Raw genomic sequence first — 106,132 nt, 5'->3', positions numbered from 1 at the left:
CGTGACGATGTCGATCAGCGGCACGCCGTTCGGAGCTGCACCGACACCCGGCTGATTGGCGGTTGGTGCGGTGGTGCTCGCCGAAACCGACTGGGCGTTGGCAATCACCGGCTGCAATACCAGGAGGCTGCTCAGCGTCAGGGCAAGTGCCTTGTGAACAAGGCGCGCGAGCCGATGAACGATGTCGCCCGCAGCCAACTGCGAGGCAGTCCATTCTCTGTACGACTTGCCAGACCCCTGGCGCGGATGTTTGCCCATGATACGTTCGCCCTTCTGAGGTCGGGCTACGTCCGCGGCTCTCGCCCGACTATGTAGCCTACATCTCACCTCGCCCAGGCCGCGTCATGCGGCACATATTGAAGATTTCTCATGATCGACTTGGTGGCGGACGTCAATTGCCACACGGATAAAGGGAGCCAACATTGGGAATGTTCGCGTGAGCTTGGTAAAGACCGTGTGAATTTTACACCAATGACTATATGCAATACGGAGAGACACGCATCACGGATGGTTCACCGCGGGCGCTTCAAGCCTTGCGGCGTGGCGATGGCGGACGAACTTGGATGCGGTGCTCCAGCCTGAAGCCGCCGCCCGGGACAGCCATGGCGTGAGAAAACCGCCGAAAATAACCACAAACGTGGCAACTGCAATTGCACTCCCCGCTGGCGCGTTTGAAGCCGCAATAGTGCATCGTGCCGGTCGACCATTCCGCCGAATATGTCCGAATACCCCATGTCGAAATTCACATGCCCGCCGGCGAGCTTGGCGTCGACGGTCCATCCAAACACGTCGCCGCCGTCAATGCGATGCGGGTTTGCTCATCACTCGTTTCTGTCTTTTCGAACGCCTACCCGTCTCATGCATTTCGGGTCTCAGTGACAACGGCGGCGGGCAGAGGTCCGCCGCCGGAGCTGCCCTATTTCTTGGTCAGCCAGATTTTGACTTGTTGCGTAAAGGATTTCGACAGGCGTTGGGCTAGGATGTCCTCCGGTCCGGCGGCAGCGACTGCGTTGACGGCCATTGCTATGAATATGCCATAACCCTCACCCCTCATCGCAGGGTTCACGCCGACAACGCTCGGGTTCTCCGCGATCAGTTGACCGGTCTTGGCGTCTTCAAGCCGAACCGTCCCACTGATGCCGCTGTCGCTATGGATCAGGATGCGGCCAGCCTTCGTGCTCAAATCGACCGTGTGCAGAGTAACAACCAGCCGCCCGCGGGTCGGACCGCCGGGCACGCCGATCAGTTCCTTCTCCATCGTGCTCTTTAAGGTACGAACGACCATGGAAAGTTGCGGATCGGCTTTGCCTTGAGTGAAAAGGCCCGTCATCATAACGTCGGGCGCCGTCTCGATTCGGATCTCACGCACCGACGTGCGCTGGAGCGCCGCAACCAACCGCGGATCTGTGGTGACACAAGAGGCGAGCACCGTCACCAGAAGCAGGGCGCAGCAGTATTGCAACCCCCGCATCAGCCACGCATGAAAACCAACATAGCCGGAAACTGAACAGTTTTGCATCATCGCGCCGCCTCAACGATCACTCTTGGCCGGCACCGTTTGCGCCCCGCCATCAAGCTTCTTGTAGAGGTCCCCGAGCTTCGACTTGGGCACCGGGCACTTCCGCGAACGGCCAAATTCGCTGAGGACCTGATTGCGATTGCGAAGCGCATCGATCTCAACTTTTTCCGGAGACTTGGGATCCATGAAGAACAGCGCGGGCCAGAAAAGCAGAACGCCAGTGGCGCCGAGGATGACGTTCTTACCCTGCGCCTGCGAACGCTCTTTGACGGTCGACAGGATCTGGCGTTCATTGGCTTCGAATTCGCGGGAGATCCCGCCGCAATCCATCCCGCTATCGGCGACATTGGTCGCCGCGACCGGATGCGCCTCACGACCGCCGCAGCTCGAAAGTACGACTGCACAGCAAAGAAGCGCCGCAATCGGAAGCGTTGCCGATCGCACGGCATAATTATCGTTTCGCCAGATCAATCCCATTATGATTTCCCTCTAAATTTATTAATCACCACTTCACCGATGTACTGACGAACAGCAGCCCGGCATCGCGCCGATCTGTCGTTCCGCCGAATATGTCCGAATAACCGATATCGAAATTGACATGACCGCCGGCGAGCTTGGCGCCAGCCGTCCAGCCAAGCATGTCACCGCCATCGATGCGATAGCGCGCTTGGCGTGCGATCCGTCCGTAGTCGAGGCCGACATAGGGCCGGAATTCGCCGAGGATCTTCGCAAGCTCCGCGTTGTCGGCGAAAGGCTGCGTGCGCCAGACGAGATCGTTGCGGACGAAGAAGCCGTTATTGCCGTAAAGCATGGTCTCGCGCGTGCCGCGAACCGAGGAATAGCCGCCAAGCGAGATCTGCTCGGCCCCGAACAGATTGTCGGGCGAATATTGTCCGGTCACGATCGAATTGAGCTCGAAGCGCTGTTCGCTGACCTCGAAGGGCCGCGTCACGGTGATCGTGCCGCTGAACTTGGAGAAGCGAGGATCGGCGTCGCCTGCCCCGGCATCGCCAGGTGCGACGGCGTCGAAGAGATTAAGTCCCTGACTATAGGAGAGATCGAAGACCCAAAGGCCTCCCAGCATGCGGCGGGAATGGGAAATACCGAGATCACCGGCGGTATATTTGCGGCTGCCGACCTCTATTTTGCTGCCGAGCAGGAAATTGTTGGTTTCCTTGTAGGTCAGGCCAGTGTTGAGGGTGGTGATCGAATCCTTGTCGCGGAAAATCACCCGGTCGGCGCCGATACCGACCTGCTTGCTGTCGCCGGATGTTTGCAGTGTCCCGAAATTCCCCGGAACCGAACTGTCATAGCCATACCAGGAGCCATTCAGCGACAATGTCCAGTAGCCGTAGGGCACGCTGACATTGCCGGAATAGCTGTTGCTCTTGCCGACGCCATCGTTCCGCCAGGGGTAGTCCGGGCCGCTATGCTCGTAGGAAAAGTTCCATTGATCGTTGATGCCGAACAGATTGTCATAGCCGACCGAGGCCGAGGACTTGGAATATCCCGTCTGTTCCTGGCCGAGATTGCTGTTGCCGAAAGAGAGATGCCAGGGGTGATCCGGCTTGTTCTCGATATTGAGGATTGAGGTGCCGTCCGTCTTCCCCGGCAGCATCGCCGTCTTGGCGTTGTTGGACGAGAGACGGTTGATCTGATCGAGGCCCTGTTCGATATCACGCAGATTGGTGATGTGACCCTTCATGCCGGGAAAGGCAGTCGCCAGCATGCCGGAGCCGGGGGCCGGCTTGCCGTTGATGTAGATGTCGGAGAGCGTGCCCTCGACCGCCACCAGGCGCAGCACCTTCGTTCCGGCAATATCCTGGGCCGGCACGTAGACACGCGAGGTGACAAAGCCCTTGTTGAGGTAGAGATGCGTCAGGTCGCGCAATAGCGAGTTGATCTCACCGACGCCAACGCAACGGTTCGCATAAGGTGCGGTCACCGTGTCGATAGCGGTGGCCGAAAACTGTTTGACACCTTCGACCTCGACATGGGTGATGGCAAAGCACGGGCCAGCCTTCTGGCCACCAGATGCGGCCGGTTGCTGAGCCTCGGTCTGCGCCGGCTTCGGGGTCATCCGGCCCAAGGTCTCCAGACGCTGCTGCTCGGCCTCCTGCGCCTGCCGGCGGGCGAAGTCGTCATTTGGCGTCTGGGCAGCTGCAGGTGATATCGCAAAAATTACCGCCAACAGTGCGCTGGCGGTCAAAACGATATTGTGGCGAGGGGCAGCTGCGCGCCGGGCTGACGTCATAAGCCTGTCTGCCTTTACGTCAGTTGGAGGCAGACTTCTGCAGCGCATCCAATGCCGCCGACAGACCCTTCAGGGAGAACTTGATGTTAACCTTCTGGCCATTCATCATCTGCACATGACCAACCCCATCCGCCGCCTTGGCAAGCGCTGAGATCGTCTTTGTGTCCAGCTTCTGCTGTGACCAGCAGCCGGCCTGGTTGCAGTTGCGATAGGCCAGCTGCACAACAGGCTTATCAGCCGCGTCGATGCTCAAGCCTGCCGGCAGGTACATGTTGAGCGGCACGAGCGCGGTCAGCACCAGATCGCTTGCCGGCTGCTTTGCTGTCTTCTTGTCCGGTGCGGCCGGTGCATCGGCCTTGGCGATGGCGAGCGTCAGCACATTGACGTCCTGGTCACCCTGCTTCACCGTCGCGATCTGTGCCACTTCGCAATGCGTAGCTGCAGAACCGTCTGCGGCCTTGCCGTCAATGCAGCGATAGTACCAGTCGTCAAACTTCTGCACGCGGGCTTGTGGCGCCGGTTGTGTCTGTCCGGCGGCTGTCGCGGCAGGGCTTTGCTGAGTACCTGCATTGGCGGGTGCAACCGGTTGTTCCTGCGCAAGGCCGAACGACGCGTATAGGGTTGATGAGATGAAGACCGCGGATGCGAGGGTCTTGACGGAAAATGCGTTAGCCAAAGTCGCAAACCTCATGCAAACCTTCCTGAAGTCAAAATTATTGGATTGCGCAAGGGGACCTTGCTCATCGACAGATCATCAAAATCATGAAAAAGCACCGCAGACGGTGCGGCCGATCATCGGCTTGATCCGTTCCATAGCATGCTCTACTTAATACATCGATAAGTAGTGTTCACGCTACGACGTAGCATGCCCGTTTTTGGAGAGCCGTGTGCATTTTGCAACATAGGCGGATATGGACGACAACCACCTTGTCATAACTTTCTTGGCGGCCCAGCGCGGCGCAATCGTCGCCACGCATGACGAAGTCATGATAATGATCGACCGACATGGCATTTTCAGTATGGGCATTGGTTACACGGATGCCCACTTGCTGGCGTCAATCCTCCTTGACCACAAAGCGTCCTTGTGGACCAGAGACAAGCGCCTGCGGGCAGCGGCCGAAAAGGCAGGAGCGTCACTGCATATACCGGTCCGTGGACCGGCTCTGAACAATGACCCTATTGAGATCCCCTGCAACAATTTGAAATTGATAGGAAAATCGGACCATCAACGGGGTCATGGGCCACGCCGGTATATTCGCCACGTTCTCCACAAAACGGAGTATATTTCAATTACCTAAGTTTCATCCCAGCGGGGTCATCCTTGGATGCTTTTTCACATGCAGGAGCGCTGAACCAGATGGAAAGCTCCGCAAAGCCAAAAAAACCAATCCAGAAGGATGCACGAAAGATGATGACCGCACGGAGCTCTTTGCATATCGGCTTATTATCGGGTCTCGCTTTTATGTTGTCAGCGTGCGTTGGAGTGACAAACCAGGAGCCTGAGACAAGCACGGTAAAGTCCGGCCGCAGAACCGAATTGGGAACGATAAGTGCCATCACACCTGGATGTAGGGACGTCACGGGCATCTATCCCGATACGGTTGATTATCCGAAACATGGGCAGGTGAGCTTCGAGTGGAAAGATGTGCTTGTTGGATTGATTAAGGAAGGGCCGCGTCGAGCCTGTAGTGGCAGGCGGGGAGCGATTGCCTTTGTCTATTATCGCCCAGATCCTGGTTTTACGGGTGACGATCACTTAACCGTACGTCTGGGTTCCAAGATTACCCGGATCAATATCAAGGTCGTGAAATAAGAGAAACCCGTCTAGACGGTTCTCTGTGGAAATCAACAAACTACCAAATGTCAGAAATTGAGCAAAGAACTTGCCTGAAACAGCTAATTCGCCTATTTTAGGGAAAAGGAGATTGTCATGGCGAGTTTCACCCTCACAGATCTTGGCAACAAATCCGGGGAAGTCGTGGAGGCCGCCTTCGGCGGCCCTGTCGACATCACCAAGCGGGGCAAACGCAAGTTCGTCCTGTTGACGGCCGAACAGTTCGACCGTCTAGCAGGGCGGAACACCCAGCGGGCGCATCGTGTCGAGGATTTGACGGGCGAAGAGCGCGATGAGTTCCTGGCTGGCCTTGACGCTATCGTACGTGACGATGGCCAAGATGATTGAACCCAAACATGGGCACATCATTCTCTATTCCTATTTGTGGGCACGGGAGCATGATCAAGGGGAGGAAAGTGGTCGTAAGGCGCGCCCGACCTGCGTAATGCTGATTGTTGTGGGTAAGGATGGTCGCCAGAAACCCCTACTTTTCCCGATCACGAGCCAGCCGCCACGACCTGGCGCACACTATGTGGAAATTCCAGAAACCGAAGCCCGCCGCGCCAAACTCTATACGCCGGCTTGGGTCATTGTCGACGAATTCAACACGGATGATCTCGCGACGTCTTGGGCACTCGAGGATGCCAAACCGCTTGGCCAGTTCACGCGCAAGTTCATGTCGCGGATCGCCGCCGAAGCCGCAGCAGCGATCCGCGTTGGCGAGGTGCGCAGCGTACCAAGGCGATAGTCGCGCCAGGAAGGGAGACAATCGGCCCACTCGTGATGGCTGAACTCCCTACTGATTGGCTGTACATCACTCGTCTCTATGGGTGGAAACTGAAGATGGCCGCCGATTTGTTCCGCGCAATGGGCTGGATAACCAGGCACGGAGGCTCTGAGAATGTCTGGCCTCTGCCTGGAGTCTTCAGGCTCAATTTTCGTCGACTAGAGCGGACTTGAATTTTCGACCCCGTCATTTCGTTGAATCGAAGAAATTTTCTACGAAAGCCGCAGTTGGCGCTCCTGACAGGATTCGAACCGCGGCCCCCGATAATCCCATCAGCGCTAACATCATATTTCCATTACGTAACTGCTTTCCAATGGGGCCTGTCGTAGGAACCTTTAGAATATCCCTTAAAATGAGGTTTCGCCGCAGGTTATAATGCTACACAACTGGACATTGCGACGAAATTTTCACTCGCAAACGATCAAGATCGTTGATCTGGGATTCGCGACATTTGGCCGTATTTCAACGCGACCTCCGCGCCGCCATACGGATCAGCTTTGAGGGCAGCATAGCCAATAGCGTTTGAAGACGGACTGTTTAAATCCATACCAAACGCACCCCAATGCGGTCAAAACACGGCGAAATTTAACACTCGGCTGTTCTAACGTTTCGCTCGCTTCTTCTGACGATAGACGTCGATGGCCACGGCAGCGATGATGATGACGCCCTTGGCGATTTCCTGATAGTATGCGTCGACGTTCAGGAAGGTGAAGCCCGAGATCATCACGCCGAGGATGACCGTGCCGATCACCGTGCCGGCGATGCGTCCGACGCCGCCGGTGAGCGAGGTGCCGCCAATGACGGCCGCTGCGATCGCATCCAATTCATATGTGACGCCCATGCCGGCCTGCGCCGTCTGGACGCGAGCCGCCGTGATGATGCCCGCAAGACCCGCCAGCAGACCGGCGATCGCATAGACCTTGACCAGATGCGCCTCGACATTGATGCCGGAGACGCGCGCGGCCTGAATGTTGGCGCCGATCGCATAGGTGAATTTGCCGTAGCGCGTGTAGCGCAGCACGATATGGAACGCGAAGGCAACCACCAGGAAGACGATGACGGGCCAGATGCCGGTGCCGATGAAGTTGAACTGGTCGGTGAGGCCCGAGATCGGCTGTCCCTTGGTATAGAGCTTCGACAGGCCGCGCGCCGACACCATCATGCCGAGCGTCGCGATGAAGGGCGGTATTTTCGTTCTCGTGATCAGCAGGCCGTTGACATAACCGGCGGCAAGACCGATCAGCAGGCCGATGCCGATCGGAACGAAGAACGGCAGATCGGTGAGCGCCGGATAGAGCGCCCGCGCCCAGGTGGAGGACTGGGCAAAGCTTGCGGCGATCATCGCCGTCAAACCGACGACGGAGCCGGATGAGAGATCGATGCCCCCGGTGATGATGACCTGCGTCACCCCGACCGAGATAATCCCGATGACCGAGACCTGCAGGATCATGATCTTCAGGCGCTGGATGTTGAGCAGGAAGCTCTGGCCGACGAAAATCCAGCCGAGAACCTCGCAGACAAGTGCAATGCCGATCAGCACCAGAAAGATACCGAGTTCTGGCGGCACGCGACGGCGTCTCGAGCGCGTCAGCTGCGGTGCGACCGTCTCTGCGACTTTGCTAACCATGGTTCAATCCTCCCTTGCGATGGCCGGCGCGGATCATTGTGCCGCCAGCTCCATCACCTTCACTTGAGTTGCATCCGCACGATCGAGGAAGCCGGTCACCCGCCCCTCATGCATCACCATGATACGGTCGCTCATACCGAGCACTTCCGGCATCTCCGAAGAGATCATGATGACGGCGACGCCGTTACGCGCCATTTCCGTGACCAGGCGATGGATCTCCGCCTTGGCGCCGACATCGATGCCGCGGGTCGGTTCGTCCAGGATCAGGATGCGCGGATTGGTGAGCATCCAGCGGCCGATCAACACCTTCTGCTGATTGCCACCGGAGAGATTTTCGATGCGTTCGTCGAGGGTCGGCGTTTTGACGCGCAGCTTGCGCGCCATCTCCTCGCAAACGTCCGCGACCGCACCTTCCTGCACGAAGCCGCCACGAACGAATTTGTCCTGCAGCACGGCGATCTGCATGTTTTCAAGCACGCTGAGGATCAACAGACAGCCGGTATCCTTCCGGTCTTCCGTCAGGAAGGCCATGCGATGGCTGATCGCCACCGCCGGCGAAGAGACGTTGACCGTCTTGCCGAACAGCTCGATCGTGCCGGAGGAAGCCGGCGTCACGCCGAACAGCGTCTCGGCGACATTCGAGCGGCCGGAGCCGACTAGCCCGGCGACACCGAGAATTTCGCCGGCCCTGACCTCGAAGGAAACATTGGAAAAGACGCCATCCAGGCTGAGATCCTTGACGGAGAGAAGCGTCTCGCCGATCGGCACCTCTTCCTTCGGGAACATCTGGGTGATCTCGCGGCCGACCATCATGCGAATGATGTCGTCGCGCGTAACATCGGTCGAGGCGTGCGTGCCGATATATTTACCGTCACGAAACACCGAGAATTCATCGGCGATCTCGAACAGCTCGTTCATCTTGTGGGTGATGTAAACGATGCCGATACCCTGCTCACGCAGGCCGCGGATAATCTCGAAGAGATGCGCCACCTCGCGCTCGGTCAGCGCCGAGGTCGGCTCGTCCATGATCAGGACGTCGGAATCATAGGAGACCGCCTTGGCGATCTCGACCATCTGACGGCTGGCGACCGAGAGCTCGCCCACCTGGATTTCCGGATCGATGCTGATGTTCAGACGACGGAAGAGATCTTCCGTCTTCCGGCGCATCTCGGCGTGATCGACGAAACCAAAGCGGTTCTTCGGCTCGCGACGGATCCAGATATTCTCCGCAACGGTCATATATGGCATCAGGTTGAGTTCCTGATGGATCATCGCAATGCCGTTTTCCAACGCATCGAGCGGCGATTTCAGGCGGATCGCGACGCCTTTCAGAAGCACTTCGCCCTGATCAGGCACATAGATGCCGGCCAGGATCTTCATCAGCGTCGACTTGCCGGCGCCGTTTTCGCCCATCAGCGCATGCACCGTGCCGCGCTTCAGACGAAAGGAAACGTCATCGAGAGCCACCACGCCCGGAAACTCCTTGCGGATGCCTTCGGCACTCAGCAGATAGGGGGCGTTGGGAACAGCGCCGCTGGCGCGTACCGCAGCCATGGTGGATGGGCTGACAACCATCTTTTCTCTCCCGGAATGTGGCGGAATTTGTGAGGATGCGGGCTCACGCGCCCGCATCCGTCGATATGAACGCGATCAGTTCTTCTTGACGAAGTCCTTGACGTTTGCCGGCGTCACGAGCTGGAAGGGAATGTAGACCTTCTTCTCAACCTTTTCGCCCTTGGCAAGCTTCAGCGCGGCATCCACCGCACCCTTGCCCTGGCCGGCGGCGTCCTGGAACACCGTGACCTTCAGATCGCCGGCCTGCATCGAAGCCAAGGCATCTTGCGTCGCGTCGACACCGGCGACGACAATCTTGTCCAGCGACTTGCCAGAAGCCTTCAGCGCCTGGATAGCACCAATTGCCATTTCGTCGTTGTTGGCAATGACGGCATCGAATTCGAGACCGCTGGAGAGCCAGTTGGTCACAAGGTCGGCGCCCTGGGTACGCTGCCAGTTGGCGGTCTGCTCCTGGACGATGGTGATGCCCTTGCATTCGTCGGTGGCGAGAACGTCATGCACGTCCTTGGTACGCATGCGGGCCGCCTGGTTGGACAGTTCGCCCATCATGACGACGGCCTTGCCCTTGCCGCCGAGAAGACGGCAAACTTCCTTGGCTTCCAGCGTACCGGATTCCACCTCGTTCGAGGCGACAAAGGCTTGCCCTTCCGGCAGGCTGTCGACGTTCGCCGGCTCGCGGTTGACGAAGATCAGCGGGATCTTCGCCTCTGCCGCCAGCTTCGAGATGGCAGCCGTCGCATCCGTATCGACCGGGTTGACGATGATGGCGTCTACCTTACTGGCGATGAAGTTCTGGATCTGGCTCTGCTGCTTGGCGATGTCGTTCTGCGCGTCTTCGACCTGCAGCTTCACGCCATCAACCGTCTTGGCATAATCCTGCATACCGTTGCGCAGAACGGTCAGGAAGTTGTCGTCGAACAGCGCCATCGACACACCGATGGTTTCGGCATGCGCCGCCGTCGAGAGCATAAGCGCCATAGCGGAGCCAATGATAAGTTTTCTCATGATTTTCCTCCCAATTGCGGTGTCCGGCCACACCCCTCATTAATACCGGAACCCTCGGCTTCGACCGCAGGGCCAACAATCCAAGCTGCCATCACTCCCATAACGGCGGCCTAAAAACGGAACAAACAAACCGTAAAATTCACTATGCGGAATATTTATTCCATTTCCCAAGGAAAACGTCAACACTATTTTGTAACCGTCCCGGCGGAGACGAAGTTCTCAGGGCAATAGCGGAATTTTTGATGGGGAAAGGCTGTAAAAGCCGGTGTTCGAACCCACATCTCAGCCACTCGATCCGATGGAACGGACATTCCATCGACATCGAAGTGGCGTAAAACGCCGATACTATCGGGCCGAATACCCCCACCGGCCGACAATGGAGAACCAGCATGCCCTCGATGTACAGCTTCTCAGTTCCCGTCTTTCAACGCGGTCTTACGATCCTTGCGACCTATCTCGATGCTATCGAGACCTATGCCGCGGAGAAAGGCATCGACCCAAAAGAGCTTGTCGGCGCACGGCTCATCGATGACATGCTGCCGCTCTCCGGTCAGTTCCAGCGCGCCTCTGACAGCGCCAAGCTTGCCATTGTCCGGTTGACCGGCGTCGAGGCGCCGCGTTTCGAGGACAATGAGACGACCGTTGCCGAACTGCGCGAACGCCTGAAAAAGACACAGGATTTCCTGGCGACGATCACGCCGGAGACGATGGCGGGCAGTGAAAGCCGTGAAGTGACGATTTCGCCCGGCGGCAAGACGATGGTCTTCACCGGTGAGAACCTGCTCGCAAGCTTCGCCCTGCCCAATTTCTTCTTCCACATCACGACCGCACACGCCATCCTGCGCAGCCGCGGCCTGCCGGTCGGCAAGATGACCTATCTTGGTGCGTTCTCTTGATGGACTACTGCTGAACGTTGATTAGGGCCGGCGTGAAACCGGCCCTTTTTCTGTCAGCTCGGTATAGGCAAGCGTCTGGTCGAGATGCTGCGCCCGCAAGGACAACAGCTTTTCGGCATAACCCAGCCGCACCGCCGCATAATCAGCGTCAGCGGCAACATTGGTCAGCTCCATCGGATCCTTCGCCAGATCGTAGAGCAGCGGCGGCAGACCGGCAAAATGCACGTACTTAAAACGCTCGTCCCTGATGACGGCGAGATTGCAGGCATTCGACTTCAACCCGAAATGCCGCTCCGCCTCGCCCTTGGCGATATCGCGGAAATCGAACTCCCAGAACGCCGCGTCGCGCCAACCCTCCGGCTCGCCGCCCTCCAGAAAAGGCACGAGTGTCCCGCCATCGAGATGATTGTCGGGCACGAGGCCAAGCCGGTCGCAGAGAGTCGGAAAGATATCGGCGGCACTGGTGAAGCGTTCGACCTGCCGGCCCGCACCCGCCGGATGGCCGGGATCACGGATGACCAGCGGCACATGATAGCTGCCGTCGAAAAAGCCGCCCTTGCCGAGCATCCAGTGATCACCCATCATTTCGGCATGGTCGGAGGTGAAGATGATCAGCGTATCGTCCCAGGCTCCGACATTCTTGAGCGCCTGCCAGATCCGCCCGAGCTGCGTGTCCACCTCGGCGATCATGCCGTAATAAATGGCGCGGATGGCCGATAGATCCTCTGATGTCCAGTCGCTCGCAGATCCTTCACCGCCATAAATGAAGCTGTCCTTGCCGATCAGCGGCAAGGCGAAGGCGAGAAGGGGATGAACCGCCTGTTCCGCCTCACGATTTGCAGCACGCGCAAAGGCCGGTCCGTCGCTTGGTGTAAACATGCGATTATAGGGTTCCGGCACTGAAAACGGCGGATGCGGCCTCAGGAACGAGACATGCGCGAACCACGGCGCGTCCTGTTCGCCGAGCCAGCGGATGAATTCGCCGGCGAGAAAGGCCGTCTGTGTCTCATCCTTGGAATAGGCCGGCGCAGCATCGGAAATTTCGCCAGGCGTTGCCCCGACGGGAATATGGATATCGCGGCTCGTCGCTTCCGGATGGCCGCGCGAACGCAGCCAGGAAAGCCACTGCTTCTCATGCTCGGGCAGGAGTTGGCGGGCACTGAAGCCGGGGAGCACACCTTCATAGGTGGTCAGATGCGGATCGTTCGGATCCATGCCGCGCGGATCGGGAGCCGTATCGGTATAGCCAAACAGCGTCGGATCGTAACCGCCGCGCCGGGCGGCAAGCGCCAGATTGTCGAACCGGGCATCCAGCGGCGATCCATTGCGGCAAACGCGATGGTTCATCTGATAGAGGCCGGTATAAAGCGTCGCTCGCGCCGGCGAACAGGGTGCTGTGCCTGCGAAATGCCGGGTAAACAACACTCCATCTTGCGCTAACGCATCGACATTCGGCGTCTTCACGCTGGCATGGCCGACAGCGGAGAGGCAATCACCCCGCCACTGATCGGCCGATATCAGCAACACATTGGGGCGCTTACCCGAGGGACGCCACTCAATGCTGGTTGGATTTGGCATGCCAGTTCCAGGCGGATTCTATGATCCGCGACAGATCGTATTGCGGTGACCAGCCGAGAATATCGCGAGCCTTGTCGTTGTTGGCGACCAGCGTAGTCGAATCACCCTCGCGCCGGCCGACATATTCGACCGGGAACGGCCGTTCCGACACAGTTTCGATGGCTCCCAGCAGTTCCTTAACCGTCGTGCCTGTGCCTGTGCCGAGGTTAAGCGCAACGGACTCGCTGCCCCTGAGCAGATATTCCACCGCCCGCACATGCGCGTCCGCAAGATCGAGGACGTGGATATAGTCGCGCACGCAGGTGCCGTCGCGCGTGTCGTAATCGCTGCCGAAGACCTTGAAGCCCTGGCGGCGGCCGAGCGCCGCGTCGATCGCCAGCGGAATGGCGTGGGTTTCCGGCGTATGCCATTCACCGATGCGCCCTTCGAAATCGGCGCCGGCAGCGTTGAAATAGCGCAGCACCACGGAACGCAGGCCCTTGTACTGATCGTAGTCGGCGAGCGCCTGCTCGACGATATATTTGGTGCGGCCATAGGGATTGATCGGCACCTGACGGTGGCTCTCGTCGAGCGGCACGCTCTGCGGCAGGCCATAGGTGGCGCAGGTAGAGGAGAAGACGAAGGCTCCAATGCCGGCCGCCTGCGCCGCCGCCAGCAGCGTCAGCGTGCCGATGACGTTGTTTTCATAGAAGGAGACGGGATCCTTGACAGATTCGCCCACCTCGATCAGCGCCGCAAAATGCAGGATGGCGGCCGGCTTGTATTTCGCCAGGACTTCATCAAGGCGCGCCCGGTCGCGGATATCGCCTTCTTCGGCCGGACCCCATTTGACGAACTCGCGATGACCGTTGGAGAAATTGTCGTAGACGACGGGCTGGAACCCTTTGTTCGCCAGATCCAGACATGTGTGCGAGCCGATATAGCCGGCGCCTCCGACCACAAGAACCGTTTCCCCTGCCATAGCCATCCCTTCTCAACGATGTACTGCCCAAGCATGCAAGATCGTGCTTGATCCGACGCCTAGAATTAGAGACCTCTGGACGAGTTGCAAGGCAAGAAAAATTTAGGGAGAAACAGGCCGATCCAAAACCGGCATTCAGGCCTGTCGCTATCTCGCCACCACTCATCACCAGCCGGACAACCCGCATCTTCGCTTCCGTTGCACTACCCGAAGGCGGCTCCTCGACAACGGACCCGGATATGAGCCTGTCGTTTCCCTTTAACATCTCCGCACATTCTCAGCGATCAACACCGCGGGCACGGCTGATCGTTCGACGTTGGCGCTCGGCGATAATCTCTTCTGCCCTATCTATGGCGACGGCACGCTGAACTGTGCGCAATTGCCCAAGGAGGGCTTTGAAGGCCGATTGCTGAGACTTTGAGACCATGTTGGCAACACCAGCCTCGTTGCGTGAAATTGCACCCGGTCCGAAGCGAGCATCAAGTGCCTTGCTGACAAGAGAAAATTCCTGCCGGACGTCCGGTGACAACGACCGGACCAGTCGTGCCAACTCACGCGGGTTCTTCTCCGTCTCGGACGTGATGTGACGCAGCTCAGTCTGGGCAATTCTTGTCAACGCTGGAATAGGGACTGCCATCCGCCCCCGCTCGATCACGACCGCCGATTTTTCGTTCTCAAAAGCGCTCAAGTAATATCGACCGAGAGAGTGAATATCAGCACTAACTGCGTCAACCGCCTGCAGCGCTTGCCTGCGCTCGCGACCACCGGCGAGCAGCCTATCCATCGTCCTGCCACTACCGCGTAGAGGGCCATAGGCAGTTGGTTCTGTGGCAACGGCACGCGCAATACGCTCAGGGTCGACCTGCTTGCGCACCAGATCTTCGATTGTCGCCACGGCGGCTGCGGGGTCGCGCCAGATCACGGACGCGGCGGCAGCGAGTGCTGCTCTTGCCTTTTTGTAATGCGCAGTCTCGCTCACGCGCACCCGTGCCTCTTCATCGAGGCTTGCCTTGAATTTTGTAACCGCCGGCAACATCGCAGGTATGCTGTTGAGGTCGTCGGAGGTGGCCGCGGCAACGATCTTGGAAGGATCCCGTTGCTCAGCGAGCTGATGCTCGGCGGCGAAGCGTTTGACAGCAGCAAATATCGCGATCAACTCGGTCCGCTTTTCCTTGCCAATCGCTTCCGGCATGCCCATCGCGATATCGCGCTCTGCGAGCTGATCAGTCTTTTCCGTAAAGGCATTCCATCCGAACCGGCGGCTCAAGGCTTCACTCACCGCCTTGATCTCCTGAACAACGAAACGATCCTCCGCGGCAATGCGCAATACTGTGCGGTTTGCTTCCTGCCCATTCTTCTGCCGGACCGCCTCGACCTCAGCAAGTCGCCTTTTCGCATTGTCGGAAAGGCCTGGCACCGCAATCTCCATACGCAACCGACGCCTTCGTTCGCGACCGTCGAACCGATCCGCCTGCTTGCGAAACTCGGTTGCGTGCGCCCGTGCAAGAGCCGCCAATTCGGGCACCGCGGCCAAGGCGGCGGCCCTCTTCGCTCGATCACCGCGGCCGTCGATCAGCGTGTTGCTGCCCTGCAACGCACCTAGGCTTTGCGGAGAGCGTGACAACCGGTCCGCCATGATGCCTGGATCCAATGCGAGGTTCCATGATTGTTCGTTCAGACGGGAAAGCGCTCTATCTGGCTCACGATAGATTCGCTCAAGCAGCGGACGCAGGATCGCTTCTCGTTCCTTCCATTGAGGAGATGCCAGTTGGGCAAGACGCGCATCTTCCGCAATCGATCGGGTAAAGGATTTCACTGCGGGCAGTAGATCGGAAGCATCCGCGACCGAAGCGGGCAATGCGTTTTTGTGCTGTGTTGCGTGAATAGCGGTATTTCGACCCGAAGTTTCGATCGCGATACCGAAAGCAACGCTTGCCCGCTGCCAGAGCCGCACCACGTGATCACGTTGTTCGGCAAGCCAACTGGATAGCCGCTCAGTCTGCGCCTCGACGGCGTGACTATAATCCGCGATGGTGTCGATGCCGCGCCGCCGAGCGAAGTCGAAAGCCACGGATCGATAAGACGCCTCATTTTCGAAATCGAGCGTCGCCGTCTTTTCGCCGGAGCGCGACAGCCGTTCGACTAGTTGCGCAAAGAGCGCCGGCCGGTGATGTTCGGTGGCAAGCTGCTCCATCCGATCCTCGGCCTTTTCAATTGAATACGCTGTCCAGATATTGCGTTCGACAACACGAGCCTCAAAGTGCTTCGCGCCCGTTTCCTCATCAATGACAGGCACTTTAACGATAACTTTTTCGGTTCCATCCTTGCGCAGGGTCGCGGTATCGCCGATCCTCACGCCGGCATCCTCAAGCGCCTTGGGCAGACTGACGCCCCAAAGGCGATGCGTGGTTCCATCGCCCGTTTTGACGTCAACATAAGGAGAAGGACCGGCATCGTCCTGCTTGCGAAACGTCGCAAGCCCAGTTTCAACAAGCTCGCCGGTGATGCCGGCGGCATGTTCGACACGTGCCGTCTTGCCCCATTCCAACTTTGGCTGAAAATCTTCCATTGCCGCATAAAGATCGACACGCTCGCGATGACGCGTCATGGCAACATAGGTCAGGTGTCGGTCCATCATCCCGCTTGCCAGCACGAAAGCGCGGTCGAAGGTCGATCCTTGGGTCTTGTGAATCGTTGCGGCGTAGCCATGGTCAACATTGCGATAAGTGTCTTCCGCAAACATAACGTCCCGACCATTATCCAACCGAACGAAAAGGAATGGTCTTCCACCCCGATCCGCTGTCGATATCACCGTTCCAAACATGCCGTTCTTGACATGCTGAACAGTTAGATGAGGGGCCCTGGGTTCGACGAACCGCGCATTTTCCAGAAAGATGATCCGGTCGCCCACGGAGAACTCACGTTTGCCGCGCTCGGTGCGAAACGACCGACCCTCCCCGAGCACATCCTGATGCAACATAACCGCGCGGATCGCGTCGTTGAGGCGTCTCACATCGTTATTGGTGTGGGCGAGAACCATCAACTCGTCGCCACGCAACTTACGACCTTCAACCTCTGCCTTGGCAATGGCATCATTGCGAGCGTTGGCCCAGTCGGAGACGATCCGTTGAACCGCATCGTTCCGCGTGTCACTTTCGAGGAGATGGCCATGGGCGCTATAGACACTCAAGGCTTCCTCGACCTTTCCACGGGCAAACAGACGAGATGCATCTCGAGCCCATTCGTGTCTCTGGCGGCGAACGCCGACCAATTCGACAAAGCCGATGCGCTCGACGATGGCACGGAAGGAAGCTCCCGCCTGGATCGGCTGGAGTTGCATCGCGTCGCCGACAAGAACCGCTTTCGCGCCGGCATCCTCGACGCGTTTGAGAAGACGCGCCATCTGTTCCGACGATACCATGCCAGCTTCGTCTAGAACCAACACGTCGCCTTTCTGCAGCAGGTCATGTTCGTTTTCCCAGGCAAGCTCCCAAGCGGCAATCGTACGCGAGCGGATCCCGGAGCTATCATTCAATGCCGCCGCCGCCTTGCCGGCGAGCGCTGCTCCGAGGACGCGTCTGCCTTCTCCTTCCCAGGCGATGCGTGCCACACTCAGCAATGTCGATTTGCCAGCACCCGCAATACCGACGACTGCGACAATGCCGCTGTCAGCTGTGATATACCGGACCGCATCCACCTGTTCGGCGTCCAGGCGGATGACCTTGCCGAGTGTTGCTTCAAATTCAACCATCGCAGCATCAACTTGGGATGACGATACCGCAAAGCCACCGATGTTCGAGAGGTTGAATGCCGACCGTGCCATATGGAATTCGGTCCTGATCGTCGCGCGCGTAGTGAAGACTGCCGGCCGCTCGACCCCACCAGTTTCCGCACTCATCTGCTGCGGCCGCAGCATCACCAAATCATCCGAGGCCATCAGTTTCGCGCGGATATTGGCAAAGACGATTGGATCATCAACATAGCGGTGCAGGGCGCGGGCGATCTCGGTTTCATCGAAAGTCGAGCGCTCATTGCTGAGTTGCCTAAGCAGTAGGCCGGGGTCGGCGGCGAGACGATCCGCCCTCTCGTAACGCTGCGCCAATGCTGCCGGGGCAAAATAGACATCGGCACCTTTGCGCAGACGCGCCGTACGGACAGGATCGAGATGGCGCTGCCCCATTCCCCGCAACCCCTGCTCCTCGTAGGAGCGGCCGTCTATGCGGATATCGTGGCCGGCAAGTGCCAGATGGTGCGTTACCGTTTCAGCCCAGGCAAGCTTCCACTCCTCCATCGTTGCCTTGTTGCCCGCCCACGGACGGTAAATGTTTTTTCCTTTCGGCATGTCGGGGGTTTTGAGGCGCAATGGCTCACCGCTGTCGTCGACGACAGCGACTCCCTTCGGCCCGAATCCGTCCGCTGTCAGTGGACGTAGCGTGGTCATGACGTGGACGTGCGGATTACCCTTCTTGTCGTGATAGACCCAGTCGGCCACCATCCCGCGCGACACCAAATTCTCGCGAACGAAGTCGCGCACCAGGGCGATATTCTCCTTCCTGCTGAGCTCGTTTGGAAGCGCAAGGATGATCTCGCGGGCCAATTGTGCATTACGCCGGGTCTCGAAATAATCGACCGCATTCCAAAGCGCTTCGCTGGCGCCGGCAACCGATCGTCCGTCGATCGCAATTCGCAACCATGCCGGCGTGTCGTCAGGCAGAGCGAGTTCCTCATGGACGAGTTCGTCCGCCCCTGCGGTGTAGCGGAACTTAGTACCCACCTGTTCATCCATCATCTTGGCGCGATGACGATAGGCAGCAGCCGAGACGACGTTGTGTCCCGCTCCGCGGCTAATCGATTTCACTCTCAAAAACATAATAGCCAAATTTGACTCCCTTATTTCAAGCACGTCGATACTGCGGCAGATATCGAGGTATTTGGCGAAAAGACCTATGAAGAGGCAATTTTCAAAGATGCATTCCATTTTCCTACATTATTCGACCTGATTTGACTACCGTATTTAATTCAGTATAAAAGATGCCATCAAACTCGACCCTGATGAAAGAAAGGACAGCCATGCGTGCAAAAACCAAGGTCTCCGAGATCGACACACAGATCGAACTGCTCAAGGAGAAACGCGAGAACATGGTTGCGAAGGCCAACGAACGCTTTGTTCGCGCGGCACTGAAAGCCGGCCTCGCCGAACTGGACATTCCCGACACCGAGCTCAACACCGCCTTTGCCGAGATCGCGGCGCGATTTCGCGATGACGAAAAAAGGGCGACCGGCGCATCCGCTTAAGAGGCTTCATCAACGAATTTTATTTCTCGAACGAAGGCGGCAGCGTGACATGACGAACGATCGCAAGCGCGAAACGCGCGACAAGATCATCTTCGGCGGATTGATCATCAAGGCTGGCTTGAGAAAAGCCGATCGCGCATTCCTGCTCGGCGCTCTGATCGAGGCAAGCCGGATTCCGCTAGGTACGGCGCAATATCGTCAACTACATGAGATCGGAATGGAAGCATTCCGGGCCGACGCGCGCGTGACCAACTCAGAAAGCAAGGGTCTAGCGTGACGGTGAAGTGACGATCGAGCCTAATGCTTCTGAGGGCATTGCGTCAGCGGTGGTGATCACTATGACACTATTTTTCGCGGCATATAGATGGCCGGCGACGACAACGATATTTTCGCCTCGGCACGTCGAGTGGTTCAAGCCTGCTACGCCGGCTATGTTGGCTGTGGCGGTTGATTGAATTTGTGTCTGGCATCGCAGAAATAGGCTCATATCCGTGACGCAATGCCTTAAAGACAACGCCAGCACACACAGGACACGAGTGCACATTCGCGCGTTGAACATTTCGTGCTCGGCCGAATAATAGTCAGGCAATGGTAGATAGACAGAGCAATGCCTAAACCGGCCTTGCCGCCACCCTGCCTGCATGCAACAGAATTCCAGCGAGTGCCAGAACCGGCGGCACGATGAAACATGCGACGCCGATCAACATGAAAAGCAGGGCCGCTGCGGCACAGCCAAAGACAAAGCCGCCAAGCGTCGCCCCCATCCGGCCAAGCCTCGCCTTGGCGGCGGCCTTCGCTTCGGGCTCTACCCCGCGCAGGAGATCGGCGATATCGATCATGATCTGCGTCGTCGTCCCTGTCATCATCGTCGTCGGCGGCGCCGTGCCGAGATGAACGCGGTGCAAGGCGTTCTGAACGGCCATCGCCGACACCAGGGTCATTCCCGTCAGGATCGCCTGCCAGCCGTCGCCGCTAACAAAGGGGCCGAAGCTAAGGGTAAAGACAGCGGCAAGCGCCAATAGCAGGAAATTCAGCATCAGGATCACCGGCAGCACCGGCAAATTGCGCCGAGACAGCTCGCCGCCGAGCAGACGGGCAAGGATCACGACCATGCAGAAGACCGGCAGCGCCAGCAGCTTGGCTGCAGCGCCCGAGGTTCCCAGCACCATCGCGGCGGCGAAGGTAACGAAGTTACCAGTGACATGGGCGGTAAACAGGCCATGCAGGGCCAGAAAGCCGGCGGTATCGACATAGCCGCCATTAATGCTCAGAAGGGTGGGCAGGCTCGGCTTCATCGACAACCTCGTCTCCGCTGCGATCCATCAGAGAGTATGGATCCTTATCACGCGGAAACGAAGATGATGTCTAGCTATTATGCCCCTGTTCCAACGCGGCGATCTCGTCGGACACCTCGCGGATCCTTTCTTTCAAATCCGCCTCGGTGCCATCCTCGATCTCTCCGTCGCCAAAACAATAGCGCGCTATATGCAGCTCGAGCTTGGATTCCAGCTCCGTACGTCGGGCATATAATTGCTTCAGATATTTGTTACGCATAACGAACCACGCATTCCGAGAAAACATGTCTCAGGATACTAAATAAGCATGCGAGCAAAAAGTTTCGATAGATGCGACCAAAAGCACCTATCAGCGCGCCGGCATCATCCGCGCAAGTACACGGTCGCGCAGCACATAATGATGCACGAGGGCTGCGACGGCATGTATGCCGGCGATAGCGATGATCGCCCAGGCGGTGGCGCTGTGCAGCTCGCTGAACAGACGCCGCGTTGCCGGATCGACGATGACAAAGGGCGGGATGGAAAACAGACCGAAGAATTCCGGGTCGCTCGCAGACGCCCAGCGCATCAGGAACCCATAGGACACCTGCGAGATCATCAGCGCATAGAGAACGAGGTGCACGAGGGTCGAGGCCACATGCTGAAGCCCGGAGACGGCGGGCGCCGTGCGCCGATACGTCAGGAGGCGCCAGACGATGCGCAGGACAAGGACGACGGCAAGCAGGATGCCGAGCGAGACATGTAGCGAAATCAGCCCCAGACGCAGGGGCGTGCCGCGATCGGCAAAATCCCAGACCTGCGCCATCACAAACAGTGTCAGCACCAGGAGTGCGGTCAGCCAGTGCAGCGCAATGGTGAAAGGGTCATAGCGGGTTGCGCGCTCGTCTGCGGTAGCCCTATTGAAATTGCTCATGATTTAAGATCTCCTTGGGAGGAACGAGCAGCAAACACCTGGGGCCTCCATTTTATTCGGCCGCCTCAAGGTGCCGGGCGACATACGGCAGCGCTTCGCCGATCCGCCTATTGCAAAGCCTCCGCCTGATATTCACATTGATCTGACATGCACCTGAATTGGCACGGTACTGCAAAGATTTGCGCTGACACGCGGCTCGGATATGCGCTAATTCAGGTCGATTGTTCGAGGTAGAGTGTATTGAGCGAAAAAATTGCCGTGATCGGCCTGGGTTATGTCGGGCTGCCCGTCGCGATTGCCCTGGCCGGAAAATTTCCCGATGTCGTTGGTTTCGATATCAAGGCGTCCCGCGTCGCGGCCCTAAAAGCGGGAGAAGACGATACGCGCGAGATCTCGCCGGAACGTCTGAAGGAAAGCGGGCTGCACATCAGCAGCGACATCGAAGACTTGCGCGACCGCGACATCTTCATCGTCGCCGTTCCGACACCGATCGATCGCAACCGGCAGCCGGATCTGCGCCCCATGATTTCCGCCTCGCGCACCGTCGGCAAGGCCCTGAAGAAGGGCGGCATCGTCGTCTATGAATCAACCGTCTATCCCGGCGTCACCGAGGACGTCTGCGGCCCCGTGCTCGCCGAAGTCTCCGGCCTGCGCCAGGGCGAGGATTTCCACCTCGGCTATTCGCCGGAGCGGATCAACCCCGGCGACAAGGAGCACACCTTCGAGCGCATCGTGAAGGTGGTCGCCGGCGACAGCGAGGAGACACTGGAGAGGATCGCCGCTGTTTATGGCACGGTGGTCGAGGCCGGCATCCATAAGGCGCCCAGCATCAAGGTGGCGGAAGCCGCTAAAGTCATCGAAAATACCCAGCGCGACCTCAACATTGCCCTGATGAACGAGCTCTCGATCATCTTCGAAAAGATGGATATCCGCACCTCCGACGTCCTGAAGGCGGCGCGGACGAAATGGAATTTCCTGCCATTTACGCCGGGCCTCGTCGGCGGCCACTGCATCGGCGTCGACCCCTATTATCTCACCGCCAAGGCTGAGGAGCTCGGCTACCACCCCGAAGTCATCCTCTCCGGCCGCCGCATCAATGACGGCATGGGCGCCTTCATCGCCCAGAAGCTGATCAAGATGCTGGTTTCGGCGCAAAAGCCGATCAACGGCGCCCGGATCGGCATTTTCGGCCTGACCTTCAAGGAAAACGTGCCGGATCTGCGCAACAGCCGCGTCCCCGACATCATCCGCGAGCTGCACCAGTTCGGCATCAAGCCGCTGGTGCACGACCCGATGGCCAGCCATGGCGAGGCGGAGGAGGAATATGGCGTGCGGCTGGCGGCACTCGACGATTTCGGTGAACTCGACGCCATCGTGCTTGCCGTGCCGCACAAATCCTATCTTGTCGACGGCGCGGCGGAGATTCTCAACCTCCTGGGCGAGAACGGCGTGGTGGTCGACGTGAAGGCGGCGCTGGAGCAAGACAACCCGCGGCTCGTCGGGCACGCGGTCTGGAGCCTGTAAGCGTCGCTTAATGATCCCTCGAGGATGCAGCGACGGTCAATCGCAGCCCCTCATCAACTGAATAGGGCGGCGACCAGCCGGTGATCGCCATGGTCTCGCCGATATCGACCTGCAACGACCCAAGAAGGCGTTGTGCCGCCGCACGACGGCCGAGCAGCGCCGCCAGCCCTTCGAGCAGGCCCGGCGGGATAGGCAGCAGCAGAGCCTTCCGCCCCATTGCGGTGGACAGCTTGCCGATCAACTCGCCAATGGAAAGATCTGCACCGTCGCTGATCAGGAACACCCGGTTTACCGCGCCCGGATGATGCGCCGAGAGCAGGATGAAATCGACGAGATTACCGACGAAGACCAGTGATCTACGGTTGGTGACGAGCCCGAAAGGCCAGGGAAACGGCCGCCCGGCCCATTTCATCAGGCTGGCGAAATTCGCCTTCACGCCCGGCCCGTAGACAAGAGGCGGGCGGATGACGACGATCTCCATGCCTGTCTCAGCACCGATGGCAAGGAGCACCTCCTCCGCCTCGCGCTTGGACTGGCCATAGGGATCTTCCGGATGCGGCGTATCGGATGCCCTGAAAGGCTGACCTGGAACAGTTGCCTCGCCATTGACCTTGATCGAGCTCAGAAAGATGAAGCGCTTGACGCCGGCCCGTGCGGCCTGACGGGCCAGATTGACCGTGGCATCGACATTGGCGGCGCGAAAGGCGGCGAGCGGATCGGACGAAGTATCGTTCATCACGTGAACGCGCGCCGCCAGATGCACGACGGTTTCGACGCCCGCAAGCGCTCTCGCCCAATCGGTCGCGCCGTCGAACGTGCCCATGGCTACGAAACCCGGCTTTGGTGCACGGCTGACCGGACGATAATCCATTTGTCGCCTGGCAAGCTCGGCACAAAGCGCCTGCCCGACAAAACCCGTTGCACCCGTAACCAGGATCATGCGCCCATCGTCCCTCAATGACGCCCATGCGTCCGCTCAGGCCATGCTTCGCACATTATCTTCCTGAGAAACAAGGCGCCCTTGCGGGACAAGCCCAGCAAAATTCGTGCTCCGAACGATTGTGCAGAAATGCCTGATATGACATGGACAGCGCAGAAACCATCACCGACGCTGCGAAACCAGCGCCGGTAAAACCATCAGAGACGATGCCCTATACGATCGCCAAGCGCCTTTTCGACTTCCTCGCCGCCTTTGCGGCTGTCGTCGTCTTTTCCATCCCGATCCTGATCGTCGCGGTCGCCGTGCGGCTGACCTCCCCCGGCCCCATTCTTTACTGGTCGAACCGGGTCGGCCGACGAAACCAGATCTTCCACATGCCGAAGTTTCGCAGCATGCGGACCGACACGCCCGCGGTCGCGACGCACCTCCTGAAGGATGCCGACGCCTATCTGACGCCGATCGGCTCCTTCCTGCGCAAGTCCAGCCTGGACGAGCTGCCGCAGCTATGGTGCATCCTAAAGGGCGAAATGAGCATTGTCGGCCCTCGCCCGGCTCTCTTCAACCAGCATGACCTGATTGCTCTACGCACCGAGCGCGGCGTCGACGCCCTGCTGCCGGGTCTCACCGGCTGGGCGCAGGTCAACGGCCGCGACGAGCTGCCGATCCCGCAGAAAGTGGCGCTGGACGAGGACTATCTACAGCGGCGTTCCTTCTTCTTCGACCTCAAGATCATCATCCTAACGGCACTGAAAGTCGTTCGCAGCGATGGTGTGACCCATTAACAAGACTCAGGCAGAAAAAGGCATGGCAGGTGCAAGACCGCCGAAATGCCGTATTCATGCCCCTTTACAGCCCTACTGGCTGTCGTGAATGCTCCGGCATACCAGACGAATCGAACGTGGACGAAGGCGGAGATACCATTGGACGACTTGCGCGCGAAGAAACCGCATGCTGATCCCGCAGCCGGGGCTATCGCCGGCAAGATGACCACAGGCATCATGGCGCAGCCGGTGGCGATCTTTGGGAGCCTGCTCTGGATTCTCGTCGCATCCGCTACGCTTGTGGAAAGCGACGCCTACCGCTATGCCGTCGCCCTGCTCTCGTTGATCGCGCTCTATTACTATCTGAAGGCACCGGTGCGGCCCCGAACCGATTGGATCGGCTGGCTGTGCATGGGCTGGGGTGCCTATGTCATGACCCGCTTCGGCATCACCTATTGGCTGACGCCCGAACACGATATCGGCGCCTCCGACTGGCTTTATGCCTTTCCCTTTTTCTTCCCGATCCTCGGCATTGCGGTCCTGCTCTACGAACCGCTGTTCGAAAAGATCATCGCCGCCTATTTCGCCGCGACCCTCGCGATGCTGATTGCCACGCAGCATTTCCGTGAGGTTTTTGCCGGCGAAACCGTAAAGCCACTGATCATGAACAACCAGATCCACGGCGCCGTCGCCTGCGGCATGATCGTGATCTTCACGCTGTTCTGGCTGCTGCACTATCTGACGGACAAGTCGAGCGACCGCAGGATCGCGCGCTTTGCTTATATCGTTTCGCCCTTCATCGTCGGTCTCTGTTTCATCGCGATCTATGGCGCCAAGTCGAAAGGCGTCTGGCTGGCACTCAGCATCACCCTGCCGCTACTGGCGCTGGTGGCTCTGAGCTATCTGCGCCTGAAGCTCGGTACCATCGTCATCGCCGTTGCCGCGGTCCTGCTCGTCGCCGGCATCTACACCGCGCGCCATAATCTCGACAAGACGGCCGGCCCGACCGTGTCGGCGACCATCGCCATGCTGGAAAGCGTCACCGGCGGTCATGACCTGGGTGGCACAGTGACAAGCACCATCGGTTCCACCGACACGCCGGTACCGATGGACGAGCGGCTGCAGCTCTGGTCGAACAGCTGGGAAGTCTTCTCCTCCGCACCGGTCTTTGGCTGGGGCAACCGCTGGCTGGAGCGCTGGTATCAGACGCGTTATTCGCATATCCAGTATACGCTGCTGCACAACGGCTATCTGGAAATCCTGGTGCGCTACGGCCTGTTCGGCGCCGCCATAATGGCCTTTATGCTCGCGATCTTCATCCGGGCGGTCTGGCGCGCCTACAAGGCCGCCATCATCCCCCGCGCCGCCTGGCACGCCTATTCCGTCTGCCTGTTCTTCTTCTCACTGACGCTGCTCAGCAACTCCAACAACCGCCTAGCTATCGGCGAAAGCCTGGCCTTCGCCAGCTCCGCCTTCGCCTGCTGGTGTCACATGCGGCTGAAGGGCGAGTATTTGGCGATGTCGAAGGTGGAAAGGAAAGATGCGGCGGTGGGAACTTGATCATGACAGTTGCACGAGAGCCTCGATAGCAACACAGAGCACCCCACGATCGAATGTAGGATGGTTCGCCCTTCCGGAGGCATTGATTGTGATGTCGTCGTTTCGAAAGGCGAGTGCGGCTGTTAAGTTTCATGTCCTTTTCAGCCATTTTGCCGTTCACAACGAACCGCGGCTGAAGTGAACAAAGTAAAATGCCGGGACTAAACATCTCTGCGCTCGATCATGGCTCAAAGTAAATCTCGTTCACCCGAAACCGCCCGTCGACCCGCTTGCACTGGACAATGATATCGATTGCGACCTTGAGCAAACTACGAACATCGTTGCGCTCGAGGTCGCGACCTCCTTCCGACTCTTTCACGAGCAACGTCAGTTGCTCGAATGCTAGCGCCGCAGAATCGGCATGCACCGTTGTGATCGATCCAGGGTGTCCTGAATTGACATTGCGGATGTAGTAGAAGGCCGAACCGTCGCGCAGCTCCTGTAAAAGAATGCGATCGGGTCGCATCCTGAGGCACGATTCGAGCAGATCTTTCGCGCTGATTTTCGCCAGCCCCTGCCCTCCTTTCGAATAGAAAAGCCTGACGTGATTGGGCTGTGGGATGACCAACTCCGGCGTATCCTCGATCGAGATAATCCGCTCGTGCTCCGGGATATGCCGGATCAATGCCTTCGACAGGGTGGTCTTGCCCGATCCGGTCGCGCCCGAGATGATGATGTTCTTGCGCGCAAGAACCGCCGCACGCAGAAACGTCGCGTAATTGCCTGCCTTAAGGATCTTGTCCAACTTCGCATCGGAGGATTCGACATGACGGTTCAGCGAGGAGACATTGGAAAATAATCCACCCTCTTCGAGATCATCCAACGTCAGCGTCACTGACGACGGCTTTCTGATCGTGACGCTGACCGTGCCCTTGGTCGTTGCCGGCGGAACAACGACCTGAATCCGCTCTTCATCTGGCAAGGTGGCCGACAAGACCGGCCGGACCTCGTCGATTGCCTGGTTCGAATAGCTTGCAATGGCCCGGGCCAGACGCATGAGCTTCTCGAAGCTAAGATCCGGCAGTGCGTGGTGCTGCCATCCCTTCGTTCCCTCGGTCAGGACTTCACCCGGGCGGTTGATGACGATCTCATAGAGCGACGTATCCTTTAGGAAGCGAGACAGTGGCAAAAGCAATTCACGCACGACACCAGCATCTGAAGCTTCCGCCATCTTCCGCCCTACTTCGTGACAAGCGTCGATCGGGGCCTGAAATCCCCCAATACCGCCCGATCGAGGATCCTGTTGCGGGGTTCGGTGACACGCAGGCTATAGACGCCGGAAAAATCAAGATCGCGGGCGACAAAGATCGAGACGAGTTCGCCCTGATGCTTTGTCAATGTCGGCACAATATTGATAGATTGTTCGACGGCGGTCGCTGCTGCCTGCTGGCCAGCCGTCGTCGTATTCTGCGCTTGAACGTCACTATCCTGCAGCCGGCTGCCGGCATAGGTCGACGCGTCGCCGACGATGGAGAGCAGGATGGCGTTGCCGAAGCGCTCCAACCAATGCGTGTCGACATAGCCATCCATGCCCGCCCGCCCGAGTGCGTCGGTTGCGGGCGAGGCGAGTGTAATAATCACACCTTTTGGCGTCTTTGCCCGGTTCCAAAGCACGAACAGACGCTTCTGGCCGCGGTTCAAGCCGCCTCGATATTCTCCGACGATCTGGGTTCCTTTCTCCATGAGAACCACGCGGCCGTTGTCGGAAAGCACATCGCGGTTGATGACGCAGCTGGCAAAGCCCGGCTGGTCGGAGGCGAGCGCCGTCTCCAGCACGCAGGGAATGGAAGTTCCCATCGCTACGATGAAGTCGCGATTGCCGAGCGTGCCGGCGCGTGACCCTTCCAGATGGGTCGGCGTCAACATCCTGTTGAAACGCTGATCCTCGGTTTCAGGTTGGGAGCCCCCAAGGCTGCCCGGAACAGGTAGATAATTGGAGCCGGGGTCTTGCGATACGGCAGCTGCAGTGTCACGGCGCTGCGATGAGGACTGCTGTCCATTATAGGCCATCACCGGCGCGCGGCGGGCGGAGTCCAGCAAAGTGTCCTCGGCGGGTGTGGCCTGCTCCTTTGGCGCAGGCGTTGGTAGCACCACCTCGGGAAGCGGTGCAGCCGTCTTTACCTCTTCCTTCGCCGGCTCGAAGTCGGCCGTCTGGCGAATGACGACATGTTCGGGCTGGGTTGGCTCGGCCTTTTGCCCGTCACGCATCGACCACAGCGAAAATCCAACAAAGGCGACCATCGCCAGAACCACGGCGCCACGCTTCAGGAATGGACTGGCCTCGGTTCGCGGATTGACATCCGTCTCGGCGCGTTCACCTGGGATACGGTCTTCCGTCTCATCCGCCATGACCGCCTCCTGTTGCGGCACTTGCCGCCTGCGCTTTCATGACACGCTCCACCGAAGGCGATGTCGTATTGGTGTCGGGATCGATGCCCACTGGATCGTAGGCTTCGTTGAAGATGCAGAGCACGTCCCCTCCCCGCCGCAGGATAAACTTGCGGCTGATCGCATGAGCGAGCACGAGATCGCCATCCACCGACTTCGGCACCAGGCTCTCCGTGCCGTCGGAGTTTTCCATATAGATTGCCGGCATTTCCTGATTGCCGGTGAAGGCGAAGGTGGTGATCTTGCCGTTGTCATAAACGGCCTGCGGCTCAAGCTCCGCCGACCCTTGCGCCGTATAGCGCCAGTTGCGCGGCCCATATTGCTCATGCAAAGCCAGTACCGTGTCGGCTTGTCCCGCTTGCGCCGCCCGCGCTCGTGCAGTTGCCTCCTGGCGCCGGCGTTCCGCGTCATCGGCAGGATAGCGGTATTTGACGTAGAAATAGGTGTCCTGGCCGCCGGCGACCGGACCGTCGCGGACCGTCAGCTCCATCTGGTAACTGCGCGTCGAACCATCGCGGCGCGTCGTCACCACCGAGATGTTCGTGACCGGCTGGTTCTCTCGCGCCTTCAGGAAGAGGATATTGCCGGCTGGTGCCACTTCCCAGGCGACCGTGTTACCAAGCGCCACATGGGCGATTTCCTCATCGGCGGCAAACTCCACCTGGACGGAGGAACGCAACGAGCCTACGACCCTGGTGATATTATAAGGCTGATAGTCGACGAAGCGGATGCGGCTGTCCTGGGGCGCACCGCGCGGCGTTTCCAACGCAAGGGTTGCCGATGACCAGCCGGCGGTCAGCAACAGAGCGATCAAACAATGACGTTTCAGATATTTCAATTGATGGCCTCCGGATCGGATCGATAGTCGCTGACGACGAAGCCGAGCGGATTGACCAGCCGATCGGTCGAGGACATTGGAGCGTTCACATAGGCGAAGGTAAGCGTTGCTACCCAATGGGTCGTATGGGTCTCGTCGCCGCGGGTAATGGTGCGCATATAACGAACGGAGACTACCTTGGCGTTGATCAGCGAGATGGAAACAATGCTGATCCGCGATGTGGCACCGCGGCCGTAGATATTTTGCGGGGAATCCGGATTGCCGCCGCGATAAATCGCGGCAAAGCGGGTCTGTTCCGGCGCCGTTGAGAGTAGCGAAACCGTGCGAAAATTCTCCTCCGCCTCGCTCCAGACATAACTCTCGCGGGCACGAACATAGCGGGCGGCAAAATATTTGGTCACCGCTTCGTCGTAGGTGCCAGCGGTCGACGTGAGTGCCGAAACGACATCGACAATGCCGGTGGCATTGTCGACTCTCACGACAAAGGGCTCGACCGTCTTCAGCGGTGTCAAGCCTGCGATAGCTACGGTCGAAATCGCCGCAAGAACACCGGCCGCGGTGGCTACGAACCAGGCAATCCGAACCGAACGCTCCATCTGGATCATGCGGTCCTGATCGAACCGCCGGGCCTTGTCGAAATAAGCCTTGAGACTGTCCGTCGTCACCATCACCGCGGCCCTCCGCATGGACGATAGGAATTGCCGACATCGAAATGCGCGAAGGCGGCGGGAACGATATCCGGCTCTGCCTCGACATAGGCAGGTGGCTTGCCGCCGGACAGTGCTGGTGAAGAGTTAGGAGGTTGCGGCATGGACCGACTATCGCCGTCCCATTGCCACATAGCGCGATTGAGTGGTCGGCGCGAATAGCCGTCGCATTTGGGCAGGGGATAGGAAAGTGACGCGCAGCCGCCGAGCGTTGACGCCACGCAAAAAAGCACGAATATTCGGATCATTCTGAACCAGCCATTTTGTTGTTTGCTTGAAGTTCCACATCAGTCGGTTCTTTCGGAACGAAAGCTGCGGCCAACGGCACGTGCACCCCGACCGGTCGCTCGCGCCATGTAGGTAGCACCTCGGGCAAGCGTGCCTTCATGCGCGTCGCGTGCCGCGCCATAGCCGTAGGTGAGCGACGCCCCGCCTGCGGCAAGTGCCGAAGCAATGCCTGGAAGCTGGTAGAAGACGTAGAGGGCGGCAAGGCAAATGGCGCCGAGCGCGACCGGCCGCATCAACACATCGCTATAGGCTTCGATCGCCATGAAGGTCGCGTCGATGCAGGTGATCAGCAGCGAGCCGATCGCCACGACCAGCACCTGCAGGATCACGAAATTGGCGAGCTGTCCGATCCAGGCTTCGGTAAACCGGCGCGTCGATTGAAACATGGCGAGCGCAACAAAGATTGGGCCGAGGGCGAGCATGATCGCGAGCGCCAGACGTGCATAGAGTGAGACGATATAGCCGATCGCAGCGACCATGAAGCTCGCGACAATGACCAGTATGCCGCCGCAACCGGTGACGATATCGACCGGCCATGAGGCGCGTGCCCAGACTTCCTTCGCACACTTCTGGCCCTTGTCGAGCAGGCTGTCGAAGGTCGAGGCGCTGGGCATCGTGCCGGAGTTCAGCGCCTGCGATATCTCTTTGGGCAGCGTGTCGAAGAAAATATTGCTGATATAGGTCTGGTACTCGCCGGCATTTCTGACGAGCATCAGGATGATGGCAAGCTTCATTGCCCGGAAGGCGAAATCCATGATCGGCTCGTGGACCGATCCACGCAGGATCAGGAAGCCATAGAGGATGACATAGAGTGTCAATGCCGCCGTCAATGGGCCGGTGACCCAGCTGGCGATATTCGACGTACCTGACGATATGAAATTCTCCAGTGGCGCCTTGAACTGCCCATCGACGAAGGCAAAGATCTGATACATGCCTCAGCCTCCGAGTGCTTTGCCCATGCGCTCCAGGCGGGATTTCCAATCGGCCGCCTCGGCATTCATGCAGTTCGGCGTGGCTCGCAACTCCCCGGGATTGCTTCTGCATTTGGCGATGATATCCGACAGCAGCGTCTGGTCGGCCATCAGCTCATCCACCGAATAGATACGCTCGGACTGCTTCGAGCAGCCAGCCAAGCCGATGAGGAATGTCAGAAAAATAAGACGCTTCATTGCAGTGCCGCTCCCATTGTATCCATACGCTTGCGCCAATCCTCGGCCTTGCGCTGTTCATCGACCTGAACCTCGGCCTGCTGCACCATCTGTAACCCCTGCATCCTGAGCATATCGGTCTGGAGAAAGGCCGTTTCGGCCTGCAGCCGCGCCTGCAGATCGGCAATGTCCTTGGCGTCGCTCGCCGAAGAAATCTGCTGGCGCAATTGATCAATCCCGTCGATCCGCTTGGTCGCGGCGTCGTAGATTTGCTGGCCGAGGCTCATCTGCCCTGCATTCTTGTTCTGAAGACGTGACAGTTCCTGGGCATAAAAGTCATTGGCGCTCGTTTTGTAGGTCGAATTGTCGGTCAGGAACTTTGAGGCGGCATCACCAAGCGTGCCTGAACCCGAGCCCTTGAGCAGGCCTTCGACGGCAGAAAAGTCCCCTGGCAATGCCTTGCGGATCGACGGATCGTTCAACAGGCTGGCGACGTCGGCCATATTGGTCAGCTTGTTTAGCGAACCGTAGAGCTGCTGAGCCTGCTGTAGTTGCTGGTTCAGCGCATCGAGCTGCGATTTCAGTTGGGTTATGCTTTCGATCTGCTTGGCAATCGCCGTCTGGTCGATGACGGGGATACCCTGAGCGTCGGCGGCGTAGGAGGAAAGGAACAGTACTATCGCTGTCATGGGAATCATTTTGCTCTGTGCCATCAGCTTGCACTCCTTTTCTGTTGGAATATCCGCAGCCATTCGTCCCGGTCATCGCTAAGCTCCAAGCGGATCGCCTCGGCAAGTTCCACGTTTGCCGTTCGCCCGGAGAGGATTGCGAGCTCATCGTCGAAACCGTTGAGATTGAGTTCGGCGACAACGCTGTTGTGACCCTGTTTAACAATGAAGCGCCGGCTTTCGGCGGAGAGTTCGCGGGTGACCAACTCGAATTCGCGTTCGGTGAGCTTGAAGCCACCGACATAGTCGTCTCGATCACCGCGGGAATTCGGCAGGAAAACCTGTGTTGGGCACTGCTCGATGATCGTATGCGCGATCGGTGAGTTGATGGCGTCCCGCGGGCTTTGCGTGGCAAACAGCAAAAGGCCGTTCTGCTTGCGAATAGTCTTGAGCTTGTTCTGGGCAAGATCAAGAAAGCTCTCGTCTTGCAACGCCTTCCAGAACTCGTCGATGACGATGATGATCCGTCGGCCATCGATCAACTGTTCGACACGGTAGAAAAGATAAGCCATCAAGGGATTACGGATTTCCTCATTGTCGAGAAAATCGGTCATGTCGTAGCCGAGAAATTTGGCGCCAATACCGATCTCATCGGCCCCGTTGTCGAAGACCCAACCAAGCGGCCCGCCTCTTTCCCACCGACGCAGGCGTGCGGCGATCCCTTCCGGATCGGTATTGTTGAGAAAGGTGCGCAAAGCGCCGATCGTGCGCTGATCTTTCGGCAGATCGGCAAGGCCATCGATCGCCAACGCGATATCGCTGACATCGCTGGCCGAAAAATCGCGCACTGCCGCGCCGGCTAGCTTGGCGATAAATCGTGCTAGGAATATCTTGTTTTCCGGTGTCAGCTCCAAGGATTTCAGCGGTGCACATCCGGTCGGCAGCCCATTCTTAAGCGGCAAATAGGTGCCACCGGCAGCCCGGACGAAGAGGTCGGCGCCACGATCCTTGTCGAAGAAGACCATGTGCGGGTCATGCTTTTCGAGTTGCGACAGCATGAAATTGAGAAGCACGGTCTTACCAGCACCCGACGGACCGCAGACGAAGGTGTTGCCGAGATCGCCATAGTGGAAATTGAAATAGAACGGCGAGCCCGACGCCGTCTTCAGCATGGCGACGGCCGATCCCCATTCGTTGCCGTCCTTCCTACCCATAGGATAGGAATGAAACGGAGAAAGTGCTGCAAAATTCCGAGAGGTAATCGCACCGGAACGGGCCCGATACCGAAAATTACCGGGCAATTGCGCCCACCATGCAGCTTCGAGCCCTAGATCCTCGCGCGCTACGACCGCGCCGCCATTGGTCAGATGCGAGCGCGCCTTGGCGAGATTATCAGTAAGGTCTTTGACAGAGGAAGCGAACACCCCAAGCGTCAGATGGTGCTCCCCGAGCACGAAACGGTTTGATTCCAGCTCGTCCATCGCCGCATCGAGCTCTTCGATCTGTGAGGCTGCCCTGTCGACCGCACTCACCATCTGGTTCTGTTTGCGGCCCATGATGGTGCGGGCATCGGTTTTAGACCTGAACGCGAAGGACTGAGTGAGGATCAGTTCGAAAGGTGCCGTTAGAATACCGTCCAGCATGCCGCCGCGGGTTCTCGCCGGATATTCCTTGAAACCGAACATGCCCGCGTAACGGCTTGTCCCTTCATGACGGATCTCGACCGTCTCGCGTCCGACAATTACACGATCGGAATAGATCGCCGAGGAGATCCTGCCTTCCGTCAATGGTATGGGTTCACGGCGGCCGCCGATCAATTGATGCAGCACCTCGCTCGGTTCGGAAAACAGGATACCGTTTTGATCGTAGAGCGACAGCACGCGCGGCGCGAAGCGCCGCAGTCCCGCGGTGACATCGGCTACCTTGTCGCGCAGATGCTTCAGACTGCCCTCATCGAGCTCGACTGCGGCTCGTTGGAGCTTGCGAAGCCGTGATAGCAGATTTGCGAGCTGTTCGGCCGGATCGCGGCCCGGATGCCAGAGCAGGGTGAGATAGAGATCGTTGCGAAACAGGTCTTCGCTCACCATCCGCTCCCGATATTTGCCATTCAACGTTGCCGAGAAGGGATTGGTGAACTCGCCGTCGGGATAAGTGTTGTCGCGCCGCCGGATGAGATGGGTCCAGATTGTCAGACGCTCGTCAGCGATGTTGCGGTAGAGCGTATTGAGGTCGCGCTGCAGGCTGTTCAGGTCGGTCGCATCGGCCGTCTCGAAAGATACGCCCTCCAAAGAGATCATCGCCAGCAATGCTCTGGAATCGAGTGCGATCACGGTCTCGTCCACGTGCCGGACATAGGGGATAAACGTTTCTGGCTCGACTTCACGGAATTTGAGACGGGACATATTAGGCATGGCCAAGGTCCCTTTCGTCATAGTGCCGCACCAGCCTCAACGGCGTCAGCGAAGAACCACTCCAATAGATGCCGTTGCGTGAACGACCACGGGTTTCGATCCAGGCAATCAGGATACGGAACATGTTGTGGTCATGCTTGACGAGCGAGCGAAAGATGAAATGAAAGACCACACCGACAAGGCCATAGGCGATCGAGCCGGCAATAATGTAGAGGATCGTCGTCAGCATAATGTTGACGCCCATGGCCTCCATCGTCACCCCGGCAATCATCGCCGGCCGGGTGCAGGCCAAAAACAGAGTGTCTTCCTCGAGCGAAACCTTCTCCACCATGATCTTTAGCCCCCGGAAATCGTGCTGACGATCTGCGAGGCACCGAAGAGAATACCGATGCCGAGCACGACATAGGCGGCCTTGCGAAGGTCGAGGTAGCCGAACATCCAGGCGATGCCGACGATGATGACGGCGATGGTCGCCAGAAGCTTGGCGACGTTGCCCGTGAGCAAGGTGACGATATTCTGCAGGACCGTCTCGATACCGCCGGCGCTCTGGGCAAAGGCTGGCTCGATCATGGCGATCGAAAGGACAGTTGCCATCGCAACGGTGACACCAAATGCACGAATATTGATCCTCGACATCATTCAGACTGCTCCGGTTGATCATTTTGGAAGACCAGCGCAGATGATTGCCGCGCTGCATGGAATACATCCCAAGACGGGGGGGGCGCCGACCGTTCGGGCAAAGGCCTTTCCTCACCGTTCAAGGACGGATCACTGGTCTGGGGTTCGGGAACTGTCTGCCGCCCGATGCTCTGCCCTATCGCTATGGCCGACAGCATTTTCGAAAGCCGTTTGGCCTCGCTTTTGACCTGATCGTCATACTGGGCCATTTTTCCGACCGAGGGATCGGAACGCCCGTAGTAGGATTGCAGCATCACGCGCTCCGCCTGTTGCCGTGTCGCGCCGGCGCGCACGGCCAGACGATAATAGCCATCGAGCAGTGTCGCCGTTGCCTTGAGGTTGAGGCATGGATCGAACGCATCCGCGATGCTGAGATCAAGCTTGCGCAATTCGGCGATGCCAATGCCGCCAAGCCCTAGCTGGACATCCTGATGCTCCGCCATCAGCGCCGTTGCGGTTTCGATCGCCTCGGCCTTGCTCTTCGGCTGTTCATGAAGAGATGAACTCTCACCCACACGAATATCAAAAGGCTGGAACTGGCTTTCGAGACTGACAACCGCCGCAAGCGTTTCGATCGCAATCGCCGGCGCACAGGTCTGGGCAAGATCGGTAAAGGAGACGGCCATGGTCAGTACCACACCCGCTGGCTTCCAACGCCGTCGATGGTCACATCGACATAATGGGGCTCGGATCGCACATTCGGCCGCGCCGTTGGATAGCCCATGCACTGTACGTGCCGGCCATCCCGCTGCCAGCGCGCCGATATCACCAGCCCATCGTCTCTAGCGCTGCCATCACGGCCGGGGGCGCAATAGCCTCCGTCAACCTTGGAAAGGGTTAGCGAAACGCAGGTCTCCTGTTGGCCGCGCTCGCCATAGCGTGTCGCCAGGCGATAGCTGTCACTGCAGAAATAGGGCTCGTAACCAGGACGCGATGCCCGGAAGCCGACACCGCTGCAGGTGGGAAAGGAATGCCCCTTGGCAAGCTCCTGCCAGAGCTTGTTGATCGGGGGACGGCAGGCGTCATATTGTGTAGGCCCACCCGGATTGGAAAGGCACAGGATAACCTGACATCCCCAATCATCGGCGCGCGCATGCCTCTCGGAAATGAGGTATAGAGGGATGCAGCCGGCAATGGCGAAGACTGTTCCAACCAGAAGGCGTTTCATCAGCATGATCCTTCGATGTGGCGATATCAAACGATCCGTCCGGCGACGATCTGACGCCGTTCGTACTTTATACTGACTTATATAACGCAGTTAAAAAGATGACAAGTACCCTAACCACGCAGTGGCACAGTCTTTCGTTCGCAGCCTTCATTCTGCATGAGATCATGGATCATCCGCAGGAGGATGAGACACCACAATCCCGGCTGAAACAGGTCGGCATGATGAGTGTTCTTTACATCATGAACCAAGCTCACCAGGCACTAACTATCTCAAATATTGTGGAAATTACGAAGCTCACACGCATGGGCGTGACGGAGACAATCGAGCCATTGGTGAAACGTGGGATCCTGACGGAGACGTTCGTAAAGAATTCCATGGGGCGCGGCAAGGCCCGTCAGTTTGAGATCGCGCCGGAGATTTTCGAGAAGCTGCGGAGCTTTCAGGCGAGGTGATTGATGATCTCAGCGGCCGAATCAAACTGAATTAAAAGAAGCAATAAAAATCCAGAAATGACCAAACAAAGCGACTGTATTCGTGTGCTTGACTATGTCTTTCGCAAGCCCCGTGGCTTGAACACATAGCCAGCTGCATGGACGGTGCGAATGGCAGCATCATATCCAGGCCACTCCCCCAGCGCCTTGCGCAAGCGGCCAATATGAACATCCACCGTTCGCGGCGTGACTTCGGCGGAAGCCGGCCAAGCCGAAGCAATCAGTTCGGAACGGCTGCAGAGCTGCCCCTCCCTCTTCATCAGATGACGTAGAATATTGAACTCGATGGGTGGCAGTACAAGGTCGCGACCGTTGCAATATATTCGACGACTGTCGACGTCGACTTCCAGGTCGGCAAAAGCCGGTGGCGCAACCATTTTCGAGTTGATCATTTCCATGGCCTGTCCCGCCACCTGCCTGAGAGATGTTAGCAATTTCTCCGGCGAAAGCGGCCTGAACAGGCAGTCATCAACACCGGCTTGCAACAAGGCCAGATGAAGCAGCTGCGCTCCGCTTCGTAAAAGCGCAATCAGGCGGACCTCGTTGTCATGTGTGGATCGCCTGATCTCGCCACATATGGAAACAGCATCTTGGGTTTCGTGCGTGCAATCGAAAAGGATTGTGCACGGCGAGCGCTTCGTGCAGGAAGCCAGAACATCCTTGGCGCTGCAAGCCAGAGACGGGATAAAGCCTTGCGTCTTCAGAATGTAGCTAAACGGCAGGAACAGCTCTGCATCGGAGGTCCAGATGATGACTTCGTTGCCGGCCGCCACGTCGAGCTTCATTGCCATTCCGGAGCGCTTGAAATTGGACGCGCCGGACCGTGTGACGGCTCTAGGCTGGCGCATATTCGCCCCCGTTGATATCGAGGATTGCACCATTAACGAATCCCGCGTCCTCCGACGCCAGGAAGGCAACGGAGGCGGCGATGTCCTCCGGCGTTCCCAATCTGGCAGAAGGAATGCGTCCGACAGCTTCCCGATTGGCTGGCGTATCGGGATCGCCAGTCAAGGGCGTCAAGATCCTGCCAGGCGCCACGAGATTAACGGTTATGCCGAAAGGACCGCACGATCCGACAAGCGCGCGCATAAGACCGGCCAATGCTGCCTTGCTGGCGGCGTAAGCGCCACCGGCGATGCGGGGCCGTGTGCGCCCAGCGAGCGATCCGATCAAAATGATGCGTCCGAATCCCGCCTGTCGCATTCCACTGACGACTGCCTGACAACATAGCATGGTGCCGGTCAGATTCACGGCCAGCACTTCGTTCCATTCCTCCAGCCCGATATCCTCGAACCGCCGAGGACCGGCTAGGCCTTTGGGCGATATCCCGGCGTTGCAGACGAGAATTTGGGCGTCTCCCCAGGTGGATGAGAGCTCTTCGAAGAATTTGGCAACAGCCACAGAATCCGACAGATCGACAACTCGACCCAAGACCCGTCCAGATCCGAACTCCGCGGAAAGCACGGCGGTTGCGTCAGTCACAGTTTTAGCACTGTGACTGAAGATGGCGACGCAATGCCCTGCCGCCAATAGCTTTCGCGCTGTCGCCAATCCGATACCGCTCGTCCCTCCTGTCACGACGGCGATGCGAGACGGCTCTGGCATCATGCCGCCTCATCCAGGCCGGCAAACAAGGACAAAGCCGGGTGAGCCTCAGGATCTGTCATGACCTCGATAAACAGCGGCCCCTTGCCTGCCAGTCCACCCTGTAGATGAGCCTTGAGCTCAGCTGGATCCTCGACACGCACTGCCGGGCATCCGCAGGCTTGAGCAATCTGCATATGGTCGACAGGCGCAAAATGGCACGCGGATGTGAAGCGCCCGAACTTCACAGTCTCGGCATCCCGCTGGAAACCGAGGATACCGTTATTGAGAAGGATGATGGTGATGGGAAGATCGGAGCGAACCATGGTTTCCATCTCCGCCCAGCTATGGGCGAACCCGCCGTCGCCAACCATGGCGACCACCGGATGCTCGGGTCTGGCTGCCTTTGCGCCAAGAGCCAGAGGCAGGCCCCATCCCAGCCCCGCAAGACCGCGCGGCGTCAGGAACCGCATTCCTGAAGCAAGTGATCGCAATTGGCCGACGACCCACATCGATGAATAGCTTGCATCCGCAACAACGGTCGTTTGCGGCGTCAATGACGCCTGCAGTTCCGCCATGATGCGTTCCGGGCGGATCGGCGACGCAGTGGCATGCACGAGCTGATGCCGATCCTCATCGAACTGCCGCCAGCACTCGGCTATGCGGTCGATAACAGCAGTCCGTTGGTCCCGACGTTGGGATAGATCTAGCGCGTTCAGTGCATGAACAAGCTCTCTGAGTGTCTCACGCGCATCCCCGACCAGGCGCAGCGCCTGATAATTGCGGCCGATTTCCTGAGGGTCGACATCGATGTGGATCACCTGGGCACCAGCAGGAATTTGCCGCCAACTATCCGTGCCGTTCTGATTGGTTCGCGTTCCAACCAGAATGACAAGGTCTGCGTCACCGACCAGAGCAGCCGTATGGCGTCCGAGTGACCGCGGACCCACGAGTGATCCTAAGACGCCGGCCGAAAGCGGATGATGTTCATTAACCGCGCCCTTGCCCATGTTGGTGGTCAAAATTGGGAGTACAGCCAGATCCTGCAACATGGCCAGTTCATGGCAGGCATCGCTGCCGAGGACACCGCCACCCGCGACTACCACGGGATTGTGGGCATTCGCAATCAACTCCGCTGCCCTTTGCAATGTCGCACGATCAGGACACGACCGATCAAGCGGCCAATGGCCGAGATTCAGAGATCGTGATGGCGTTTTAACACCAAGCTCTAAGCGCAGCAGATCGGCAGGCAACAGTAACGCAACTGGTCCGGGCCGACCGGAGGCAGCAGCAGTGAAGGCGGCATCAATATAGTCCTCGATTCGTTCCGGGACCATGACCCTGCGCACCCATTTCGTGCAGGATTGGAAGAGCGCGATATGGTCGAGCTCCTGAAACGCGTTCCGATCCATCTGATCGCGCTCGACTTCCTGCACAAGTGCTATAATCGGAACGCTCGCCTTTAGCGCTTCGGCCATCGGAGGCACCAGCAGCGTGGCAGCCGGACCATTCTGGGCAGCCACCACGCCGATCTTTCCGGATCGTCGAGCATAGCCATCGGCCATAGCGCCGCCCATATTCTCCTGCCGGTAAGCGACCTGGCGAATGCCTGCCGCTTCAGCAGCGAGGATGAGCGCTGATGGTAGGCTTTGGGCGAATATATGGGTGACGTCATGGCGCACCAGCGAACGGGCCAGGCATTCGGCGACAGTTTCCAAGGACTTCGTGGTCATGCGGTTGCTCCAGCAAAATCGGCTTCGTAGGTTTCGAGGAAATCGCCGAAGACTTCGACGATCAAATCAAGATCGGTATTCGTCATTGCCGTGGAGAGGCAGGCGGCGGCCCCAAAGGGCAAGAGGATATCGAGTTGACGGAAATGGCTTGTCAGATTGGTCATCCAACTGCTCTGTTCCGGTGTCGGGAAGGCCTGCCGATAGTCACGGGGCACCTGCCGCTTGGGGTGGATGCGAAAAAGCGAAGCCGAACCGGTGACGATAAATGGTGCGTCATGATGCGCGATCGCGGCAGAAAGGCCGTCGCGCACACGCGCACCCATTTCATCAAGACGCTCGAAGCTTGCCGACGTCAGTGCCTCCATAGCCACTCTTCCTGCGACCATTGACACCGGATTGGCCGAAAAAGTGCCGCCTTGCGGCAGTGCCGGCCTCGCGCCCGAGCTTGCGAACACCCCCATCACCTCCTTGCGACCACCAACCGCGCCGACCGGAAAGCCGCCGCCGATGATCTTTCCGGCAGCAATAAGATCCGGCACGAGCCCGAAACGCGCCGATGCACCGCGATATCCTTGCCGCAGATTCAGCACTTCATCGGCTACGACGAGAACGCCATGTTGTCGGGCAAGATCGGAGACGGCTTCGATGAAGGCTGGCTCAGGGGCGATCAAACCTGCCCTGCTCGGCATTGGATCGATCAGGATGCAGGCAAGGTCACTGCCCGACACGGCCAACCGCCGCTCCAGGCCTTCAACATCATTGAAACGGATCACATCGACCTCTTCGGCAACACTTTCCGGCGCGCCGGCATAAGAGGTCGTGGATGCCGGGGTGTCCGCTGGTCCCCATGACGTTGGCGACGCGCCTTGGCTTACCTCGGCCCAATCATAGGCACCGTGATAGGCTCCTTCGACGCGGGCAATGCGCGACCGCCCGGTAAAGGCGCGCGCTGCCTTGATGGCGAACATGACGGCCTCGGTGCCGCTATTGACGAAGCGAATGTGCTCGATCGCGGGAATGCGCTGCACGAGCAGTTCCGCCAATCCAAGCTCGTGTTCCGTTGGATTGGAAAAGCAGGTTCCTTTCTGCAGGAGATCCGCAATTGCGTCGGCGACGGGCAGGTAACCGTGACCATGGATCAGCGTGGTGAAATTGTTGTTGAGGTCGAGGAGCCGATTGCCGTCGACGTCGATCAGATAGGCGCCCTCACCGCGGGAAATGTAGGTCGGCAGAGGATCGCGCTCGACGGTGACGCGCGTGGTTCCATCGGGAAACACGATCTGCCCGCGCTCGAAGAAATATTGCGAGCGTGATCTGAGCGAAGCACGCCGAAATGATGGAAAATCCTGATGAAGCATGCCTTGCCCTCTCCGTTCAGAGATGCATGTTCGCATCCCGTTCACATTTTTGTTGCATCAAAAAAACATGGAGAGCAGGAAAGTGCAACATAATTATTCAGCGGCGGGAGAGATTCCTTTGATCGCGGTCTGCGCTGATTTTTTTCATCTGGCGAAATCCATCACGAATGTCGTTCTCGATGGCGGCGCGGGCAGCGGCGGCATCCTTTTCAACAAGCGCCTCTATCGCGGAACGATGATTGCGAGCACCGTAGCGTGTCTCGGAAAACTCTGGATAGAGTCCGTTAAATGACGCACCAACCCGTAGCCACAGAGTCTCGATCATCTGCAAAAGATAGGGCATACCGCTCAGACGGTAGATCGCAAAATGGAACTCCTTATTATGCCAGAGGGCGTCAAAATAACGCTTTTCATCCAATGCAGCGTCGATTTTCGCCTGAAATAGCTCAAGTTCTTCGATCGCCGCCTCGCTTGCGCCCTTGACGGATAGCGCCGCCGCGAGCCCCTCCAGCGCTAGGCGCATCTGCGTAATCTCCTCGAGATCCGACAATCTTAAATGAGGAACGATGACGGTTTTCGGGCCAGAGTAGATGAGCGCCCCATCGATCACCAGGCGGTTAATGGCATCGCGAGCGGGTGTCGAGCTGACATCCAGCATTTCCGAAACTGCGCGGATTGTGAGCTTGTCGCCAGGCGAAAAAGCGCCTCGGATCAGTCGCTCCTTCATATTGTGATAGGCCATTTCGCCCAATCGATTGGGCTGATGCTGATGGTTTCCTTCGTCTTCCGGTGCCATTTCCAATGAAAATTTCTCCAATTCCCTTTGACAAGCGTCAATTTTGTTGCAACAAAAATGAAAAGCGACGTGCTTGCAAACATTATGTGACATTAAAATTCATAACACTTTCGCAAATCCCCGTCTTCCCAAAGTTCAACTCGGGAACCGGACCAGAAGCCAGGAGGTCGGTGAACGGCTTGCGACGCCGACGCAAACGGACACGTTTCAAAACGACAACAAGAAGGAGAGGAACTTTGATTGGTGAAGCACTTACGCTGCAAGGGGTTGAAAAGCGATATGACACATCGCTTGCTGTAGATGGCATTTCACTGGCCATCCGGGCAGGTGAGTTCCTGTCGATCCTCGGGCCTTCGGGCTCTGGCAAGACGACGCTACTAACGATGATCGCTGGTTTCGAGAGCCCGAGCAACGGTCAGATCATGATCGGCCGTCGCGACGTTACCTATATGGCACCAAACAGGCGCAACATCGGTATGGTGTTCCAGCGCTATGCCCTTTTCCCGCATCTGACGGTGGCGGCCAACATCGCTTTTCCGTTGCGCATGCGCCGAATGGACAAAGATCTCATCAGCAGCAAGGTGGAGGCGGTGCTGGCGCAGGTACATCTTAACGGCTATGGCGATCGATATCCCCATCAACTCTCCGGAGGCCAGCAGCAACGCGTGGCCGTCGCTCGGGCAATCGTCTTCGAGCCGCCCGTTCTCTTGATGGACGAACCACTTGGGGCCCTCGACAAGAAACTGCGCGAGGCGCTGCAACTGGAAATCAAGAGCTTGCAGCAACGACTCGGGGCGACCGTCATCTATGTGACGCATGACCAGGAGGAAGCGCTCACCATGTCCGACCGCGTAGCAGTGGTGGCAAAAGGCCGTCTGGCCCAGGTTGGATCGCCGCTCGAGCTTTACCGCTCGCCCGTCTCAGCCTTTGTCGGAGACTTCATTGGTCGCATGAACTTTCTCGACGGCGAATATCTCGGTCAAGATAGCGGGAACTACATGGTGCGGCCAAAAGGCGGCAACGTCGTTGCTACGGCGGCGGCCGAAGACGGGGCAAGCCCCTTTTCCTCTCGCCAAGCTGTCAGCATCGCGGTGCGCCCCGAACGGTTGTCGCTAGCGCCTCACGGTCGCGACCGCGGCGCCATTCTGACCGGCACCATAGACGCAACCGTATTCGCCGGTTCGTTTTTCCTCTTCTTCGTGCGAACCCAAAATGGCGATGACCGCCTGCTCCAGATCCAGATGCCCGTCGGGCATGTGGCGGCAGGCCTTCGTCAAGGCGACCTGGTTGACGTCATCCCAGAGGCGAACGCCTTGCGGCTGTTTGCAAAAGTGGGGGCCTAATCCATGGCATCATCCCTCGTGAGACAATCGCCCGGCTCTTTCCTCCGCTGGATCCGCACAGGGTCGAGCCGCCATTATTCGCCACTGTTGGCCATCTTGCTGATTCTGCCGCTGCTCCTCCTCTTGGCGGGAGGCTTCGTCTATCCGGTGGTCAGGCTTATCGGCATCAGCCTTTCCGGAGCAACTCCCCTCGCCCCTTACCAGCGTGTCTTCGAGAGTCCACTTTATATCCAGGTCCTGCTCAGAACCTTCCGCATCGCGGCGATCGTGACCATTGCCTGTTTTGCAATCGGATATCCGACCGCCTATGCGATCGCGCACATGCGGGGCAGGTTGGCAAAGCTCGGAACGGCATGCTTATTTATTCCGCTTTGGACCTCGGTGCTTGTCCGCTCCTATGCCTGGATCGTGCTGCTAGGTCGCAACGGCATCATCAACGACGGTCTGATCCAGCTCGGTGTTATCTCGACACCTCTGAAGATGCTTTATACTGAGGGCGCTGTCATTCTCGCGATGACGCATGTGCTGATGCCCTTCATGATCCTGCCGATCCATTCGGCCTTGCGCTCGGTGCCGAGCGCGTACGAGCAGGCGGCACGAAATCTCGGCGCCAGCCGGACGGTCGCCTTTTGGCGCGTGACCTTTCCACTCAGCCTATCAGGCGTCTTCGCCGGCTGTGTGATCTGCTTCATTCTCGCCATCGGCTTTTACATCACCCCCGCCCTGGTCGGCGGACCCGGCACGCTGATGATGGCGACCCTGATCGGCCAGCAGACAATCGTCCTTCTGGACTGGCCATTTGCCGCCGCCCTGTCAGTCATCTTGCTCACCGCGACGTTGCTGCTGGTGCTGATCTTTCGCCGCGCACTCTCTTTCAGCAAAGGTTTGAACAGTGTCCATTGAATCTCAACCCGTGACGCAGCGATTGGCAACACCGTCGTCCGACGCCCGCCGGCATCGTCCAGTCTGGCCACGGATGGCACAACATGCTTCCAATCTAATGATTGCGGCGGTGCTGTTCTTTCTCGTCCTTCCGACGCTGCTGGTGATACCACTGGCACTCAGCGACGCCTCCTATATCACGTTCCCACCGCAGGGACTGACCCTACGCTGGTTCGAGGCGTATCTGTCCGATCCCGACTGGCTGCGCTCGACCATCTTCAGCCTACAGATCGCCGCAGTAACCACTGTCGTAGCGACGACCATCGGGACGATGGCGGCGGTTGCTCTCGTCCGTGGCAAATTACCAGGCAAGGCACTGCTGCAAGCCCTCTGCCTCGGACCGATGATCGTGCCGGCAATCGTCTTCGGCGTCGCGCTCTATCTGGTCTTCTCGCCTTTACAACTGACGGGGAACCTGACCGGATTCGTCCTTGCCCATTCGGTGCTGGCGGTGCCTTTTGTCGTCATCATCGTTTCCGCGGCATTGGAGAGAATAGACCCGTTGCTGGAACTGGCGGCCTTGAGCTGCGGAGCGGGGCGGCTCAGAGCCTTCTTTGCGGTGACACTTCCCAATCTCGCGCCGGCCGTCGCAACGGCCGCGGTCTTTGCTTTCCTGACCTCCTTTGACGAAGCGACCGTGGCTTTCTTCATCTCTGACACCGGCGGCAAGACGATCAGCCGGAAAATGTTCGAGGACATCGATTTCAACCTGACACCTGTCATTGCCGCCGTCTCGGTCATCATTGTTGCCGTTTCGCTGCTTTTGATGGGTTCCATACATCTCCTGAACAGCCGCCGGGAGCAGCACTAGCGGCAGAAACACCCGCTGCAGGCGGGGACATCCATAAGAGGAAAACATTGATGACAATAAGAGCAGCCATCCGGCTGAGCGGCATTGCTATGTTTTGCGCAGCCATTCTTCTGGGAGAAACGCCCAATCCAGCACTTGCCAGCGAGCAGGTCGTGATCGCCACGACTGGCGGCGCCTACGATGCGGCGCTACGCAAATGGTGGTTCGAGCCGTTCACCGCTAAGACCGGTATCCAGGTCGTTTCCGTTGCGGCAACCAACGCGGAGATGCGCGCCAAGGCGACCGCGATGGTGAAAACCGGCAACGTCAGCTGGGATCTCTACCCCGACGGAGAAATCCAGGTGAGCTCAAAGGATCATCTCGCGATTTCCGAACCGCTTGACAGTTTTTGCACACAGTTCAAGGATCGTCAGGATCTCGTTCCCGATGCCTGCATCCCGGCCGGCGTGCGGCTGTTTTCGACAGCCACATTGATGGCCTACGATCCGCAAGCCTTCAAAGGCAACCGGCCCGTGACCTGGGCGGATATGTGGGATACTTCAAAGTTTCCGGGCGGACGCTCGTTTCCGAATTTCGACGATCCGTGGCGCGTCATGGCAGCCGCCCTTTTGGCAGATGGGGTCAAGCGCGACGACCTCTTTCCGCTCGACGTCGATCGCGCCCTCAAGAAGCTTGACGCATTGCGGCCGTCCATCTCACTCTGGTGGAAAACCGGAGATCAGAGCGTCCAGGGGTTCCGTGAGAACGATTACAGCATCGGGCAGATCTGGCTAACGAGGGCAAGCGCGCTCAAGGCAGAAGGACGTTCAATCGCCTGGTCGAACAAAGCGGCGTTTCTGGTGGGCGATCGCCTCACGGTTATCAGGGGAGCGCCCAATCGAGACAATGCTCTGAAGCTCATCGCCTTCTGGTTGGATTCCCCGGACATCCAGGCCAAGGTGTGCGAGGCACTATTGTGCACGCCGCCTAGCAGCGCGGCAATTAAAGTGATGCCGCAAGCAGTTCGCGACCAGATGCCGAGCACCGAAGACGTGCGCGACAGTATCGTCATTCCAGACGCCAAATGGATCAACGATCATGCCGCGGAGTTGCTGGAGCGGTGGAATAACTGGGTTCGCTAAAGCAGGATGACGACGTGAAAACATTGTGCATGATGATGCCGTGCCACGGCGTTTGGAAGATGAATGTTCAGCGATCATTCATTGAATGAACGCTTGGCACTTGACGCCCACGCGCCCCAATAAACATCGGCAGGAGGTCCGCCTGCGAGCAGAAATGCTCGAAGCTGGGCGGGCCTCTCTTGCCCAATGAGGCTTCCCAAGGATGCAGAAATTGCCCCTTTGCCGCACGCGCGCGCCGCTATCTTCTCGTTTGGGAATTGCGTCTGTGTAGGGGGGTAGGGTGACTTACGATTCGCTCGGCGTCAGAACACGGCGAGTAAAGATACTGAAGATCGGAATTTCGCTGATGATTGCCTCGATCGTATTGACGGCGCCTGCGATGTTGCTGTTGAAATCCCACGACTAAATGCCTCTGCCCATAGAGCGTCGAGACAATCCATCAGTGGATGCCGAAAGACCCCGGCGACCGGACATTTCGCAAAGATATTGGCGCCTGCAGTCTCTGAAGGGAAAATGTCCGCAGACTGATTGGTCTTTACCGGCGGCACGTAAAGAGACGAACCGCCACCTTAATACTCTGAAGTCGAACTTGACTTCTCATTTCCAATATAAGAACATAAAGGGAACACATGGAGTTTACCATGACTCATGCAGAGCAAGTCATTGAGCAGGCGCCCGCCACAATTTCCGCCTCTCGGGCAGCACGCGAGCGCGACCCGGAACGGCGGGCGATCTGGCAGCGTCACGTTGAAGAAAGCCAGCCGCTGCTGCCGTTCCCGAGGCCTGTTCAGCTTTTACTGGCTCTGCAATGACAACACGCGATTTTGCCGTTCTGCTTGAAGAGACCGCTGCGCGCATTGCCGACGTTTCACGGCCCGATTTGCAGATTCTGCTTCGACGCGCTGCTATTATGGTGCGCAACTCGGGATCGATTGCGCTCAATGAAGATGTCGAGGAGGCCCTTTGCAGCGTCGCCGGCGAGCTGAATATGACGCGCAATCAAATGATCCGTTATATCGTGCAGGAGTGGTTGGAGACGAATACCTATCTGCCTGTGCGAATGCTGGACGAAGACAGTGAGGCGGACGGAAGCGCCTGACACCGACAGTCCAAATCCGAATTCGATCGAAGGGCGGAAAGATCTCTTCTGCTACGCCATCCGGCTGGCATAGATTCAATATCGGACTGGCATTGTAACCGGATCGTACCTAGAACTGGAATCATCAGAAAGGGTCCCGCTCTCCATGAAGTTCAGCCTCGATCATCTGCCGGAACGCAAACGACTCGAACTGTCGCGAATTATCGAGATTGTGCATGAGGAATTCGAGGATGCGCTGAAGGAAGGCACGGCCGATTTCAAGAAGAAAGGCCGTATCCTCAAGATTATTCTCTTCGGCTCTTATGCTCGTGGCAACTGGGTAGATGAGGAGCATACCACAAAGGGCTACAAGTCCGACTACGATCTGCTGGTAATCGTCAACAATCGCAAGCTTACCGACTTCGGTTCATACTGGCGCAAGGCGGCCGACCGATTTCCCCGTATCGTCAAGCCGCCAGTCAGCCTCAGCGTACATTCGCTCCGTGAGGTCAATGCCGCGTTAAAGCTGGGCAGATATTTCTTCAGCGAGATCCGTCGCGACGGCATCGTTCTTTATGAACTAGATGACGAAGAACTCGCCGAGCCGAAGCCGCTCACTCCAGCAGACGAATATCGTGCGGCTCAACAGCATTTCAAGAGATTTCAGAGAAGCCAAAAGTTTCTAAAAGGCGCTCGATTTTACGCAAACGAGGGTGACTCAGACGAAGCTGCGTTTCTGTTTCATCAGGCCGTTGAACAGGTCTATTCGACACTATTACTAACGCTGACGAGCTACAGCCCTGCCTCGCACAACCTCAACCACCTGAAGACGCTTGCCGAGGGCCGCGACCAGCGGCTTGCAGAGATCTGGCCACAAGATCGGCAACGCTATACTGCCTGGTTCAACATCATCAACCAAGCCTATGTGAAAGCCCGTTATTCCGAGCATTTCAAGATCACCGAGGAAGCACTCGTCTGGCTTGGCGAACGTACGGACGCGCTGCAGCAACTGGTAAAAGCGATTTGCGACGAGCATATCGAAAAGCTGCGGGAAAAGCTCTGAGCGCTGCGGGCAATCGCTGGTCGACGTTCTTTACCACCGGCCGCCATGTCGCGGTCTTTCTCCAGGCAGTCGGCACTTATCGGATCACCATCCCATGCCGCTCCGCCATACTCGGAAACTCCCTCTATCCGCAACCTCATCGCTTAGCGTCTGGCCGATACCCGAGCGGTGGGGCGTTACCGACAGGTACGAAGATATATCGGTTCTGCTCGACCATTTGTGGCCACAGGAAACCTAGTGCAGTTTTCCATCTGCGTTTACCGAGTCCGCGCCACTCGAAAAGCCCGTCGCCGGCGTTTCGCCGGCACGCAGCAGGCAAAAAACCTCGAACCAGAAATGGGCGTCGGTAGCACGTCCATCCACCTTCGCGCCTAAGGCGCACCAAGCCACAGCAAGCGTGGCATCGGGACCATAGGCCGCCTTTGCGGCCAAGGCCGCGACTGCCGGATCCCCGCCAGACCAAATAGAGATGTCATCATCCGAGGACGGCGCCTGGCGATATTTTGATGTATCCGCAAAAGTCATAGGAAGCTCTCCCGTGAATATCCGGCACGGGACGAAAGTTTGGCCGGACTTTATTCTCACAAGTGAGTCACGACCGCGGATGCCGCATATGTCGTGTGATCCCTGGCCACTTCCTATTTCATCTCAAAATCCACCAGCCTTGCATCCTGGGCGAGCCGTCCAAACTCGCTCGCAAAGAAGCTCTTTTGCCCTCCATTTTTGATGCAACAAAAATGTGATTAAATACGTATCATTTTCCCTATTTGCGTACAATGTAAATTTATGACAGATAAATAACAGCGATTTTTGGCAATTAGCGACAGAATCGCTACTGATCGCAGATATTTTTGTTGCACCAAATAATCCCAAGTGGTGCGGAATCTCGAACCCTCTCATCCTCCGCGTGCCACCGCCTACTGATCGAAAGGTTATCATCAATGAAGCCACTCATCCTCATTTGCTCCCCGGATTACGAATTCTACCTTCTGCTCGCACAGATCCTCAATATGGGAGGTCTCGAATCTTCGTTGGTGGAAGGAGCGGAGGAAGCCCTGGCTAGCGTGAAATCCGATGATTTGGTGGCCGTGATAATAGACTATCATAGCGACGCCTTCCGTATCGGCGATCTTGTCAGCCAGATCAGGGAAACACTGGCCGACAAAACGCTACCGATCGCCGTCTTCGTGGGAGCCGGCAATCAGCAACTTTATCTAGAAGTCCTCAAAACCGGCGTGAGCGAGATTTTCATGCGCCCATTCAACCCAGAGCGTTTTCTATCTTATCTGTCAGACTTATCGCCGGACGACAATTCGAAATCTTGCATAGAAAGAACCTCCGGCAATACGCTTATTTATGCGGAAATCGCGATGCAACTGGATAGCATGCGCGTCGAGTGCAACGGCATGGACGTCCAACTCAGTCCGATCGAATTTCGCCTTCTTCAGCATTTTCTACAAAAACCAGGCTACGTCTTCAGCCGCGACGCTCTCATCGAGGCTGCATGGCCGCAAGGTACGTTTGTGGAGCCCCGCACCGTCGACGTCCATGTCGGGCGCCTTCGGCGAGCCATGAGAGGCGTGCTAGGCCGCGATATTATCCGCACGGTGCGGGCTACCGGGTACGCGTTGGATGAGCGCTAGAAGACAGATCGAGCTTCGTAAGCTCTGAAATCACCGAGAAACCCCGTTGAGCATCAATGTGACACTCCGCCTGCTGTGTTTTTCAAGCCTTTCACTTTCGAAATATTGTCGTCACAGAACCTTCAAACAATATTACCGAAACGATCGTTGTTCGCAGACCCATTCCACGGCAATAAAATAGCATCGCGTCGCCAATGAGACGCGATGTGCTGCAGCAGATGTCCATTTTCTGTTGTGTCGCTGCTCCGCTACGAACAATTTGGATATTCCCATGAGCGATGATCATCATTCGCCCACCGCTTCGGCTGTGTCGCGATCCTACCGCAATACACTCAGCGTGATCGATTCCGCCGATCAAAATCTTGCTGCGGCCGAGCAGGAGGGGGTCATGGCGCTTTACGCGGACCCGGATAAGGATCGCTCCGTCCTGTTGCCCACGGTGCCTCAGAAGAGACAAGTGACTGACTTCGTTCGCTGCTCTTATCTCGGCCTCGACAATCATCCGCTCATCCTCGAAGGCGCCATAGAGGCAATACAGCGGTACAAGGCGCTCCATTGGTCCTGCGCAAGAACGAGGCTTAATTTCAGCCTGCTAGGCGAACTGGAAGAAGCGCTTTCCGACTTGTTTGCGGCACGGGTCATAACCTACACGACGGTCCTCGCCGCCAATATGGGAGCCCTACCGCTCCTCGCCTCCGGATACCTCACTGAGAACAAAAGACCGGCGGTCGTTTTCGACCGGTTGGCGCATGCGACGCTTGCGTTTCACAAGCCGGTCGTCGCCAATGAAACACCGATCGAAACGATTGCTCATAACGATCTGAACGCACTCGAGGATATTTGCCGGCGCAACGATCGCGTAGCCTATGTGTGCGATGGCGTCTATTCCATGGGCGGCAGCGCGCCGATTGCGGACCTCCTCGCACTCCAGGATCGATACGGCCTGTTTCTCTATATCGACGATGCCCATGGCATTTCCTTGTTCGGGAAGTCTGGGGAGGGCTTTGTACGATCCCAGGTCGGCGCAGCCCTTGGCGAGCGCACAATCATTGCCGCATCGCTGGGCAAAGGCTTTGGAGCGTCGGGCGGCTTGCTGATGCTCGGCACTCCTCGACAGGAAGAATTGTTCCGGCGCTTTTCGATCGCCTATGCCTTTTCCGCGTCGCTTAATCTAGCAGCAATCGGCGCTGCCATGGCGTCTCAGGCGCTGCACCGCACCGATGAGCTCAAGTTACGCCAGGATGCGCTTGCAGATCGGATAGCTGTTTTCGACAGGATGGTTGCCAGCGAGCAGGCCGGCTCAAAGCTACCAATCCGCACCATAGAGTTCGGCGACGAAAGACCGTCCATTCGTGCCGCGACCCACATTCTCGACAAGGGCTTCTACACCTCGGCGATCTTCTTTCCCACCGTCGCAAAGGGCAAGGCCGGCTTGCGGGTCTGCCCTACCGCCAGGCACAGCATGCGGGAAATTGAAGGGTTGGGACGTGCGATCAACGAGGCGCTCGCCGAACGAGGAACAGATCCATGATCGACCCAATCAGCGTCATTCTGAATGAAGCCCCGGAATTTAGCCGCAACGCCAACTTAAAGGCCGACGGGATCGATATGCTGAAATATATCGCCGAAACCTACGTCACCTTACCCGATTCCGATATATGGCTTGAGCAGATTTGCCAACAAGCTGCCGAGCTATGCCCTTCAATAATCTCCAACGGGCGGGAAAAAAGGTTCAAATGCGAGGAAGGACCCGCAATTATCAGCGCTACGGATATTATTGCTGACAGGGCCTGCATGCAGATTCGGTATGGTAGCCGATCTGCAGTCACCGAAGGAGCCGACAGGTTTCTGAACTTTGGCGACGGCTGCGCCGTCATACGGCCAACCAACGATGGTTTATTTGTTCGCATTTCTGCCCGGGACCTCGTCATTTTCTACGGAATTCGAACGCTTCTGGAGGGTAGCCTCTTGAAACTCGCGGCCATCTCCAATGACGCAGTCGAGTGGTTCCCTGCTGGACTTGAAACGCCTCGACCAGCGACTGATGGGACTGGAGCTTCGGCGCAGGTTTCTGATGTCCGGTGAGCGTAAGCGTGACGCCCGTCAGAAGCTTCTGCTTGGCGGGCTGGTCGTTCGGGCCGGCCTTGCGGAAGCGGACCGCGCCTTTCTGCTCGGCGCCCTGCTGGAATTGGTGAAGGTATCACTGACCTCGGACGAATACCGGCGACCGATAGAGCTGGCGAGACAGTGCTGAAGGCGTTCCTCATGACGCGAAGACACTATTCCTGGAGGAGACGTCTCAATGGCGCTAAGGTACAGAGTGAATCCGAGCTTGGTGCTCACCCTGGTGCCGATCGCAGTGACAACACTGACGCTCTGTATCACCGGATGGCGGTGGCAGGATTTGGCGATCGGCATGCCAGCACGGATCGCCTATTGGTTCCTTCGAGCGGTTCCTCTTCCCAATCTCGTGCTCGGACCTATCGCCTCACTTCTGACGGTTTGGGCATTGCCACTGCATCGCCGTCGGCCGATCGCTTCCACGAGCCTACTCTGCTTTTTATGCGTGGCAGGCTTTTACGCCCTGCGGGAATATGCCCGTCTCGCTCCATGGGTGAAGAATGGTGTCATCACATGGAACGAGGCTCTCACTTATCTCGACGCCTTCGCGGTTGCCGGGACGATTCTCGGATTTGGTATTGTCGCAATCTCCGCGCGCATCTCGATCGTCGTTTCCAATCCGATCAAACGCGCCAAGCGCGGCATCTTCGGCGATGCCGATTGGCTGCTCATGCCGGAGGTGGCCAAGATCTTCCCCTCGGACGGGGAGATCGTCATCGGCGAGCGCTACCGCGTCGACCGTGACCGCGTGCATGCGCTGCCTTTTGATCCGAACGATTACGGGACTTGGGGGCAAGGTGGCAAGGCGCCGCTCATGACCTTCAATCAGAATTTCGATTCCACCCATATGTTGTTCTTCGCGGGCTCCGGCGGCTTCAAGACGACCAGCAACGTCATCCCGACGGCGCTGCGCTACCGAGGGCCGCTGATCTGCCTCGATCCATCGACGGAGGTCGCACCGATGGTTCTCGAACATCGCGCCCATGCGCTCGGCCGCGAAGTCATGGTACTCGACCCCACCAATCCGGTCATGGGCTTCAACGTTCTTGATGGGATCGAGAGATCGACGCGCAAGGAAGAGGACATCGTTGGTATCGCCCATATGCTTTTGTCAGAAAGCCTGCGCTTCGACACCTCGACTGGCTCCTATTTCCAGAACCAGGCGCACAATCTACTAACTGGTCTTCTGGCGCATGTGATGCTGTCGCCAGATTATGCCGGCCGCCGCAACTTGCGCAGCCTGCGTCTAATCGTTTCCGAGCCGGAACCGTCGGTGCTTGCCATGCTGCGCGACATCCAAGAAAATTCCGCGTCCGCCTTTATTCGCGAGACGCTAGGCGTCTTCACCAACATGACGGAGCAGACTTTCTCCGGGGTCTATTCGACCGCATCCAAGGATACGCAATGGCTGTCGCTCAACAATTATGCCGCGCTTGTCTGCGGTGATGCGTTCAAATCGAGCGACATCGCTTCTGGACGGAAGGACGTCTTCCTCAATATCCCCGCTTCGATCCTGCGCTCCTATCCGGGCATTGGCCGGGTGATCATCGGCTCGCTGATCAATGCCATGGTCCAGGCCGACGGCGACTTCTACCACCGAGTGCTCTTCATGCTCGATGAGGTCGATTTGCTGGGCTACATCCGTATTCTTGAAGAAGCACGGGACCGCGGGCGCAAATACGGCATCACACTGATGCTGATGTACCAATCTGTCAGCCAACTCGAGCGTCACTTTGGCAAGGACGGAGCGACCTCCTGGATCGAAGGCTGCGCCTTCACATCCTACGCCGCAATCAAGGCGCTCGATACGGCACGCAATGTCTCGGCCCAATGCGGAGAGATGACCGTCGAGGTTCAAGGACGTTCGCGCAATGTCGGTTGGAGCAACGCGAATAGCAGTGGCCGCAAATCCGAAAGCATCAGTTTCCAACGCCGGCCGCTGATCATGCCGCACGAAATCACCCAGTCGATGCGCAAGGACGAGCAGATCATCATCGTCCAGGGCCACAGTCCCATTCGCTGCGGACGAGCGATCTATTTCCGACGCAAGGAGATGGATAAGGCGGCGAAGGTCAATCGCTTTTTAAAATTCTAGGCTTTGTCGTTGACCACGAAGCCAGTAACGAATTCCGGCAGCCAGCGGTCATAGAGCGTGACCTGGCAATGATTTTTCTGTTGTGCGATTTGCTCGACAAGGTACGAGACGGCATGCCCCCAGGGCATAGGCCAGGTGACGAATTAAAATCGTTAGCGATAGATCGCCCTGCTTTTGCCGCCTAAGTGCGCCGGATATAGGACTTTTCTCCGGTTGAAATCGGGAAGTGAAAGCGACACCGGAAGAGCGAAACGGCGGCCGCGACCTCAGGTTTTTCAGCCCGGCGAACACATCATGCGGAAGCTGGTTCTCGACCTTCACGCGCGTCTTCTAGGTTGACAAACGCGTAGTGACTATCATTTTCCACGACTTGCTCTATATCGGTTTTTCCAGCACGTCCTAAAGCCGCCATTCTCGCGGTCGTGAATGAGTGGAACAACAACAAGCCAGCTGACAACGAGCTAAGTTATTCTGCGCGGGAATAAAATGCGGGTCCTACATTTCTTCAAGACGTATTGGCCAGATACCTTCGGAGGCGTCGAGCGGACGATTCATGCGATTATCAGGGGCGCCTCCACAAAGGGTATAGAATCCGACGTCCTATCGCTGAGCAAAATTCCAACAGAAAACACAGTCAAATTTCACGGGTACATGGCCTATAAATCCAAGCTCGATTTTGAGTTTGCATCAACTGGATTTTCGCGCGACGTCTTCGGAAGGTTTCGCGAGCTGTCAAATATGGCCGATATTGTTCACTACCATTTTCCCTGGCCACTGATGGACCTAGTTCATCTTGTTCATCCTCCCCATAAGCCGACCGTTGTTACCTACCACTCCGATATCGTGAAGCAAAAGTTTCTGTTGAAACTGTACAGGCCGCTAATGCACCGCTTCCTCGATAGCGTCGACAGGATCGTCGCCACGTCGCCAAACTATCTCGCAACCAGCGATGTACTGCAGCGCTACAAAGAGAAGACGATCATCATTCCATTGGGGCTCGACGAAGCGGAATACCCCAGGGCGGAGGAAGACACCAAGGCGCGCTGGCGCGAGCGTCTACCCCGGCCATTCTTCCTTTTTGTCGGTGTTCTGCGCTACTACAAAGGCGTCCATATTCTACTGGAGGCCGCGAAGAGGACTAATCTGGATATTGTCATCGTGGGAGACGGTCCGATGGATCGTTCGTTGCAAAAATATGCAAATGTCAACAATCTGGCAAACGTGTCCTTTCTTGGCGCGTTGCCAGACATCGACAAATCTGCCCTTTTCGAACTGTGTACCGGCTTCGTATTCCCTTCCCATTTACGCTCGGAGGCCTTTGGCCTTTCCTTAGTCGAGGCCGCCATGTTCGGCAAACCTATGGTTTCCTGCGAGATCGGAACCGGAACAAGTTTCGTCAATGTCGAAGGAAAGACGGGGGTCGTCGTCCTCCCCAACGACGCAGAAGCCTTGGCAACGGCAATGAATGCCATAGCCAATGACCGCATACGTTCAGCCAACCTAGGCAGCGCGGCACGGACGCGCTACCAGGAAAATTTCACCGCAGAGCGTATGGGGAACGCCTATGCGGAGCTTTATCGGGACCTGTTGGCACGGCCATAGGCCTGTTCTTCGCGAAAATTCGTATAGCAAGGCCTCATTTCGAAGCTCTGCTTTTCAATAATTTGAGATATTCTCTCCCGCAATTTTGAGTGCTGTAACGATCCATCGTCTGCTTGGCAGCGATAACAAGCTGTCCGCGTTTTTCAGCGTTGCTCGCGCAATCTCTAAGGGCTTCCGCCGCCGAACCTACATCCGGCTCGAACCAAATTTGATCCTGATAAAATGGATAGTCCCCAAATAGCACGGGAAGCGTTTCGCCGCTCACGAGCCAGCTATTCTTATCGTTCATAAAATCCATATTGCCAGAATATGCGGATGCCACGACCGGAATTCCCAACGCCATCGCCTCCGCCATAAGACGTCCAAACCCTTCCGCCCGATGCAGCGACAAGACCACGTCACAACACTGCAGCAGTTCGTAATACTCGAGGCGATCCATGACCGTGTTGCGGATGATAATGCGCGGATCCTGCGCGGCCTTGCGCATGCATTCGCGCCAAAGCGAATCGTCGTGCACATTCATTGCCTTGACAATCAGCCGCGCCTTGCGGTGGGTTTCACGGGGGAAAGCCGATTGAAACGCAAGGATAGCGCCCAAGGGATTTTTGCGTGAGATAGAGGAGGCTCCATCGAAACTGGTGAAGACGACGAAGCTGTCGTCCTCTAGGCCAAAATTTGATCGCGAAACTGTGGGGAGCTCGGGCACCATCACGGGCAGCGGCACCCTGATGACAGGCTTGTCCGTCGCGCCTCGAAATGCACGAGCTGAATGTTCCGAGTGGCACCAGATCTCGTCGACCAATTCCATTGCCATTCTGGCGGGCGGCGGAAACCGTTCCAGCTCCCATTGCCAGAAACCGATTTTTCGTCGAGCGGAAAAGGCGCTAGGGCCGACCTTGTTTAGCAACGTTAGAGTATCGAAGGCCGGCATGACGTAGATCATCACGTCACCGTCGAAAGTAGCCGAATGTGCATCAATGGAGGGTTCGTCGATTGCTTGACGTGCAGAAATTTGCCACGGGGCTTGGATAACTTCTGGTGCGATTCCCACGGTAGTTAATGATGACCGCAGCAACCGAATATCCTCTCCAAGGCCAAACTCGCCTTTAGGGTATCCGATCAGTGCAACATTGTTAGAGAAATTGGGCGGCGAGACTCCATGCTTCGTCGCAAATACGTCGGAGGTATTCGATATATTTCGCGCCGATTCCTGGCGAGCGACTTCGTCCTGCTCTAAAATTAGGTCTGACTCTAGTCGACCGAAGTATTCAGCTCGGCCATTAGAGATCCACCATTGCTCGATCTGCGTTCGTCCTTCTAACGTTGAGATATCGGCAAACTCGCGCAGATCTATCCTGTTCATGTAAATCAATGTTAAAAACGTTGACGGATTTTCAAGATCGATAGTGATTCTTCTTTGCACAAATGGGATGTTAGTCTGGTAACATATTTGTTTCTTATTTATTGCCGTGGGCATATACACCGTAAGGCTGACAAACAGTTTGTATAAAAGGCTAGAAAACGCAGAGTCATCGGGTAATTTATTTACAGCCGTGCACTGTAATAAAGAAATTGCCTCTGCTTTTCTAAGCCAATTGGATTGTCCAAAGTATTCTTTGTAGCCGTAGGACAGCCACCAATCCCAGCAATCAGAAATTCCTTCTCGTGTAGAAACATCCCAGAGGGCCTGCAAATCGTAACGATGTCGTAGAACAAGTTGGAGAAGACCGGTTAACTCAATTTCAGGAGATGCGTCCAGAAACTTTGTCATAGGGGCCAGGTGGAGTTCCTCAATGATTGTCTGGTCTGTAACATCCCTGACCCCAGGAAACTCGCTACGACCGGCCGACAGCCACCAATACATGAGGTCGTCCAACCCTTCGTCAGAGCCAATGTCGTAGGCCATTTGAAAACCCGCGCCAGCACCGACCCAGACACCAATCAGCGACTTGGGTACACTATACTTAAATGTTCTATTGAACACGAACGTTTCGGACATCATTTGCGATCCGCCACCTTTGCCTGCTTTTTTGTTGCCGTCGCCTGAACGCGACGCTCTCTGCTGTAGTCTTGAATTGCGATCTACCACCAATCGTAGCGGACCTGTCCACCGAGTGAAATATGTCAATCCACTCACTAAGGACCGACGTCCGGAAGGTTTTCACTTAGCAGATTGGATTTCGATTTCGAATGGTATATCCAAAGGCGAAACTGCTGAACGAGTCAGATAGATGGTTTTTAAGAGTTTACCACGCGGTGGCTCGTCGGAAAATTCGGCAATAGGGCATCAGCAGCTTCAAATGACGGCTCTGTCAAGGTAGAGAAAATTGGCGTGAAAGATATTTCCGAGCGTGAAAAAAAAGCCATCGAGCGCTATTTCGATGAAAACTTTTATGTTTTGTCCCAGGAAGCAAGACGCTTGGGCATGAGGGCCGTCGATCACTATATCGAAATCGGGGAACAACAGGGGCTTTCTCCTAATGCTGATTTTGATCCAGTCTTTTACGCAAAAAAGAATCCGGACGTCGCAAATTCAAAATATACCTTGTTCGGACATTATGCCCTGTATGGCCTTGCAGAGGGCCGAATAAGCCGCAGCACAGTCAGCAATCTAGCGTACGACGACTCAAAATTTGACCCGAACCTCGATACTGTACTGGTTCTTGCGCACGAGGCCACTCGTACGGGTGCGCCTATCCTCGGACTAAACATCATCAATGAACTGAGGGATTCATATAACGTCATAGCAGTGGTGATGAAGACGGGTTCGATACTTCCGTCTTTTGAAAAAAGTGCGGCAGCCACTATCATCATCCCACCGGGCGTCGCATTGGATGGGTGGGAGGGGAAGGCGCTAGTTGAGCAACTCGTGGCGCGATATCGGCCCTTGTACGCAGTAGCGAATAGTTCCGTAACGAAGTCTTTGGCAGTTCATTTGGAACAATTTGGCGTACCCGTTGTGGCGCTTGTCCACGAATTTGCCATGGATTCTCCTCCTCTCGGATCATTGGATGAACTTTATCAAAAGGCATCTCACATAGTCTTTCCTACCAGAATTGTCGCAGAAGATTCTCAAGCGATGTATCCGCTGTTGCGCGGGCGCAATGTACTGGTTTTTCCTCAGGGGCCGTCTGTCATCCCGGCCAAATCGGACGAATTTGCGAAAGAAAGCGGGACTGTTGACAGACCCTTTGCCAAGGATGGTCGTTTTACCGTATTTGGTATGGGCACCATTACCTACCGCAAGGGAGTGGACTTATTCGTATCAGTGGCCGATTTCCTTTATCGAGAGTTGAATCGAGACGATTTCAGGTTCATTTGGATAGGCCACCACAATCCGGGGGATGTGCGCTACAAGCTCGCTATCGAAGCTCACATCAAGAAAAGCGGGCTTGAGAGTGTTTTTGAGTTCCTCGACGAAGTCGATGATCTAACGCCGTATTTCAATGCTGCAGATCTTTTGTTTTTGAGCTCTCGTATTGATCCGCTTCCCAATGTTGCAATTGACGCGGCTCTCGCGGGGGTCCCAATTTTATGCTTTAAAGACGCAACCGGTTTTGCCGACATTTTGGAACAAGACGCTGCAACAAGCTTCCTAGTCGCCCCATACGTTAGGGTTGATAGGGCTGCAAAAATCATTGGTGATTTAATTGACAAAAGGGCAGAGTCGAGTGCGCTCTCAAAGTCACTAAAGCAATACGCCAAAAAGACATTCGACATGAAATCATATGTTGCGCGGATTGATCAGTTGGGAAGGCAAGCAGCGTCGGCAATAAAGCAGATCGAATCGGATGTTACGAGAGTTGTCGACGCTAAGGCATTCGACAAGGCATTCTACTTTGGCGAACACGGTTTGGCGTTCGACGACACCACTGCCGTGAAGCGATATATGAATGGTGTACGCCTCGCGTGGCCATTGAGCCGCAGAGATGCGGGCATTTTCGTTCGCAGGCCGATGGTTGGCTTTAACCCTCTGATTTACGATCTAAACAATCCGAATGATTCTGGTAGTTTCAGAGATCCTTTGACTGACTTTTTGGCGAAGGGAAAGCCAGCCGGACCGTGGTCCCATTACGTCATCAGGCCGTCTGAGGCGGTGTTGGAACCTAACTTGCGTGTGGCGGTCCACGGTCATTTCCACTACACGGATTTGCTGGATGAATTTCTACAATGCCTCGAAGTAAATGAGACGAAGCCGGATCTTTTTATTACCACGACGAGTGAGGAAAAGGTTCGAGAAATTCAAGCGACTCTTGGTAAAACACGATGGAGTGCAAAAGACGTTTGGACCGTACCGAACAAGGGGCGCGACATATTTTCCTTCATCAAGGATATGCCGGAGCGCCTTGGGCGGCATTACGATATTGTCGGGCACCTCCACGGAAAAAAGAGCGGCCATGTGGAAACTGCCGTGGGCGATCGCTGGCGGAATTTTGCCTGGCAACATTTGTTGGGCAATAAATATCCAATGCTTGACATTATCGCTGCCGCCTTTGCTGACCACCCGAATATTGGCCTAGTCTTTCCGGAGGATCCTCACTTGAATGGCTGGGATTTGAACGAGGCGGTAGGTATAGAGTTGGCGAAAAGGATCGGCTTGACCAAGCCGCTTCCAACACATTTTGACTTTCCGATCGGGACTATGTTTTGGGCGAGACCAGAGGCGCTTAAGCCGCTATTTGAAATGAAGCTAGACTTATCGGAAATTCCTGCCGAGCCTCTTCCTATTGACGGAACCATTCTCCACGCACTTGAGCGCTTGATACCATTCGCGGTGGAAAAGGCGGGTTTTGCGTACGCGACTACGCACGTGGCTGGCGTAAACAGATGACATCGCATGTTATATTTGGAGGCGCAGGCTTTATCGGGCGTCACGTGGCAAGAGCGTTGATCGCTCGGGGAGAAGACGTGACCGTCGTCGTGCGGTCGGCGTATCCCGCCAGTGCGGGCATCAAGCAGCCGAAGGTCGTAATGCCCAATCTTTCGACAGCGGTTGCCTCTGATTTTGACAGGCTGATCGGGGACGCCGAGATCGTACATAACTACGCGTGGAGCACTATTCCCCAAACCGCAAACGCGGAACCCTTGGAAGATTTAGTCGACAATGTTGGACTGACGATTAATATTCTTGAGGCAATGCGGCGCCGCGGTGGCGGGCGTTTGATTTTCACATCTTCTGGGGGAACGGTCTACGGAAGATTGCATACCATCCCCGTTCCCGAGACGCATGAACTCGCCCCCCTCACGGCATACGGAGCCTCGAAGGTCTCCGCCGAGACCTACATCAAATTCTATAATCGTCTATATGGGTTGGATACGCGAATTGCGCGCGTGGCAAATCCTTATGGGGCTGGCCAAATGGTTACACGTCCACAGGGCGTGCTGACTACCATGGTCCACCGGGCACTATCTCACCAGACGATCGAGATATGGGGAGACGGTGAGGTCGTCCGCGACTTTATTCACGTCTCAGACGCTGTGAGCGGTCTGCTGTCTTTGGCCGATGCGCTGCCAAACCAAGACCTAGTTCCGCCGATTTTCAACATAGGCAGCGGCAAAGGTTGTAGTATAAACGAAATTCTGGTGAGTATAGAACGACGCTTAGAAAAGAAACTGCAAGTCGTTCGCAAGCCCGGCCGCGCGTTTGATATTCCAATCAGCGTACTTGATATAGCGAAAATGGAAAGAGAGTTTGGATGGAGGCCGAAACTTACCCTCGAGGCTGGCATCTACCATATGCTCGATGACCTCCAGGAGGATCCGGCCCGGTTGTTTTCTTCGCTCATCTAAGCGGAAGGAAGCTATACTTCCTTCCGACTCTCATGGGTTGCTTTATGTCAGTGTTTGAGCCAGAAGCTCCACCATCTGCCTTGTGGGCGTTGGCTGCAAATGCTTTTGCCGGATGCGTTCCGTGATTTGACCACTTGCCCCACGGGTCAATGCAATTTCGACCGCATTTGCAAGTCCGCCCCAGTTCCCGGGCTCGATATAGGTCAGCGAATCCCCGAACATTTCTCGTGACCATGGATGGTCGTTGATGAGCATCGGGCTTCCCGCCAGTGCTGCTTCCAACGAAGAAAAGCCTGGGGAATCGTCTCCCAGTTCGAGATAGAGCGAGCAACTTTGCATGGCCGAGCGGAGGATCTCGGATGCAGGCTGCATAAAGGGGAGGAACCGCACATTCTCCCCGGCAGCCGCGCGGCACTTATCGTAATAATGCTTGTCGGCATAACCTCCGATAAATACCAACGGGATTTCGCTGTCGCTCAACGCTTTGATTGCTTCGAGTTGACGCTTGTGTTGCGCCAGTTGTCCGACCCAGAGAATGTACTGGTCAACACCGTACGCCGACTGGAAAAGTCCGTCTTCAGCGGGTTTCGCAAAACCTGGCGCGATACCGGGAGGTATGATCGCAACTTTATCAGCACTCACCGCAAAATTTTTCAGGCAAAGTTCCTTCTCCACCTTTGTGCGCAGGACAACCAGATCGGCAAGATCCAGATGACGTTGCACCACCTCATGCGCGCTATGCTTTTGGTCGAAGAAATTGAAGTTGGGTATAAGGACAATCGGCTTGCCCGCCGCCTTTATGTCAGACAGCAATCCTTCCCCGCCGCCATGCGCGGAAAAATGGATAACGGCGTCATAGGCGCTAAGGCGTCGAGAATTCGGGCCGTAGAGATCTGCCCGAACACCTACATCATTGATATAGTCGGCTAATTGATGCAGCTCGGTCTCACCCCCTCCGGGGGCAAGGAAAGCCTGGTGATAGGTGGTTAACAAGAGCCGCAACGATTAAGTCCTTGTGGTATTCTATTTTAAACGTGAGACATGATCCTATTGGTTTCCTCTGAACGATTCCAGTTGTCCGCAGACGAAAACCAGATCTTTTACCGCTGGAACGATGTTTTTCAAACGTTCTCCTCGCGCCGGTTCATTGCTGAAAAGACGGCGTCACTGCTGGAACCAAGGCATACCCGGCCGAGGATTGCCATTTTCAAATGACATTGGGAAAAACTTGAAGTGGAGGCGCCAGCCGCTTCCGCACATTCGCGACGACATCTGGAAGTATGTTTCCATTTCGTCTGAATTTCCGCCCTCCTTGTCCCACTGGTCCACCTTATCGCCAAAGAGTCGAACAAGATCGCGCTCAAATTGGAACAAACAGCAATCGTAGATTCTCTCCCTGTCGGCAGGATAGAATAAGGCCTTTATTTCCGGATGCTTTGCGAGGAATATCGATACCGTTCTCTCAAGAACAAACGGAAGGGAACCGCAACCATGGGCAGCGACTCCGTAATAATCCTGCGTTTCATGCAGAAATGAATAGAGCTCTTGTCCGAGGTCCTCTTGGGAAAGATTAAGTATTGGAAGGATCATTCCTTCCATATATTGTTCCCAAAATAATGAATTTCCAAACCAATAACTACAGCAAGAAAGTATATTGTTGGTGTGGTGCCCCTGTGCCGCCAAATCGTATTTCAAGCCGGCCTTATCCAGGACGCGCTGTGTCTTTTGCGTAAAATTTGGATCCCTGGTGTTTTCGGAAAACTGCCATAAATTTTTGTGCGTATAGGCAAATTGTGGAAACGGGTTGACCACATATACATCGTATCCGGGATTGTCCTGGATCCACGAGTCCACCTCAATCCCGTCTAAGAGGCTTTTGCCTTGGAACCGCGTCGATACGGCGCCGACGATATCAGCGCTCTTGTAACTGCCATTGGCGTACATTTCGCGGAAAATTTGGAATTCGCGCAAACCTGGTTCCGGATTGTGCCGAAAATCAAGCGGTTCGAACCCCTTCTGGACCTGGGCGAAATGCTTGTCGAAGATACAATTCTGGAGAAGGCGGGTTTTCATGAACGAAGTCGGTCCTAGTTCCTAATGCGCTGGATGTGGTCAATGATTTAGTGCCTCCTAGCGGACTTGTCCATCAATGAGGCCATTCATTCCAGAATCCACGATGTCTTACCGTTGCAATGACCATTGGGTTCAAGTACCAATGCTCGCCGCGAGAAGCGCCAACAACCTAATTGCTACACGGTAAATATGCTACAGCCAAAATACAAAGGTATCATCCTCGCCGGCGGCAAGGGAACACGGCTTTATCCAGCGACGATCTCCATCAGCAAGCAGTTGCTGCCGGTGTATGACAAGCCGATGATCTACTATCCGCTCAGTACGCTGATGATCGCTGGAATCACAGAGGTGTTGATCATCTCCACACCGAGTGCATTGCCCCTCTATCAGGAATTGCTGGGATCCGGCGAAACGCTGGGTATGCGTTTCGAGTACGCGATACAGGCGGAGGCCCGCGGTCTTGCCGAGGCTTTCATCATTGGAGAGCGCTTTATCGGCGATGCGTGCGCGGCCCTCGCGCTTGGAGACAATATCTTCTATGGCACCGGCGTGGGCACGAGCGTGCGGCAGGCGAGCGAGCGGGATTCCGGTGCGACCGTTTTTGCCTATTCCGTAAGCGACCCGGAGCGTTACGGGATCGTCGAGTTTGCCGAAGATAAGACAACCCCGATCTCCATCGTCGAAAAGCCGAAGAATCCGAGAAGCCACTTCGCCGTTACCGGGCTTTATTTCTACGACAACGACGTCATCGAGATATCGAAAGGCATCAAGCCCTCTCCCCGCGGCGAGCTTGAGATCACAACGGTCAACGACGTCTATCTGCAGAACGGGAAGCTTTTCGTCGAGAAGCTCGGTCGCGGCAACGCATGGTTCGACACCGGGACCCATGATAGTCTTCTTGAATCAAGCCAATTCGTGCACACGATCGAAAAACGCCAAGGCCAGAAGATCGCATGTATTGAGGAAATCGCCTGGCGCATGGGCTTCATCGATGACGAGCAGCTCGAACAATTGGCTCATCCGCTTGTGTCGAGCGGCTATGGAAAGTACCTGCTGAGCCTAATTCCGCGATAGTTTCCCTATACGCGGAATTGGACTGATCCGCCGTCTAGTAGCGGAAATTGTGATCGACGTCAGCAAAGCGCGTGGCGGTGGCATCCTTTGGCGAAAGCAGCACGGCAAGTTTGGGCCAGTCTATAGCAACGTCAGGATCGTTCCATAGGAGCGATCGCTCGGACGCGGCATCCCAGTATCCCGTCTGCCGGTAGGAGACGAGGGTATCATCCTCCAGCGCCATGAAGCCATGTGCGAAGCCCTCTGGGACGTAAAACATGTGGTTGTCCGTGCCGGCAAGCTCCGTACCCGTCCATTTGCCGTAGGTCGGCGATCCCAGCCGCAGATCCACGGCAACATCGAATATCCGCCCGTGAACGCAACGGACCAGCTTTCCGACCGCGTTTGGATTGACCTGGTAGTGCAGGCCGCGAACGACTCCTTTTGAAGAGCGTGATTGATTGTCCTGTACAAATTGCGGCAACCCAAGTTCCTGGAACGCGGAGGCGCGAAACGTCTCAGTAAACGAGCCGCGATCGTCTCCGAATTCCCTGTGTTCCAAGAGCAGGACGTCGGGAATAGCCTGTGGAATAGCCTTGAAGTTCATTTTTTTCCTTTCCTGGAGATGGCGATCGCGCTAGCAGCTTTGACGTCGATGCAGATCCGATATAGGGACACTCCCTTCAGTACAAGGTAGTGCGGAGAGCTTTCATGCGCAAAACAGCAATGGTCACTGGGGGAGCGGGCTTTATAGGATCAGCAGTCTGTCGATATCTCATTGGCGAAACAGACTACGATGTGGTCAATCTGGATCTGTTGACCTATGCTGGTGATCTTCGCTCGCTCGATTCCATCAAATCCAATCCGCGCTTCTCGACCATTCAAGGTGACATCGGTGATAGTGCGCTCGTGGGTGAAATCCTGCAACGCCACCGCCCGTCGGTCATTCTGCATCTCGCGGCGGAGTCTCACGTCGACCGTTCTATAGATGGAGCGGCGCCGTTCATCGAGACCAATATCGTCGGCACCTTCCGGCTTCTAGAAGCCGTCCGCGCCTATTGGTCGGCACTCCCAGCGGCCGAGCAGACGGAATTCCGTTTTCTGCATGTCTCGACAGACGAGGTGTATGGTACACTGGGCGACGAGGGACTTTTCTCGGAAACGACGCCCTATTCGCCAAACTCGCCTTATTCTGCATCGAAGGCTGCGTCGGACCATCTGGTCAACGCCTGGCATCATACCTACGGCCTGCCGATTGTCATTTCGAATTGCTCAAACAACTATGGTCCGTTCCAGTTTCCGGAAAAGCTCATCCCGCGTATGATCACGACCGCGCTGGAGCATGGCTCGTTGCCGGTATACGGCGCTGGAAACAATGTCCGCGACTGGTTGCATGTGGACGATCATGCTTCCGCTTTATGGCTTGTGGCGACGAAGGGCCGCCTTGGTGAAAAATACAATATCGGTGGGCGCAACGAGCGCCGCAACGTCGATGTCGTTCGCACCATTTGCTCCCTGTTGGACGAGTTGGGGCCTCCTGCGCCGCAAGGGGGGTATGAGAGCCTGATCACCTACGTAACCGACCGCCTCGGTCACGATCACCGCTATGCAATAGATGCAACGAAGATCGAAACCGAACTCGGCTGGAAAGCGAAGTATGATTTCGACCACGGTCTGCGTGCCACCATCTTGTGGTATCTTTCCAACGAGTGGTGGTGGCGGCCGCACAAGGATGCTGCCGAGGCCCTCTATAAGGCGAAAGCAAAGTGACACTCTTAATCTTGGGTAAGAATGGACAGGTTGCTACGGCCCTTGCGGAACTGGCCGAGGAACGCGGCCTCGAATGGGTTGCATGGGGTCGGGGCGAGCTCGACCTTTCGGATCTCGACCAGACATACGTAGCGATCATGAAGTCGGGAGCGTCAGCCATCGTAAACGCTGCGGCTTACACCGCTGTGGATAAAGCGGAGAGCGAGGCTGCGTCGGCGATGCGCCTGAACGCGGATGCCCCAGCGATCGTCGCGCAGGCGGCAAGGGAGCTCGATGTCCCCTTTGTGCATATCTCTACAGATTACGTCTTTTCGGGCGACAAAACGACGCCCTATACCGAAGACGATGCGATATCGCCGATCAGCACTTACGGCCTCAGCAAGGCCGAAGGCGAGAAGCGAGTGCGTGAGGTCTATTCGGCAGCCACCATCCTGCGCACCGCCTGGGTTTTTCACGAGAGCGGAAGCAACTTCGTCAAGACGATGCTTCGCCTTGGCGGGGAGCGCAAAGAACTGCGCGTGGTCGCCGATCAGCATGGCAATCCGACCTATGCGGGCGATATCGCCTTGGCCTGCTTGAAGATTGTTGAGATAGCAAAGGCTCGCTCGCGTAGCGTCGCGGGCACGTTCCATTTCGCCGGTCGGGGATATACGACATGGCATGGGTTTGCCGAGGCAATCTTCGCCGAAGCAGCGGCGCACGGATGGGTAGTGCCCGACCGTGTGACAGCAATCTCGACTGCCGAATATCCGACGCCTGCGAAACGACCGGCCAATTCACGTTTTGACTGCAGTCGGATCGCCAGCGTGCTGGAAATTGAAGCACCGCACTGGCGCGACTCTTTAGCCCATTGCCTACAGCGGTTGGCGGCGACCAGGAGTTGATCGCTCCTGCATCAAGGCAGGAAAGCCGAGGCCTTCTTTTGCTCCCATTTGCTCATTAGTTGGAGCTTGTGGGATGGATGACCGGATGCTTTTGATCTCGAGAAGAGGATAATTTATATGTTAGTTGAGACACAGGCGACGAGCCCGTTGAATCCGTCGTGGTCTGAACCGACTGAGTCCTTGCAGATACAGAAATCGCCACCTGGGGTGTATAACAACATCAAGTTGGCCTATTTCCTGGCTTGGTACGATGTGCGGCACCGCTACGCCAGATCGGTGATCGGCCCGTTTTGGATCACGCTTCAGACGGCAATTTTCGCAGGCTGCATTGGCTTTGTCTTTAGCGCTATATCGAACGTCTCCGTTCCCGAGTTCCTGCCCTATTTTGCGGTCAGTTTCGTCATGTGGAACTTTTTGGCCGGTGCGACCAACAATGCGACGACGACCCTGCTGGGTGCGGGCGGGTTCATCAAGGATCGAGGGCTGCCTGCCTATGTCTTCTATGTCCAGTGCTTTTTCCGGCACCTACTGTTTCTCGCGCACAACATCGTCGTTCCGATTGTTCTTTTCATCTTTCTCGGCGGGGCTACGTTCCTCGGTCTCCTCATGGCTCTTCCAGGGCTGATCATTTTCATGGCGGTCACGCTCTGCCTGTCGCTCGTGGCAGGAACGCTTGCCACGCGCTATCGCGACGTGCAGCCGTTGGTCGAGTCATTTATGAACTTGGCCTTCCTTGCGTCTCCAATCATGTGGAAACCGCATGTCGTCGCGGGTCGCGACTATCTGCTGCACTATAACCCGGTGGTGCATTTGCTCGCGATCTGGCGGGAGCCATTGTTGAACGGCGCCATGCCTTGGCATAGTTTTATCGTGTCGCTGGGAATCCTTGCAATTCTCGCCCTGTTGAGCTGGTTTGCGCTGACGCGCCTGCGCAACGCAGCTTTTTGGATCTGAACAATGGCTACGATCACGCTTAAGAAAGTCACGCTTGACTATCCGATCTACGACCTGAACGACAAGTCTCTGAAGAGGCTTTTGCTGTCCGCCGCGGGTGGATCTACGGAGAAAACAGCGGTCATCCGCGCCCTTCACGAGATCGACTTTGAAGTCAAAGCCGGGGAACGCATCGGGCTGTACGGGCCAAACGGTTCCGGCAAGACAACGCTGTTGCGTACGATCGCGGGTATTTTTCCAATATCCGGAGGCAACATCTCCGTCACCGGTCAGATGACGCCTTTGCTCGGGCTTGCGATCGGCGCCAATATGGAAATTTCGGCCGAGGACAACATCAAGCTCTTGCTCCGCGTGGATGGTATCAAACCAACGAAAGAGCTTGTCGATTCGATCTGGGAGTTCACGGACCTGGACGAGAAGATGCGCCGCATGCCCTTGCGCACGTTCTCTTCGGGCATGCTGATGCGCGTGCTTTTCTCAGTCTCGACGGCGTTCTCACCGGAGATCCTTCTTCTGGATGAATGGCTGAGCGTCGTTGATGAAACCTTTTCCAAGAAGGCCGAGAGACGCATGGAGGATCTGGTTTCCCGTTCGAAGATCCTCATCATTGCATCCCACAACATGAAAATGCTTGAGCGCGTTTGCACACGCATCGTGCGGTTGGAACAGGGGCATATCAAATCCGATGAAGCCGTCGTGCCGGCGCGGAAGCTTGATGGTGTGGAGACGCCTGCAACTGCGGCTAGCTGAGCCACAATATAGAGAGAACAGCTTTGAGCACAGTGCACATTCATGCCCGGGATATCGTTTTGAACGACGCCGTCGGCAGCTTCGCGCGGCAGATCGCCATTCTAGCGGAGAAAGCAGGGCACGATGTTCGGCTTTGGGCTGAACATACAGACGTTCAAGAGCCTCATCCTGTTGAAACCCGGTCGGCGTTCTGGACGGCAGTCCAGCCGCAGGATGTCATCTTTTTCAATCATTCGATCTTCGATCCTGCGCTCGACGACATTGTCGCCCTATCGAATGCCAAGATTGTCTATTTTCACAATATCACACCGCCTGATTTGATTGATCGTGCTGACGAGCGAACAATCGAGAATTGCCGGTTGGGCCTTGAGCAGCGTCCGCTTCTTGCCAAGTTCGATATCATCATGGTCAATTCGGAAGCGACGGCGAAGTGTCTGCTGGAGGCGTTCGATGCGGATGCTCTAGCGCGTCACAAGGACCGGATTGTCATCTGCCCGCCGCTCATCGGCGCGGACCGGTGGAATGCTGTTCAGGCCGAAGATCTCCGGGCTGCATCGGACAAACTAAATCTCCTCTATGTCGGGCGCATCGTTGCACATAAGGGCGTCCTCGATATTGTCGATATCGCCGGAGAGCTAGCGGCGCTGAAGATACCGATCGCACTCGATATCGTCGGTGGTCCCGCAAACGGCCCCTATGTCGATCTTGTCAAGGCGCGCGCAAAGGCGATCGAGGAAAACGATGGCGTGCCTGTCACCTTCCATCACGGGATATCGGATCGCCAATTGAAGGCGCTCTATGAAATGACGACGGCCTGCATCGCGCACTCGTCTCACGAAGGGTTCTGCGTGCCCGCCCTCGATGCGCTGGCCTTTGATAGACCGATGTTCGTCACTCCCGTTGCAGCAATATTGGAAGTGTTGGGGCCTGCGGCATTGCTGATTCCGCAGGATGACAAGGCAGCGGCTGCCGCGGCAATCGCGGCTTTTCTCATGGATGGCGACCACGCTGGCCACGCCTCCGTGCGGAAAAAACGCTTTGAGGAACTGCGGACGGAGGCTGACGGCGGGCTCGTCCTGGCTGCCATCGAAGGGTTGGGAGCGGCCTGATGCGCATTGTCTATGCGACTTATCCCTGGGCATTCGAAACACCGGGCGGTGGCGAAATACAGCTGCTGAAATATGAACAGTATCTGTTGAACGCCGGCGCGGATGTCGTGCGGCACGATCCTTGGCGTGGCGATCTCGACAAGGCGGACATATTTCATTTTTTCTCGTGTATGGGCGGCTCCGTACATCTGTGCAACTACGCCAAGGCGCGGGGAATTCCTCTCGTCATTTCCGCCAGCCTCTGGCTGACGGAAGAAACCAAGCATCTCTACCCAATCGCCGAAATCGCCGCGCAGCTTTCCTTGGCCGATGCGATCGTTACCAATGGCGATGTGGAAAGCGACCGTATCTCGACCATACTCGGTCTATCGCGCGAACGCTTCCACACGGTGCGCAATGCCTGCGATCCGTGGTTCGGGGAGCCGGTTGACCCTGGGCTTTTCCGCTCCGCCTTCGAGGTTGATGGGCCGTTTGTGCTCAATGTCGGCAATATCGAGCCACGCAAGAACCAGTTGGCATTGATCCGCGCAGCAAAGCAGGCCGGCAAGCCATTGATACTCTTTGGCCATATCCGAGACGCAGAATATGGTGAGGCTTGTCTCGCTGAGGCCGGTCCGAATGTCCGCCATTTGGGCGCGCTCGATCACGATAGCCCGTTGCTGCGGTCTGCATATGCTGCTTGCGAGGTTTTCTGTCTGCCTTCGACGTTGGAGACGCCAGGCCTTGCTGCTTTGGAGGCATCGGCTGCAGGTGCCCGCCTCGTGGTCACCGGCGAAGGCTCCACCCGTGAGTATTTTGGGGATCATGCTCTGTATGTCGACAGCGACGATGTAGAGGGAATTGCCGTTGCGTTGATAAAGGCAGCAGAAACGCCGCCATCGGAGCCGTTGCGGCGCCATGTAAACAAGAATTTTACCTGGAATCGAGCCGTCGAGCCGTTGCTGGAGCTCTACCACAGGCTTGCGGCTGCGCGTTGACAGGCAAGTCTATTTGCCGTTACCACGGCACATTTCACGCGGAATTTCAAAGGCTGGAAGACAATGATTCTTAGCGCTCTTCGGAACGGCATTCGCGGGGCCTTGGCGACGGTCATCGTCTACCCTCTCACAGAGCGCTACGAGGCTCGCGATATTCGCAGCAAAACGAGATGGGCTAGAGAAGAGATCGACCGCCCGTTCGCAGAGCGGCGTGCGCGTGCCACCGCGCGCCTTGCCGAAACGATCCTCTTTGCTGGCGCCAAGGTGCCGTACTATCGTGATCTGTTCAGTTCGATCGGCTTCGATCCGGCGAAGGTAGCTGTGGACCCCCGATATATCGAGGATCTGCCATATCTGACGAAGGATATCATTCGCGAACAGGGCCAAAGGCTGCTGCGTGAGGATCGGGACGGCATGCGGATTCATGTGGCCAAGACCGGTGGTTCGACCGGACCGTCCGCTCATATCTACTATGACCAGGAGGCGGCCGACTGGTCTTCTGCCATCACCCAGGAAAGTCGCCGTCGAGTCGGAAATACGCACTGGCGCAGCGAGCTGCATTTCGCCTCGAAATTTCCGGAGGTATTTCCGTGGCGGGACCGCATGCGTGAGCATGTGAAGTGCTTTGCCATGAACCGCGACAATATCTTCTTCGCAACATTCGCAAGCGAGGAACTCGAACAGATCTGGCGCAGAATAAAGTCGATCCGGCCCCATCTGGCGCACGCCCATCCGTCTACCGCCGATCAGCTCGCAGCCCATGTCGAGGCGACCCGCGGCAAGGACAAAGGGTTCCAGATATTCGAATCCTCCGGCGAGTTGCTCGAGGCGCGGCAGCGAGAGCGTATCGAACGGGTGCTGCAATGTCAGGTGATTGATCGCTATGGCTTGGCCGAAGCGGGCGTCATCGCCTACCAGATCGACCCAAAGAGTTCCGACATGCGATTTTACGAGTTTTTCGCATGGCCGGAGTTGCGGGCCGAAGAGGAAACAGGACTGGCGGATATCCCTGAAGGTGCCCGCAGCGGTGAGTTGGTGATAACGCCGCTTTTCAACAGGATGATGCCGCTGTTGCGTTATCGCACCGGCGACAACGCCATCCTGGCGCAGCAGCCGAACGGCATCGTCATTCCCCGTATGGTTGGCCGAGTTCACGACGTGATCATGCTGGGTGGCACGCCCCTCCCTACCCACTTTATCCAGGACGTGCTTGATCGCGTCGGTGGCATTCGCGAATTCCAGATTCAGATGCTCCATGGCAAACCGGTGTTTCGGCTTGTGCCGGAGGATACCGCCGACACAAATGCAATCCGGGAACGCATTGCCTCGTGGTGGGCCGACGATGTCGAAGTCGAGTTCATCACGCCAGCTGACCTGAAGCTGGTCGGCTCGCGCCAGAAATTCAGGCATTTCGTACCAGAAGAGGCATCGGGCCAATGATCACCGTATTTGCAGGTAGACCTGATGATACCGCCACCGAGACCGTCGCGGAAGCATTCCGCCGATCGGTGACACGGGGTCTGGTGACAGTGGCATCCGACGATCCCGTGCCGGCAATCGTAGACGGCGATGTTTATGTCTTCATCTCGCCCCGGGTGGATCAAGCGCCCCTGGTCGCTGCGGCTTCTAGGTCAAACGCCAAGGTTCTGCTATTTGGTCGCTTGCCCGACAACGTCGCATCCTTGGCGGGGCTGGCAGCGCCGGCCCCCCTGGCTTCCGGATGGGCCGATGCGGCGGCGTGCCCGCCGACGCCAATCTATACGACGACGCAATCATCGGCGGTGGTCAGCTGGAACAAGCATCCCCTGGCGAATGCATCACCATTTTCGTCACGACCTTTCTTGCGGTTTGACTATGCCGACGAATGGAACAACCTAGGATACGGACGGATCACCGCCGATGGCGGTCCATGGTCCATTGCGATGACGATTGAAGCCCTCGGTGCGACGACGCTCGCAGTCGCTTCTGCACCCGGTATTACAGAGGATATACCATTCGTCACCTTGCTGGAGAACGAGACGGCGTCCATCCTCTGGTGGAATCGTCCAGTGGGTCCGGTTGACAGCGCCGAATGGGCCGTGATCGAGGCGTTCCTCGCGGATTGGCGGCACGAGGACAGGCCGTGCATACCGGTCATTGGGGAAATTCCGCACGGATATGACGCGGCAGTGACGATGCGCCTGGATTGCGATGAAGACATTGCGTCCGCGCGGCCCTTGTTCGAACTCTACCGTGCGCGCGGCCTGCCGTTCTCGGTGGCGATCAAGACTGCTCAGGAAGACAAGGACGAGCACGTCACGCTGATGAAGGAGGTTCTGGATGCCGGCGGCGCTGTTCTCTCGCACTCTGTGACGCATGCGCCCCGCTGGGGAGGCTCCGGGGAAGCCTGTGAGATAGAAGCGCGAACCTCTTCGGACTGGCTCGAGCAGCGCCTGCCGGGCTTGACCGTGCGCTATGCCGTATCGCCCTTCCATCAGAATCCCGCCTACGTGCCGGAAGCGCTGAAGCGCGCGGGGCTGCAAGGTTTCGTTGGCGGTATCATCGCCAACGATCCGGAAATGCTGATGGCCAAGGGGGGAACCATACCGGGTGACAGGTCGGGGGTTGTTACGCACAGCCAACAGTGCATGTTGCATGGTGATTGTATTCTGAGGGAAGGGGATCCATTGGCGATCAACAAGCAAGCGTTCACGGCGGCGGTTACCGCCGGGAACCTGTTTGGCTATCTCGATCATCCATTCTCGCCGCGCTACGACTACGGGTGGGGGTCTGAGGAACATCGCCTGTCGCGGCATTGTGAGTTTATCGACCATATCGAATTGGAAATGGCGGGTCGTCCGATCCTTTGGCTCAATGAAGAGGATACCTTGGACTGGATCGCGGCCAAGATGCGCCTGACGATGCGGGAAACGAATAAAGGCTTCGGACTGACGGAAGGTACCGCGGTTGGAGCTCCGTCAGGTCTCGCATTCTCTGTCCGCTGGCGCGGCGCCACCGTGGCATTGGCGGATTTTGTCGATGGCTGAAATCGGCGTGCGTCATGTCATGGTCATCGTCGGTACGCGCCCTGAGGCAGTCAAGATGGCGCCAGTCATCAAGGCTCTTTACGCGCGGCCGGAGGCTTTTCGCTGTACAGTGGTCTCGACGGGACAACATCGTGAGATGTTGCGCCAGACATTGACCAGCTTCGGGCTTTCCGTTGATGTCGATCTGGACATCATGCAGCCCGATCAAACGCTTGCCTCGTTGACAGGGGCTGCGATTGGCGCATGCGAAAAGATCTTTCAAGCTGCAAGACCGGACGTCGTCCTTGTGCAGGGGGACACGACGACGGTTCTTTCGGCATCATTGGCTGCACATTACGCACAGATTCCAGTTGGTCATGTGGAAGCGGGTCTGCGGACCTATGAACGCTACAATCCATTTCCGGAGGAAATGAACCGCAAGCTTGTCACGTCATTGGCTACCCTGCATTTTGCGCCGACAGCGCGGTCGGCACGACAATTGTGGAAGGAAGGCGTCCCTCCATCCAAGGTCTTCGTTACCGGCAACACCGTCGTCGATGCGTTGGAAGAGCTTCGAGGCAGAGTGACCACCGGTGACGTATCGCCCGCCGTCAGGGAGCGGGTGGCGCGAAGCCAGGGACGGTTCGTGCTCGTGACATGCCACCGGCGGGAAAGCTTTGCGCATGACCTCAATGTCATTGTCGACGCGATCGCCATGCTGGCCGACCGCTTCCCCGATCGCACGTTCTTTTTTCCCGTGCACCTAAATCCAAATGTCCGCGCACTGGTGATGCCAAGGCTCAATGGGATCGAGAATGTCGTGCTGGCGGATCCGGTGCCCTATGCAGATATTCTCTTTTGTCTCTCGTCTGCGGAATTGGTGCTGACGGACTCAGGTGGATTGCAGGAGGAGGCTCCCTCATTCGGCGTGCCGGTGATCGTGTTGCGCAGGACGACGGAGAGACCAGAGGGGGTACGCGCCGGCTTCTCTCGCCTAGTGCCGATCGAGCGGGAAAATATTGTTTCCCTGGCTAGTTCCTGGCTGCGGTCTCATCGCAAGGCAAGGCTGGCCGGAAGACCCAATCCTTACGGAGACGGCAATGCGGCAGCGCGGATCGTCGACATACTGTCGAAGGAGCCGTTGCGATGACCGGTGGCGATAAACGAATGACATTCCTCATGTTTTCGACAGCGGATTGGGCAGCACCTTACTGGACGAACAAGCAGCATATCGCCGACCGCTTGGCCAAGCGAGGCCATCAAGTCCTCTATATCGAGTCACCCGGAATTCGTGCCCCTAGAGCCAATGCGCGTGATCTGTTCCGCATATGGGACCGCCTGAAGAGAGCGTTCATTCCCCCAAAGAAAGTTGACCAAACGCTCTGGGTCTATGCGCCGCTGACAATTCCATTCGGTCACAAGAGCAGATTTGTCCGAGTTTTCAATCGGTGGCTGCTTAGCTCAGCGATCCGCAAATGGCTGAAGCACAACCGCAATGGTGATGATGTTATCGTCTGGACCTATCACCCGTATATTGACGGCATCATGGACGGGTTGCCAGTGCGGTCTACAATTTACCACTGCGTCGACGACCTTGCCGCCATCCCTGGCGTGGACGCCGATACGTTTCGAAAAGCGGAGATGACGCTTCTCGAAAGAGCGGATCGTGTCTTTACGACAAGCCCCTATCTTCAGTCTCACTGTGCGGCCGTGGCCGGAGGGCGCAGTGTCTACGAGCGCAACGTCGCCGATATCGAGCATTTTTCGCAGGCGAGACATGCTGGAACAATCCCTGCCGAGTTGGCTAAAATTAGTGGGCCGAAGCTGTGCTACACAGGAGTTTTGTCCGACTACAAGCTCGATTTCTCGCTCGTGGAACAATGCGCCATTGCTCGGCCCGACTGGAATTGGATCTTCATCGGAGACGAGCCGGAGGGCCAAAAAAGTCCTGTCGTTGGCCGCTTGAAAGAACTGCCCAACGTTTATTTTCTTGGGTACAGGTCCTATGACACTCTGCCGAACTATTTGCGCGGGACAGATATTGCAGTCCTTCCTAACCTAACAACAGGTTATATGTCGGGTGTTTTCCCGATGAAGTTATATGAGTATATGGCGGCAGGGAGACCCATCATCTCCACAGCCATTGGCGCGCTTGCCGATATCAGAGATCAAGTTGCCGTAGCGAGCGATCCAACGGAGTGGATTTATAACGCCGAAAAATTACTTACCTCACCACCTGAGGCTATCGGACTGCATGATCCAAGGCTTCTAAATTTTAGCTGGGAAGCGCGACTGGATCGAATGCTTGAACTAATATGAAGAAAAATGTCTCTGACCCGCGTTGTCGCTTTCACTTCCCGATTTCAATCGGAGAAATATCCTATATCCTTGCACTTAGGCGATAACAGCAGACCGATCTATCGCTGACGATTTCAATTCGTCACCTGGATTATACCATTGAATAATCGAGTTTTACGGATGGCTCGCAAGATACAGGAAAACTGATGGTCGCCGCCACCGCCTGGTGCGCGCTTGCCGTTAGAGACCTGATTTGAGACCAGTGAAGGGGAGGCGCGTCCCTCTTTTTGATATTATGCGCGCTACCTGATAGCCCTGCATTCAGTCGATGGCAGGGCCTAGTTAGCGCAGGCCCTGCCGGTATAGGGCGTACCGGTTTCTCTGCCTTCGGTCAGTTGCCCCGAGATGCCGTCAATGACGTACAGCAAACGCCTACTTGCAACGTGTCTGCCATCCCGTGACGAAGGGCGCGAGCAATCGATTCCACATTTTTCGCCAAATGAGCCTCGCATGACAGGTGTGACCGGTCCAATTGGTATGTTTGGCGCAATGCAGGGCATATCATCGGCCGAGATCAATCAGCTTTTGCGCGATGGCGCGGTGCTGGACTAACGCAGCTTCCAATGACAGGGTCGGATTAATCTCCTGCCATCACAACCAAAAACCGGCGATGATCAGCAATATGCCGCCAACGATGACGGCAGCAACCCCTAGCGCACTTTTCCATTCCGGTTCGATAGGCGGGAAATCCTCGTTCATCGCATTTACTACCCCTTGAGGCGACAAAAGCAGGTACGATGGAAAAAACGTCTCGCTTACCCATAGCCCCATGGGCAAGCCTCGCTGAGCGTATCACGTCCTTAAGGCTCGCCCAAGCGCCCTTTCCTTGTTCGGATTCCCCATCAGAAGGATCACATTATGGACCAAGCGACCTGATCGATGATCGGGAGGGCGATCTCACAGCCGGAGAGGATGCCGGCCGCTGCGATCAGCCTTATGGACCACGCACGGCGAAGTACCCGGCCCGCCTCAGGGATTAGTTTCAGTTTCATAGAATGTCCTGAAAAAAGAAGAGGCCCGCCGAAGCGAGCCTTTTGCGATGTGATATAGTTCAGTCGTTTAGGACAGTTTCAGTCCGAAAACGTCTTGGTGATTGTCCCAGGCTGATGGCAGGTATTGAGTCATGATGAGGCCTGCATCTTTCGCAGCGGCGACTAACCACTCGCGCGTCGATAACGAAATTCCATACTCAACTTTCCACCCAGGATAGCGCCTGTAGCCGTAACCGCTCTCCTCGGCCTCGGCATAGATTGCGGCCTGATCCTCGGTCGGCAGTCCATACATCCAACCAGATTTTTCTTTCAGCCGGCCGCCAACGAGCTCACCGTGAGACGTGACAACGGCTATTCCATCCGGAGATAAATGCCTTTCAAGGAAACGGAAGAATTTTCTGGTGTCCTCAGCAGAAAGGTGGGTTATCAGAGAGCCTACCCATATCAGTTCGAATTTCCGGCCAAAGTCGACTTTGTCGAAATCCTCGCTAGACGGTAAGCTAACCGCATCAAACGTTCTGGCGCAAAAATCCATCCCATCCTTATTTAGGTCGGAGACGAACATATCCGCGCTCGGCCACTCATTCCGCATATGTCGGGCAACGCGCCCGTGGCCGCAAGGGATGTCGAGGATTGATGAAACCGAACTGCCGCCAACTATCTGCCGGATCGCCTCCAGTGCAGATGCACCGACAGAAAAATATCGCTCATCTGAACCATCGAACATTTGGTCAGATGAAGAAATCTCCATATTCATCGATTGCTCCAACGTTGATTGCGTAAGCAAAATCCATAACAACTGGCAAGTGTGCAGTACAGCCGGAAGTTACTCTTCCGCGTTTTCCACATTTGGCGATGGAGCGGGAAGCACGACATAGTGGCCGTCAATGATCGCCTCAAGCGGTGGTAAATGCGATGAACGAGGATTTCCCGCCTATCGAACAGGAATGGAGAAGTGCGCTAGGGGTTTTTGCCGTCATACTTGGCGGCATACTGCTGATCATCGCTGGTTTTTGGTTGGGAGGTCCTTGATTTCAGCAGAGGCGCGTCACACCGAACGGCTGGAATTCATAGCCGTAGTCGATCCTGGCGTAGGGGGATGGTTGCAGGATAGCTTGCTGCGTAAGTTGTAGTTGGATAGGTTGCGCCCCAAAGCCAATAGGATCAGATTTTATGCACGCCGCCCAAAAAGAAAGCGTCTATTTCTCGTACCGAGGGTACTGCCCTATTTGCGAAGCAGAGGCGGTATTTACCTCGAAAAATGAGTGGTTTCGAGACAATCTGAAGTGCGAAACATGCGAGGGAGGCTCACGCCCTCGCGCCCGGGCTTTGGCTCTCATCCTCACCGAGATGCGGCCGAACTGGCGTGATCTGGCGATCCATGAGAGCTCGCCGGCTCCAGAGGGTATTTCCCTTAAGTTGAAGCGCGAGGCCTCGGCCTACGTCGCATCACAATACTATCCAGACCATCCGTTCGGTTCGACCATAGACGGCTTTCAGAACGAAGATTTGGAGCGGCAGACATTTGCCGACCACGTCTTTGACGTGGTTGTGACGCTCGACGTCATGGAGCACGTTTATCGGCCGGATCTCGTCTTTTCTGAAGTATTCCGAACTCTTAAGCCCGGCGGCCTGTATCTTTGCACCTTCCCGGTTCGAAAATACCAAGTCGATGGCTGGGAACGGCGTTTCACCAAGTCCGATGATGGCGAAACCATTCATCACAAAGAGCCGGAGATCCACGGCAACCCGATCGATGGGTCCGGCTCTATCGTGACAGTGGATTATGGCTACGACATTCACCAACAGATAGCGCGATGGGCTCCCTTCGACGTGCGCGTGCATCGCTTTTCGGACCGATTGCACGGCATCATTGGAGAGTACACCGAGGTCTTCGCCTGCAAGAAGCCGCTATAGCGTCGCGGCAGCCGGGAAGAAGTCATCGATCTGCTGACCGATGAAACCCATGGTGTTGATTATGCCATCCAGCGAAGCAGGCGGGAATTGCTTGATGTCGCTGGGGGTGACGTGCTCGGGAAGATGGGGACCAGTTGTTGAATTCTTGTCCATCGGTCGGAGTTGGAGCGATTGGGCAGCAAGTCAATGCGCAACAAGGTTCTACCGACAGCAGTTTCGTGTTGCAGCCGTGTTGCAACGAACAGCCGACAATCCTAGCCAATGCACTGAAATCAATGAAAATATGTTGCAACGGTCTGCAACACGTAATGCCGCCAATTACCCAAGGGTCTTCCCATTAAGGTATTGATTTAATGGGAAGAAATATTGGCTGGGGAACCTGGACTCGAACCAAGATTAACGGAGTCAGAGTCCGTCGTTCTACCATTGAACTATTCCCCAACGACCGCGACGCGATGAAACCCTTCGCGGTGAAGGCTGCGCCTCTATAATAGAATTCGTCGCGGATGCAAATAGTTTAACGCAGGCAAATGCATTTTTTTGGCAAGGCTCGACAAAAGCCTTGGATCATGGCCTCCTGGAGCGCCTCGATAGCGATCATTTACCAGCGCAGCAGGCGCCTGCCCGCGACATAACCAACCGCCGTCACCATGGCGATGGCCAGTGGATACCAGAGCAGGACGAAGAGCGGGCTGTCGTCCGTGCAGTTGGACGCATAGAACGTGGCGGCGATGCCGCTGGCGGCAAGCCCGGCGACCGCGCCGGCGACTCCCGGCTTTTCCGGCGCCCCTTGGCGCAGCGCGAAGAGGAAGCAGGCAAGCGGGCCGATCGACAGCAGCGGAATGATCGTCAGGCAGAAGCGCGCATTATGCCCCATCATCCGCCCACCCCAGCTATCGGCCGGCATGACCATCATTTCAATGATCGCGGCGACGGCAAGCAGCAGCGGCGCGGCGAGAAGCGTCCAGCCCCAGGGACGCAGCGACACGCCGGGGCGGCCGATGCGGAAGACGATGGTGCTCGCGGTGACGGCAAGCGCAATCGTCACCACGAATTTGAACAGGAAACGGACCGTTTCCATCGCGCTGCCGATGTCGGCGCGAAAGCCGATCGCCGCGAAAAACATCGCGCCGCTGATCAGAATACCGCCGATGGCCGCAAGCGTCAGCGCCTGTCCGATCCGCGTGCGGACCGGCGCGTCTTGCGCCAGAAGATGGATGAGGTCATCGGTTTTCACTGTTTTCACTCCGATACAAGGCGGCAAGCGTCTTCAATGCGCGATGCAGCGCCACGCGCACCGCACCTTCAGTCATCTTCAGCCGGTCGGCGGTCTCGCGCACGCTGGTTCCCTCAACGGAAATCGAACGCACGATGGTCCGCTGCGGATCTCGCAATTGCGCCAGCATACGGTCGACATCGAGCCGATCCAAGGCGTCCGTCTGTTCTTCCGCTTCCAGACTATCGATGACATCGTCGATCGGCACTTTCACATGCCGCCCGCGCCGCCTCAGGCTGTCGATCAGCTTGTTGCGCACGATCGTCGATATCCACGGCCCGATGGGGCGCGACGTATCCCATGTTCCGCGCTTCAGGTGAATGGCCAACAATACTTCCTGGATCACGTCCTCGGCCTCACTCGCCGGCGCGCCAAACTGGTCGCAACGCCGCCGTGCCATGGCGCGCAGATATGGCGTGACGGCGGACAGGAAGCGATGGTAGGCCTGCGCATCGCCGTCTATGGCGGCACGCATCCAGACTGCCCACTCCTCTTCGCGCGCCGAATGTTTCACCCGACATTCCCCTCTACGCGCGGCCGCACGATTTTGTTACCGGCAATGACCATGTTTTCTCAAAATCCTCCCCGGATCAGATTTCAACCGAAGCGCCCGCATTGACGATTGGACATTATTCGAGAATTTGCCAGAGCAATGCATGAAAAGAACGTGCTTGCCCGATCAAGCACACGTTATCATCCTTAAGCGTGGATGCAGTTCTTACCAAAGCCGAGCGCTCCTCTCGTCCCTGATATACTAGGCTGTCCCCTCCGGGGCTCGGGCGGCATCCAAGAAAAATTTCGCGGCATCTGTAATATTCGCCGCGGCGGCTCCGTAGACGTCAGTGCAAGCCAATCACGGCTGGCACCTATTACGGAGACAGATCTATGAAAAACAGCATCCTCACCCTGGCTATTGCCGGTTCGCTTGCCTCAGCGCTCGCATCCGTCGTCGCTGCTCCGGCTTCCGCCACTGACAGCATGTCCAAGGAAAAGTGCTACGGCGTTGCCATGAAGGGCCAGAACGATTGCGCCGCCGGCAAGCATGACTGCGCCGGCAAGTCGACCATGAGCTACGACAAGATGTCCTTCAAGCTTGTCCCGACCGGCACCTGCACCACCATGAAGACACCCAAGGGTCACGGCTCGCTGACCCCGGCCTGATCCATTCGTCGGCTTATCATCCGAACCACACGATAACCGGAGTTTGTCATGACCAAAGTTCCCGCAGTCGCCTTCGCAGCCTCGGTCGCCACAGCGCTGACGCTGATCGTCAGCGTTCCCGCGGCCTCCGCGGCCGATGCCAAGGAGAAATGCTACGGCATCGCTCTCAAGGGTCAGAACGATTGCGCTGCCGGTCCAGGTACCACCTGCGCCGGCACATCGAAGACCGACTACCAGAAAAATTCCTGGAAACTGGTTCCGGCAGGCACCTGCGAAACGATCAAGACGCCGAACGGCCATGGAACCCTGGCCCAGGGACCGGCACCGGTCTGATAGAAGCGAGCAATGACGGGCGGCGCTATCTCGGTCGCGCCGCCGTCTCCCAAAATCAACGAGGTCCGTCATGAAACCCTCAGAGCTTCCCCACCGCGCCGGCGTCGGCTTCAAGCCCGAGCATTTTTCCGCCATCGATGCTGCTGCGCAGCCGGTCGGCTTTTTCGAGGTGCATGCCGAAAACTATATGGGTGCCGGCGGACCACCGCATGCCAAGCTCAGCAAGTTGCGCCAGGATTATGCGCTGTCGATCCACGGCGTCGGCTTGTCGATCGGCTCGATGCAGCCGCTCGACACGGATCACCTCGCTCGCCTGAAGATCGTCTGCGACCGCTACGAGCCGGAGAGCTTTTCCGAGCATCTCGCCTGGTCGACGCACGACACGACGTTTCTGAACGATCTCCTGCCGCTGCCCTATACAGAGATGACGCTCACCCAGGTCTGCGCCCATATCGACCAGGTGCAGACACTGCTTGGCCGGCAGATGCTGCTCGAAAATCCGGCCACCTACTTGCTGTTTGAGGAAAGCACGATCGACGAGACCTATTTCCTTGCCGAGATCGTCCGGCGCACCGGCTGCGGCCTGCTGCTCGATGTCAATAACGTCTTCGTCGCCTCGACCAATCACCACATGGACCCACGCGACTATCTCGCCCGCTTTCCGGTGCAAGGAGTGCGCGAAATTCACCTGAGCGGTCATTCCGAAACCGTCGATGACGCCGGCGCGCCGCTTTTGATCGACAGCCACGACACGCCGGTCAAGGATCCCGTCTGGGCGCTCTATGAAGAGCTGATCGCGCGCACCGGGCCGATTGCCAGCCTGGTCGAATGGGACAACGACGTCCCCGAATGGCCAGTTCTCAAGGCCGAGGCGGAGGCGGCCGGTGCCATCCTGTGCCGCGCCGCCGAACGCCGGGCGGCATAGGGAGCAACCATGTCCGTCACCACCCAGAGCGAATTCGCCGCAGCGCTCCTCGATACGGATCGTGCCCTTCCTGAAGGGCTTTTTGCCTGGAACGCTCCTCAACCGGAGCGGCGCTTCGACGTCTACCGCAATAATGTCGTGGTCGGACTGATCGGCGCCCTCGCCTCGCGTTTTCCGGCCACCGAAAAGATCGTTGGCAAGGACTTCTTCGCCGCCATGGCACATGAATTCATCCGGCTGCATCCGCCGCGATCACCGCTGCTGCTCGCCTATGGCGAAGACTTCGCCGATTTCGTCGGAACCTTCGATCCGGCCCGCGACATCGACTATCTGCCCGATGTCATCCGTCTGGAGGCAGCGCGCAGCAAGGCTTACCACGCCGCCGATACCGCGCCGCTCGACCCCGCTTTGCTGGCGGCGATCGAACCGGGACGGCTCGCAAGCCTGACTTTCACGCAGCATCCGTCCGCCTCGATCCTGTGCTCGCCCTTTCCGGTTGTCACCATCTGGGCGATGAACGCCGGCGAGATGGAGCTCGGCCCGATCGATAATTGGAGCGGCGAGGATGCCCTCGTCGTGCGGCCGGAGATGACGGTCGAGATACATCGGTTGCCGGCAGGCGGCGCCGCTTTTCTCGAAACGCTCGCCGCCGGCGCCGATCTTGCGGCAGCCATGGAGGCGGCGGTTGCCACAGCGCCCGACTTCGATCTCTCAGCCAATCTCGCCGGGGCGCTTGCCGCCGGCGCATTCACGACTATTCGCTAGACGCCGTTCAGGAGAATCGCCATGCCAGACCAGACAATGACGGCCGTCACGGCCGAACGCGAAACCGTGCCGCAAAGGCTCTATCGCACTCTCAAATTGCTAGACCGCATTCCGCATGACCTGATCGCGCTGATTGCGCGCCTGTCGATCGCCGCCGTCTTCTGGCAATCGGGTCAGACCAAGGTCGACGGCTGGCATGTCACCGACAATGCCGTCTATCTCTTCCAGACGGAATACAGGCTGCCGCTCGTCGATCCCTGGATCGCCACCCATATCGCCGCCTTCAGCGAGCATTTCTTTCCGCTTTTGCTGATAATCGGTCTTGCCAGCCGGCTGTCGGCGCTGGCGCTGCTCGGCATGACGCTGGTGATCGAGATCTTCGTCTATCCCGATGCCTGGCCGACGCACGGCACCTGGGCCACCTGCTTCCTGGTGATCATCGCCGCCGGGCCGGGCCGCATCGCCATCGACCACCTGATCGCCCGGCATATCCGCCGTGGCGTGTAGCGACGGATGTGAGACATCACTGGCATTGCCTAGGCAATGGTGTTCAGGCAATGCCGGTGGTTGGTAATCATCTACTTGAGAACCGGCTCTCCATGGAACCGGCGCTGCGACGGCTTCGAGACGCCGAAGCCCACTTCCATCATCAGACGCGGCTTTTCCGTCGGCACCGTGCCCATGTGGAAGCCGAAGGGATCCTCGCCGAAGCCGAAGCCGGCCTTCCCAGTCAGCGTGACGGTGCTGTCCTTGCCGTAATAGCCGAGAACCTCATCCGCGGGGTGGCCGACCATAAGCGTCAATTGATGCTTCATGGCGCGCCGCCTGTGGCTGCCTTTGACGAAAACATGCGGCCCGGTGCCTTCATCGACATCGACGAGATTGAAGAAGAATTTCAGCATCCGCCAATCGTCGAGATCGAAATGAAACTTGTCGAGCGAGGCCATGCTTCGATCCGCCTCGGAGGCCTGCGTCGGAAAACTCCACCAGACGCGGGTCGTGATCACCTTGGCCTGCCCCCCGAGATAATGTTTGGCCACATCGGTGAGCAGCGGATCGCGCTGTACCGCCAGGACGGCGTCGCAATCGAGCGAGCGCTCGAAGAAATGCCCGCTGAGAAGGGGTCGCCCGAATTGCGTTTCCGCTTGCGCGTGCTCCGGCGCGATGAATTCGAGTTTACGGTTGAAATTTCCGAAGCAGCCCGTGGTGCGCGCGAACTCGGCAATATCCTGATGGATATTATCCGGCAGGGTGAGGCCGGAAAACAGCCCGTCTGTCCGCAGCGCGTTGACGACCGCATCGCATTCGATCCCGGTGAACATGGATGTACCGGAAGCGGGGCGCGCCACCGGCCGCCTGGTCGCCGCCCAGTGCATGCGCCGAAACGGCAGCGTCCGAGCGAGCAGAAACATGGGCAACCAGGCCGGATTTTCCCTCAAATCGGTCAGGTAGGTCGGTATCCGGACGGCCATCCGCTTGAAACGGCCACCTCGTCGGGCGATGGACTCCAGGTCATTTGCCGGAGGATTGTGCATAGGTATCCTTTCCGCACATGTGCGAACCCATGACAACAGGCCCAACACCCCTGTTGAATAGTCCGTTCAAACATACTCATTCATTCAGTGCAGCAAGACGCATGTTGCACTGCGGCAAATAGAAGCCTGCGGGCCATGGTCAAGGGGTTGGAAATACACAATCGCGATTCATTTAGAAGAATCTGCAGCGCTGACACGCTCCGATTTTACAAATATTTTCAATGGCTCACGGATCAGTTGTTAAACGATGCCCAGCGGCCTGATCGTGGCGCAGCCGGCGGCGGACATATCGTGCCATGAACGCAACTGCGGCATGATTTGTTTGCCATTGCTTAGAACAACATCGTTACGACCATTTACAGCGAACAGACGACCGGTGGAGATTGGGCGAAAGGAAACGGCTTTATGACGAGGCCTGTCTCAACAATCCGGTTACAGTCACAATCCTGTTCCGATCATTGGCTAGATGAACGAAAAATTGCAAACGAGGGCCGCACATGACTGAGACAAAGACCGTTGATCCGACCGAAGGCATCGTCGACTTCGACGCCGGCGAGGGCGAAGCGGCAACCGTGGTGGAGATGGACGACTATACCAAAAGCCTCGCCCAGGCGAAGGCCAAGTCGGTCAAGCTCGTCGATGCCATTACCGGCCAGACTCTGAAGAAGAAGGATGCCGTTCACGTCGATGACCTCCGCCCCTCGCTGGCGGACTTCATGCGGTTGAAACATCCCGACCTTCGCGCCGACGACTATATCAGCCGCAAGGCGATGGACGATTATCGCGCCCAATATATCGCCGAGCTTTTGACGGACGAGCGCGGCGAGCTTTCCAACCTCGAGGACGAGGTCGTCGAAAGCCTGAAGACGCATGACACGCTCGCCGAGAACATTGAGGAAGACTACGAGGATCACCGCTCCATCGGCGACCGCATGGCCGACATCGTCGCGGCGTTCGGCGGCAGCTGGACCTTCATCATCTCCTTCTGTCTGTTTCTGGCCGTTTGGATGGGCATCAATGCCCTCATGGGCGAAAACAAGGCCTTCGATGCCTACCCGTTCATTCTTTTGAACCTCATCCTCTCGACGATCGCCGCCCTGCAGGCGCCGATCATCATGATGAGCCAGCGCCGGCAGGAGGCCAAGGACCGGCTGCGCGCGCTTAACGACTACAAGGTCAACCTGAAAGCCGAACTGGAAATCCGCCACCTGCACGAAAAAGTCGACCATCTGCTCAATCGCCAATGGGAGCGCCTGACCGAAATCCAGCAGATCCAGATCGAGATGATGCTGGAACAGGCGAAAGCTGCCACCCGCGCCATGAAGGTCAGCAAGGCGTCGAAAGCAAAGACGAGCGCGCTGAAGAGCCTGTTCGGAAGCAAGGCCAAGGCGGCGGAAACCGACGATTCGGAGGAGTAGAGGCCCGGGAAAAGCCTTGCTCATTGACATCCGCGATCGTTGTGACACCGTTCAGGACGGCATCCTGAACAACAGGTCGAGGCAAAATGGGCGAGCATTCACAGGCCGTCATCACCACCGCCGAAGAGCGACCACTTGAAGAGTGGAACGATCCATCCCGCGGCAGAATATCCTGGCACACGCTTTTCAGCAGCGACAGAACCCCGACCGACAGCATGACGGCGGGCGTCGCGGAGATCGCACCGGGCAGCGGCGCCCTTCAGCCCCATCGGCACGAACAGCCCGAGATCTACTTCATTCTCGAGGGAACCGGCATCCTGACGGTCGACGGACGCGAAACGGCCGTCACCGCCGGCACAGCCGTCTTCATCCCCGGCAACGCGGAGCACGGCATCCGAAACGATTCCAACGTAAATTTGAAGCTGTTCTACGTGTTTCCTACCGGCTCCTTCGAGGATGTGGTCTATCGCTTCGGGGCGGATTGACGAGCCGGGTGACGTAGGTCGGGTCTGTTGCGGGATTTCAAAGCATTCTAACGAATGGTGCGTAGGGCCGCTTTGATTGATCGGCTTCGATCTACATCGGCATAAATGGCGGAGAGGGTGGGATTTGAACCCACGATGCCCTTGCAGGCATGCCGCATTTCGAGTGCGGTGCATTCGACCACTCTGCCACCTCTCCGGTTATGCTGGTCGGCGCGTTTGGAGCGCGGCGTTCTCATAGCGAGAGACGACAGGGATGGCAAGGGTGAATATTCAAGCTTTTCATCCTTTTGCCTTGACAGATCTGAGGCCCTTATGTATCCCCGCAACGCAATAGGTGTGGATAAGTCCGTACCTTGGCCGCCTCGCTCTGTGCGGGGCTTCACCGGCAGATCTTTCTTGAGGCCGCAAGCCTTTGAAATCCCTGCTAAGTTTCGACTGATAAAAAGACGGCCATTTGTCCTTCGGGACAAGAGAGCCGGAACGAACATGAAAGGATAAAAAATGTTCGCAGTCATCAAGACCGGCGGTAAACAGTACCGCGTGGCAGCCAACGACGTGCTGACCATCGAAAAGCTGGAAGTTGTCGCCGGCGACACCGTAGAATTCACCGAAGTCCTCGTTATCGGCGAAGGCGCCGACGCTGCGATTGGTGCTCCCTTCGTCAAGGGCGCTTCCGTCAAGGCCGAAGTGGTCGAGCACAACCGCGGCAAGAAGGTTATCGCCTTCAAGAAGCGCCGCCGTCAAAACTCGAAGCGTTCGCGCGGCCATCGCCAGCATCACACGGTTGTCCGCATCACGGACATCGTGGCTGCCAAGTAAGATCACGGGACAAGGTTTAAAGGAGAACTCCAATGGCACACAAAAAAGCTGGCGGTTCGTCGCGCAATGGTCGCGATTCGCAATCCAAGCGCCTTGGCGTGAAGAAGTTCGGCGGCGAAGCCGTCATCGCGGGCAACATTATCGTGCGTCAGCGCGGTACCGAATGGCATCCGGGCACCAATGTCGGTCTCGGCAAGGATCACACCATTTTTGCGCTTACGGCCGGCAATGTGAACTACCGTACGAAGGCCAATGGCCGCGTGTACGTGTCTGTCATGCCGAAAGCGGAAGCAGCGGAATAACCGGTAGCGCTCGAAAACAGCCGGTGTCTCATTGACCCGGCTGACGCATCAGGTTCAGTCAAGAAAAGGGGAGATGGGGCACCATCTCCCCTTTTTCTTTACCCTCAAGGAGGACTGAACCATGCAAGGCGAATTGTTAAGGGAAGACCAATCAAGGTCTCCCGAAGAACGGCTGAGGCCGGAGCGGTTAAGGACCGATTGCCCTGTCTTGTTATCGGAAAGGCTCGTTCTGCGCGCGCCCCACGAAGAAGACATTGACGCCCTTGCCCATCTTGCCAACAACGCCAACGTCGCCACTATGGTATCGCGTATGCCGCATCCGTATACGACCAATGATGCCGCCGATTTCGTGCGACGCACGAAACTTGGCGAGATTGGCAAGTGCGTCTATGCGATTACCAAAGCCGACAACGGCGCCTTTCTCGGTTGCTGCGGCGTCGAGCCGACAGCTGACCCGGAGACCGTCGAGATCGGCTATTGGCTGGGTGAGCCCCACTGGAACCAGGGATATACGACGGAAGCCGCCCATGCCCTGATCGACATGGTCTTCCGCACGCGCGAAAACGTCGCCCAGATCGATGCCCGTTGCCGGGTCATGAACGTCGCTTCGAGACGGGTCGTGCAGAAGTGCGGCTTCCAGTTCCAGGGATCCGGCCTTGCCGCGTCGCTGGCGCTCGGCAGCACGGTGTCGGTCGAATGGTATCGGCTCGACCGCAAGACCTGGATGTCGCTCAGAAGCTGGGGAGGTCTGAGATGAACGCCCTCGCCCTTCCCCGCCGCGACGTCAGGATCCTGACACCCGGACCGACCCCGATCATCCAGACCGAGCGGCTGACATTACGTCCGCATCGGCTGAGCGATGCCGATGCGATCACGGAATCCCTGTCGGACTTCGCTGTTACACGCATGCTCGCCCGCGTGCCGACGCCCTATGACCGGCAGGATGCGCTGGACTGGCTGGTCCAGCACACAGCCGGCCTCGACACAGGCTGGGATCTGGCCGTCACCGAGAAAGACGATGTCCATATCGGCATGGCCGGCATCGATCTCAGGCATGGCCGCTGGCATCTCGGCTACTGGCTGAACCGCTACTACTGGCGGCGCGGCATCATGGGCGAAGCGGTCGGGGCAACGCTTGAGCGTTTTGCCCGCCGCATGCCCGATGTCGCCGTGTTCTCCGGCATCTTTGCCGACAACCCGGCCTCGTTGAAGCTGCAGCAGAAGCTTGGCTTCGAGATCATCGGCTGCTCGGAGGTCTACAGCTTTGCCCGCAACACCATGGTTCCGCATATCGAAACCGTGCTGAAGCCGGGCGCGCTGCGGCTCTCACGGCCGGCGTGAAGCCCTGAAAATCAGTCATCGCCGGTTCCGCCGGCGATGACATACCATCCATCTATCTCTATCCGCTGGATGTGAGATCGGAGGCGTCGGCAGAATTGATCGCATGATCCTTGATGTTATGGGTCATCGACCGCACGATAGTCTTTGACCTCCGGCTGAACCGCCTATATCGAAGGCGACATGACGGGCAAATGACCGCACCGCATATCCCAGCGAATATGCAAAGGGCGCGGTAACTATTGAAAAGAGCGCGTGGGCTTTCCCCAATCCCGTTCGATCCGGGAAAGTCATGCGCCGATACCGAGTGACGGACGCAACATGAAATTTCTCGACCAAGCAAAAGTCTATATCAAGTCTGGTGACGGCGGCGCGGGCAGCGTCTCCTTCCGGCGCGAGAAATTCATCGAGTTCGGTGGACCCGACGGCGGCGATGGCGGCCGAGGCGGCGACGTCTGGGTCGAGGCCGTCAACGGGCTGAACACGCTGATCGATTTCCGCTTTCAGCAGCATTTCAAGGCCACCATCGGCACGCACGGCATGGGCCGCAACCGCGCCGGTGCCAAGGGTGCCGACGTCACGCTGAAGGTTCCGGTCGGCACGCAAATTTTCGAGGAAGACGAGGAAACGCTGATCTGTGACCTGACGCGGGAGGGCCAGCGCTATCGCGTCGCCGCCGGCGGCAATGGCGGCTTCGGTAACGCCTATTTCAAGTCCTCGGTCAACCAGGCACCGGATTGGGCCAATCCCGGCCTGCCGGGCGAAGAAAAGACCATCTGGCTGCGGCTGAAGCTGATCGCCGATGCCGGCCTCGTCGGCCTGCCGAATGCCGGCAAGTCGACATTCCTGGCCGCCGTCACCCGCGCCCGGCCGAAGATCGCCAACTATCCCTTCACCACGCTACACCCCAATCTCGGCGTCGCCACCATCGACGGCCAGGAATTCGTGCTGGCTGACATTCCCGGCCTGATCGAAGGCGCCCATGAGGGCGTCGGTATCGGCGACCGCTTCCTCGGCCATGTCGAGCGCACCCGCGTGCTGCTGCATCTGGTCTCCGCCCAGGAAGAAAAGGTCGGCAAAGCCTATAAGACCGTGAAGCACGAACTCGAAGCCTACGGCAACGAGCTTACCGACAAGCCGGAGATCGTGGCGCTGTCACAGATCGACGTGGTGGACGAGGAAACGCTGAAGAAGAAGAAGCGCGAACTGGCGCGGGCCTGCGGCAAGACACCATTCCTCATTTCCGCTATCACCGGCAGCGGCATGACGGAAGTGCTGCGCGCTTTGCGCGACATCATCGTTGAAGCCAACGGCGGCGCTGGGCAGGAAGCGCCGATGAAGGCACTGAAGGTGCGCCATCGCGATATGCAGTCCTCCGACAATGAAGGCGAAAGCGAGGACAACAGCGATCGCGATGACGAGGAGCAGCAGGGATGACTGCCCGCAAGTCGCTCGATCGCTACCGCCGCATCGTCATCAAGATCGGCTCGGCGCTTCTCGTCGACCGCAAGACCGGCTTGAAGAAGGCCTGGCTCGACGGCATGTGCGCCGATATCGCCGCGCTGAAGGCCAAAGGTGTCGATGTCCTCGTCGTCTCCTCCGGCGCCATCGCGCTCGGGCGCTCGGTGCTCGATCTTCCCTCCGGTGCCTTGAAGTTGGAAGAAAGCCAAGCGGCAGCCGCCGTCGGCCAGATTTCGCTAGCGCGTGCCTGGTCGGAAAGCCTGTCGCATGACGATATCGTCGCCGGCCAGATCCTGCTGACGCTCGGCGATACCGAGGAGCGCCGCCGCTATCTCAACGCGCGCGCCACCATCAACCAGCTTTTGAAGATCGGCGCCGTGCCGATCATCAACGAGAACGACACGGTCGCCACCAGCGAAATCCGCTATGGCGACAATGATCGCCTGGCCGCCCGCGTCGCCACCATGACCGGCGCCGACCTGCTGATCCTGCTGTCTGATATCGACGGGCTCTATACCGCCCCGCCGCATCTTGATCCGGAAGCCAAGTTCCTGGAAACAATCGCCGACATCACGCCCGAGATCGAGGCGATGGCCGGCGGTGCGGCCTCGGAACTGTCGCGCGGCGGCATGCGTACCAAGATCGATGCCGGCAAGATCGCCACGGGTGCCGGTTGCGCCATGATCATCGCGTCGGGCAAGACCGATCGTCCCTTGAACGCCATCGCAAACGGCGCGCGTTCCTCCTGGTTCGCACCATCGGGCACGCCCGTCACCGCCCGCAAGACCTGGATTGCCGGACAGTTGCAGCCGGCCGGCGAACTGCATGTCGACGAGGGTGCCGTCACAGCACTCGGCGCCGGCAAGAGCCTGCTGCCCGCTGGCGTGCGCAAGGTCACCGGTCATTTCGGCCGTGGCGACACCATTGCTGTCATCGGTCCCTCGGGCCGGGAAATCGCCCGTGGCCTTGTCGGTTACGATGCCGAGGAAGCCCGCCAGATCACCGGCCGCAAGTCGGCTGAGATCGAGGCGATCCTCGGCTATGCCGGCCGCGCCGCCATGGTGCACCGCGACGACCTCGTCATGACCGCGTCCGTCAAGACGAAGGCCGAAAAACTGAAGAAGGATGAAGCTCATGCTTGATACTGTCGCACAAAGCCCCGACATCGATGCGCTGATGAATGATATCGGCCGCAAGGCCCGGGCTGCGTCGCGACCGTTGGCATTCGCTTCGACCGAGAGCAAGAACAGGGCGCTCGCCGCCATGGCGGACGCCATTCTCGCCCGCAAGGATCATATCCTCGCCGAGAATGCCAAGGATCTGAAGGATGTCGAAGGCACCGATATCCTCGCCTCCTTCGTCGACCGCCTGACACTCACTGAAAAGCGCGTCGCCGAGATGGCCGAGGGCATCCGCGCCATTGCCGCGCTGCCGGATCCGGTGGGCGAAGTCATCGCCGCCTGGGATCGGCCGAACGGGTTGAAGATCGAGCGCGTCCGCACGCCGCTCGGCGTCATCGGCGTCATCTTCGAAAGCCGCCCGAACGTTACCGCCGATGCCGGCGCGCTGTGCCTGAAGGCCGGCAATGCCGTGATTCTTCGCTGCGGCAGCGATTCGCGCCGCTCGTCGCAGGCGATCCTTGAATGCCTGGTCGAGGGCCTGAAGGCAGCCGGCCTGCCGGAACATGCGATCCAGCTCGTGCCTGTCACCGACCGCGCTGCTGTCGGTGCCATGCTGCGCGGGCTGGAGGGCACAATCGACGTCATCGTGCCGCGCGGCGGCAAAAGCCTGGTGGCGCGCGTGCAGAGCGAAGCCCGCGTACCGGTCTTCGCCCATCTCGAAGGCCTCTGCCACGTCTATATCGACGCCTCCGCCGATCTCGATATGGCCAAAGCGATCGTCGTCAACGCCAAGATGCGCCGCACCGGCATTTGCGGCTCCGCCGAAACGCTGTTGGTTGACGCCAAGGCGGCGCAGACACATCTGAAACCCTTGCTTGATGGGCTGACTGAGGCCGGCTGCGAAATCCGCGGCTCCGCCGAAGTGCTCCGCCTCGTGCCGGGACTGAAGGCAGCCACGGAAGAGGACTGGTCGACGGAATATCTTGACGCCATCATCTCGGTCACCATCGTCGATGGCATTTCCGGCGCGATCGACCATATCAGCAGATATTCGTCCAATCACACCGAAGCGGTGATTGCCGAGGACCCTGCAGTGGTCAAGCGCTTCTTCACCGAGATCGATTCGGCGATCCTGCTGCACAATGCCTCGACGCAGTTCGCCGATGGTGGCGAGTTCGGCATGGGCGCGGAAATCGGCATCGCCACCGGTAAGATGCATGCGCGCGGGCCTGTCGGCGTCGAGCAGCTCACCTCCTTCAAATACCGCGTGCACGGCACCGGACAGATACGGCCCTGACGTGCTGAAAGAAGAGATCGATTACCACCATCTGCGCATGCCGCATGCCGAACGCGGCATGGTGGTCGGTCTTTTCGGCGGGTCCTTCAATCCGCCGCACCAGGGCCATGCGCTGGTGGCCGAAATCGCCATCCGCCGGCTTGGCCTCGACCAGCTCTGGTGGATGGTGACGCCGGGCAATCCCCTGAAGAGCCGCAACCATCTGGCGCCGCTTGCCGAGCGCATCGACCTTAGCGAGGCGATCACCCACGATCCGCGCATCAAGGTAACAGCTTTCGAGCAGACGCTCGGCATGAGCTACACGGCCAATACGCTCGCCTACATCAAGGCGCGCAACACCCATGTCCATTTCATCTGGATCATGGGCGCCGACAGCCTCAATACGTTTCACCGCTGGCAGAAATGGCAGGAGATCGCCCGCACCTTCCCGATCGCCGTCATCGACCGGCCGGGATCGACGCTGTCCTATCTCTCCGCGAAGATGGCCAAGACGTTTCAATATGCCCGCGTCGACGAAGACGATGCCCGCGTTCTCTGGAAGAAGCGGGCGCCCGCCTGGACCTTCATCCATGGTCGGCGTTCGACACTAAGCTCGACGGCCTTGCGCGCCGCGCAATAACGGCATCCGCCAGGATCAAGCCAGATTTTCAGGAAAAACCTCCAGAAATGAAAAGCCCGACGGGGGAGGAGATCCGTCGGGCTTTCAAACCTGACCAGCAACAGGGAGGAGGAGAGTTGCCGATCGTTATCGGAAGGCATTGGGAGGAGGAGATCGCCGTTCCGATGCTTAAGTTCTACCAGATTTGACCGAAAGATAAATCGCCGATAGCGCAATGCAGCAATGCACACAGATCATAGCTCCGAAAAATCCCTGCCCAAAAAACGCTTCTTTTACATCATCCGGAGCTACGAGCAGGCGATTCCAAAAATCATACTTTTGCGTATTATCGGCGAAAACGCACGATTCGTAACGTTGCGTCTCAGGTCGTGAGCGTTCGCCATTGTCCTGGGCGATTCTAGTCATGCATTTTCGCGACATCAAAGTCCCTCAATATGCACGGAGAATGGAAAACCCCATTAAATTCGTGTGGTTACGGCTTGCAGTGGCGCTATGCTTTTTCAGATATATCCCCTAGCCAAGCTTCCTCGGCCGTTATATCTCTCGAGATATCTCGACAATCTCTGGGAGAAATATGATGGCCACCGGTCGCCGCCAATGGTTTAAACTTGCAACTGCCGCCCTCTCCGCCGCCTGGCTTGGCCTGTCGGCCATTCCGGCACCGGCGCTTGCCGCCGACAAGATCACCGTCTTTGCCGCCGCCAGCATGAAAAACGCGCTCGACAACCTTGATGCCGCCTTCACCAAGGAAACCGGCAAGCAGGTCACCGTCTCCTATGCGGCAAGCGGACCGCTGGCCAAGCAGCTTGAGAATGGCGCACCCGCCGACGTCTTCATCTCCGCCGACAAGAACTGGATGGACTATGTCGCCGAGAAGAAACTGATCAAGGATGACAGCCGCGTCGATCTGCTCGGCAACAAGCTCGTCCTCGTCGCCGCCAAGGACAAGGCAAAGCCTGTCGAGATCAAGCAGGGCACGGACCTTGCCGGCCTTCTCGGCGACGGACGCCTGGCGATTGGCCAGCCGGAATCGGTACCGGCCGGCAAGTATGGCAAGGCCGCGCTCGAAAAGCTCGGCATCTGGTCGTCCGTCGAAAAGAAGGTCGCCGGCGCTGAAAGCGTACGCGCTGCCCTCGCTCTGGTTTCGCGCGGCGAAGCACCCTATGGCATCGTCTACCAGACCGACGTTTCCGCCGATCCGGGCGTCGTCGTCGTCGGCACCTTCCCAGCAGACAGCCATCCGCCGATCGTCTATCCGATCGCGATCACCGCCAGCAGCACCAGCCCGGACACGCAGGCCTATGTCGACTATCTGAAATCGGCTAAGGCTGTTCCGTTCTTCGAGCACGAAGGCTTCACGGTCCTGAAGCGTTGAGCCTCATCGTTCGACCATAGGCAAGGGCTTATCCCTCCAGGCTCGCCGGCTGATGGCGAGCCTGAGATATTTTTGCGAGGCGGGACTTGGACGCATTGGGTTTGAGCAGCGACGAATGGACGGCGATCGAGCTGAGCCTGCGCGTCTCGACCGTCGCCATGCTGGTGAGCCTGCCCTTCGGCATCGCCGCCGCGCTATTGCTTGCCCGCGGCAAATTCTGGGGCAAGTCGATCCTCAACGGCCTCATTCATCTGCCGCTGATCCTGCCGCCGGTTGTCACCGGCTTCATCCTACTCATCCTCTTCGGCCGCAAAGGCCCGATCGGCTCATTGCTCGACCAGTATCTCGGCATCGTGCTCTCCTTCCGCTGGACGGGTGCGGCCCTTGCCTGCGGCGTCATGGGTTTTCCGCTGATGGTCAGGAGCATCCGCCTGTCGATCGAGGCGGTCGACCGCAAGCTCGAGGAGGCGGCCGGAACGCTCGGCGCCAGTCCGCTCTGGATCTTCCTCACCGTCACCCTGCCGCTGATCCTGCCCGGCATCATCGCCGGCATGATCCTCTCCTTCGCCAAGGCGATGGGCGAGTTCGGCGCCACCATTACCTTCGTCTCCAACATTCCCGGCGAAACGCAGACCCTGTCCTCGGCGATCTACACCTTCACGCAGGTGCCGGGTGGCGATGCCGGCGCGATGCGGCTGACGATTATCGCCATCATCATCTCCATGGCAGCTTTGCTCGCCTCGGAATTCCTCGCCTATCTCGCCGGCAAGAGGGTGGATTTCGAATGACGCTCTCCGTCGATATCCGCCATCGGTTGGGCGCCTTCTCGCTTGACACCGCCTTCACTACCGACGGCGGCGTCACCGCGCTCTTCGGCCGCTCCGGCTCCGGCAAGACCTCGATGATCCGCATCATCGCCGGCCTCATCCGCCCCGACCATGGCCGCGTCAGCCTCGACGGCGACGTGCTTGCCGATAGCGATAAGCGTCTCTTTATTCCGCGCCACCGCCGCCGTTTCGGCTATGTTTTCCAGGAGGCGCGACTGTTTCCGCATCTTTCCGTGCGACAGAACCTGAATTACGGCCGCTGGTTCGCGCCGAAGAACGAGCGCGGCGAAAGCTTCGATGGCGTCATCGATCTCTTGGGCATCGAAGCTCTTCTCGATCGGCGGCCGGGAAAGCTTTCCGGCGGCGAAAAGCAGCGCGTCGCCATCGGCCGCGCGCTCCTGTCCTCGCCGCGACTGTTATTGATGGACGAGCCGCTGGCCGCACTCGACGAAGCCCGCAAGGCCGAGATCCTGCCCTATCTCGAACGGCTCCGCGACGAAACGAAAGTGCCGATCATCTATGTCAGCCACTCGATTGCCGAGGTGGCGCGGCTGGCGAACCGCGTCGTCGTCATGCGCGACGGCAAGGTGGAGGCGATGGGACCAGCGGTCGAGATCTTCAGCGAGCTTTCTGGCCCGCAGGCCAGCGACCGTCGTGAAGCCGGCGTCCTGCTTGAGGGCCGCGTCGAGCATATCGACCGCCAACACCGCCTGACCATCGTCGCGCTGAAGGCAGCAAAGCTCTTCGTACCCGGCGAGGCCACCGGCATCGGCAAGACCGTTCGCGTCCATATTCCCGCCCGCGACGTCATGCTGGCAACAGGCAGGCCGGAAGGGCTCAGCGCCCTCAACATTCTCGACGGCTGCATATTGGGGATGGGGGCTGCCGCCGACGGCACGGTCGAGGTGAAGGTCGATTGCGGTGGCGACATCGTGCTTGCCCGCATCACGCAATTTTCCGGCGAGCGCATGGATCTGCGTGTTGGCCTGCCCATCCATGCGGTCATAAAGACCGTGGCGCTCGAATCGTAAAATCGATCAGGGCTTCGTGGACTGCGCCGCAATGGCCTCGCCATCGCTGCGATTAGCCTCCAGCCATTCGAGGTCGCCGGCGATTGCCGCGCGCACCGCGCCTTCCATGGAGCGGAACCGCTGCAACAACTCCTCGCCGAACGGCGTCAGCACCGCGCCGCCGCCCTTTTGGCCGCCGCGCTGCGATTCGACCACCGGCTCCCGGAACATGTGGTTCAATTCGCTGATGAGCAGCCAGGCGCGGCGATAAGACATGTCCATGGCGCGGCCGGCCGCCGAAATCGAGCCGGTTTCGCGAATATGCTCGAGAAGCTCCATCTTGCCGCGCCCAAGCCGCTCCTGCCCGGAAAAATGGACACGGAGGACAGGCTTCAGGGATTGTTGCAGAGCTTTGGTCATGGCATCGGGGCGTTTCGGTCTGCTCTCGTGTATACGCGGCCTTCGCCCGCCTGTACATGGCACGCAAGTTCGGCGGATATTGCCGCGCAGGAAGCTTTGATCGGACCCTTCAGCGAACAATTGCCCATATATGGTGCTAAAGAGCCGGCCTTTGACACAAAAGCGTGTCTTCACGGCCAATAGATAACGACCGGCGTCTTGAAACCTTTATGCTTTGATGCCTATCTTTATAGTGTGATCGACTCAGATCACCTATGTGCATGTTCTGTTACTCAAGGAAGGAAAAGCACTGACAACAGTACACGCCAAGGGAAGAACGCCTGTCGTTATCCCGAAGAGCCCGGAACGTGGCGTCGATGCCGCCGCCCGAGCCCTGCAAGCCGTCCTCGTTAGCCTCGAGGACTCCAAGGCCGAAAATATCGTCACTATCGACATTGCTGGCAAATCTGCGCTTGGAGACCACATGGTCGTCGTCTCCGGACGTTCGAACCGTCATGTCCTGGCGATTGCCGACCACCTGACCACCGATCTCAAGGACGAAGGCCTGGGTTCTCCCCGCGTCGAGGGCCTGGAAGGCGGCGACTGGGTGCTGATCGACACCGGTGACATCATCATCCATGTGTTCCGTCCTGAGATCCGCGAGTTCTACAACATCGAGAAGATGTGGGCCGCGCCTGACCTCGACGAGGGCACGTTGCACTAACCGGTTCCCGGAAGCACTTCCCGGCCCCGGCAGGCTATTTTGAAGCGCCGGACATGATTGTCCGGCAACAGTCTATATGCGTGCCGCTATGACGGCGGATATGCTTGGGAGTGGGAATGCGAATAGGTCTTTTTGCCGTGGGACGGTTAAAAACCGGCCCTGAAAAGGATCTTGCGGCCCGTTATCTCGACCGTTTTGCCAAAGCTGGCCCGGCGATCGGGCTGGAATTGGCGCGGATGACCGAAGTGGCCGAAAGCCGCGCCTCGAACGGCGAGACGCGTAAGCGTGAGGAAGCGGTTCTGCTGCAGAAAGCGCATCCGGACGGCGGCATCCTCATTCTCCTCGATGAGCGGGGCAAGGCGCTCGACAGCGAAGCCTTCGCCGCTTTGCTCGGCACCTTCCGCGATCAGGGCAAGCGCGACCTGACGATCGCCATCGGTGGCGCCGACGGCCTCGACCCTTCCCTTTATGACAGAGCCGACGCCACCATCTGTCTCGGCAAGATGACCTGGCCGCACCAGCTTGTGCGTATTCTCATTGCCGAGCAGCTCTACCGCGCCGTCACCATTCTGTCGGGGCATCCCTACCACCGGGTTTGACGGTCCGTCGGCGAGAATCCAGCCGCTCGAAAACAGTTTGGCTTTGCGCCGTTTTGCGTTAACGGAACGCTCACACAGGCGTGTTTTGATTCCCGCCGAAAAAGTCATGATGCTTCCTAGGTAATCGCGGCAAATCAGCTTATTTTCACGCGATCTAAAGGGACCAAGCCCGAACCGACTGGATGAGAAAAACCCCGCCCACGTTTTCCCGCCTGCTGCTGCCATCCCTGGCGGTGTGTTTTGGCGTGGGTGCCTATGTGACCGGGCCATTTCAGTTCCAGGACGTGGCGCTCGCGCAGGAAGATGGCGGCATGGCGGCGCAGGCGCCAAGCGATCAACCTGCCGCAGCACCGCCATCGATGGGACCAGCGGAACAGGCCCCGGATCCAGCGGCCGAACTTGCCCGCAAGCGCGACGAGACCCGCGCGGCACTGGAGGATCTGTCGAAGACGATCAGCCTTTCCTCCGACAAGACCAAAGCCTTGACGGACAGTATCGCCGCGCTCGATAAAAGCACCGCCAGCCTGCGCCAGGCCCTGATCGACAGCGCCACCCGCCGCAGGGATCTGGACCGCAAGATCCAGCAGAGCGAAAAGACACTGACCGATCTCGCGGTCAAGGAAGACAAGATCCGCAAATCGCTGCACGATCGCCGCGCGCTGCTGGCCGAAGTTTTAGGTGCGCTGGAGCGCATGGGCCGCAACCCGCCGCCAGCGCTGCTGGTGACGCCCGACGATGCGCTTGCCTCGGTGCGCAGCGCCATCCTGCTCGGCGCCGTTGTCCCCGGCATGCGCAAGGAGACGGACAAGCTCATCGCCGACCTGACCGACCTCACCAAGCTGCATACCGCCACCGCCACCGAGAAGGCCGACCTCACCACCACCATGACCAACAGTCTGGAGGAAGAACGGCGCATGGACATGCTACTCAGCGAGAACGACAAGCTCAGCCATGAGAACGCCGCAAAACTCGATGCCGAGCGCAAGCGCTCCGAGGAACTGGCCGGCCAGGCGACCAGCCTCGAGGGCCTTGTCGCCTCGCTCGAAAACCAGATCGGCTCGGTGCGCGACGCCGCCGCCGCCGCGCGGGCGGAACAGGCCCGCCGCGAGCAATTGACCGACCAGCAGCGCGAGCAGGCCAAGGCTCTGGCCGAAAGCGGTGTGCCCGATAAAAACCGCATTGCGCCCGCATATCCGTTCTCCGATCTTAAACGGAAATTGGAGCTGCCTGTGGCGGGCGATATTCTCCGCCAGTTCGGCGACGACGACGGTACGGGACATACGGCGATGGGCGTTACGCTCGCAACCGGCCCCGACGCACTCGTCACCGCTCCTGCCGATGGGACAGTCGTTTACGCCGGCGCGTTTCGCAGCTACGGCCAGATGGTCATTCTAGACACGGGCGACGGCTACCATATGGTGCTGTCGGGTATGGACGCGATCAAGACGCGTCTGGGCAAATTTGTTTTCGCCGGCGAGCCGCTCGCGGTGATGGGCCAAAAAAGAGTCGCTAGTGCGACTGCATTGGCGCTGGAAACAGATCGACCAACGCTTTACATTGAATTTCGAAAAGATGGGAAGCCGGTCGATTCTCGACCCTGGTGGACCTCAAAGGATACTGGAAAGGCACGCAATGATACGTAGGGCTTCTCTTGTTCTCGTTGGCGCATTGATGGGTGCGACCGCGATGAGCGTTATCTACACGGCGGTAGTGCCGGCGGAAGCCGCTGGTTCTTCCACGTACAAGGAATTGTCGATTTTCGGCGATGTCTTTGAACGTGTGCGCGCGCAGTATGTGACGCCGCCCCAGGAAGACAAGCTGATCGAAGCCGCCATCAACGGCATGCTGACCTCGCTTGACCCGCATTCGAGCTATATGAATGCCAAGGATGCCGACGACATGCGCACCCAGACCAAGGGTGAATTCGGCGGTCTCGGCATCGAAGTGACGATGGACAACGACCTAGTCAAGGTCATCACCCCCATCGACGACACGCCCGCCGCCAAGGCTGGCGTTCTCGCCGGCGACTACATCACCGCCATCGATGGTCAGTCCGTACGCGGCCTGAAGCTGGAAGATGCCGTCGAGAAGATGCGCGGCGCGGTCAAGACGCCGATCAAGCTGACGCTGCTGCGCAAGGGCGCCGACAAGCCGATCGAACTCACCATCATCCGTGACGTGATCGCCGTTGCCGCCGTCAAGTCGCGCGAAGAGGGCGATGTCGGCTATCTTCGCATCATTTCCTTCACCGAAAAGACCACGCCGGATCTCGAAGCCGCGATCACCAAGATCAAGAAGGACATCCCGGCCGACAAGCTCAAGGGCTATGTCCTCGACCTGCGCCTCAATCCAGGCGGCCTGCTCGACCAGGCGATCAATGTTGCCGACGATGTGCTGGAGCGTGGCGAAATCGTCTCGACCCGCGGCCGCAATCCGGATGAAACCCGCCGCTTCAATGCCGGCCCGGGCGACATCACCGACGGCAAGCCGATCATCGTGCTGATCAACGGCGGCTCGGCTTCGGCTTCGGAAATCGTCGCCGGCGCCCTGCAGGACCTGCGCCGTGCTACCGTCGTCGGCACGCAGTCCTTCGGCAAGGGCTCGGTCCAGACGATCATCCCGCTCGGTGACGGAAACGGCGCGCTGCGTCTGACGACGGCGCTCTATTACACGCCATCGGGCCGCTCCATCCAGGGCACCGGCATCACGCCTGACATCAAGGTCGACCAGCCGCTGCCGGACGATCTGAAGGGCAAGCTGGTAACCGAGGGCGAATCCAGCCTACCAGGCCACATCAAGGGCCAGAGTGAAACCGACCAGGGCTCCGGCTCGGCCGCCTATGTGCCGCCGGATCCGAAGGACGATCTCCAGCTCAACTACGCGCTCGACCTGCTGCGCGGCGCCAAGACCGATCCGGCCTTCCCGCCGAATCCGGAAAAGGCGGTTTCCTCCAAATAAGGAAACAGCGCCGGGCTGGAAACAGACCCGGCGCTTTTCATATCCGGGGCGAGGTGACCGGTCTCATCTTGCTTCCGCCGCCGGAATGAGCGCGATCTCATTCGACATCTATTCGGATCATGCTTTCGTGTTTTGAGTCTGGGGCAGACAGTTTCCCGCTTGGGGTGGATACGGACTTTGGGAACGGATTTGCATGCACCGCTCGGCCAGAACCGCGGACCGGACCGTAAGCGGCGGCGGCCGCCCTTCGGGCGCATCCTTGCCGGCTTCTGTCTGATCGCAATCGCCAGCTTTTCCCTCTATTCGGCGTTGTTGCGCGATACTCTCCAGAAAACCCCGCCGCCGGTCGAGACAGCCGAGAAGACGGCGCCCACGCCACCGGCTGACACTAGACCCGCCGCGGCCGATCAGCCGAGCCTGACTGAGGTCGATCCGCAATCCGGCGCCAATACCTCTCGCATCGTCACCAGCGATGGCTCTGTGGTGACCATGTTCAGCCCGACCGCGCGCGACGGCAGCGGCCCGGTGCTGATCAATGCCAACCAGATCGGCCAGGATCCGCGCATGGCGGCAACGCCGAACGAAAGCCTGCTGGAGGATTCACCCTTCGGCAAGCTGCCGATCACAGCGCCAAGCGGGCTTAGATCAATGGACCAATATGCCCGGCCCTGGTCCGGCGCCCGCGGCACCCGCGTCGCCATCGTCGTCAGCGGCCTCGGCCTTAGCCAGACCGGCACGCAGCGCGCCATCGAGAAGCTGCCGGAAGAAATCACCCTCGCCTTTGCCGCCAGCGGCAACAGCCTGCAGCGCTGGATGCAGGAGGCGCGGCGCGGCGGCCATGAGATCCTGATCCAGGTGCCTTTCGAGCCTTTCGACTATCCCAGCAACAATCCCGGGCCTGAGACGCTTTTGACCTCGCAATCGGCGGCGAAGAACATCGACAACCTGCACAAGGCCATGGGCAAGATCACCAACTATACCGGCGTGATGAACTATCTCGGCGGGCGCTTCCTGTCGAACACCGACGCCCTGCAGCCCGTCATGCGCGATATCGGCAAGCGCGGCCTGCTGTTCCTCGACGACGGCTCGTCCGCCCAATCCAAATCCGGCACCGTCGCCAAGGCGCTGGAGACACCGCATGCTTTCGCCGACATGCAGCTTGATGGCGAATTGCAGCAGGATGCCATCCTGAAGAAGCTCGACGAGCTGGAGCGCATCGCGCGTCGCAATGGCACGGCGATCGGCGTCGCATCCGCCTTCGACGAGAGCATCGACGCCATCAGCAAATGGAGCCAGGAGGCAGCCATGCGCGGCATCGAGATCGTTGCCGTCTCGGCACTTGCCGACGACCCTAAAGCAATTCCAGGAAAAGTGCGTTAGCGGTTTTCTGTCCGGAATTGCGCAGAAACAATAAGCTAGAGCGCTGAAGCGCTCTAGACACCCCTGACCCCCAGAGGACAAGATGAGCAAAACCAACTCACCCATCAAAGCCGAAGACCTGCCCTATCGCCCCTGCGTCGGCATCATGGTGCTGAACCGCGAGGGGCTGGTCTGGGCCGGCAAGCGCATTCCGATCGGCAATTCCGAATATGACGGCTCACCGCAGCTCTGGCAGATGCCGCAGGGCGGCATCGACGCCGGCGAGGATCCGCTGGAGGCAGCCTATCGCGAGCTCTATGAAGAGACCGGCATGAAGACGGTGACGCTGCTTGCCGAGGCAAAAGACTGGATCAACTACGATCTGCCGCCGCAACTGATTGGTATCGGCCTCAAGGGGAAATTCCGCGGCCAGACCCAACGCTGGTTCGCCTTCCGCTTCGATGGCGACGAGAGCGAAATCGCCATTAACCCGCCGCCCGGCGGCCACGAGCCGGAATTCGACGCCTGGGAATGGAAGCCGATGGCGGAGTTGCCCGGCCTGATCGTCGCCTTCAAGCGCCCGGTCTACGACCAAGTGGTGGCTGAATTCCAGCACCTGGCAGGCCTGAAGGCCGAAGACTGACGCAAGCTGGGATCCGGCCGCCTCGAAAAGCGGCCGGATCCGAATGCGATTATTCGGCGGTATCGGCCGAATCGGCGTTGAGCTGGCCGTATTTGGCCTCGCCGATCTTACCGAGCAGTTCGAGCTGGGTTTCCAGGAAGTCGATATGGCCTTCCTCATCGATCAGCAGCTGTTCGAACAGCTTCATCGACACATAGTCGCCGGCGTCATGACAGATGTCGCGCGACTTCTTGTAGGCGGTGCGGGCGTCGTATTCGCCGGCAAGATCCGCTTCCAGCACTTCCTTGACATTCTGGCCGATACGCAGCGGTGCCAGCGTCTGCAGGTTCGGATGTCCTTCTAGGAAGATGATTCGGGCGACGAGACGGTCGGCGTGCTGCATCTCCTCGATGGATTCCGCACGCTCCTTCTTGGCAAGCTTGGTGTAGCCCCAATCTTCGAGAAGCCGGTAATGAACCCAATATTGGTTGACTGCGCCGAGCTCGAGGAACAGAGCCTCGTTAAGCCGCTCGATGACTTTTTTGTCGCCTTTCAATGTCCGCTCTCCTGTTTTCTTCATGGAATTTTTTCAGGCGGGACATGAAATCAAATATTTCGGCTTCCGTCGAGTGGCGACGGGCATGATAGTCTTCGGTTGTCTGTATAATGATATCAACGACATTCGGGAAACAACCGCAGCAACGGCCGCGCTTCGACATGGCGTGATACACCTTGGCGGGGACGATGAGCTGCCAACAGTCCTCATCCAGGAACTCGTTGATGACGTCCCGGATTTCCTTGTCGGTGATATAATTACAGCTACAAACCAGCATTCTTCGCTCAGTCCGTCAAACATGACATTTGCTATCCTGTTATCTGCGAAAGAAGAGGGTTCTTGTCAAGTAAAGAATCGATTCATTTTTCGTTAGGCAAAGCTCGGGATATCGCCCTACGAGGGTAGCGACATCCCGCTTTTCCCCAGACTTCAATGAAAATTGCGGCCTCGCGGCATGACTCTGGCCGTCCCGGCAATATCGCCGCGGCCATCCGTCGCGATCTCGCCAGCCAGGCTTTGCGCCGACCGGCCATCCTCCACAAGTCGTTTCCTCTGCCGATGATCCATGGTTGGACGCAGGGCCTCGTCCGCCCGGTCACTGACGCCGAAACGCCGGGCTTCGCGCTGCAGAATGCCGAGCGCCGGGGTCATGTCCTCGATATAATCGACCACCACATGGATGACACCGCTCTCACTCTGCAGGCGGCCACGGATCTTGACCAGCCGGGCACCCATGACGATGGCGCGGTATTTCTCGAACATCTTCGGCCAGACGATC

The 106,132-nt window shown here is 57.8% G+C and carries 109 protein-coding genes, 2 tRNA genes and 2 pseudogenes (1 of these 113 running past the window's edge); 64 read left to right on the top strand and 49 right to left on the bottom strand.

Annotation, left to right across the window (positions count from 1 at the left end):
• The 5 genes from RRH01S_RS26535 to RRH01S_RS26515 all read right to left on the bottom strand — a co-directional run.
• A partial coding sequence (locus RRH01S_RS26535; RefSeq protein WP_042475422.1) for a hypothetical protein occupies window positions 1-258 on the bottom strand: 258 nt, incomplete at its 3' end.
• Between the two features lie 658 nt (window positions 259-916).
• Entirely contained in the window at window positions 917-1,471 is a 555-nt protein-coding gene (locus RRH01S_RS26530; RefSeq protein ID WP_042475451.1) for a hypothetical protein, read from the bottom strand.
• A 60-nt stretch (window positions 1,472-1,531) separates the two neighbouring features.
• On the bottom strand, window positions 1,532-1,996 hold the full coding sequence (locus tag RRH01S_RS26525) for a hypothetical protein (protein WP_042475419.1): 465 nt from the start codon (window positions 1,994-1,996) through the stop codon (window positions 1,532-1,534).
• A gap of 25 nt (window positions 1,997-2,021) precedes the next feature.
• Window positions 2,022-3,773: a ShlB/FhaC/HecB family hemolysin secretion/activation protein gene (locus tag RRH01S_RS26520; RefSeq protein ID WP_042475416.1), complete on the bottom strand. Its 1,752-nt coding sequence runs from the start codon at window positions 3,771-3,773 to the stop codon at window positions 2,022-2,024.
• 19 nt (window positions 3,774-3,792) lie between these two features.
• Window positions 3,793-4,464: an invasion associated locus B family protein gene (locus RRH01S_RS26515; protein ID WP_042475413.1), complete on the bottom strand. Its 672-nt coding sequence runs from the start codon at window positions 4,462-4,464 to the stop codon at window positions 3,793-3,795.
• A 238-nt stretch (window positions 4,465-4,702) separates the two neighbouring features.
• Between RRH01S_RS26515 and RRH01S_RS34925 the strand changes: the two are divergent.
• The 4 genes and pseudogenes from RRH01S_RS34925 to RRH01S_RS26495 form a co-directional block, all read left to right on the top strand.
• Window positions 4,703-4,921, top strand: a pseudogene (locus tag RRH01S_RS34925) (type II toxin-antitoxin system VapC family toxin); the annotation flags it as partial.
• A 209-nt stretch (window positions 4,922-5,130) separates the two neighbouring features.
• Window positions 5,131-5,586: a hypothetical protein gene (locus RRH01S_RS34215; protein ID WP_012652901.1), complete on the top strand. Its 456-nt coding sequence runs from the start codon at window positions 5,131-5,133 to the stop codon at window positions 5,584-5,586.
• Window positions 5,587-5,703: 117 nt separating this feature from the next.
• Window positions 5,704-5,955, top strand: coding sequence for a type II toxin-antitoxin system Phd/YefM family antitoxin (locus RRH01S_RS26500; RefSeq protein ID WP_007694720.1), 252 nt, complete (start codon window positions 5,704-5,706; stop codon window positions 5,953-5,955).
• Window positions 5,900-6,355, top strand: a complete 456-nt coding sequence (locus RRH01S_RS26495; protein WP_052365283.1) for a hypothetical protein — start codon at window positions 5,900-5,902, stop codon at window positions 6,353-6,355. Before RRH01S_RS26500 ends, RRH01S_RS26495 begins: the two co-directional genes overlap by 56 nt.
• Before the next feature lie 640 nt (window positions 6,356-6,995).
• Here RRH01S_RS26495 and RRH01S_RS26490 read toward each other — a convergent pair.
• The 3 genes from RRH01S_RS26490 to RRH01S_RS26480 all read right to left on the bottom strand — a co-directional run bounded on the left by RRH01S_RS26490 (window position 6,996) and on the right by RRH01S_RS26480 (window position 10,601).
• Entirely contained in the window at window positions 6,996-8,021 is a 1,026-nt protein-coding gene (locus tag RRH01S_RS26490; protein ID WP_007694717.1) for an ABC transporter permease, read from the bottom strand.
• A 33-nt stretch (window positions 8,022-8,054) separates the two neighbouring features.
• Window positions 8,055-9,596, bottom strand: coding sequence for a sugar ABC transporter ATP-binding protein (locus RRH01S_RS26485; protein ID WP_034519659.1), 1,542 nt, complete (start codon window positions 9,594-9,596; stop codon window positions 8,055-8,057).
• Window positions 9,597-9,671: 75 nt separating this feature from the next.
• Window positions 9,672-10,601, bottom strand: a complete 930-nt coding sequence (locus RRH01S_RS26480) for a sugar ABC transporter substrate-binding protein (protein WP_007694715.1) — start codon at window positions 10,599-10,601, stop codon at window positions 9,672-9,674.
• Between the two features lie 389 nt (window positions 10,602-10,990).
• Here RRH01S_RS26480 and RRH01S_RS26475 point away from each other — a divergent pair, with 389 nt between their 5' ends.
• On the top strand, window positions 10,991-11,497 hold the full coding sequence (locus RRH01S_RS26475; protein ID WP_007694714.1) for a DUF1993 domain-containing protein: 507 nt from the start codon (window positions 10,991-10,993) through the stop codon (window positions 11,495-11,497).
• Between the two features lie 21 nt (window positions 11,498-11,518).
• On the opposite strand, the gene RRH01S_RS26470 is transcribed toward RRH01S_RS26475, so the two are convergent.
• The 3 genes from RRH01S_RS26470 to traA form a co-directional block, all read right to left on the bottom strand.
• A complete protein-coding gene (locus tag RRH01S_RS26470; RefSeq protein WP_034519662.1) occupies window positions 11,519-13,075 on the bottom strand; it encodes an alkaline phosphatase family protein in 1,557 nt (518 codons plus the stop codon).
• Entirely contained in the window at window positions 13,053-14,036 is a 984-nt protein-coding gene (galE, locus tag RRH01S_RS26465; RefSeq protein WP_042475404.1) for a UDP-glucose 4-epimerase GalE, read from the bottom strand. Before galE ends, RRH01S_RS26470 begins: the two co-directional genes overlap by 23 nt.
• 277 nt (window positions 14,037-14,313) lie before the next feature.
• Entirely contained in the window at window positions 14,314-18,915 is a 4,602-nt protein-coding gene (gene traA / locus RRH01S_RS26460; RefSeq protein ID WP_042475448.1) for a Ti-type conjugative transfer relaxase TraA, read from the bottom strand.
• A 191-nt stretch (window positions 18,916-19,106) separates the two neighbouring features.
• On the opposite strand from traA, the gene RRH01S_RS26455 reads away from it, so the two are divergent.
• Together RRH01S_RS26455 and RRH01S_RS26450 are read left to right on the top strand one after the other, a co-directional pair.
• Window positions 19,107-19,331, top strand: a complete 225-nt coding sequence (locus RRH01S_RS26455; protein ID WP_037219233.1) for a TraC family protein — start codon at window positions 19,107-19,109, stop codon at window positions 19,329-19,331.
• A gap of 49 nt (window positions 19,332-19,380) precedes the next feature.
• The gene (locus RRH01S_RS26450; protein WP_012652908.1) at window positions 19,381-19,608 is read left to right on the top strand and encodes a conjugal transfer protein TraD; all 228 of its coding nucleotides are present in this window, start codon (window positions 19,381-19,383) and stop codon (window positions 19,606-19,608) included.
• A 334-nt stretch (window positions 19,609-19,942) separates the two neighbouring features.
• Here RRH01S_RS26450 and RRH01S_RS26445 read toward each other — a convergent pair whose 3' ends face one another.
• The 3 genes from RRH01S_RS26445 to RRH01S_RS26435 form a co-directional block, all read right to left on the bottom strand.
• The gene (locus RRH01S_RS26445) at window positions 19,943-20,626 is read right to left on the bottom strand and encodes a YoaK family protein (RefSeq protein ID WP_037219236.1); all 684 of its coding nucleotides are present in this window, start codon (window positions 20,624-20,626) and stop codon (window positions 19,943-19,945) included.
• Between the two features lie 70 nt (window positions 20,627-20,696).
• Window positions 20,697-20,885, bottom strand: a complete 189-nt coding sequence (locus RRH01S_RS26440) for a hypothetical protein (protein WP_037219238.1) — start codon at window positions 20,883-20,885, stop codon at window positions 20,697-20,699.
• 90 nt (window positions 20,886-20,975) lie between these two features.
• On the bottom strand, window positions 20,976-21,539 hold the full coding sequence (locus RRH01S_RS26435; protein ID WP_042475400.1) for a cytochrome b: 564 nt from the start codon (window positions 21,537-21,539) through the stop codon (window positions 20,976-20,978).
• 240 nt (window positions 21,540-21,779) lie between these two features.
• On the opposite strand from RRH01S_RS26435, the gene RRH01S_RS26430 reads away from it, so the two are divergent.
• Window positions 21,780-23,063: a nucleotide sugar dehydrogenase gene (locus RRH01S_RS26430; protein ID WP_042475397.1), complete on the top strand. Its 1,284-nt coding sequence runs from the start codon at window positions 21,780-21,782 to the stop codon at window positions 23,061-23,063.
• A 7-nt stretch (window positions 23,064-23,070) separates the two neighbouring features.
• Here the strand turns inward: RRH01S_RS26430 and RRH01S_RS26425 are convergent, their stop codons facing one another.
• Window positions 23,071-24,003, bottom strand: a complete 933-nt coding sequence (locus RRH01S_RS26425; RefSeq protein WP_042475395.1) for an NAD-dependent epimerase/dehydratase family protein — start codon at window positions 24,001-24,003, stop codon at window positions 23,071-23,073.
• Window positions 24,004-24,209: 206 nt separating this feature from the next.
• On the opposite strand from RRH01S_RS26425, the gene RRH01S_RS26420 reads away from it, so the two are divergent.
• On the top strand, window positions 24,210-24,785 hold the full coding sequence (locus RRH01S_RS26420) for a sugar transferase (RefSeq protein WP_012652914.1): 576 nt from the start codon (window positions 24,210-24,212) through the stop codon (window positions 24,783-24,785).
• 138 nt (window positions 24,786-24,923) lie between these two features.
• Window positions 24,924-26,324, top strand: a complete 1,401-nt coding sequence (locus RRH01S_RS26415; RefSeq protein ID WP_049783216.1) for an O-antigen ligase family protein — start codon at window positions 24,924-24,926, stop codon at window positions 26,322-26,324.
• Window positions 26,325-26,544: 220 nt separating this feature from the next.
• On the opposite strand, the gene virB11 is transcribed toward RRH01S_RS26415, so the two are convergent.
• From virB11 to RRH01S_RS26350, 13 genes are read right to left on the bottom strand one after another with little or no spacing between them, the layout of a single operon-like run.
• The gene (virB11, locus tag RRH01S_RS26410; RefSeq protein WP_042475392.1) at window positions 26,545-27,534 is read right to left on the bottom strand and encodes a P-type DNA transfer ATPase VirB11; all 990 of its coding nucleotides are present in this window, start codon (window positions 27,532-27,534) and stop codon (window positions 26,545-26,547) included.
• 8 nt (window positions 27,535-27,542) lie between these two features.
• Window positions 27,543-28,712: a type IV secretion system protein VirB10 gene (virB10, locus tag RRH01S_RS26405; RefSeq protein ID WP_012652917.1), complete on the bottom strand. Its 1,170-nt coding sequence runs from the start codon at window positions 28,710-28,712 to the stop codon at window positions 27,543-27,545.
• Window positions 28,702-29,580 (bottom strand): P-type conjugative transfer protein VirB9, encoded by an 879-nt coding sequence (virB9, locus tag RRH01S_RS26400; protein ID WP_174018552.1) that lies wholly within the window; start codon window positions 29,578-29,580, stop codon window positions 28,702-28,704. Before virB9 ends, virB10 begins: the two co-directional genes overlap by 11 nt.
• A 5-nt stretch (window positions 29,581-29,585) precedes the next feature.
• Window positions 29,586-30,257 carry a VirB8 family type IV secretion system protein gene (locus RRH01S_RS26395; RefSeq protein WP_042475389.1) on the bottom strand — a complete coding sequence of 224 codons (672 nt, stop codon included), beginning with the start codon at window positions 30,255-30,257 and terminating at the stop codon, window positions 29,586-29,588.
• A complete protein-coding gene (locus tag RRH01S_RS35265; protein WP_012652919.1) occupies window positions 30,257-30,544 on the bottom strand; it encodes a hypothetical protein in 288 nt (95 codons plus the stop codon). The genes RRH01S_RS26395 and RRH01S_RS35265 overlap by 1 nt, the downstream gene beginning before the upstream one ends.
• 39 nt (window positions 30,545-30,583) lie before the next feature.
• Complete coding sequence (locus RRH01S_RS26385) at window positions 30,584-31,516, bottom strand: TrbL/VirB6 family protein (RefSeq protein WP_042475386.1); 933 nt, start codon at window positions 31,514-31,516, stop codon at window positions 30,584-30,586.
• 3 nt (window positions 31,517-31,519) lie between these two features.
• On the bottom strand, window positions 31,520-31,753 hold the full coding sequence (locus RRH01S_RS26380) for an EexN family lipoprotein (RefSeq protein WP_037219256.1): 234 nt from the start codon (window positions 31,751-31,753) through the stop codon (window positions 31,520-31,522).
• The gene (gene virB5, locus RRH01S_RS26375; RefSeq protein WP_085946447.1) at window positions 31,750-32,430 is read right to left on the bottom strand and encodes a P-type DNA transfer protein VirB5; all 681 of its coding nucleotides are present in this window, start codon (window positions 32,428-32,430) and stop codon (window positions 31,750-31,752) included. The genes RRH01S_RS26380 and virB5 overlap by 4 nt, the downstream gene beginning before the upstream one ends.
• A gap of 14 nt (window positions 32,431-32,444) precedes the next feature.
• Entirely contained in the window at window positions 32,445-34,811 is a 2,367-nt protein-coding gene (locus RRH01S_RS26370) for a VirB4 family type IV secretion/conjugal transfer ATPase (protein ID WP_042475445.1), read from the bottom strand.
• A complete protein-coding gene (locus RRH01S_RS26365; protein ID WP_034519700.1) occupies window positions 34,804-35,142 on the bottom strand; it encodes a VirB3 family type IV secretion system protein in 339 nt (112 codons plus the stop codon). The genes RRH01S_RS26370 and RRH01S_RS26365 overlap by 8 nt, the downstream gene beginning before the upstream one ends.
• 5 nt (window positions 35,143-35,147) lie before the next feature.
• A complete protein-coding gene (locus RRH01S_RS26360; protein ID WP_007694680.1) occupies window positions 35,148-35,450 on the bottom strand; it encodes a TrbC/VirB2 family type IV secretion system protein in 303 nt (100 codons plus the stop codon).
• A complete protein-coding gene (locus tag RRH01S_RS26355) occupies window positions 35,447-36,115 on the bottom strand; it encodes a lytic transglycosylase domain-containing protein (protein ID WP_042475379.1) in 669 nt (222 codons plus the stop codon). Before RRH01S_RS26355 ends, RRH01S_RS26360 begins: the two co-directional genes overlap by 4 nt.
• 2 nt (window positions 36,116-36,117) lie before the next feature.
• Window positions 36,118-36,657 carry a hypothetical protein gene (locus RRH01S_RS26350; protein ID WP_042475442.1) on the bottom strand — a complete coding sequence of 180 codons (540 nt, stop codon included), beginning with the start codon at window positions 36,655-36,657 and terminating at the stop codon, window positions 36,118-36,120.
• 98 nt (window positions 36,658-36,755) lie between these two features.
• Here RRH01S_RS26350 and RRH01S_RS26345 point away from each other — a divergent pair, with 98 nt between their 5' ends.
• Window positions 36,756-37,109 carry a MarR family transcriptional regulator gene (locus RRH01S_RS26345; RefSeq protein ID WP_034519737.1) on the top strand — a complete coding sequence of 118 codons (354 nt, stop codon included), beginning with the start codon at window positions 36,756-36,758 and terminating at the stop codon, window positions 37,107-37,109.
• Between the two features lie 92 nt (window positions 37,110-37,201).
• On the opposite strand, the gene RRH01S_RS26340 is transcribed toward RRH01S_RS26345, so the two are convergent.
• From RRH01S_RS26340 to RRH01S_RS26320, 5 genes are all read right to left on the bottom strand, one after another.
• A complete protein-coding gene (locus tag RRH01S_RS26340; protein ID WP_052365282.1) occupies window positions 37,202-37,933 on the bottom strand; it encodes a winged helix-turn-helix transcriptional regulator in 732 nt (243 codons plus the stop codon).
• A 49-nt stretch (window positions 37,934-37,982) separates the two neighbouring features.
• Window positions 37,983-38,753 (bottom strand): 3-oxoacyl-ACP reductase FabG, encoded by a 771-nt coding sequence (gene fabG, locus RRH01S_RS26335; RefSeq protein WP_309546979.1) that lies wholly within the window; start codon window positions 38,751-38,753, stop codon window positions 37,983-37,985.
• Window positions 38,753-40,465, bottom strand: coding sequence for an acetolactate synthase catalytic subunit (locus RRH01S_RS26330; RefSeq protein ID WP_042475374.1), 1,713 nt, complete (start codon window positions 40,463-40,465; stop codon window positions 38,753-38,755). The genes fabG and RRH01S_RS26330 overlap by 1 nt, the downstream gene beginning before the upstream one ends.
• Window positions 40,462-41,823 (bottom strand): aspartate aminotransferase family protein, encoded by a 1,362-nt coding sequence (locus tag RRH01S_RS26325; RefSeq protein ID WP_042475370.1) that lies wholly within the window; start codon window positions 41,821-41,823, stop codon window positions 40,462-40,464. Before RRH01S_RS26325 ends, RRH01S_RS26330 begins: the two co-directional genes overlap by 4 nt.
• A 97-nt stretch (window positions 41,824-41,920) precedes the next feature.
• Window positions 41,921-42,619 carry a GntR family transcriptional regulator gene (locus RRH01S_RS26320; protein ID WP_042475367.1) on the bottom strand — a complete coding sequence of 233 codons (699 nt, stop codon included), beginning with the start codon at window positions 42,617-42,619 and terminating at the stop codon, window positions 41,921-41,923.
• A 236-nt stretch (window positions 42,620-42,855) separates the two neighbouring features.
• On the opposite strand from RRH01S_RS26320, the gene RRH01S_RS26315 reads away from it, so the two are divergent.
• The 8 genes from RRH01S_RS26315 to RRH01S_RS26285 all read left to right on the top strand — a co-directional run bounded on the left by RRH01S_RS26315 (window position 42,856) and on the right by RRH01S_RS26285 (window position 48,977).
• Window positions 42,856-43,962, top strand: coding sequence for an ABC transporter ATP-binding protein (locus tag RRH01S_RS26315; protein WP_042475363.1), 1,107 nt, complete (start codon window positions 42,856-42,858; stop codon window positions 43,960-43,962).
• A 3-nt stretch (window positions 43,963-43,965) separates the two neighbouring features.
• Complete coding sequence (locus RRH01S_RS26310) at window positions 43,966-44,865, top strand: ABC transporter permease (protein ID WP_042475360.1); 900 nt, start codon at window positions 43,966-43,968, stop codon at window positions 44,863-44,865.
• Window positions 44,866-44,938: 73 nt separating this feature from the next.
• Window positions 44,939-45,715, top strand: coding sequence for an ABC transporter permease (locus RRH01S_RS26305; protein ID WP_042475358.1), 777 nt, complete (start codon window positions 44,939-44,941; stop codon window positions 45,713-45,715).
• Between the two features lie 89 nt (window positions 45,716-45,804).
• Window positions 45,805-46,836: an extracellular solute-binding protein gene (locus RRH01S_RS26300; protein WP_042475436.1), complete on the top strand. Its 1,032-nt coding sequence runs from the start codon at window positions 45,805-45,807 to the stop codon at window positions 46,834-46,836.
• 280 nt (window positions 46,837-47,116) lie between these two features.
• On the top strand, window positions 47,117-47,242 hold the full coding sequence (locus RRH01S_RS35120; protein WP_267880592.1) for a hypothetical protein: 126 nt from the start codon (window positions 47,117-47,119) through the stop codon (window positions 47,240-47,242).
• A gap of 235 nt (window positions 47,243-47,477) precedes the next feature.
• Complete coding sequence (locus tag RRH01S_RS34530) at window positions 47,478-47,648, top strand: hypothetical protein (RefSeq protein ID WP_165586817.1); 171 nt, start codon at window positions 47,478-47,480, stop codon at window positions 47,646-47,648.
• Window positions 47,645-47,935 (top strand): CopG family transcriptional regulator, encoded by a 291-nt coding sequence (locus RRH01S_RS26290; RefSeq protein WP_042475352.1) that lies wholly within the window; start codon window positions 47,645-47,647, stop codon window positions 47,933-47,935. The genes RRH01S_RS34530 and RRH01S_RS26290 overlap by 4 nt, the downstream gene beginning before the upstream one ends.
• 145 nt (window positions 47,936-48,080) lie before the next feature.
• Window positions 48,081-48,977: a nucleotidyltransferase and HEPN domain-containing protein gene (locus RRH01S_RS26285; protein ID WP_042475351.1), complete on the top strand. Its 897-nt coding sequence runs from the start codon at window positions 48,081-48,083 to the stop codon at window positions 48,975-48,977.
• A gap of 234 nt (window positions 48,978-49,211) precedes the next feature.
• Here the strand turns inward: RRH01S_RS26285 and RRH01S_RS26280 are convergent, their stop codons facing one another.
• Window positions 49,212-49,502, bottom strand: coding sequence for a Y4oE-related protein (locus RRH01S_RS26280; RefSeq protein WP_042475347.1), 291 nt, complete (start codon window positions 49,500-49,502; stop codon window positions 49,212-49,214).
• Between the two features lie 416 nt (window positions 49,503-49,918).
• On the opposite strand from RRH01S_RS26280, the gene RRH01S_RS26275 reads away from it, so the two are divergent.
• From RRH01S_RS26275 to RRH01S_RS26250, 6 genes are all read left to right on the top strand, one after another.
• On the top strand, window positions 49,919-50,620 hold the full coding sequence (locus RRH01S_RS26275; protein WP_042475346.1) for a winged helix-turn-helix transcriptional regulator: 702 nt from the start codon (window positions 49,919-49,921) through the stop codon (window positions 50,618-50,620).
• Between the two features lie 271 nt (window positions 50,621-50,891).
• Window positions 50,892-52,151 (top strand): 8-amino-7-oxononanoate synthase family protein, encoded by a 1,260-nt coding sequence (locus RRH01S_RS26270; protein WP_042475343.1) that lies wholly within the window; start codon window positions 50,892-50,894, stop codon window positions 52,149-52,151.
• Window positions 52,148-52,705: an SMa0974 family conjugal transfer regulator gene (rctB, locus tag RRH01S_RS33230; RefSeq protein WP_052365276.1), complete on the top strand. Its 558-nt coding sequence runs from the start codon at window positions 52,148-52,150 to the stop codon at window positions 52,703-52,705. Before RRH01S_RS26270 ends, rctB begins: the two co-directional genes overlap by 4 nt.
• Window positions 52,695-52,874, top strand: coding sequence for a conjugal transfer protein TraD (locus RRH01S_RS26260; RefSeq protein ID WP_042475340.1), 180 nt, complete (start codon window positions 52,695-52,697; stop codon window positions 52,872-52,874). The genes rctB and RRH01S_RS26260 overlap by 11 nt, the downstream gene beginning before the upstream one ends.
• A gap of 48 nt (window positions 52,875-52,922) precedes the next feature.
• Window positions 52,923-54,836: a Ti-type conjugative transfer system protein TraG gene (gene traG / locus RRH01S_RS26255; protein WP_042475337.1), complete on the top strand. Its 1,914-nt coding sequence runs from the start codon at window positions 52,923-52,925 to the stop codon at window positions 54,834-54,836.
• 486 nt (window positions 54,837-55,322) lie between these two features.
• A complete protein-coding gene (locus RRH01S_RS26250) occupies window positions 55,323-56,438 on the top strand; it encodes a glycosyltransferase family 4 protein (protein ID WP_042475335.1) in 1,116 nt (371 codons plus the stop codon).
• Between the two features lie 34 nt (window positions 56,439-56,472).
• Here RRH01S_RS26250 and RRH01S_RS26245 read toward each other — a convergent pair whose 3' ends face one another.
• Complete coding sequence (locus tag RRH01S_RS26245) at window positions 56,473-58,437, bottom strand: glycosyltransferase family 4 protein (protein ID WP_161600013.1); 1,965 nt, start codon at window positions 58,435-58,437, stop codon at window positions 56,473-56,475.
• 333 nt (window positions 58,438-58,770) lie between these two features.
• Between RRH01S_RS26245 and RRH01S_RS26240 the strand changes: the two genes are divergently transcribed.
• Both RRH01S_RS26240 and RRH01S_RS26235 read left to right on the top strand, forming a co-directional pair.
• Window positions 58,771-61,269 carry a rhamnan synthesis F family protein gene (locus RRH01S_RS26240; RefSeq protein ID WP_042475329.1) on the top strand — a complete coding sequence of 833 codons (2,499 nt, stop codon included), beginning with the start codon at window positions 58,771-58,773 and terminating at the stop codon, window positions 61,267-61,269.
• On the top strand, window positions 61,266-62,228 hold the full coding sequence (locus tag RRH01S_RS26235) for an NAD-dependent epimerase/dehydratase family protein (protein ID WP_042475325.1): 963 nt from the start codon (window positions 61,266-61,268) through the stop codon (window positions 62,226-62,228). Before RRH01S_RS26240 ends, RRH01S_RS26235 begins: the two co-directional genes overlap by 4 nt.
• 42 nt (window positions 62,229-62,270) lie before the next feature.
• Here the strand turns inward: RRH01S_RS26235 and RRH01S_RS26230 are convergent, their stop codons facing one another.
• Window positions 62,271-63,230 (bottom strand): glycosyltransferase, encoded by a 960-nt coding sequence (locus RRH01S_RS26230; protein ID WP_042475323.1) that lies wholly within the window; start codon window positions 63,228-63,230, stop codon window positions 62,271-62,273.
• Between the two features lie 162 nt (window positions 63,231-63,392).
• Window positions 63,393-64,301 carry a hypothetical protein gene (locus tag RRH01S_RS26225; protein WP_042475320.1) on the bottom strand — a complete coding sequence of 303 codons (909 nt, stop codon included), beginning with the start codon at window positions 64,299-64,301 and terminating at the stop codon, window positions 63,393-63,395.
• A gap of 189 nt (window positions 64,302-64,490) precedes the next feature.
• On the opposite strand from RRH01S_RS26225, the gene rfbA reads away from it, so the two are divergent.
• Window positions 64,491-65,375 carry a glucose-1-phosphate thymidylyltransferase RfbA gene (rfbA, locus tag RRH01S_RS26220; protein WP_042475316.1) on the top strand — a complete coding sequence of 295 codons (885 nt, stop codon included), beginning with the start codon at window positions 64,491-64,493 and terminating at the stop codon, window positions 65,373-65,375.
• 34 nt (window positions 65,376-65,409) lie between these two features.
• Here the strand turns inward: rfbA and rfbC are convergent, their stop codons facing one another.
• Complete coding sequence (rfbC, locus tag RRH01S_RS26215; RefSeq protein ID WP_042475313.1) at window positions 65,410-65,961, bottom strand: dTDP-4-dehydrorhamnose 3,5-epimerase; 552 nt, start codon at window positions 65,959-65,961, stop codon at window positions 65,410-65,412.
• A gap of 104 nt (window positions 65,962-66,065) precedes the next feature.
• Between rfbC and rfbB the strand changes: the two genes are divergently transcribed.
• From rfbB to RRH01S_RS26165, 10 genes are all read left to right on the top strand, one after another.
• Window positions 66,066-67,124: a dTDP-glucose 4,6-dehydratase gene (rfbB, locus tag RRH01S_RS26210; protein ID WP_042475310.1), complete on the top strand. Its 1,059-nt coding sequence runs from the start codon at window positions 66,066-66,068 to the stop codon at window positions 67,122-67,124.
• Window positions 67,121-68,008, top strand: a complete 888-nt coding sequence (gene rfbD, locus RRH01S_RS26205) for a dTDP-4-dehydrorhamnose reductase (protein WP_042475306.1) — start codon at window positions 67,121-67,123, stop codon at window positions 68,006-68,008. The genes rfbB and rfbD overlap by 4 nt, the downstream gene beginning before the upstream one ends.
• A gap of 117 nt (window positions 68,009-68,125) precedes the next feature.
• Window positions 68,126-68,962: an ABC transporter permease gene (locus RRH01S_RS26200; protein WP_042475301.1), complete on the top strand. Its 837-nt coding sequence runs from the start codon at window positions 68,126-68,128 to the stop codon at window positions 68,960-68,962.
• Between the two features lie 3 nt (window positions 68,963-68,965).
• Entirely contained in the window at window positions 68,966-69,712 is a 747-nt protein-coding gene (locus RRH01S_RS26195; protein ID WP_042475299.1) for an ABC transporter ATP-binding protein, read from the top strand.
• Window positions 69,713-69,771: 59 nt separating this feature from the next.
• Window positions 69,772-70,821: a glycosyltransferase gene (locus tag RRH01S_RS26190; protein WP_234711748.1), complete on the top strand. Its 1,050-nt coding sequence runs from the start codon at window positions 69,772-69,774 to the stop codon at window positions 70,819-70,821.
• The gene (locus RRH01S_RS26185; protein ID WP_042475292.1) at window positions 70,821-71,798 is read left to right on the top strand and encodes a glycosyltransferase; all 978 of its coding nucleotides are present in this window, start codon (window positions 70,821-70,823) and stop codon (window positions 71,796-71,798) included. Before RRH01S_RS26190 ends, RRH01S_RS26185 begins: the two co-directional genes overlap by 1 nt.
• A 63-nt stretch (window positions 71,799-71,861) precedes the next feature.
• A complete protein-coding gene (locus RRH01S_RS26180) occupies window positions 71,862-73,238 on the top strand; it encodes a phenylacetate--CoA ligase family protein (protein WP_042475289.1) in 1,377 nt (458 codons plus the stop codon).
• A complete protein-coding gene (locus RRH01S_RS26175) occupies window positions 73,235-74,824 on the top strand; it encodes a polysaccharide deacetylase family protein (protein ID WP_042475287.1) in 1,590 nt (529 codons plus the stop codon). The genes RRH01S_RS26180 and RRH01S_RS26175 overlap by 4 nt, the downstream gene beginning before the upstream one ends.
• Window positions 74,817-75,953 (top strand): non-hydrolyzing UDP-N-acetylglucosamine 2-epimerase, encoded by a 1,137-nt coding sequence (gene wecB, locus RRH01S_RS26170; RefSeq protein WP_042475285.1) that lies wholly within the window; start codon window positions 74,817-74,819, stop codon window positions 75,951-75,953. The genes RRH01S_RS26175 and wecB overlap by 8 nt, the downstream gene beginning before the upstream one ends.
• Window positions 75,950-77,122, top strand: a complete 1,173-nt coding sequence (locus RRH01S_RS26165) for a glycosyltransferase (RefSeq protein WP_042475283.1) — start codon at window positions 75,950-75,952, stop codon at window positions 77,120-77,122. Before wecB ends, RRH01S_RS26165 begins: the two co-directional genes overlap by 4 nt.
• Before the next feature lie 1,098 nt (window positions 77,123-78,220).
• Here the strand turns inward: RRH01S_RS26165 and RRH01S_RS26155 are convergent.
• Complete coding sequence (locus RRH01S_RS26155) at window positions 78,221-78,910, bottom strand: class I SAM-dependent methyltransferase (protein ID WP_042475279.1); 690 nt, start codon at window positions 78,908-78,910, stop codon at window positions 78,221-78,223.
• A gap of 416 nt (window positions 78,911-79,326) precedes the next feature.
• Here RRH01S_RS26155 and RRH01S_RS26150 point away from each other — a divergent pair, with 416 nt between their 5' ends.
• A complete protein-coding gene (locus tag RRH01S_RS26150; RefSeq protein ID WP_042475277.1) occupies window positions 79,327-80,070 on the top strand; it encodes a class I SAM-dependent methyltransferase in 744 nt (247 codons plus the stop codon).
• Here the strand turns inward: RRH01S_RS26150 and RRH01S_RS34690 are convergent.
• The 4 genes from RRH01S_RS34690 to RRH01S_RS26135 form a co-directional block, all read right to left on the bottom strand.
• Window positions 80,065-80,223 (bottom strand): hypothetical protein, encoded by a 159-nt coding sequence (locus tag RRH01S_RS34690; protein ID WP_174018542.1) that lies wholly within the window; start codon window positions 80,221-80,223, stop codon window positions 80,065-80,067. The genes RRH01S_RS26150 and RRH01S_RS34690 overlap by 6 nt on opposite strands.
• 214 nt (window positions 80,224-80,437) lie before the next feature.
• Window positions 80,438-80,511, bottom strand: a tRNA-Gln gene (locus RRH01S_RS26145).
• A gap of 160 nt (window positions 80,512-80,671) precedes the next feature.
• Entirely contained in the window at window positions 80,672-81,307 is a 636-nt protein-coding gene (locus tag RRH01S_RS26140) for an NrsF family protein (protein ID WP_042475273.1), read from the bottom strand.
• Window positions 81,294-81,860: a sigma-70 family RNA polymerase sigma factor gene (locus RRH01S_RS26135; RefSeq protein WP_042475271.1), complete on the bottom strand. Its 567-nt coding sequence runs from the start codon at window positions 81,858-81,860 to the stop codon at window positions 81,294-81,296. The genes RRH01S_RS26140 and RRH01S_RS26135 overlap by 14 nt, the downstream gene beginning before the upstream one ends.
• Window positions 81,861-82,231: 371 nt before the next feature.
• On the opposite strand from RRH01S_RS26135, the gene RRH01S_RS26130 reads away from it, so the two are divergent.
• The 5 genes from RRH01S_RS26130 (at window position 82,232) to RRH01S_RS26110 (ending at window position 85,037) form a co-directional block, all read left to right on the top strand.
• Complete coding sequence (locus RRH01S_RS26130) at window positions 82,232-82,507, top strand: BufA1 family periplasmic bufferin-type metallophore (RefSeq protein WP_007698920.1); 276 nt, start codon at window positions 82,232-82,234, stop codon at window positions 82,505-82,507.
• Window positions 82,508-82,555: 48 nt separating this feature from the next.
• Entirely contained in the window at window positions 82,556-82,840 is a 285-nt protein-coding gene (locus RRH01S_RS26125; protein WP_007698917.1) for a BufA1 family periplasmic bufferin-type metallophore, read from the top strand.
• A 70-nt stretch (window positions 82,841-82,910) separates the two neighbouring features.
• A complete protein-coding gene (gene bufB / locus RRH01S_RS26120; protein ID WP_042475267.1) occupies window positions 82,911-83,765 on the top strand; it encodes an MNIO family bufferin maturase in 855 nt (284 codons plus the stop codon).
• Window positions 83,766-83,774: 9 nt separating this feature from the next.
• Window positions 83,775-84,530 carry an HvfC/BufC N-terminal domain-containing protein gene (locus RRH01S_RS26115; RefSeq protein WP_042475264.1) on the top strand — a complete coding sequence of 252 codons (756 nt, stop codon included), beginning with the start codon at window positions 83,775-83,777 and terminating at the stop codon, window positions 84,528-84,530.
• Between the two features lie 21 nt (window positions 84,531-84,551).
• Complete coding sequence (locus RRH01S_RS26110; protein WP_042475261.1) at window positions 84,552-85,037, top strand: DoxX family protein; 486 nt, start codon at window positions 84,552-84,554, stop codon at window positions 85,035-85,037.
• A gap of 71 nt (window positions 85,038-85,108) precedes the next feature.
• Here the strand turns inward: RRH01S_RS26110 and RRH01S_RS26105 are convergent, their stop codons facing one another.
• Window positions 85,109-86,065, bottom strand: coding sequence for a phytanoyl-CoA dioxygenase family protein (locus tag RRH01S_RS26105; protein ID WP_042475257.1), 957 nt, complete (start codon window positions 86,063-86,065; stop codon window positions 85,109-85,111).
• Window positions 86,066-86,562: 497 nt separating this feature from the next.
• Between RRH01S_RS26105 and RRH01S_RS26100 the strand changes: the two genes are divergently transcribed.
• Together RRH01S_RS26100 and RRH01S_RS26095 are read left to right on the top strand one after the other, a co-directional pair.
• Window positions 86,563-87,483 carry a DUF1003 domain-containing protein gene (locus tag RRH01S_RS26100; RefSeq protein ID WP_007698896.1) on the top strand — a complete coding sequence of 307 codons (921 nt, stop codon included), beginning with the start codon at window positions 86,563-86,565 and terminating at the stop codon, window positions 87,481-87,483.
• Between the two features lie 86 nt (window positions 87,484-87,569).
• On the top strand, window positions 87,570-87,968 hold the full coding sequence (locus tag RRH01S_RS26095; RefSeq protein WP_007698893.1) for a cupin domain-containing protein: 399 nt from the start codon (window positions 87,570-87,572) through the stop codon (window positions 87,966-87,968).
• Between the two features lie 106 nt (window positions 87,969-88,074).
• Here RRH01S_RS26095 and RRH01S_RS26090 read toward each other — a convergent pair.
• Window positions 88,075-88,164 (bottom strand) — tRNA-Ser (locus RRH01S_RS26090).
• Window positions 88,165-88,469: 305 nt separating this feature from the next.
• Here RRH01S_RS26090 and rplU point away from each other — a divergent pair.
• The 11 genes from rplU (at window position 88,470) to modC (ending at window position 98,158) form a co-directional block, all read left to right on the top strand.
• Complete coding sequence (gene rplU, locus RRH01S_RS26085; protein WP_007698856.1) at window positions 88,470-88,787, top strand: 50S ribosomal protein L21; 318 nt, start codon at window positions 88,470-88,472, stop codon at window positions 88,785-88,787.
• Between the two features lie 32 nt (window positions 88,788-88,819).
• Complete coding sequence (gene rpmA / locus RRH01S_RS26080; protein ID WP_007698853.1) at window positions 88,820-89,089, top strand: 50S ribosomal protein L27; 270 nt, start codon at window positions 88,820-88,822, stop codon at window positions 89,087-89,089.
• Between the two features lie 121 nt (window positions 89,090-89,210).
• Complete coding sequence (locus RRH01S_RS26075; RefSeq protein ID WP_007698850.1) at window positions 89,211-89,846, top strand: GNAT family N-acetyltransferase; 636 nt, start codon at window positions 89,211-89,213, stop codon at window positions 89,844-89,846.
• Complete coding sequence (locus tag RRH01S_RS26070; RefSeq protein WP_042475254.1) at window positions 89,843-90,430, top strand: GNAT family N-acetyltransferase; 588 nt, start codon at window positions 89,843-89,845, stop codon at window positions 90,428-90,430. Before RRH01S_RS26075 ends, RRH01S_RS26070 begins: the two co-directional genes overlap by 4 nt.
• Before the next feature lie 318 nt (window positions 90,431-90,748).
• The gene (obgE, locus tag RRH01S_RS26065) at window positions 90,749-91,864 is read left to right on the top strand and encodes a GTPase ObgE (RefSeq protein WP_037219321.1); all 1,116 of its coding nucleotides are present in this window, start codon (window positions 90,749-90,751) and stop codon (window positions 91,862-91,864) included.
• Window positions 91,861-93,030 (top strand): glutamate 5-kinase, encoded by a 1,170-nt coding sequence (proB, locus tag RRH01S_RS26060; RefSeq protein ID WP_007698833.1) that lies wholly within the window; start codon window positions 91,861-91,863, stop codon window positions 93,028-93,030. Before obgE ends, proB begins: the two co-directional genes overlap by 4 nt.
• The gene (locus RRH01S_RS26055; RefSeq protein ID WP_042475431.1) at window positions 93,023-94,306 is read left to right on the top strand and encodes a glutamate-5-semialdehyde dehydrogenase; all 1,284 of its coding nucleotides are present in this window, start codon (window positions 93,023-93,025) and stop codon (window positions 94,304-94,306) included. The genes proB and RRH01S_RS26055 overlap by 8 nt, the downstream gene beginning before the upstream one ends.
• A 37-nt stretch (window positions 94,307-94,343) precedes the next feature.
• The gene (locus RRH01S_RS26050) at window positions 94,344-94,925 is read left to right on the top strand and encodes a nicotinate-nucleotide adenylyltransferase (RefSeq protein ID WP_012652975.1); all 582 of its coding nucleotides are present in this window, start codon (window positions 94,344-94,346) and stop codon (window positions 94,923-94,925) included.
• 577 nt (window positions 94,926-95,502) lie between these two features.
• Window positions 95,503-96,300, top strand: coding sequence for a molybdate ABC transporter substrate-binding protein (gene modA, locus RRH01S_RS26045; RefSeq protein WP_042475247.1), 798 nt, complete (start codon window positions 95,503-95,505; stop codon window positions 96,298-96,300).
• 86 nt (window positions 96,301-96,386) lie between these two features.
• Window positions 96,387-97,088 (top strand): molybdate ABC transporter permease subunit, encoded by a 702-nt coding sequence (gene modB / locus RRH01S_RS26040; protein WP_007698821.1) that lies wholly within the window; start codon window positions 96,387-96,389, stop codon window positions 97,086-97,088.
• Window positions 97,085-98,158 carry a molybdenum ABC transporter ATP-binding protein gene (gene modC, locus RRH01S_RS26035; RefSeq protein ID WP_042475244.1) on the top strand — a complete coding sequence of 358 codons (1,074 nt, stop codon included), beginning with the start codon at window positions 97,085-97,087 and terminating at the stop codon, window positions 98,156-98,158. Before modB ends, modC begins: the two co-directional genes overlap by 4 nt.
• A 6-nt stretch (window positions 98,159-98,164) precedes the next feature.
• On the opposite strand, the gene RRH01S_RS26030 is transcribed toward modC, so the two are convergent.
• Window positions 98,165-98,557 carry a winged helix-turn-helix domain-containing protein gene (locus RRH01S_RS26030; protein ID WP_007698813.1) on the bottom strand — a complete coding sequence of 131 codons (393 nt, stop codon included), beginning with the start codon at window positions 98,555-98,557 and terminating at the stop codon, window positions 98,165-98,167.
• 260 nt (window positions 98,558-98,817) lie between these two features.
• Here RRH01S_RS26030 and rsfS point away from each other — a divergent pair.
• The 6 genes and pseudogenes from rsfS to RRH01S_RS26000 all read left to right on the top strand — a co-directional run bounded on the left by rsfS (window position 98,818) and on the right by RRH01S_RS26000 (window position 104,819).
• Window positions 98,818-99,260 (top strand): annotated as a pseudogene (rsfS, locus tag RRH01S_RS26025) (ribosome silencing factor).
• Between the two features lie 116 nt (window positions 99,261-99,376).
• Window positions 99,377-99,859: a 23S rRNA (pseudouridine(1915)-N(3))-methyltransferase RlmH gene (gene rlmH / locus RRH01S_RS26020; protein ID WP_007698806.1), complete on the top strand. Its 483-nt coding sequence runs from the start codon at window positions 99,377-99,379 to the stop codon at window positions 99,857-99,859.
• 182 nt (window positions 99,860-100,041) lie between these two features.
• Window positions 100,042-101,502 carry a murein hydrolase activator EnvC family protein gene (locus tag RRH01S_RS26015; protein WP_007698802.1) on the top strand — a complete coding sequence of 487 codons (1,461 nt, stop codon included), beginning with the start codon at window positions 100,042-100,044 and terminating at the stop codon, window positions 101,500-101,502.
• Window positions 101,492-102,817, top strand: a complete 1,326-nt coding sequence (locus tag RRH01S_RS26010) for a S41 family peptidase (protein WP_012652981.1) — start codon at window positions 101,492-101,494, stop codon at window positions 102,815-102,817. Before RRH01S_RS26015 ends, RRH01S_RS26010 begins: the two co-directional genes overlap by 11 nt.
• A 177-nt stretch (window positions 102,818-102,994) precedes the next feature.
• Window positions 102,995-104,197, top strand: a complete 1,203-nt coding sequence (locus tag RRH01S_RS26005; RefSeq protein WP_012652982.1) for a divergent polysaccharide deacetylase family protein — start codon at window positions 102,995-102,997, stop codon at window positions 104,195-104,197.
• A gap of 82 nt (window positions 104,198-104,279) precedes the next feature.
• Entirely contained in the window at window positions 104,280-104,819 is a 540-nt protein-coding gene (locus RRH01S_RS26000) for an RNA pyrophosphohydrolase (RefSeq protein WP_007698787.1), read from the top strand.
• Window positions 104,820-104,868: 49 nt separating this feature from the next.
• Here RRH01S_RS26000 and bfr read toward each other — a convergent pair whose 3' ends face one another.
• A complete protein-coding gene (gene bfr, locus RRH01S_RS25995; RefSeq protein WP_007698784.1) occupies window positions 104,869-105,354 on the bottom strand; it encodes a bacterioferritin in 486 nt (161 codons plus the stop codon).
• Window positions 105,320-105,592, bottom strand: a complete 273-nt coding sequence (locus RRH01S_RS33655; protein WP_229202621.1) for a (2Fe-2S)-binding protein — start codon at window positions 105,590-105,592, stop codon at window positions 105,320-105,322. The genes bfr and RRH01S_RS33655 overlap by 35 nt, the downstream gene beginning before the upstream one ends.
• On the opposite strand from RRH01S_RS33655, the gene RRH01S_RS34920 reads away from it, so the two are divergent.
• Window positions 105,479-105,727, top strand: a complete 249-nt coding sequence (locus RRH01S_RS34920) for a hypothetical protein (RefSeq protein ID WP_229202622.1) — start codon at window positions 105,479-105,481, stop codon at window positions 105,725-105,727. The genes RRH01S_RS33655 and RRH01S_RS34920 overlap by 114 nt on opposite strands.
• A gap of 56 nt (window positions 105,728-105,783) precedes the next feature.
• Here the strand turns inward: RRH01S_RS34920 and RRH01S_RS25985 are convergent, their stop codons facing one another.
• Window positions 105,784-106,132, bottom strand: partial view of an error-prone DNA polymerase gene (locus tag RRH01S_RS25985; protein ID WP_042475240.1) — the end only. Its footprint extends 3,050 nt past the window's final position; 349 of the gene's 3,399 nt are visible here — the last part of the coding sequence; the start codon falls outside the window, past its right edge; it ends in the stop codon at window positions 105,784-105,786.

Origin of the sequence: Rhizobium rhizogenes NBRC 13257 (genome assembly GCF_000696095.1) — a bacterium.
In the GTDB taxonomy this organism is placed as follows: domain Bacteria; phylum Pseudomonadota; class Alphaproteobacteria; order Rhizobiales; family Rhizobiaceae; genus Rhizobium; species Rhizobium rhizogenes.
The sequence above is the reverse complement of the archived record's forward strand: the minus strand, read 5'-3'. Positions and strand labels throughout refer to the sequence as shown.

Bases quoted from the DNA above. Each gene is read 5' to 3' on its own strand.
- RRH01S_RS26530 (WP_042475451.1), bottom strand. From the start codon at position 1,471: ATGCGGGGGTTGCAATACTGCTGCGCCCTGCTTCTGGTGACGGTGCTC.
- RRH01S_RS26525 (WP_042475419.1), bottom strand. From the start codon at position 1,996: ATGGGATTGATCTGGCGAAACGATAATTATGCCGTGCGATCGGCAACG.
- RRH01S_RS26520 (WP_042475416.1), bottom strand. From the start codon at position 3,773: ATGACGTCAGCCCGGCGCGCAGCTGCCCCTCGCCACAATATCGTTTTG.
- RRH01S_RS26515 (WP_042475413.1), bottom strand. From the start codon at position 4,464: ATGAGGTTTGCGACTTTGGCTAACGCATTTTCCGTCAAGACCCTCGCA.
- RRH01S_RS34215 (WP_012652901.1), top strand. From the start codon at position 5,131: ATGGAAAGCTCCGCAAAGCCAAAAAAACCAATCCAGAAGGATGCACGA.
- RRH01S_RS26500 (WP_007694720.1), top strand. From the start codon at position 5,704: ATGGCGAGTTTCACCCTCACAGATCTTGGCAACAAATCCGGGGAAGTC.
- RRH01S_RS26495 (WP_052365283.1), top strand. From the start codon at position 5,900: ATGAGTTCCTGGCTGGCCTTGACGCTATCGTACGTGACGATGGCCAAG.
- RRH01S_RS26490 (WP_007694717.1), bottom strand. From the start codon at position 8,021: ATGGTTAGCAAAGTCGCAGAGACGGTCGCACCGCAGCTGACGCGCTCG.
- RRH01S_RS26485 (WP_034519659.1), bottom strand. From the start codon at position 9,596: ATGGTTGTCAGCCCATCCACCATGGCTGCGGTACGCGCCAGCGGCGCT.
- RRH01S_RS26480 (WP_007694715.1), bottom strand. From the start codon at position 10,601: ATGAGAAAACTTATCATTGGCTCCGCTATGGCGCTTATGCTCTCGACG.
- RRH01S_RS26475 (WP_007694714.1), top strand. From the start codon at position 10,991: ATGCCCTCGATGTACAGCTTCTCAGTTCCCGTCTTTCAACGCGGTCTT.
- RRH01S_RS26470 (WP_034519662.1), bottom strand. From the start codon at position 13,075: ATGCCAAATCCAACCAGCATTGAGTGGCGTCCCTCGGGTAAGCGCCCC.
- galE (WP_042475404.1), bottom strand. From the start codon at position 14,036: ATGGCAGGGGAAACGGTTCTTGTGGTCGGAGGCGCCGGCTATATCGGC.
- RRH01S_RS26455 (WP_037219233.1), top strand. From the start codon at position 19,107: ATGCGTGCAAAAACCAAGGTCTCCGAGATCGACACACAGATCGAACTG.
- RRH01S_RS26450 (WP_012652908.1), top strand. From the start codon at position 19,381: ATGACGAACGATCGCAAGCGCGAAACGCGCGACAAGATCATCTTCGGC.
- RRH01S_RS26445 (WP_037219236.1), bottom strand. From the start codon at position 20,626: ATGAAGCCGAGCCTGCCCACCCTTCTGAGCATTAATGGCGGCTATGTC.
- RRH01S_RS26440 (WP_037219238.1), bottom strand. From the start codon at position 20,885: ATGCGTAACAAATATCTGAAGCAATTATATGCCCGACGTACGGAGCTG.
- RRH01S_RS26435 (WP_042475400.1), bottom strand. From the start codon at position 21,539: ATGAGCAATTTCAATAGGGCTACCGCAGACGAGCGCGCAACCCGCTAT.
- RRH01S_RS26425 (WP_042475395.1), bottom strand. From the start codon at position 24,003: ATGATCCTGGTTACGGGTGCAACGGGTTTTGTCGGGCAGGCGCTTTGT.
- RRH01S_RS26420 (WP_012652914.1), top strand. From the start codon at position 24,210: ATGCCCTATACGATCGCCAAGCGCCTTTTCGACTTCCTCGCCGCCTTT.
- virB11 (WP_042475392.1), bottom strand. From the start codon at position 27,534: ATGGCGGAAGCTTCAGATGCTGGTGTCGTGCGTGAATTGCTTTTGCCA.
- virB10 (WP_012652917.1), bottom strand. From the start codon at position 28,712: ATGGCGGATGAGACGGAAGACCGTATCCCAGGTGAACGCGCCGAGACG.
- RRH01S_RS26395 (WP_042475389.1), bottom strand. From the start codon at position 30,257: ATGGTGACGACGGACAGTCTCAAGGCTTATTTCGACAAGGCCCGGCGG.
- RRH01S_RS35265 (WP_012652919.1), bottom strand. From the start codon at position 30,544: ATGATCCGAATATTCGTGCTTTTTTGCGTGGCGTCAACGCTCGGCGGC.
- RRH01S_RS26385 (WP_042475386.1), bottom strand. From the start codon at position 31,516: ATGTATCAGATCTTTGCCTTCGTCGATGGGCAGTTCAAGGCGCCACTG.
- RRH01S_RS26380 (WP_037219256.1), bottom strand. From the start codon at position 31,753: ATGAAGCGTCTTATTTTTCTGACATTCCTCATCGGCTTGGCTGGCTGC.
- virB5 (WP_085946447.1), bottom strand. From the start codon at position 32,430: ATGATTCCCATGACAGCGATAGTACTGTTCCTTTCCTCCTACGCCGCC.
- RRH01S_RS26370 (WP_042475445.1), bottom strand. From the start codon at position 34,811: ATGCCTAATATGTCCCGTCTCAAATTCCGTGAAGTCGAGCCAGAAACG.
- RRH01S_RS26365 (WP_034519700.1), bottom strand. From the start codon at position 35,142: ATGGTGGAGAAGGTTTCGCTCGAGGAAGACACTCTGTTTTTGGCCTGC.
- RRH01S_RS26360 (WP_007694680.1), bottom strand. From the start codon at position 35,450: ATGATGTCGAGGATCAATATTCGTGCATTTGGTGTCACCGTTGCGATG.
- RRH01S_RS26355 (WP_042475379.1), bottom strand. From the start codon at position 36,115: ATGGCCGTCTCCTTTACCGATCTTGCCCAGACCTGTGCGCCGGCGATT.
- RRH01S_RS26350 (WP_042475442.1), bottom strand. From the start codon at position 36,657: ATGAAACGCCTTCTGGTTGGAACAGTCTTCGCCATTGCCGGCTGCATC.
- RRH01S_RS26345 (WP_034519737.1), top strand. From the start codon at position 36,756: ATGACAAGTACCCTAACCACGCAGTGGCACAGTCTTTCGTTCGCAGCC.
- RRH01S_RS26340 (WP_052365282.1), bottom strand. From the start codon at position 37,933: ATGAAGCTCGACGTGGCGGCCGGCAACGAAGTCATCATCTGGACCTCC.
- fabG (WP_309546979.1), bottom strand. From the start codon at position 38,753: ATGCCAGAGCCGTCTCGCATCGCCGTCGTGACAGGAGGGACGAGCGGT.
- RRH01S_RS26330 (WP_042475374.1), bottom strand. From the start codon at position 40,465: ATGACCACGAAGTCCTTGGAAACTGTCGCCGAATGCCTGGCCCGTTCG.
- RRH01S_RS26325 (WP_042475370.1), bottom strand. From the start codon at position 41,823: ATGCTTCATCAGGATTTTCCATCATTTCGGCGTGCTTCGCTCAGATCA.
- RRH01S_RS26320 (WP_042475367.1), bottom strand. From the start codon at position 42,619: ATGGCACCGGAAGACGAAGGAAACCATCAGCATCAGCCCAATCGATTG.
- RRH01S_RS26310 (WP_042475360.1), top strand. From the start codon at position 43,966: ATGGCATCATCCCTCGTGAGACAATCGCCCGGCTCTTTCCTCCGCTGG.
- RRH01S_RS26305 (WP_042475358.1), top strand. From the start codon at position 44,939: ATGGCACAACATGCTTCCAATCTAATGATTGCGGCGGTGCTGTTCTTT.
- RRH01S_RS26300 (WP_042475436.1), top strand. From the start codon at position 45,805: ATGTTTTGCGCAGCCATTCTTCTGGGAGAAACGCCCAATCCAGCACTT.
- RRH01S_RS34530 (WP_165586817.1), top strand. From the start codon at position 47,478: ATGACTCATGCAGAGCAAGTCATTGAGCAGGCGCCCGCCACAATTTCC.
- RRH01S_RS26290 (WP_042475352.1), top strand. From the start codon at position 47,645: ATGACAACACGCGATTTTGCCGTTCTGCTTGAAGAGACCGCTGCGCGC.
- RRH01S_RS26285 (WP_042475351.1), top strand. From the start codon at position 48,081: ATGAAGTTCAGCCTCGATCATCTGCCGGAACGCAAACGACTCGAACTG.
- RRH01S_RS26280 (WP_042475347.1), bottom strand. From the start codon at position 49,502: ATGACTTTTGCGGATACATCAAAATATCGCCAGGCGCCGTCCTCGGAT.
- RRH01S_RS26275 (WP_042475346.1), top strand. From the start codon at position 49,919: ATGAAGCCACTCATCCTCATTTGCTCCCCGGATTACGAATTCTACCTT.
- RRH01S_RS26270 (WP_042475343.1), top strand. From the start codon at position 50,892: ATGAGCGATGATCATCATTCGCCCACCGCTTCGGCTGTGTCGCGATCC.
- rctB (WP_052365276.1), top strand. From the start codon at position 52,148: ATGATCGACCCAATCAGCGTCATTCTGAATGAAGCCCCGGAATTTAGC.
- RRH01S_RS26260 (WP_042475340.1), top strand. From the start codon at position 52,695: ATGTCCGGTGAGCGTAAGCGTGACGCCCGTCAGAAGCTTCTGCTTGGC.
- traG (WP_042475337.1), top strand. From the start codon at position 52,923: ATGGCGCTAAGGTACAGAGTGAATCCGAGCTTGGTGCTCACCCTGGTG.
- RRH01S_RS26250 (WP_042475335.1), top strand. From the start codon at position 55,323: ATGCGGGTCCTACATTTCTTCAAGACGTATTGGCCAGATACCTTCGGA.
- RRH01S_RS26245 (WP_161600013.1), bottom strand. From the start codon at position 58,437: ATGTCCGAAACGTTCGTGTTCAATAGAACATTTAAGTATAGTGTACCC.
- RRH01S_RS26235 (WP_042475325.1), top strand. From the start codon at position 61,266: ATGACATCGCATGTTATATTTGGAGGCGCAGGCTTTATCGGGCGTCAC.
- RRH01S_RS26225 (WP_042475320.1), bottom strand. From the start codon at position 64,301: ATGAAAACCCGCCTTCTCCAGAATTGTATCTTCGACAAGCATTTCGCC.
- rfbA (WP_042475316.1), top strand. From the start codon at position 64,491: ATGCTACAGCCAAAATACAAAGGTATCATCCTCGCCGGCGGCAAGGGA.
- rfbC (WP_042475313.1), bottom strand. From the start codon at position 65,961: ATGAACTTCAAGGCTATTCCACAGGCTATTCCCGACGTCCTGCTCTTG.
- rfbB (WP_042475310.1), top strand. From the start codon at position 66,066: ATGCGCAAAACAGCAATGGTCACTGGGGGAGCGGGCTTTATAGGATCA.
- RRH01S_RS26200 (WP_042475301.1), top strand. From the start codon at position 68,126: ATGTTAGTTGAGACACAGGCGACGAGCCCGTTGAATCCGTCGTGGTCT.
- RRH01S_RS26195 (WP_042475299.1), top strand. From the start codon at position 68,966: ATGGCTACGATCACGCTTAAGAAAGTCACGCTTGACTATCCGATCTAC.
- RRH01S_RS26185 (WP_042475292.1), top strand. From the start codon at position 70,821: ATGCGCATTGTCTATGCGACTTATCCCTGGGCATTCGAAACACCGGGC.
- RRH01S_RS26180 (WP_042475289.1), top strand. From the start codon at position 71,862: ATGATTCTTAGCGCTCTTCGGAACGGCATTCGCGGGGCCTTGGCGACG.
- RRH01S_RS26175 (WP_042475287.1), top strand. From the start codon at position 73,235: ATGATCACCGTATTTGCAGGTAGACCTGATGATACCGCCACCGAGACC.
- wecB (WP_042475285.1), top strand. From the start codon at position 74,817: ATGGCTGAAATCGGCGTGCGTCATGTCATGGTCATCGTCGGTACGCGC.
- RRH01S_RS26165 (WP_042475283.1), top strand. From the start codon at position 75,950: ATGACCGGTGGCGATAAACGAATGACATTCCTCATGTTTTCGACAGCG.
- RRH01S_RS26155 (WP_042475279.1), bottom strand. From the start codon at position 78,910: ATGAATATGGAGATTTCTTCATCTGACCAAATGTTCGATGGTTCAGAT.
- RRH01S_RS26150 (WP_042475277.1), top strand. From the start codon at position 79,327: ATGCACGCCGCCCAAAAAGAAAGCGTCTATTTCTCGTACCGAGGGTAC.
- RRH01S_RS34690 (WP_174018542.1), bottom strand. From the start codon at position 80,223: ATGGACAAGAATTCAACAACTGGTCCCCATCTTCCCGAGCACGTCACC.
- RRH01S_RS26130 (WP_007698920.1), top strand. From the start codon at position 82,232: ATGAAAAACAGCATCCTCACCCTGGCTATTGCCGGTTCGCTTGCCTCA.
- RRH01S_RS26125 (WP_007698917.1), top strand. From the start codon at position 82,556: ATGACCAAAGTTCCCGCAGTCGCCTTCGCAGCCTCGGTCGCCACAGCG.
- bufB (WP_042475267.1), top strand. From the start codon at position 82,911: ATGAAACCCTCAGAGCTTCCCCACCGCGCCGGCGTCGGCTTCAAGCCC.
- RRH01S_RS26115 (WP_042475264.1), top strand. From the start codon at position 83,775: ATGTCCGTCACCACCCAGAGCGAATTCGCCGCAGCGCTCCTCGATACG.
- RRH01S_RS26110 (WP_042475261.1), top strand. From the start codon at position 84,552: ATGCCAGACCAGACAATGACGGCCGTCACGGCCGAACGCGAAACCGTG.
- RRH01S_RS26105 (WP_042475257.1), bottom strand. From the start codon at position 86,065: ATGCACAATCCTCCGGCAAATGACCTGGAGTCCATCGCCCGACGAGGT.
- RRH01S_RS26100 (WP_007698896.1), top strand. From the start codon at position 86,563: ATGACTGAGACAAAGACCGTTGATCCGACCGAAGGCATCGTCGACTTC.
- RRH01S_RS26095 (WP_007698893.1), top strand. From the start codon at position 87,570: ATGGGCGAGCATTCACAGGCCGTCATCACCACCGCCGAAGAGCGACCA.
- rplU (WP_007698856.1), top strand. From the start codon at position 88,470: ATGTTCGCAGTCATCAAGACCGGCGGTAAACAGTACCGCGTGGCAGCC.
- rpmA (WP_007698853.1), top strand. From the start codon at position 88,820: ATGGCACACAAAAAAGCTGGCGGTTCGTCGCGCAATGGTCGCGATTCG.
- RRH01S_RS26075 (WP_007698850.1), top strand. From the start codon at position 89,211: ATGCAAGGCGAATTGTTAAGGGAAGACCAATCAAGGTCTCCCGAAGAA.
- RRH01S_RS26070 (WP_042475254.1), top strand. From the start codon at position 89,843: ATGAACGCCCTCGCCCTTCCCCGCCGCGACGTCAGGATCCTGACACCC.
- obgE (WP_037219321.1), top strand. From the start codon at position 90,749: ATGAAATTTCTCGACCAAGCAAAAGTCTATATCAAGTCTGGTGACGGC.
- proB (WP_007698833.1), top strand. From the start codon at position 91,861: ATGACTGCCCGCAAGTCGCTCGATCGCTACCGCCGCATCGTCATCAAG.
- RRH01S_RS26055 (WP_042475431.1), top strand. From the start codon at position 93,023: ATGCTTGATACTGTCGCACAAAGCCCCGACATCGATGCGCTGATGAAT.
- RRH01S_RS26050 (WP_012652975.1), top strand. From the start codon at position 94,344: ATGCCGCATGCCGAACGCGGCATGGTGGTCGGTCTTTTCGGCGGGTCC.
- modA (WP_042475247.1), top strand. From the start codon at position 95,503: ATGGCCACCGGTCGCCGCCAATGGTTTAAACTTGCAACTGCCGCCCTC.
- modC (WP_042475244.1), top strand. From the start codon at position 97,085: ATGACGCTCTCCGTCGATATCCGCCATCGGTTGGGCGCCTTCTCGCTT.
- RRH01S_RS26030 (WP_007698813.1), bottom strand. From the start codon at position 98,557: ATGACCAAAGCTCTGCAACAATCCCTGAAGCCTGTCCTCCGTGTCCAT.
- rlmH (WP_007698806.1), top strand. From the start codon at position 99,377: ATGCGAATAGGTCTTTTTGCCGTGGGACGGTTAAAAACCGGCCCTGAA.
- RRH01S_RS26015 (WP_007698802.1), top strand. From the start codon at position 100,042: ATGAGAAAAACCCCGCCCACGTTTTCCCGCCTGCTGCTGCCATCCCTG.
- RRH01S_RS26010 (WP_012652981.1), top strand. From the start codon at position 101,492: ATGATACGTAGGGCTTCTCTTGTTCTCGTTGGCGCATTGATGGGTGCG.
- RRH01S_RS26000 (WP_007698787.1), top strand. From the start codon at position 104,280: ATGAGCAAAACCAACTCACCCATCAAAGCCGAAGACCTGCCCTATCGC.